Source organism: Rhodococcoides sp. S146-33 (assembly GCF_059489205.1).
The window spans coordinates 1-82,480 of record NZ_JCAJWY010000010.1; the positions used below are offsets into that span (position 1 = coordinate 1).

Sequence of the window (82,480 nt, forward strand, 5' to 3'; positions counted from 1 at the left end):
GGGGATACAACCTGCCAGGCCACACGTCCAACCTCGTATCCCTGTCCGTGAAGACTGGGTCGGTGTCCGTCGCTCTGACTCGACAAAAGTTACGCCACCAACCCCACCCGTGCAAATCGGCAGGTGAACCGAGGGGTTGCGGTCATCTGCGCAGGTAAGAGCCCATACGCGCCCCTGCCCCGTCGACCCGGCAGACAAATGCTCTCGTGTGACGCCCACCATATTTGCGGGAAATGCCGGCGATACTGGTTTCACAGGCGTGACAACGCGAAGACATGATCCGGCATCGCAAGGCGCGGGTCCACGTCGTCGCCACGTTCGGCATGACCGACGCTTTCACCGATGGGAACGACACCCGCCCACACTCCCCCGGCAGCGATATCGGACTCGTCGTCGACGGGTCCGCCGGCACGCGCCTTCACAGATGCCTCGTACAGCGGAAGCGCCAGCACACTGGTCGCTGCGAGTTCCTTTCTCGTATGCGCACGCAGGTGCGCACTTCGACCGGGAACGACCTGGTCGACTATTGCGTCCAACGCGCGGACCCGCTCCCTCTCGTCCTCCACTCGACGCGGGAGCCCGACGATGACGGCACTTCGGTAGTTCATCGAGTGGTGGAACGCGGAACGAGCCAGGACCAACCCGTCGACCACGGTGACCGTCACGCAGATGTCCTGTGCCGGAGCCTCGATCAGGCTGCGAGAGGCGACCGAGCCGTGCAGGTACAGAGTCCCGGCCCTGTCCGGGCCGTCGGGATCAACGCCGAACACGGTCGGAAGCACCCGCGCCACGTTCTCCACCACTACGCCCAGATGGCAGAGGCGCGCCGAGCCGAGCACGTCCAGCAGTGCCGATCGCTGCGCTAGAGCGCGCTGCCGACCACGGATCACCGCGGTTCTGGGCGTCGGGGACAGGGGTTCCTCATCGATCGTCATGAAGACAGGATCCTGCTTGTTTGGCTCACTGTCATGGTCCAATAGACAGTAACTTTGCTAGGCCACTTACCTACTTGGATCGGTGACGCACGATGACCTTGCCGCCGAATTCGCTGTCGATCACGGTCGATCGCGCCGACCGTCGTACGTTGCCCGTTCAGGTAGCCGACGGCATTCGCACGGCGATCGATCGCGGGGAACTTGCACCAGGAGCCCGATTACCCAGTACCAGAGCACTTTCCGTCGAAGTAGGACTGGCTCGCGCCGTGGTCGAGAAGGCGTACGAACAGCTCGTCGCCGAGGGATGGCTCGACGCACGTCGCGGATCGGGCAACTACGTCCGAGATGTTCCGCATGCCGTTCGGTCGCACCGTCGGCTACGACCAGCACGGGAAGACTCACCGGTTGCGCATCGCATTTCGCTGCGACCCGGAATACCGTGGACTCCTCCTCGTGCGTCCGAAGCGTGGAAGCGAGCCTGGCGAGATGTGGGCGCATCGCCTCCACCCGGCGACTACCCCGATCCAGCGGGCTTATTGGACCTGAGAACACGCATCGCAGATCTGCTCGGCCGTGCGCGCGGACTGCACACCACCGCCGACTCGATCGTCGTCACAACAGGAAGCATTCACGGCCTCGACCTTGCGCTGGGCGCACTTTCGGCGCACCTCGGCGTCGAAAAGGTTCTCGCACTGGAGAATCCGGGTTATCGATCTGCCGCCGCCCTCGCTGAGCACCGCGGGTGGACCGTTCACGACGTCCCCGTCGACCGTGGGGGCCTCGAAGTCGGAGAACTCGAGACTGCACCTCCAAGGACCCCTGCCGTCTATGTCACCCCCTCGCACCAGTACCCCACCGGCGGGCTCATGCCCATAGCTCGTAGGCGCGCCCTCGCGGACTGGGCGCGGAATACCGGATCGACCATCATCGAGGACGACTACGATTCCGAATTCCGTTACGGCATAGCACCTTTGCCCACCGTTACCGAGCTCGTCCCCGACAACGCCGTCTACCTGGGAACCGTGTCGAAGACGTTGGGTGCCGGCGTGCGGCTCGGATGGATGGTGGCTCCCCCGTCGATGGTCGAGCGCATCACCGAAACGCGTCGCGCAATCGGCGACCACCCCTCGATTCCCATCCAATACGCCATGAGCTCACTGCTCCGCGACGGCGAATGGGACCGATCCGTACGCGCCGCGCGTCGAATCTATCGCGCACGTGACCGCATCGTTGCCGCCGCACTCTCTCGATTCGGCGAGCTTCGTGGTGTCGGTGCCGGCCTGCATACCGTGCTGATGCTCGACACCGACGTAGCACGCGACGTCGCAGCCGACTGTGCAACTAACGGGGTCGACGTGCCCACCCTCGAACACTCGACGCGGTCGCCCACCACCCAGGGTGGAGTCGTCGTCGGCTACGGCTCGGTGTCCGACGATCGATTCCAACGTGCCTTGGGAGTGCTGGTCGACGCGCTCGAAAGAAAGGGCGTCAGCTGACTCGCTCGATGTCCCCGCCGAGAGCAGTCAGGTTTTCCACGAATCGCGGGTAGCCCCTGTCGATGTGGAACACGTCGTGCACCTCGGTCGTTCCGTCGGCCACCAGCCCGGCCAGCACCAGCCCTGCCCCTGCCCGAATGTCGGACGACCACACCGGTGCACTGGAGAGCTGCGGCACACCGCGCACCACAGCATGGTGGCCATCGGTACGAGCGTCAGCGCCCAGCCGGATCATTTCCTCGACGAACCGGAAGCGCGCCTCGAATACGTTCTCGGTGATCATCGACGTCCCGTCGGCGACTGTTGCAAGGCCGATTGCCATCGGCTGAAGATCCGTGGGGAACCCGGGATAGGGCAACGTCGCGAAGTTCACCGCTCGCGGCCGCTCGTGCTGAACGACGCGGAAGCCGTCCGGCTCGCTGGTCACCTCGGCACCGGCAGAACGCAGCTTGTCCAGAACCAGCGACAGATGCTTGGGGTTGACCCCCCGCACTCGGACATCGCCTCGCGTCATCGCCGCGGCAATCCCCCACGTAGCAGCCACGATCCGATCGCCGATGACCCGATGAGTGGTCGGCTTCAGCGCACTGACACCGCGAATGGTGAGCGTCGACGTACCGGCACCCTGCACATCGGCACCCATCTCGTTGAGCATGTTGCACACATCGACGATGTCCGGTTCGCGTGCTGCATTGTCGATCACGGTCTCACCCGTAGCGAGTACCGCCGCCATCAAGATGTTCTCCGTCGCTCCCACGGAAGGGAAAGCCAGCCTGATGTTCGCGCCGCGCAGCTCGTCGGCCTCGGCTACGACGCATCCATGCTGAATCTCGCTACGTGCACCCAGCAACTGCAGACCGGACTGGTGCATGTCGAGGGGTCGTGAGCCGATGGCGTCGCCGCCCGGCAGGGCTACGACGGCCCGTTTACATCGCGCCACCAGCGGGCCCAACACACACACCGATGCTCGGAACTGTCGAACGGCCGCAAAATCGGCGTGATACTTGGGCATCGCAGGGGTGGTGATGTGAACGACCGAACCTTCGAGGTCGACCTCACACCCGAGCCCACGCAACACCTCTGCCATCAAAGGCACATCCAAGATGTCGGGGCAATTGGTGATCGTGCTGGTGCCTTCGGCAAGTAGCGCAGCAGCCATCAGCTTGAGGACGCTGTTCTTCGCGCCGCCGACCGCCACCTCACCGACGAGGCGGTTACCACCGTTGACCAAGAAACGTTCGCTCACTTCGACAGCGTAGCCAGCGGTACCGACCGTCACCCGCGCGGTACCGTAGCCGCATGGCCGTTCACCTCACTCGTATCTACACTCGGACCGGCGACGACGGGACCACGGGATTGAGCGATTTCTCGAGGGTCTCCAAGAACGACGCGCGGCTGATCGCCTACGCAGACTGCGACGAAACCAACGCCAGCCTCGGAGTCGCACTGGCACTGGGAAATCCGAGCGAAGCGGTGCGCGCCGTGATTCGAACCATTCAGAGCGACCTGTTCGACGCGGGTGCCGATCTGTCGACGCCCGTCGTGGCGGATCCGGAATACCCACCGCTGAGGATCGATCAGAGGTATATCGACCGTCTCGAAGCATGGTGCGACCAATTCAACGACGAGTTGCCCGCGTTGACGTCGTTCATTCTGCCCGGCGGCACACCTTTGGGAGCGTTGCTGCATGTTGCGCGAACCGTCGCACGGCGCGCGGAGAGATCGGCCTGGGCCGCGGTTCACGCCGGCCCCGAATCAACGAGCGATTTGCCGGCCAAATACCTCAACAGGCTTTCGGACCTGCTGTTCATTCTCAGTCGGTACGCCAATCCCGAGGGCGACATCCAGTGGGTACCGGGGTCGAGTCGGACCACGAGCGAACCCGATACCGACGAGAACTGATTACGCCGCCGGCCGCCTGCGACGCGAGCGGCCGGACGGTCGGGATTCCACCCAGGACAGGAAAGCGGTCAACGCACTTCTGTCCAAAGCCATTTCGTAATTCTTGCCGCTGTGCGTCAACTCCAGCACAGCGATGTCCGGAGTCATGATGTCGAACTCTGTGTCGCGTGGGGCCCGCCGCTCCCCCACGTGGATATCCTGCCTACCCAGGCGGTGATCAGGGCCGGGTCGCAGGCTCGACAACTTGAAGAACACCAGCGTGTTGTCGCCGTACCGAATGATGCCATGCCGCCAACCGGCGCCGCCGTCTGACGGAAGCACCCGCATGATCGCAGCCGTGCCTCCCCGTCGCAGCACCGCCAAACGGTACGCAAAAGCCGCGACGAGTCCTGCAAGCAGCACAACCAGAATGATCAGAGCAATCAATCCAGAAGGCATCGCAGGTCTCGTCGCGGCTTCTCGTGAACCTAGGACCGCTCGACAGCGCGGATACGTCCCTTGGCCACAGCAATGGCCTCCAGGTCGTCGCCGTTCTCTGCCACTACGGACCGTGCCGCTTCTACATCGATGTCGTCGGCAAAATCAGCCGACTCCGCCAGTACGGTCACCGTCTTGCCCGTCACCGACAGAAATCCACCGTGGACGGCGGCGATGATCTTTTCGCCATCGGTCGTCGTGATCGACACCGTGCCGCCCTCGATCAGTTGCCCGAGGACAGGCTCGTGGCCCAGCATGATGCCGATCTCACCTTCGGTGGTCTGAGCGCTGACGATGGTCGCGGTACCGGACCACAGCTTTTGCTCCACAGCGACCAGGGAGACCTCCATGCCGCTCTTCTCGGAAGAAGTCACGTCGGTCTACTTTCCGGCCATCTTCTTCGCGGCTGCCTCGACATCGTCGAGACCGCCACAGCTGTTGAAGGCCTGCTCGGGAAGGTGGTCGTACTCACCCTTGGTGACCTTGTCGAATGCCTCGATGGTGTCGGAGAGCGACACGACCGAACCGGCCTCACCGGTGAACTTCTCGGCAACGATGAAGTTCTGGCCGAGGAACTTCTGGAGGCGACGTGCACGGCCGACCAGAACCTTGTCCTCTTCCTGGAGCTCGTCCATACCGAGGATGGCGATGATGTCCTGCAGTTCCTTGTACTTCTGCAGGATCCGCTTGACCTCGTTGGCGACGCGGAAGTGCTCCGCACCGACGATGCCGGGCTCGAGGATGCGCGAGGTCGAGCTCAGTGGGTCCACAGCGGGGTAGATACCCATCTGCGAAATCGGACGCGAGAGCTCGGTCGTCGCATCGAGGTGCGCGAACGTCGTTGCCGGTGCCGGGTCGGTGTAGTCGTCGGCGGGAACGTAGATCGCCTGCAGCGAGGTGATCGAACGTCCGCGGGTCGAGGTGATGCGCTCCTGGAGCTCACCCATCTCGTCCGCCAGCGTGGGCTGGTAGCCCACGGCCGAGGGCATACGACCGAGAAGGGTCGACACCTCCGAACCTGCCTGCGTGAACCGGAAGATGTTGTCGATGAAGAGCAACACGTCCTGGCCCTGCACATCGCGGAAGTACTCCGCCATGGTCAGTGCGGACAGAGCGACGCGCATACGCGTGCCCGGCGGCTCGTCCATCTGGCCGAAGACGAGGGCGGTGTCCTGGAGGACGCCCATTTCTTCCATCTCGAGGTGAAGGTCGGTGCCCTCACGAGTGCGCTCGCCGACGCCTGCGAACACCGAGGTGCCCGAGAACTCACGTGCGATACGGGTGATCATTTCCTGGATCAGCACGGTCTTGCCGACACCGGCACCACCGAACAGTCCGATCTTGCCGCCCTTGACGTACGGGGTGAGAAGGTCGATGACCTTGATACCGGTCTCGAGGATCTCGGTCTTGCCCTCGAGCTGGTCGAAGGCTGGGGGCTTGCGGTGGATGCCCCACTGCTCGCCGTCGCGGCCGAGTCCGGGGGTGTCCAGGCAGTCACCGAGGGCGTTGAAGACGTGGCCCTTGACGACGTCGCCGACGGGAACCGAGATCGGCTTGCCCGAGTCGACGACAGCGGTGCCGCGGACGAGGCCGTCGGTCGGCTGCATCGAGATGGTGCGAACCAAGTTGTCGCCGAGGTGCTGGGCTACCTCGAGCGTCAAGGTCTTGGCCACGGTCGGCAGAGTGACCTCTGCGTTGAGGGCGTTGAACAGTGCGGGAATCGAGCCGCGCGGGAACTCGACGTCCACAACGGGGCCGATGACCCGAACGACACGGCCGGACTGAGTGTCCGCTCCGCTCGCGTTCTCTTGGGCTACTGCTGCGGTCATTGCTTAGTCACTTCCTGCGCTGTCGGCCAACGCGTTGGCGCCACCGACGATTTCGCTGATTTCCTGGGTGATCTGGGCCTGCCGAGCCTGGTTGGCCTGACGGCTCAAGGTCTCGACCAATTCGTTCGCGTTGTCCGTCGCTGCCTTCATGGCGGTACGACGCGCCGCGGACTCCGACGCTGCTGCATCGAGCAACGACGCGTAGATCCTGGTGCTGATGTACTTGGGCAGCAGCGCCGAGAGCAGAGTGCCTGCCTCCGGCTCGAATTCGTACTGTGCCTGCACATCTGCCGTCGGCGAGTCCGTCAACGCATCCGCACCCATCTCGAATTCCTCGTCTGTGTACGAGATTTCGAGTGGTGCCATTCGGCGAACTTCGGGCTTCTGCGTGAGCATCGACACGAAGCGGGTGTAGACGATATGCAACTCGTCCACGCCCTCGACGGTGCCTTCACCGTTGGGAGCGTCGACCTCGGTGCCCGAGCCCGCCATGAACAGCTCGACCAGATGCTTACTGGCCTTCGCTGCGTCGGCGTAGCCGGGTTCCTGGGAGAAGCCGGTCCAGGCACCCTTCACGTCCCGCTCGCGGAATGTGTAGTAGCCCAGGCCTTTTGCCCCGAGTACGTAAATGACCGGATCCTTGCCCTCGGAGCGGAGGAGCTGGAACAGCTCTTCCGATTCCTTGAGGACGTTGGAGTTGTAGCCACCGCACATACCGCGGTCACTGGTCACGACCAGGACTGCGGCACGCTTGGGCTCGGGTCGCTCGTTGAGCAACGGGTGATCGAGCGAGCTCGATGCACTCGCCAACGCGGAGAGCACCTTGGTGATCTCTTCCGCGTACGGCTTCGATGCGGCAACGCGGGCCTGCGCCTTGGTGATTCGCGAAGTTGCGATCAACTCTTGCGCTTTGGTGATCTTCTTCGTCGAGTTGACCGACTTGATACGGGAGCGAAGCTCGAGAATGCTTGCCATCTAGCTGTTCACGCTCCCTTCTGTGCTCGTCTTGTCACCTGTCATCGCCGGCCTACTTGCTGACTGTCTTGCGGGTGACGTTGACCTGCTCCTGGCTGACCTCGTCGGCGTTCAGAGTGTCTGCCTCGGCCTCGTTGACGACGCGGTTGCCGTCCGAGTCCACGAAACCGGCCTTGAACTTCTCGGTCGCTTCGGTCAGTGCCTTCTGGTTGTCGTCGTCGAGAGCCTTGCCACCGGCGATGCTGTCGTAGACGCCGCTTGCGTTGCGGTGCAGATCCTCGAGCAGCTCGGTCTCGAAGCGGCGAACATCGCCGACCGGGACGGAGTCGTACGTGCCCTGTCCGGCGAGCCAGATCGAGACGATCTGGTCTTCGACAGCCACCGGTGCGTACTGATCCTGCTTGAGCAGCTCCACCAGGCGAGCGCCGCGCTCGAGCTGTGCCTTGGACGCAGCGTCGAGATCGGACGCGAATGCGGAGAAGGCTTCGAGCTCACGGAACTGAGCGAGCTCGAGGCGAAGGGATCCGGAGACCTTCTTCATACCCTTGGTCTGCGCAGCACCGCCGACTCGGGAAACCGAGATACCCACGTTGATCGCGGGACGGACGCCCTTGTTGAAGAGGTCCGACTCCAGGAAGACCTGGCCGTCGGTGATGGAGATGACGTTGGTCGGGATGTATGCCGAGACGTCGTTGGCCTTGGTCTCGATGATCGGCAGAGCCGTCAACGATCCGCCGCCGAGCTCGTCGGACAGCTTCGCCGAGCGCTCCAGCAGACGGGAGTGCAAGTAGAAGACGTCACCGGGGTATGCCTCGCGGCCCGGCGGACGACGCAGCAGCAGCGAGATGGCGCGGTACGCCTCGGCCTGCTTGGTCAGGTCGTCGAACACGATGAGGACGTGCTTGCCCTGGTACATCCAGTGCTGGCCGATGGCCGAGCCGGTGTACGGAGCGAGCCACTTGAAGCCGGCCGAATCGGACGCGGGTGCGGCGACGATGGTGGTGTATTCGAGTGCGCCCTGCTCTTCGAGTGCAGCCTTGACGCCTGCGATCGTGGAGCCCTTCTGGCCGATAGCGACGTAGATGCAGCGAACCTGCTTCTTCTCGTCGCCGCTCTCCCAGTTGGCCTTCTGATTCAGGATGGCGTCGATGCAGACCGCGGTCTTGCCGGTCTTGCGGTCGCCGATGATGAGCTGACGCTGGCCACGGCCGATCGGGGTCATGGCGTCGATCGCCTTGATACCGGTCTGCAGCGGCTCCTCGACAGGCTGGCGCTCGAGCACCGAGGCAGCCTGCAACTCGAGGGCGCGGGTCTCGGAGGACTCGATGTCGCCGAGGCCGTCGATGGGCTTGCCGAGGGGGTCGACGACGCGGCCGAGGTAGCCGTCGCCCACGGGGACCGACAGCACGTCTCCGGTGCGCTTGACTTCCTGGCCTTCTTCGATGTGCTCGTAGTCACCGAGGATGACGGCACCGATTTCGGTGGCATCCAGGTTCAGCGCGACACCGAGGACTCCGCCGGGGAATTCCAGGAGTTCGTTGGACATCGCCGACGGCAATCCGGACACGTGAGCGATTCCGTCGCTCGTGTCCGTAACCGTGCCGACCTCCTCGCGGGAAGACTCCGGTGAGTAGCTCGCGGTGAAGTTATCGATCGCGCTACGGATCTCGTCGGAGGAGATCGTCAGCTCCGCCATAGTGTTTCCTGCTCTTCCTTCAAATGATCGCGGGGTGAAATGTCTCGAAAGTCGAGACGCTTCTTCTCGTTACTGTGTCCGTGTCGGACTATTTGAGCGTCTTTCGCAATGCAGCGAGGCGGCCTGCCCCGCTACCGTCGATGACCTCGTCGCCGATACGAACGACAAGTCCGCTGAGCAGTTCGGTATCGACCTCTACATGCACCGTGACCTGCTTGCCGTACGTGCGGGTCAAGGTTGCCGTCAGCTTCTCGAGCTGACTGTCGCTCAGTGGGGCTGCGCTGCGGACGTGTGCAACCGCGCGGTCACGCTGTTCGGCGGCCAGATCTGCCAAGCCGTTCAGAACATCCGCGGGGGCAGTCTTGCGGGGACGCGTCACAGCCTGAACTGCGAGCGCCTCGGTAACTGCCGTGACCTTGCCGTACAGCAGACGACCGAGCAGTTCGCGTTTCGCCTGCGACGGCTTCGAGCGATCCGACAGGGCCTGCTCGAGCTGCGGGTTACCGGCCACGATGCGTCCGAGCCGGAACAACTCGTCCTCGACCGTGTCCAGCTGATCCTGATCGGCCGCGGCACGGAGCAGAGCTTCGCGTCCCAACTCGACCAGGGAGTTCAGTAGGTCGCGGGCGTTGGACCAGCTTTCGCCGGCAGCAGCCTTGACGATCGTTGCCGTTGCATTCGACACCTGGCCGGAGAAGACCTCTCCGGCCAGAGCGCTTCGCCGATCGCCCTCGACCGATGAGTCGGCGAGAGCGGTACGCAACGTGCGCTGCGCGTCGAGAGTCTCGACGACGGCGAACAACTCGGCTCCGGTCTGAGCCGCGACGGCTGTCGCCTCGCCTCCCGACGCGGACCCCAGAGCTTCGTGGGCAACCGACCGCGTGCGGGCGAGTGCCTCACGAGAAGTTGCGTACATGGTTCGACTCACTTTCCGGATGCGGAGTCCGCGGTGACGGAATCCAACTCGTTGAGGAAGCGATCGATCGAACTGGAACGCTTCGCGTCGTCGGACAGCTGCTCTCCGATGACCTTCTCAGCGAGTTCGACGGCCGTACGTCCCAGATCTCCACGAAGTTCGGTGACGATCTGCTGACGCTGAGCAACGAGCTGATTGTGGCCTGCAGCCACGATCCGGTCGCTCTCTTCCTGCGCCTTTTCCTTCATCTCGGCGAGAATCGCCTGCCCCTGGGTACGCGCGTCCTCACGGATCTGCGCGGCCTCGGAACGGGCATCGGCCAACTGAGCGTGGTATTGCTCGAGCGCGGCCTTGGCCTCGGCCTGAGCCTGCTCGGCCTTCTTGATTCCGCCTTCGATGAGCTCGGAGCGCTCGGCGAGAACCGTCTGGAAACGCGGTACGACGTACTTCCAGAACAGGAAGCCGATGATCACGACACAGACGATCGACCAAACGATGTCGTATGTTGCGGGCAGCAGCGGGTTCTGGGATTCACCTTCCCCGGCTGCGAGCAGCGTTATCGCGTTTGTCATCGCGCTCTCAGAGAATGAAGCCGGCGACGAGGCCGATCAGGGCGAGGGACTCGGTGAATGCAATGCCGAGGAACATGGTCGTACGGAGCTGACCGGCCAGCTCGGGCTGGCGAGCGGTGGCTTCCATGTTCTTGGCGACGACGAGGCCGAGGCCGATGCCACCACCGATCGCTGCGAGGCCGTAGCCGATGGCGCCGTATCCGTTAGCGGTGATTTCCTGCGCCTGGGCCAGAACTTCAAGGCTCATTCGGTTTTCCGTTCCCTTTCTTCGGTCCACATCCGGGTGTCGGAGGTGGCGGTGTAGCTAGTTCGGTCTGTTGGTCGGTCAGTGCGAGTCCGCGTGCAGCGCCAGGTCGATGTAGATCGCCGTGAGCAGCGCGAAGATATATGCCTGCAGGAAGATCACCAGCATCTCGAACATCGTGAACAGGAAGCCCATGATGAGCGAGGGTGCGGCGAAGATCTTCAGGCCAGCAGAGGCCTCGAAGAGGAAGAACTGCGTGGCGCTGAAGAACAGCACCAGCATGATGTGGCCGGCGAGCATGTTGGCCAGCAGACGCACGGTCAACGTGAACGGCCGGAGGACGAAGTTCGAGACGAACTCGAGCGGAATCAGCAGCACGTGCATGGCCGGCGGAATGCCGGGGATGACGATCGTGCCCTTGACGAACTTGCCGACGCCGAACTTCTTCACACCGGCGTAGATGAACGCGACATACGCGACCGCCGCAAGGACGATCGGCAGGCCGATGCGCGCATTGGAGGAGATGTTGAGAAACGGAATGACGGCACTGGCGTTCACCGCCAGCACTGTGAAGAAAATCGTCATGATGACGGGCAGGAAACGACGTCCCTGTTCCTTGCCGAGTACGTCCTCAGCAACATGGATGCGAACGAAGTCGAGAGCGATCTCGGCCATGTTCTGAATTCCACGAGGCACGATCTTGGGGCTGCGCAGAGCAATCAGCATGAAGATGATGAGCAGCGCCGACATCAGGATGCGGATGAGCATCAGTCGGTCGAGCTCGAACGGAGTTCCCTCGAACAGCACCGCGGGCGGAAAGAAATCGGATAGTGACGGCGGACTGAACTCCGCAGCCAGGTTGGTGACGCTCAGCGGTCTCTCCCGTGTTCGGGCCGCAGCCGGTAGCGGCTGCGGTTCGATCGGACAATGACGATCTATCAAGTCGACGAAAATCGGCTCGCAATCGTCAGAGGCTGAGGCCCGGTCTTCATCGGCCAAGCGTCTGTCGGGTGTCGGCGACTCACGTCGACTCGGCAACTCTCAGGGCGAAACCTTACGTTGCCGAAGTCTGTGACTACGGGCCTACTGTAAGGAAGCTCACGCTGACTGCTACCTGCGGGGGTCCGGTCCGGGGAAAAAGTCTCTTTTGTCCCGGTCTTACCCACCGCTTGATACAAACTTTATCAACAGAACTACGACGTTGTGTAGGCGGGCCTCAGCTTAACCGATTACGACGTCGTGTCGTACTACCGACTGTCGGGGTGGTCGGCGGACGGAGCACTGTCGACGTAGGCGACTTTCGTCTTGACGACGCCGAAGACCTCGGCGCCGAGCACGACCACCAGCGCCCCCAGGATCGTCAGCCCCAGCGCGTAGCGGCTGTAGAACTCGGCATCCTTGAGCGCGACCAGCACGATCAGCGCGATCACCATCTTCAGCAACCAACCACCGAGCAACAGCGCTCCGACCGCCGAAGCCGGAAAACGCGTGGTGAGAGCGACCGACAGGGCCGTCGTGATCACAAACCCTCCGCCGATGGCCACGCCGATCAGCGATCCCCACAGGCCGGGAGTGCCGGCCGCAGTCACCGACATACCGACACTCACCACCGTCAACACCACCAGGCCGATCAGTCCGTAACGGACGGCGGCGCGAAGCGGCGCGAATTGGTCGGGCATGGACTGCGGAGTGAAGGTCACAGTTGTCGAGGGTACCCAGCTCGCGACCGCGAACAACCGACGGGATCAGCCGCCTCGTCGTGCGCTTCGACGTTCCGGACCATTCGATCGATCCACCCGCAAGGTAGGGACGGCGGTAACCACCAGCGCGAATACGAGACCGGCGGCAACCAGGAGCACAACAATGCGCCGATCGAGCAGGGATGACCCGACCGCCCCGAAAGCGAGTACACCGACCCACAGGTAGATCACCAGTACCACCCGTCGATGCGAGTGACCGATCTGCAGGAGCCGATGATGCAAATGCATCTTGTCCGGACTGAACGGGCTTCGTCCGGCCCGCGTGCGACGGATGACGGCCAGCAGCAGATCGAGTATCGGGATGAGCATCACGGCACCGACCAGCAGAAGCGGCGACAACAGGCCGAGCAGATCGCGTGGGCCGTACGCCGTCAACGGAATCCTCCCCGAGGCACTCGTGGAGATCGTGGCCAGCGTCAGCCCGATGAGCATGGAGCCCGAATCGCCCATGAATATGCGCGCAGGCTGGAAATTGTGCGGCAAGAATCCCAGACAGGCACCGGCCAGCGCAGCAGCGATCAGAGCCGGCGGGTAGACGCCCACATCGCCGCCTTGCTCCTGCAGCAGCCCCACCGAGAAGATGCAGATCGCCACCGAGGAAATGAGCCCGAGACCGGCGGCCAACCCGTCGAGGCCGTCGACGAAATTCATGGCGTTGACGATCACGACGGTGATCAGAACCGTCACCAGTCCGGCTTGTAGCTGATCGAGGACCAGGGTGCTGCCCGGCTGACCGGGCTCACCTCCCCAGGGCTGATACAGCACGACCCAACTGACACCCATGATCACCAACACGCCCGCTGCCGTCACCTGCCCGACGAACTTGGTCAGGGCATCCAGGCCCCAGCGGTCGTCGATGACACCGACCAACACGATCACGAAGCCGGCAACCAGCGCGGCCGGAATATCGCGGTTGTACGCCACGTCGAAACCCCGGGCCAGGGCAGGCAGCTGCGACGCGAAGAGCAGGGCGGCGAGCATGCCCACGTAGATGCCCACTCCCCCGAGCCTCGGGGTGGCTTGCACATGGACGTCACGATCGCGCGGAATGGCAACAGCACCGAACTTGATCGCCGCCACTCTGACTCCACCGGTGGCGAAGAACGTGACGACGGCGGCAGTGAGAAAGACCAGCAGTAGCTCCCGAATGGGAACGCCTGCCCCCAGATTCGACTGAGCCAGCAACTCGACACTCATGCGGCACGGACGGGCATGTCAGGACGCTCCCGGGACCAGGCTTTCGGCGGTGACACCGAGAACCTCGGCAATCTTTTCGGTGGGAATGGCACCGACCCGCAGAATTCGCGCGCGGTCGCTCGTCAGATCCACGATGGTCGACGCCACCGCATGATCTGCCGGTCCCCCGTCGAGATAGACCGCCGCCGACCCACCCAGCTGGTCCCGTGCCTCGGTCACCGTGGTGGCAGGCGGGCTTCCCGAGATATTGGCGCTGGACACCGCGAGCGGGCCGACCTCACGCAGCAACTCGAGCGCGACCGGATGCAGCGGCATACGCAACATGACCGTGCCCTGGGCATCACCCAGATCCCACGCCAGCGACGGCGCCTGCTGGACGACGATGCTCAACGCGCCGGGCCAGAACGCGCGAATCAGATCTCGGGTGCGTGGCCGGACACTCTGGACCAAGCCGTCGATGGTGTTCCACGAGCCGACGAGCACGGGCACGGGCATATCGCGTCCCCGCCCCTTGGCGCGCAGCAGATCTGTGACTGCGCTGCCGTCGAAGGCATCGGCGGCGATCCCGTACAGGGTGTCGGTGGGCATCACCACGAGTCGGCCGGACTTGAGGGCACCGCGGGCCGCGGTCAATCCCGCAGCGCGCGCATCGGCTTCACTGCAGTCGTAAACGGTACTCACGGTGCCCATCCTTCCACTTGCGGTAACGAAGTGGTGTCAGGTGCCGCTCCCGCTGTCAGGGCGAGGCGGGGTGCGCCCGTGTGGCGACGACGAACCTGGGCCGGCCTGCCAGGTCCGGATGCGCGATGACCTCGGTGAACACCCGTCTCCGGGACAGCAGTGCCGCCACCTCGTCACCGTTGGAGTCGTCGTGCTCGATCGCGACGCCGCCGCCGACTCGAAGCCAACGGGCGATGTTGCCGACCATCGGCTCGATCACCGACAGTCCGTCGGCACCGCCGAAAAGAGCCATGTGCGGATCGTGATCGATCACTTCGGGATCGAGTTGTGACCCTTCCGGGACGTACGGCGGATTCGCGACGATCATGTCGACTGCGCCGTCGAGTTCGACCAACACATCACGTGCCGTGACGTCGCCGTGGTGCAGCGTGATCGGGGTATCGCCCTCACCGCTGCGCAGATCTGCGTTACGCCTCGCCCACGCCAAGGCGGACGGATCCAGCTCGACGGCATGCACGACGGCGTCCGGCCGAGCGTTGGCGATCGCGAGTGCCAGCGCACCCGAACCCGTGCAGAGGTCGAGAATCACGGGCGGATGGTGGTCCACATTTTCGAGGAACGCGAGGGCCCAGGCCAACAGCAGCTCGGTCTCCGGACGCGGCACGAAGACACCCGGACCCACTTCGACGTCGATGTTGCCCAGCGAGGTCTTACCCGTGATGTATTGCAGCGGAATACGTTTCGCGCGCTGCTCGATGGTCCGGAAGTACGCCTCGATCAGCTCGGGTTCGACGAGAGGAACAAGACCGAGACGGCCACGTTCCACACCGACGAGGTGCGCGGCAAGAAGTTCTGCATCGACACGTGGACTCGGCACGCCGGCCGCCTCGAGCATCGATGTTGCTTCGAGGATTGCTAGGCGTAGCGGCTTGCGGCTCACAGGTTCAGACTGCCACGACGCTCCGACAACTCACTCACACGCGTCCCAGTAGCTCCGACTTCTTGGCGAAGAACTCGTCGTCGGTGAGGAACCCCTTCGCGTGCAATCCGGCGAGGGCCTCGATCGCAGCGGTGATCTCGGAGATGTCGACACCGACCTGGTTCCCCCCGACCCCGGACTGGTTCGAGACCTGCGGAACCGAAGACTGCTGCGACGAGGACTGTTGCGGGTAGGCCTGCGATGCGGACTGGTTCCGCGAGTTCGTTCCGCTCGATTGCTGGTCCACCCGAGGCAGACTCCCTGCACTGAACGTGCCGTACTGGCTGGTGAACTCCAGCGACCCCGGTCCACCGCCCTGCTGTTGCTGTACTCCCCCGATGGAGTGGTCCAGCGTGTCGTACACAGCCAATTCGCCGCCCACGAGCACCGCGAGTCTCCGAGAACCCGGGAACACCGCGTACTGCGACCCGTTCTGGCCGCCGCTCGAACTCGGCGAACCCAGATCCGATGGCCACCACGAACCGGACCCGAACGAGTTACCACCGAACGACCCACCCGCAGCCTCCCGCGGCGGATACACCTGATGCTGCGACAGCACCGCAGACAGATCACGGCACAGGCCGTCGACCCGGCTCTTGAGCCCGTGATCGAACATATTGCCCACCATGGTCATTCCGCCGCGCATCCACTGTCCGCTGCCACCGAGCTCGGGAATGTTGAACTGCGCCATGGTGCCGCGACCGTTGTTGACGGCGTCGAGCATGGTGCGGACCGCGTCTGTCGAGATGCCGTAGCGCGACGACAGCTCGGTGACGGCGTTCTCGCCTGCGGGTGTCAAGGCCTGGTTCATTCTGCTGTGCCTCTCGGGGCGCTCGTGCGGGGTCGAACCTGGAAAACAAGGGTATCGCACCGAGCGATGGACCGGCCGATCGAAATCTGAAAAGCTCTGCGCCCCAACTACTCTGCTTGCATCCGAGCGTCGCGGTCCGCTTTGGCGAGCGCGTCGAGCAACGCATCCATTTCGCCGTCGAGCAGGGCATCGAGGTTGTGCGCCTTGAAGCCGATGCGGTGATCGGTGATGCGGTTCTCGGGATAGTTGTAGGTTCTGATCCGCTCCGAGCGGTCGACGGTACGCACCTGGCTGGCCCGGCCGGCCGAAGCCTCTTCGTTGGCTGCTTCCTCTGCGGCCGCCTGGAGGCGAGCTGCCAGAACCTGCATCGCGCGCGCCTTGTTCTGCAGCTGCGAGCGCTCGTTCTGGCAGGTCACCACGATGCCCGTGGGAAGGTGGGTGAGCCGAACCGCGGAGTCGGTGGTGTTGACTCCCTGGCCGCCCTTGCCGGACGAGCGGTAGACGTCGATACGCAAATCGGTTTCGTCGATCTGAACCTCTTCGACCTCATCGGGTTCGGGATAGACCAGAATCCCGGCCGCGGAAGTATGCACGCGTCCTTGAGATTCGGTGACCGGCACCCGCTGCACCCGGTGCACGCCACCCTCGAACTTCAGTCGCGCCCACACGCCGTCGAGTGGGTCCTTGGTCTTGATCGACAGGGTCGCGTCCTTGTACCCACCCAGGTCGGAGACGTTGGCGTCGAGCACCTCGACCCGCCAGCCACGGCGTTCTGCGTAGCGCACGTACATCCGCGCGAGATCGGCCGCGAAGAGCGCCGATTCCTCGCCGCCCTCACCTGACTTGACCTCCATCACGATGTCGTCGCCGTCGTGCGGGTCTCGTGGTGCGAGCAGGTCGGTGAGGGTCTGCTCGAGGTGCAGCACGGTGGCCTCGAGATCGGGGATCTCGGCCGCGAACGACGAATCGTCGGCAGCGAGTTCACGTGCGGCTTCGAGGTCGTCCTGCGCGGCGGTCAACTTGGTGTGCGCGGACATGATCGGAGCCAATTCGGCGAATCTTTTGCCTGCCCTGCGCGCCGCGGACGGGTCGTTGTGCAGCGCTGGGTCAGCGAGTTGCTGCTCGAGCCCGGAGTGTTCGGCAAGGATGTCGTCGATGGCCGAAGGCTTCACTGTTCTCGCCATGGGGATGACTCACTCTCGAACGCGGGTGCAACTGGGTGTGGACACAAAAAAGCCGACGCCCGTCCTGTTGATCACAGGACGGGCGTCGGCGGAACAGCTAGCTGTCTGCGTCGGCCTTCTTGCCGGCGCGCTTGCCGTAGCGAGCCTCGAAGCGTGCGACGCGGCCGCCGGTGTCGAGAATCTTCTGCTTGCCGGTGTAGAAGGGGTGGCACTGCGAGCAGACCTCGACGCTGATGCGCTCTTTGTCGGTGGTGCTTCGGGTCTCGAAAGTATTTCCGCAACCACAGACGACTGTCGTCAGTGTGTAGTCGGGGTGAATTCCTGCCTTCATGGTGTCCTTACCGTTCTTTGTAATGGTCGCCGGGTCGCCTTCGCCGATCGAAGACGTGAACCGGAACCGGACTCGGCCGTTGATTATGCCAGAGCGTGCATCCGCCCTGCTAATCGTCGGTACTTCTGTGCCGACAGATGCTTACAACGCACGCACCTGCCGGCTTGTTCCCCGGTGAAAGATCCGGGGAACAACCGATCAGTCGTTGTTGCCGCCGGGAGCTGTCTTCGAGACTTCCATCAGGAATTCGAGGTTGTTCTTGCTCTTCTTCAGGCGGTCGACCAGCAAGTCGATGGCCTGGTGCGAGTCGAGTCCGGACAACACGCGGCGCAGCTTGTGGACCACTGCCGCCTCGTCGGGAGCCAGAAGCAGTTCGTCGTGGCGGGTGCTGGACGGGTTGATGTCGACCGCCGGGAACACGCGTCGCTCCGCGATCTTGCGATCCAGTTTGAGCTCGGCGTTACCGGTGCCCTTGAACTCCTCGAAGATCACGGTGTCGCCGGTGGATCCGGTCTCGACCATGGCCGTGGCGATGATCGTCAGCGATCCACCGTGCTCGATGTTGCGAGCCGCACCGAGGAACCGCTTCGGCGGATACAGCGCGGTCGAGTCGACACCACCGGACAGGATTCGTCCCGAAGCCGGTGAGCTGTTGTTGTACGCACGTCCCAGACGGGTGATCGAGTCGAGCAGAACCACCACGTCCTGTCCGGCTTCGACCAGGCGCTTGGCCCGCTCGATCGCCAACTCGGCAACCGCGGTGTGATCGCCTGGCGGCCGGTCGAACGTCGAGGCGATGACCTCGCCCTTGACGCTGCGCTGCATGTCCGTCACTTCTTCGGGACGCTCGTCGACGAGGATGACCATCAAGTAGCACTCGGGATTGTTGATGGCGATCGCGTTGGCGATGGCCTGCAGAACGCTGGTCTTACCGGCCTTCGGCGGGCTCACGATGAGCGCACGCTGGCCCTTGCCGATCGGCATCACCAGGTCGATGATGCGCGTGGTGAGGATGTTCTGCTGGGTCTCGAGACGCAGACGCTGGTTGGGATACAGCGGGGTGAGTTTGCCGAATTCCGGACGCTTGCGGGCAGCCTCGACCTCTCCCCCGTTGACGGTGTCCAGTCGCACGAGCGGGTTGAACTTCTGCCGCTGGCTCGACTGCTCACCTTCGCGTGCCACTCGGACTGCGCCGGTGACGGCATCGCCGCGACGAAGACCGTTCTTGCGAACGAGGTTCATCGACACGTAGACGTCGTTCGGTCCGGCCAGGTAGCCCGAGGTACGGACGAACGCGTAGTTGTCGAGAACGTCCAGGATGCCGGCTACCGGCTGGAGTACGTCGTCCTCACGGATCTCGGTGTCGCGCTCGCGCCCTCCGCCGCCGCCGTCGTTGCCCTCGCCACGGTCGCGTCCACGACGCCGCTCACGGAACCGACGACCCCGACGACCCCTGCCTTCGCCCTCGTCGTCCTGATTGTTGTCGCGGTTGTCGCGAGGACCGTTGTTCCGCTCCTCGTTGCGACCATCGTTGCGGTTGTCGTTGCGACCATCGCCCTGATTGCGGTTGCGACCGTTGCGATCGGACTGATTGCGACCACCGTTGTCGCGGTTGGCATTGTCCCGATCACCTTGGTTGCGATCGCCCTGGTTGCGATCGCCCTGGTTGCGGTCGTTATGGTTACGGTTGCCGTTCTCGCGGGTGGCGGTGTCGCGGTCGCCCTGATTACGGCTTGCGTTGTCACGAGCCGCGTTGTCGCGGTTGCCGTCGGCGTCCCGCTGTTCCCGGTCGGATCCGTCCTGGCGGTTCCGCTCGCCCCGACTGCGTCGGGGCCGGTCGGAGGCGGCGTTGTCGCCCTCGTCCTGCTTTTCACTCGACGCGGTGTCCGCGGAGGAAGCAGTTGTAGCGGTCTCGGATTCAGCCGAGTTGTCGCCGCCGTCGAGCGGGAGCTGATCGGGTGCACCTGCGCGGCGACCTGCTGCTCGACGGCCACGTGCGCGGCGACCGGTTTCCGGGGCCGCGTCTGCGGCATCGCCCGACTGCGTCGACGAGGCGTCGGACGTCGGCACTTCGAGTGCCGGTGCCGGTGCTGCGGCAGGTCCATCTTCGACGGCGGGTGTCGACGCAGCGGCGCGACGCGTCTTGGGCGCGTCGGACTTCGGGGCGTCGGACTTCGGGGCGTCGGACTTGGCCGACTTCGCCGAGGCAGCACCCGATTGACGCTCGGAAATGGCTGCGATCAGGTCGCCCTTGCGCATGCCGGAGATGCTCTTGATGCCGAGTTCGCCAGCGAGGCTGCGTAGCTCGGTGAGAACCATTCCGGACAGGCCTGCACGTCGACGTGACGTTTCGGGCGCAGAGATAAGTTCCGTATCGGTCACGGAGGTCCTTTCCTTCCCTCGCTCGCTCGATGCGCAGCCGAGGGTTCGTTCCGCAGTTCGACGTTCTGCCGAACTCGGATATTGCCGTTCATGTTCGACGCACTCCGTCGACGACACCATCGATCCGAGACCGCAGGGAACCACGGGGAGGATCGAGTCAGGAGCGTCACATCACTCGGATTTTTGACTCCCCCGAGTACAGCGACCTGATTGCCCTGACGAAACCGGCGTCTGAAGCGCACGATGTACGGACAGGGATCACCATAGCGTCGTTGTCCTCGCTCGGCAAGAACCCTATTCGGTGTCGGTCATTCGACCGTGACTCCGTCGGCCACCTCGAGGTCGAGAACTCGCCACCCCTCGGCCGACGCAGCGTCGCGCAGATCGGCCGGGAACTCGTCGGTGCACAGGGCCATGACGGTAGGGCCTGCGCCGGACACTACTGCGGCGATCGAGCGGGCGCGCAAGGTCGCGATCCAGCGTGTGGTGTCGGGTAGCGCCTGGGCCCGCTGGCCCTGATGCAGCAGATCCTCCGTCGCAGACATCAGCAGATCCGGACGGCGAGTGAGCGCCACCACCGCGAGAGCGCTCCGGCTCACGTTGAAGGCCGCATCGCGGTGGGGCACCAACTCGGGCAACAGACCCCGCGTGTGCGAGGTGGACGAACGCTCCGACGGCACGAGCACGACGACCCTGATGCTCGGATGGACGTCGAGGCGGACGGCCGCGTACTTTCGCGCCGTCACACTGGCATTGGGCGGTTCGCTCCACGACACGACTGCTCCGCCGAGGCAGCTCGCCGACGCATTGTCGGGATGCCCCTCGAATTCCGAGGACAACTGAACGAGCTGACCCTCCGACAATGCACTGGACGGATCGACTTTCGCAGCGAGCGCGTTGGCCGCTGCGAGGCCCCCGACCACAGCCGACGCCGACGAACCGAGACCCCTGGAATGAGGAATTGCGTTGCGGCAGTGGACATCCAAACCGTCCGCCCATACTCCGGCAGCTTCGAGCCCGCGCTCGATGGCGCGCACCACCAGATGCGTCGGACCCCACGGGACATCCGCCGAGCCCTCGCCGTCGACATGAATCCTCAGCCCCGACGCAGTGGTCGTGACCTCGATTTCGTCGTAGAGCCCCAGAGCGATTCCGAGACTGTCGAATCCGGGCCCGATGTTGGCACTGGACGCCGGAACGCGTGCGGTGACCGTGAGCCCGATCGGTAGTGTCGTCGTCATAGCCGGAGATTCCGTCAACTCAGGCCAGCTCGAGCGCAGCCGCCACAGCGACGGGGTCGACCGAAATCGGTTCTACGACAGGCATACCCGCCAACGCGGTGTCGGGATCCTTGAGGCCGTTACCGGTCACTGTGCAGACGACGGTCAGGCCCGGCTCGAGCCAGCCTTCCTTGCGAGCCGCCAACAATCCGGCGACGCTGGCCGCGGAGGCCGGTTCGACGAACACGCCCTCGGTTTTCGCGATCAATCGGTACGCCTCGAGGATCTCCTCGTCGGTAGCTGCGCGGAATGCTCCGTTCGATTCTTCCTTGGCGTTGACAGCACCGTTCCAGGATGCGGGTGACCCGATCCGGATTGCGGTGGCGATCGTCTCCGGGTCCTTCACCGGCGCACCGTGAACCAACGGTGCGGCGCCCGCGGCCTGGACTCCGAGCATTCGCGGCTTGCGCGTGGTGAGACCGTCACGGAAGTACTCCGAGTAACCGCGCCAGTACGCGGTGATGTTGCCTGCGTTGCCGACCGGCAGCGCGTGAATGTCCGGCGCGTCTCCCAGGGCGTCGCAGATTTCGAAGGCTGCGGTCTTCTGGCCTTCGATGCGGACGGGATTGACCGAGTTGACCAGACCGATGGTCGGGAACTCGGCCGTGGTCTTGCGGGCCAGTTCGAGGCAATCGTCGAAGTTGCCCTGCACCTGAATGATTTTCGCGCCGTGCATGACTGCCTGAGCAAGCTTGCCCATGGCGATCTTGCCCTGCGGAACAAGTACGGCGCAGCTCATTCCGGCCTTGGCCGCGTAGGCGGCTGCGGAGGCCGAGGTGTTGCCGGTCGAGGCGCAGAGGACGGCTTCTTGGCCCCGGGCGAGCGCGTCGGTGACGGCCATGGTCATTCCGCGGTCCTTGAAGGAACCGGTGGGATTGAGCCCTTCGACCTTGAGATGCACTGTGCAGCCGGTCAATTCGGACAGATGCCCAGCGGGCAGCAGCGGAGTTCCGCCCTCGCGCAGCGTGACGGTCTTCCAGTCCGGTCCGATCGCCAGACGCGAGCGGTATGCCTCGATCAGACCGGGCCAGGGGGTGTGGACGCTCATACGGTGGTGCCTTCCAATCGGAGAACGCTGGCGACGTGGACGACCACGTCGAGCTGTTCGAGCGATGCAACGGTTTCGGACAGAGCGGAGTCGGCCGCGAGGTGGGTGACGACGACGAGCCTGGCTCCGTCACCCGAGCCCTGCTGACGCACGGTGGAGATGCTGACGTCCCGCTTGGAGAACTCGGCCGCAACGGTGGCCAGGACACCGGGCTTGTCCGCTACCTGCATGCTGACGTAGTAACGAGTGAGGATGTCACCCATCGGGGCCACCTTGAGCTTGGCGTACTTGGATTCGAGCGGGCCCCGTCCCCCGTAGAACTTGTTGCGCGCGGCCATCACCAGATCGCCCAACACTGCGGACGCGGTGGGAGCACCACCTGCGCCCTGCCCGTAGAACATCAGGCGGCCGGCCGCCTCGGCTTCGACGACCACGGCGTTGAACGCACCGTTCACCGATGCCAGCGGGTGCTCGAGCGGAACGAGCGCCGGGTAGACCCGAGCAGAAATTCGTTCTTTACCCTTGGCCGTCACGATGCGCTCGCAGATGGCCAACAACTTGATGGTGCAGTCCAGTGACTTCGCGGTTTCGAGGTCGTCCGAGGTGATCTTGCTGATGCCTTCGCGGTAGACGTCACCTGCGGTGACGCGCGTGTGGAAGGCGATCGAGGCAAGAATTGCCGCCTTGGACGCCGCGTCGTAGCCTTCGACATCGGCGGTCGGGTCGGCTTCGGCGTAGCCCAGACGTCCTGCCTCTGCCAGGGTTTCGGCGTAGTCCGCTCCCGTCTCGTCCATGGCGGAGAGAATGAAGTTGGTGGTGCCGTTGACGATGCCGGCAACCTTGTTCACTCGATCGCCCGCGAGGGACTGCATCAGTGGACGAACGACCGGAATGGCTCCGGCCACGGCCGCCTCGAAGTACAGATCGGCACGCGACTTCTCGGCAGCGTCCGCAAGTTCACCGGTGTACTCGGCCAGGAGGGCCTTGTTCGCGGTGATGACGGACTTGCCCTTCTCGAGCGCGGAGAGCACGAGCTTGCGGGGAATGTCGATGCCGCCGAGCACCTCGACGACGATGTCGACGTCGTCCCGGCCGACAAGCTCGGCCGGATCGTCGGTCAGCAGCTCGGCCGGCACTCCACGATCGCCGTCGACCCGACGCACTGCGATGCCCCGAATCTCCAGTGGCGCACCGATTCTCGCCTCGAAATCCTCGGCGTTCTCGGTGAGGATTCGAACGACCTCGCTGCCGACGTTTCCGAGTCCGAGTACGGCGACGCCTATCGGCTTCGATGTCATGGCTGAACCTCCAAGCTGAGCAGATCTTCGATGGTTTCCCGCCGCAGGACCAGGCGCGCTCGCCCGTCCTTGACTGCGACCACTGCGGGCCGCGTCAGCAGGTTGTAGCGACTGGACATGGAGTAGCAGTAGGCACCGGTGGCCGCTACAGCGAGCAGGTCACCCGGCCCGACGTCCGCCGGCATCCATGTGTTCTTGATGACGATATCGCCGCTCTCGCAATGCTTTCCGACCACTCGCGCCAGAACGGCGGGAGCCTCGCTGGACCGCGAGACCAATCGGCAGTCGTACTCGGCCTGGTAGAGCGAGGTGCGAATGTTATCGCTCATTCCGCCGTCGACGCTGATGTAGCGTCTGCGCGTTGCCTTGTCGACGGTGACATCCTTGATGGTGCCCACCTCGTACAGCGTGACGGTGCCCGGTCCGGCGATGGCACGGCCGGGTTCGACGGCGATCGTCGGAACCGGCAGGCCCACCGCGGCAGATTCGGTCTCCACGATGGCGGTCAACTTGGCCGCGAGCTGCTCCACCGGCGGCGGGTCGTCACTGGCAACGTACGAAATGCCCATGCCACCACCGAGATCCAGCGTCGAGATCTGTGCGGTTTTCTCGACACCGAATTCCGAGACGATGTCTCGGAGCAGGCCGATGACCTTGTGTGCTGCCAACTCGAAGCCGTCGACCTCGAAGATCTGCGATCCGATATGGCTGTGCAGTCCCACGAGGCGAAGGTTGTCGGCAGCGAACACGCGGCGGACCGCGTCGAGTGCCGAACCGTCGGCGAGCGAGAAGCCGAACTTCTGATCCTCGTGCGCGGTCGCAATGAACTCGTGCGTGTGCGCTTCCACACCGACGGTGATGCGAATGAGAACGTCCTGCACCACTCCGGCCGCGCCGGCCACGGCGTCGAGACGGTCGATCTCGATGTTGGAGTCGAGAACCACATGCTCGACGCCCGCGCGCACGCCCGCCTCGAGCTCGGCGACCGATTTGTTGTTGCCGTGCATCGCAATTCGATCCGCCGGAAACCCTGCGGCCAGCGCGATAGCCAGCTCGCCACCGGAACAGATGTCGAGCGAGAGCCCTTCGTCGGCAACCCAGCGCGCGATCTCGCCGCACAGAAATGCTTTGGAGGCGTAGTGCACTCGCTCGGGCGCTCCGAAGGCGGCTGCCATTTCGCGGCAACGCGAACGGAAATCATCCTCGTCGATGACGAACAGCGGAGTCCCGTACTGCTCCGCGAGTTCGGTGACCGATACTCCAGCGAGACGAACCGTTCCGTCGTCACCGCGCTCGGCATTACGGGGCCACACCTGATCGGGCAGCGCGGTCATCTCGGACGCGTTCACCGGGCGCTGGGACGTCGACTGTTTCGCGGGTGCGTCGGCATGCTTCGGTCCGGCCGGATGCGCGCTCACATGCGCTCCGGTGCGCTGACCCCGAGCAGTTCGAGGCCGTTGGCCAGGACCTGCCGGGTCGCGTTCCCCAACGCCAGTCGTGCGGTGTTCACAGGTCCGGGCTCCTCGTCTCCTTGTGGAAGTACTCGACACGCACCGTAGAAACGGTGATAAGCACCCGCCAACTCTTCGAGGTAGCGGGCAATCCGGTGTGGCTCACGCAGTTCGGCGGCACTGGCCACCACGCGCGGGTACTCGCCGATCGTCCTGATCAGCTCGCCTTCCTGCTCATGGGTGAGCAGGCTCAGATCCGGTTGATCCGCAACGATTCCCAGTTCGGCGGCATTGCGCGCGAGCGAGGCCAGCCGGGCGTGGGCGTATTGGACGTAGTACACGGGGTTTTCGTTGCTCGCACTCGCCCAGAGGGCCAGATCGATGTCGATGCTTGAGTCGACGGACGACCGAATCATGACGTACCGGGAGGCGTCGACGCCGATGGCGTCGACCAGGTCGTCGAGCGTGATGACGGTTCCGGCGCGCTTGCTCATCTTCACGGCAACGCCGTCGCGCACGAGATTGACCATCTGGCCGATCAGTACCTCGACGGTCGCCGGGTCGTCGCCGAACGCAGCGGCAGCAGCTTTGAGTCGTCCGATGTAGCCGTGGTGATCCGCTCCGAGCATGTAAATGCACAGGTCGAAGCCACGTTGACGCTTGTTCTGGAAGTACGCGATGTCGCCTGCGATGTAGGCGGCATTGCCGTCGCTCTTGATGACGACGCGATCCTTGTCGTCGCCGTACTCGGTGGACCGCAGCCACCAGGCCCCGTCCTCCTCGTAGAGGCTCCCCGAGCCCTTGAGGTAGTCGACCGACTTCTCGACAGCACCGGACTCGAAGAGCGAGTTCTCGTGGAAGTAGACGTCGAAATCGACACCGAACTCGTGCAGATTCGCCTTGATGCGGTCGAACATCAGCTCGGTGCCGATGGAGCGGAACGTCTCTTCCTGTGCCTCGGGGGCCAGTGCGAGCACATCCGGTTCCTTCGCCAGCACCCGCTCGGCGATCTCGGCGATGTACTCGCCGGCATACCCGTTCTCCGGGGCGGGTTCCCCCTTGGCCGCGGCGATCAACGAGCGGCTGAAGCGGTCGATCTGAGCGCCGTGATCGTTGAAGTAGTACTCGCGAGTGACCTCGGCACCGTGCGCGGTGAGGATGCGGCCCAATGCGTCGCCGACGGCTGCCCAACGGGTGCCGCCGAGGTGCACCGGCCCGGTGGGGTTGGCAGAAACGAACTCGAGGTTGACCTTCTTGCCCGACATCGAGGATCCGTTACCGAACTCGGCTCCGGCGGACAGCACGCGGGCGACGATCTCGCCCTGCGCTGCAGCGGCCAGCCTGATGTTCAGAAATCCCGGGCCTGCAACGTCGGCGCTGTCGATCGCCGCGTCGGCTGCGAGAGCTTCGGCGAGCCAGCCTGCGAAATCGCGCGGATTGGCACCGGCCTTCTTCGCGACCTGCAGAGCCACGTTGGTCGCGTAATCGCCGTGCTCGGGGTTGCGAGGACGCTCGACGGTCAGCTTCGCAGGTAGAACGGATGCGTCCAGGCCGCGGTCGGCGAGCACCTTCGCGGCGGTCGCGTGGAGCAGTTCGGCAAGATCGGCGGGAGTCACAGGTAGCTATCCTATTGGCTGGTGCGCGGCGTACTCGCATCCACTGCCCGTCCGATCGCTAGCCCACCTCACGCGATGCGCTCGTTGCAGGCTCTGAGCACGCTCTCAGGCAGAGAACGTACAGTAAGGGCGCTCTGCGCGGACGGTCCGTGGTCAACGCCGTCACCAGCAGATACGCACGACCAGCGACACCGACCACCAACTTTCCTCGACTGAGAGAGCAACTACAGCGATGCCAACGGGTCCCGACAAAGGCAGTCAGAACAAGTCGGCTGCGAAGGCAGACAAAGCCATCAACGCAGCCAACAAGAAGTCAGCTCGCAAGAAGAAGGGCGGCGTGCCCGCCGCCAAGGGAAGGCAGATTCCCTGGCTGACGGTTGCCGGAGTCGTAGTGGTCGTCGGCTTGGTCGCCGGACTCGGGATCAACCTGTACCCCAAGTACCAGGACCGCGCCGAAGCACAGAAGTTCGCACCCAGCGAGAGCAACCAGGATCCGTCGACGGGGATCGCCGGCGTCGCGATCCAGGAGTACCCGGCGGCCTTGCACGTTGCGCGTACCCAGCGAGTGGCCTACGACCAGTCGCCGCCCTTCGGCGGACCGCACGATGCCGTGTGGGCCACCTGCACCGGAATCGTCTACCCCGAGGCCATCCGTACCGAGAACGCTGTGCACTCCCTCGAGCACGGAGCCGTCTGGATCACCTACAACCCCGACGACCTGAACGAGGACCAGGTCCAGTCGCTGGCCGACCGCGTCGACGGCGAGACCCAGATGATGATGTCGCCCTACCCCGGTCTCGACACCCCTGTGTCGCTGCAGTCCTGGGGCCACCAGCTCAAGCTGGACAGCGTCGACGACGAGCGCATCGGCCAGTTCATCTCCGCCTTGCGCCTGAACCGCTTCGCCTACCCGGAGGTCGGTGCCAGCTGCGCATCGGTACCGGGCGCAGGTGACAACGCCTTCGATCCGGACAATCCCCCGCTGTTCGACGCCTCCGCACCCGGCACGGACGCCGTTCCGATGGACGGGGCCGGCATCACCCCCGACGCCAGTGAGACCAGCGGGGCCGGCGGACTGCCGGGCGGCCTGCCCGGTGGCGCGCAGCTACCAAGCGATCTTCAGGTTCCCGCGAGCTGATGACCGAATCCACAGTCGACTCGACCACCGACCCGTCCGAAACCAAGCCGAGCCAGCGCACAGCGTTGGTGGCCCTGGCTCTGATTGCCGTCTTGGCCATCGGGTTCGCACTGGGTTTCCTGGTGCAGAGTCCGTTCGGCGACGGTGACAACTCGCCCGCCGCGGACTCGGTCGATGTCGGTTTCGCTCAGGACATGACCGTGCACCACAACCAGGCCATCGAGATGGCCGCGGTGGCCCTGACCAACGCTCCCGATCAGGCCGTGAAGAGTCTGGCGTTCGACATGCTGACCTCTCAGCAGAATCAGGTCGGCCAGATGCAGGGCTGGCTGGCTCTGTGGGACCGCGCACCGATATCGACCGACGGCTACATGACCTGGATGGCCGAGGACGACTCTCACGGCCATTCGATGAACGGAATGTCGATGGAACCGGGGTCCTCCGATCCCACCAGGGCGATGCCGGGCATGGCCAGTTCCGCGGAGCTCGCCGCGCTTCGGCAGGCGACCGGCACGGACGTCGACGTGATGTTTCTGCAGCTCATGTTGCGCCACCACGAGGGCGGTCTGGCCATGATGGAATACGCCCAGACCCATGCGCAGTCTCCTGCAGTGGTCAACCTGGCGAAATCCATGGTGGCCACCCAGACCAGCGAGTCGACGCTGATGAAGCAGATGCTTGCCGCGAAGGGAGCGCAGCCGCTGCCCGAGGGGTGATTTCGGCTCCGGTCACGTATGCGCTAGTCTTTCGTACAGCCCAACAGGCACGCCGGCCGAAGCCGGTTTGCCCCCGTAGCTCAGGGGATAGAGCGTTCGCCTCCGGAGCGAAAGGCCGCAGGTTCGAATCCTGCCGGGGGCACACATCTTTCACGCAGGTCACCGCAGAAATGTGACTGCTCGAGCGAGACGGTGGACTTCGATGTCCGAGGATCTCCCCCACATCGACACTGTCGTCGACGACCTGTATTCGCTCCCTCCCACCGATTTCGTCTCGCATCGCTCTGCGTACGTCGCCCAGTTCAAGAAGGCCGGCGACAAAGCCGGCAGCAAACGGATCGGTGCCCTCCGTAAGCCGACGGTCGTTGCGTGGTTGGTCAATGGCCTTGCCCGTCGAGACGAATCTGCCCTGGCGGAACTGTTCGAGGTCGGCGAGCAGCTCGAACGAGCTCAGCAGCGCGGCGATGGCTCCCGTCTGCGCGAATTGTCCACTGCTCGAAGCACTTCGATACGCGCACTCACGGACAAGGCAATCTCCCTGGGGCGCGAGCTCGGAGTGACCGTCGGCGACAACGCTGCGCGCGAGATCGCCAACACCTTGAACGCGGCGATGGCCGATTCCGAGATTCGCGACCGCGTGCGGGCGGGCCGAACCGTCACGGCCGAAACCTACAGCGGCTTCGGGCCGGCGCTGCTCTCACTCGTTCCCGACCCACCCGACGACGAGACCGAGACCGAGACCGACGGTGTACCGGACACTGCCGATGACGTACCCGAGTCCGCAACGGAGTCCGATCAGCTGCGCGAGGCCGAACAGAATCGATTGGTCGCCGAACTCGACGCTGCCGAAACCGCGTTCGATACCGCACGCGATGCGGCCGACACTGCTGACTCCGACACAGAACGTGCCGCGTCCGAACGACGCAGCGCCACAGGAGAAGTCGAGAGGATAGAAGCCGAGCTGGAGGCCGCCAGAGCCAGAGCGAAGGCTGCGCGAGCAGCGGAGAGAACAAGCGTCGAGCAGGCCGAGTCGGCGGCGGAGGCACTCGAGGCCGCCAAGGCACGTGTGGCCGAAGCCCGGGCAGCCGTCGAAAAATCGAACTGACCTACCCTGGCGGCATGACCACACGCTGGCAAACCGAGAACTCAGCCGACGATTCCAAGCGCTACATCGAGCGATTCGACAGCCTGGCCGAACGCGGCGTGGATCTGCACGGCGAGGCCCGCATGGTCGATGCGTTGGTCTCCCCCGCGTCGAGCATTCTCGATGCCGGATGCGGCACCGGCCGACTCGGTGCCGAACTGGCTCGCCGCGGACACCGAGTGACCGCAGTGGATCTCGATCCGGTTCTGGCCGAGGCCGCGCGAGCACGTGCAGAACTCGACGTGCACATCGCTGATCTGACGACGCTGAATCTCGGACGGACATTCGACGCAGCAGTCGCAGCAGGCAACGTTCTCGTCTACATGGAGCCGGGCACCGAACAGCGAGCGCTGGAACGCATCTGGGCACACCTCACGGACGGAGGAGTGTTCGTCACCGGATTCGCCACCGATCGCGACTACACCGTCGCCGCACTGGACGCAGATTTGGCCGCGGTCGGTTTCGCCGTCGAACATCGTTTCGCGACGTGGGATCTGCGGCCCTGGCGCGACGACGCGGAGTGGGCTGTCACCGTTGCTCGCAAACCCGCACTGTTGGCCTGACGCGACATCGACGACTCGAACGCCGGAGGGTTGATTCGGACACGCTGGGGCAGACTGTCCACGTGAAGGAATACATGGCGAAGTTGCGGGAGTCGTTCTGGTTCATTCCTGCTGTCCTCGGAGTTCTCGCGCTCCTGCTCGCGCAAGCACTCGTCAGCCTCGATCGCTATCTGCTCGATACCCGGGTGGATCTGACGGGCTCACTGCTTTATCACGTCGGCGCCAGTGGCAGCCGGGACATTCTGGGTGCCATCGGCGGGTCGATGTTGGGCGTGGCCGCGACGTCGTTCTCGATCACCATCTCCGTTCTCGCCACGGCCAGTTCGTCCTACGGTCCTCGCCTGGTGCGAAACTTCATGGCCGACCGCGGCAATCAGGTGGTGCTCGGCATCTTCGGGGCGACGTTCCTCTACTCGCTGATGGTCCTGCGCTCCATCCGATCGATCGAATCCGATGGCTCGGTGTTCGTTCCCGACATTGCCGTCAACGTTGCCGTGGCGCTTGCCGTGGTCGACGTGGGCGTACTCGTCTACTTCATCCATCACATCGCGCAGTCGATTCAGGTGGCCACCCTGTCCGCGAGGGTTCGCGACGAGTTGTCGGAATCCGTCGACTCCCTCTATCCGACCGATCGTCCCGACGACGCCGCATCGATAGACGACATCTCGAAACCACCTGTCTACGTGACGGTGCTGGCCGAGACATCCGGGGTGATCATCGACATCGACGAGGACGCGCTGCTCGGCATCGCGACCGACAACGGCACGCTGATCGAGACTCATCGGGTACCGGGCGACCACGTCGTCTCCGGTGAGCCGCTCGTCGACATCCTTGCCGACCGTTCGGCCGACATCTCCGCCGAATCGATCGACCGCGTCCGTGGGTCTTTCGACATCGGCACCAGCAGGACGCCTCGCCACGACATCGCGTTCGCAGTCGAGCAGATGACAGAAATGGCAGTCCGGGCACTGTCCACCGGAGTCAACGATCCCTACACGGCACGCAACGCCATCGACGATCTCTCCGTCGGACTCGTGTCTCTGGTCCAACGGCCGACACCCTTGCTCGGACGGCGCGGAACCGACGGACCGGTGCGATTGATAGTTCAGCGGGTGTCCGCCTCGGTCCTGATCGACCATGCGCTCGATGCAGTGCGCATCTACGGAACCGGCAGTCCCATGGTGGTCCAGGCCGGAATTCGCCTCGCCGAGAGGGTCGGTCGTGCGGCGCGCTCCACCGCCGACGTCGACTCCGTGCTGGCTCAACTGAGTCTGTTGGATGCAGCCCTGACCGCTGACGAGACCGACATTGCGCGCACAGCCGATGCCCGCGAGCAGATTTCGCGGACCCGAGCAGCGATCACCGATCGAGTGCCACTCGCTGTAGTTCGCACCGTCATTCGGTAGACGCGCGAACCGGACACCGTGGGAGGATGGTCTGTATGCCAGCACCGTCGCCTCTTCCCCTCGACCCCATTGCAGAGGCTCACCGTCAGTGGACCAAGCACGGGTGGTCCGATGCCGCCGACGGTATGGCCGCTGTCACCTCCCTCATGCGCGCGCAGCAGATCATGCTGGCCCGAGTCGAGGAAGCGTTGAAGCCGACGGGACTGACCTTTTCGCGGTACGAACTGCTGACGTTGTTGACGTTCACCAAGAACGGCGCGTTACCGATGGCGAAGGCCAGTGCTCGTCTGCAGGTGCACCCCACCAGTGTGACCAATGCGGTGGACCGCCTCGAATCCGTCGGCTACGTGCGTCGCATTCCCCATCCCAGCGATCGACGGACCACCTTGGTCGAAATCACCGAGCAGGGGCGCACGTTGGCGGTCGAAGCCACCGAACGCCTGAACACGCTGGTATTCGCCAAGCCCGGGCTCGCGCGCGACAAGCTGATGGCTCTGGTTCGCATCCTTGCGGAACTACGTTCGGATGCAGGCGATTTCGACAGTGATGACATCACCACATCGTTTCGATAATGATCGTGACTCGTCACAAGTAAATGGAACACCCGTACCGTTCGTGGTGAAATGGCACTGCGCGCAAGGCGAGGCAGATCTGTCGAAGGGCGGGGCGGGTGCTGGTGTTGGGGGTCGGAGCGGGTGCACACGGTGCACGTGCGATTCTGACGTATCTGGACAGTCCACATCGCACACCGATCGTGTCGCGGACGGTGCGCCGCGCTCCAGGGCAGTCACTGTCCACCACGATCGCCACCGGAGTCGACGCTATCCACTCCATTGCTGCGACGATGTCGCTGCCGGTGCAATTCTCGGCCATCGCGTACCGAGTTGCCACCGATCCCGGCTCGGTCGCCACCCGCGGCACTGCCCGCACGGCGTCACTCGTACCGGAAACCGCTGCGCAAGTGCGCTACCTACGGTTCATCGGGCTGGTACCGAACCACGGCGTCACCGTATTGTGCGATATCGGCAGCACTGGAACTACGGTCACCGTCATCGATCTCGCGTCGTCTCGGACGCTGATGACGCGTCGTACATCCACGTTCTGCGGAGACGATCTCGATCACTCGGTCCGTAGACTGCTCTCCGCCAACGGGGTTCGCCTCGGAATCGACGCCAGCCGATCCATCAAGGAGCAACTGAGCGTCGACTCCGTCGTCAGTACGGCGGACCCGTCCGGGACCGCGCGCCACGTGCTGACGCGGCGCGACTTCGACGATCTGATTGCCGGCCCCGTGCGGTACGCGGGCATGCTCGTCGATCAGACCATCGAATTATCCGGAGCCAGACCGCAGTCCATCGTCGTGGTCGGCGGCGGCGCGAACATCACCTCGATCGCGCGGTCGTTGGAGTTGCGGACCGGTCTGACGACGCTGGTGCCGACGATGCCCGAGCTGGTCTCGGCCCGCGGGGCTGCCCTCCTGTCCCCCGACAGGTAGGACAACCCCGGGAGTGGAGCCCGCGGAACGACCCGAGAGCAAGCGTGGAGCGCTAGCGGTGCTGGAAGTTGGGCGTGCGCTTCTCGATGAAAGCCGACATGCCTTCCTTCTGATCCTCCGTAGCAAACGTCGAATGGAACACGCGACGCTCGAACAGAACGCCCTCGCTCAGACTCGACTCGTACGATCGGTTCACGGCTTGCTTTGCCATCATGGTGATCGGGAGCGACATCTCGGCAATGGTGGTCGCGGTTGCAATGGCGTCCTCGAGGAGGTCCGCAGCCGGCACGATGCGCGAGACGAGCCCTGCGCGCTCGGCTTCGTCGACCTTCATGTTGCGACCGGTCAGACACATCTCCATGGCCTTGGCCTTACCCACCGCCCGCGTCAACCGCTGCGACCCGCCGATCCCGGGAATCACGCCCAGCTTGATCTCGGGTTGCCCGAAGACCGCTGTGTCCGAGGCAATCAGCACATCGCACAGCATTGCCAGTTCGCACCCTCCTCCGAGTGCATAGCCGGACACCGCCGCAATCAACGGCGTCCGCGCCGATGCCAATCGATCCCACGCCGCGAAGAAGTCGTCGAGGTACACGTCCATGTACGACTTGGGCTGCATTTCTTTGATGTCTGCACCGGCCGCGAAGGCTCGCTCGGACCCGGTGATCAGGATGGCACCGATCTCGGAGTCGGCATCGAGCTCCTCGACCACCGCGACGACCTCGCGCATCAACTGGGAGTTGAGCGCGTTCAACGCCTTCGGGCGGTTGAGCGTGATGATGCCGACGCGTCCCCGGCGTTCGAGCAGGATGGTTTCGTAGTCGGTCACTGGGCTGCTCCGTTCGAGCGTTCGCGGATGTCGTTGATGATCCCGGAGAAGTCCACGTCGGTTCCCCCGCCGGACGTTTCCTTGAACCGCGCGTAGAGTTCGGCTGCGCGCAGACCGAGGACTCCCTCGACCCCGTTGTCGCGCAGCGCATTTGCTGCCAGACCCAGGTCCTTGTCCATGAGGGCCGCAGCAAATCCGGGCTTGTACTCGTTGTTGGCGGGGCTCGTCGGAACCGGACCGGGCACCGGGCAGTTCGTGGTGAGCGCCCAGCACTGGCCGGACGCAGTCGACGCCACGTCGAAGAGCGCCTGATTGCTCAGGCCGAGCTTCTCGCCCAGCACGAAGGCCTCGCTGATGGCGATCATCGATACGCCGAGGATCATGTTGTTGCAAATTTTGGCGGCCTGGCCGTTGCCGGCTGCGCCGCAATGCACGACCTTGCGGCCCATGACGTCGAGAACTGCTGCGGCAGATGAGAAGTCCTCTTCCGAACCGCCCACCATGAAGGTGAGGGTTCCGGCCGCGGCTCCCCCGACACCACCCGAGACCGGCGCGTCGAGACTACGGTGACCGGCCTCGCGCACCAGCGTGTGCGCAGCGTGCGCGTCGGCGACATCGATGGTCGACGAGTCGATGAACAGGGTCCCCGGTGCCGCAGCAGGAAGCAGGTCGGCGTAGAGACCGAGGACCAGTTTTCCGTTCGGCAACATGGTGATCACGATGTCGGCTCCGGCCACAGCCGCGACTGCCGATTCCACCACGGTGACGCCGTCCTTCGTCGCCTGCTCCAGCGCGGCAGGCACCAGATCGAAGCCCTGCACCGTGTAGCCGGCCGCCGCCAGATTGGCGGCCATCGGTCCGCCCATATGGCCGAGACCGATGAAGCCGATCGTCTTCTCGCTCATGAGTGCTCACCTTCTGTGTGTGCTTTCGACAGACCGAGTTCGGAATCCCCCAAGGGCGCGAAGTATCGGTCGATGTCCTCGGTGGTGACGTCTGCCGATGTGGCCGGTTGCCACTGGGGATTGCGATCCTTCTCGACTACCTGCGCCCGAATTCCCTCGACCAGATCATGACTGCTCAGCGACGCTACCGACACTCGGTACTCCTCGTCGAGCACGGCTTCGAGGGAAGGCAGCGTCGCCGCCCGCCGGAGCGACCGCAGCGTCACCGCGAGCGACACCGGCGATTTGGACACGATGTCCTTCGCGGCCTGCTGTGCCTCCGGCACCGACGATGCAGCCAGAGCGTCGACGATGCCCTGGATGTCATCACCGGCATAGCACTCGTCGATCCACTCCTGCTGAGCAGCAATGGCGGATTCCGGGGCCGACTCGCTGAACGTCGCAACGGCCTCGCCGACGCTGACGGTTTCGAGAGCCGCGTAGAACTTCTCGAGGTTCTCCGACGGAACGTAATGGTCGGCGAATCCGACCGCGATGGCGTCGGCCGCGTTCATCCGCGCCGTGGTGAGCGCAAAATGGGTGCCGATCTCGCCCGGTGCACGCGAAAGCAGATACGTGCCACCGACATCCGGAACGAAGCCGATGCCGACCTCGGGCATCGCGATCTTGGAACGCTCGGTGACGATGCGAGTGTTGGCATGTGCCGAGAGACCGACGCCGCCGCCCATGACGATGCCGTCCATGATGGCAACGAAGGGCTTGGGGAACCGAGCGATCGCGGCATTGAGGACGTACTCGTCGCGCCAGAAGTCCTTACTGCCGCTGCCTCCGTCTTTCGCGTCGTGATAGATCGAGACGATGTCCCCACCGGCGCACAGCCCCCGTTCACCGGCACCGGTCAACAGGACGGCGTCGACGGTGTCGTCGGTTGCCCACTGCGCCAACGTCGGAGCTATCTGCTGCACCATCGAGTGCGAGAGGGCGTTGATGGCCTTGGGGCGGTTGAGGGTGATCCGACCGATCCCTCCGGACACCTCCAGGAGGACGTCACTCACGCCGCACCCACGATCGAACGAGCGACGACAACGCGCATGATCTCGTTGGTACCTTCCAGAATCTGGTGGACCCGAAGGTCACGGACGATCTTCTCGACACCGTACTCGGCGAGGTAACCGTATCCGCCGAGCAGCTGCAGCGCACCGTTGGCGACCTCGAATCCGGTGTCGGTACCGAAACGCTTTGCCATCGCGCACAGTTCGACCTTGTCGGCTGCATTGTTCTGCAACCCGTCCGCTGCTCGCCACAGCAGAGTTCGGGCAGCTTCGAGCTCGGTCTTGAAATCCGCCAACCGAAACTGCAGGGCCTGCGAATCGAGCAGGCGCGCACCGAATGCATTGCGGTCGGCGAGGTAAGCAACTGCCTTGTCGAGAGCGGACTGTGCGCCGCCGATCGAGCACGCGGCGATGTTGATGCGTCCGCCGTTGAGGCCGTTCATCGCAATACGAAATCCGTCGCCCTCGCTGCCGAGCAGGTTGGCAGCCGGAACGCGCGCACCTTCGAAGATCACCTGGCGGGTGGGTTGAGCGTTCCACCCCATCTTCTTCTCGTTCGCGCCGAACGACAGTCCCTCGGTGTCCTTCGGCACGATGAACGCCGAGATGCCGCGGGGACCCGGAGCTCCGGTGCGGGCCATGACGACGTACACCTCGGATGTGCCTGCGCCGGAGATGAACTGCTTGACGCCGTCCAGCACGTACTCGTCACCGTCGCGGACGGCCTTGGTACCGAGCTTCGCCGCATCGGATCCAGCGCCGGGTTCGGTGAGGCAGTAGCTACCGAGCTGGTCCATCGAGCACAGCCCCGGAAGCCAGCGCTGCCGTTGCTCGTCGTCGCCGTACGTGTCGATCATCCACGCGACCATGTTGTGGATGGAGATGTACGCCGCGATGGACGGATCCCCGGTGGCGAGTTGCTCGAAGATGCGCACGGCGTCGACTCGGGTCAAGCCCGATCCACCGACGTCCTCACGAATGTAGATGCCGCCCATCCCGAGACCGGCGGCCTTGCGCAACACATCCACCGGGAAATGCTTCTGCTGATCCCATTCGACGGCGTTCGGTGCGAGAAGTTCGTCGGCGAACTCGCGAGCGGTGTCGTTGATGGCACGCTCGTCCTCGTTCAATGTGAACATGACCGATCAGTCCATGTTCGGGATGACGAAGTGATTCTGTGCAGCTGCTTCCTTGGTGCCCGACGGCCACCGCTGAGTGACGGTCTTGGTCTTGGTGTAGAAGCGGATCGAGTCCGGTCCGTGCTGGTTCAGATCACCGAATCCCGAACGCTTCCAACCACCGAACGTGTGGTACGCGATCGGCACCGGAATCGGCACGTTGACCCCGACCATGCCCACCTGAACGCGGGAGCAGAAGTCGCGAGCGGTGTCGCCGTCACGGGTGAAGATCGAGACGCCGTTGCCGTACTCGTGTTCGGTCGGCAGACGCAGAGCGTCCTCGTAATCCTTCGCGCGGACGACGATCAGAACAGGTCCGAAGATCTCTTCCTTGTAGATCCGCATGTCGGTGGTGACCTTGTCGAACAGTGTTGCGCCCGCGAAGAATCCACCTTCGTGACCCTCGAGGCTGAAACCGCGCCCGTCGACGACCAGCTCGGCACCCTCGTCCACACCGATCTGGGTGTAATCGTTGACACGCTTCAGCGCATCGCTGCCCACGAGCGGTCCGAAGTCCGCGTCCTCGTCGTCGCTGCGACCGATCTTCAGCTTCGCCACTCGCTCGGTCAGTTTGGCGACCAACGCATCTGCGGTCTCCTCACCGACGGGAACCGCGACGGAAATCGCCATGCACCGCTCGCCGGCCGAACCGTACGCGGCTCCGAGCAACGCGTCGGCGACCTCGTCGAGATCGGCATCGGGCATCACCAATGCGTGGTTCTTGGCTCCACCGAAGCACTGTGCGCGCTTGCCGTGCTGAGCGGCCGTCTCGTAGATGTACTGGGCGATGGGCGTCGAGCCGACGAAACCGATCGCCTTGACCCGATCGTCGGTGAGCAGCACGTCGACAGCATCCTTGCCGCCGTTGACGACGTTGAACACACCCGGCGGCAGGCCTGCCTCCAGGAACAGCTCGGCGAGCTTGAGCGGAACGGACGGGTCGCGTTCGGAGGGCTTGAGGATGAACGCGTTGCCGCAGGCGATCGCCGGGCCGGCCTTCCACAGCGGAATCATTGCGGGGAAGTTGAACGGGGTGATGCCGGCGACGACGCCCAGCGGCTGACGCATCGAGTAGACGTCGATGCCGCCGCCGGCACCCTCGGTGTACTCGCCCTTGAGCAGATGCGGTACGCCGACAGCGAATTCGACGACCTCGACGCCACGCTGGATGTCACCCTTGGCGTCGGCGATGGTCTTGCCGTGCTCCGACGAGAGCAGACGCGCCAGTTCCTCCATGTCGCGGGTGACGAGCGCGAGGAACTTCATGAGCACCCGCGCGCGACGCTGCGGGTTCCACTTGGCCCACTCGCGCTGCGCCTGTTCGGCGTCGGCGATTACAGCCTCGACCTCGGACACATCGGCGAGAGGTACACGGGCCTGCACCTCGCCGGTATTCGGATCGAAGACGTCCCCGAATTTTCCGGACGTGCCGGCGACATGCTTGCCGCCGATGAAGTGTGTGAGTTCGCGAGCCATGGAATCAGTCCGTCCTGGAGCCTGGAAATTGAAGTACGCCCATCCTATAGTCGGATGTCCACGTAAGTCCAGATCCGGTCACATTCGGTCGTAGAACTGCCTCAGATCGGCGCACGCTCGGCTGACCTCCGCCTCGGGCGATCCGTCGGCGCGGAAGACCCGACGCAGGATCAGCGGGTCGAGGTCCTCGATCGCAGGCGCGAACGTCACCTGCGGAAGGTCGGGGAAGGACGCACGATCGGCGAACCAGTCGTCGGCATCGACGTCGTCGCCTCCATCGCCCACGCCCTCGATCAGCTGGTCGAGGTCCACTCCACGCAGGGTCAGAATGGTCGCCGCGGACGCGTCGATGTGTTCGGCTGCGATGTACATCAGCGCCGCCGCGTGCTTGCACGGCCACCCGTCGTCGGGGCACGTGCAATCGAAATCGAGCTGGCCCTTGTCGTGTGGCAGCAACATCGAGGCCAACGCCTGCGGAATGGCATTCGACGCCAATTCGGCCAGCATCCCGGGATTCGATCTCACCCGAGCGACGAGGGCGTCCACTTCACCGGAGGTCAGCGGTTCGACGGTGACCGAGGCCGAGAACGGCTCGAGCTGGCTGCCCTGCACCTCGCCGTAGATCTGCCCACGTTCGACACCGAGAGTGAGAACCTGCCCCTGACGCGCATACGTCCTCCCCCGCGCGATACGACCAGGATCGGCAAGGTCCTCCATCGCAGCAACGAAGTGCCTACCCCACCACGTCTGCCCGAAGGCTCCGCGCTTGTTTCGAGACTCGATGCCGCCCTTCGCTTTTCGACGCTTTCCGTACTGCGAGAAGTCGACCATCACTCACCCACCGCATCTTCGCTGAGCCGGAACAGCTCCTGCAGTTCCGCGGTATCCATTTCGGTCACCCAGCTCTCCCCGGTGCCCACCGCCAGATCTGCCAGGCCCTGTTTCGAGACGAGCATCGAATCGATTCGCTCCTCCACCGTCCCGACACACAACAGTTTGCGTACCTCGACGTTCTTACGCTGTCCGATGCGGAAGGCCCGGTCCGTCGCTTGGTTCTCGACCGCTGGGTTCCACCACCGGTCCAGGTGCACAACGTGATTCGCGGCAGTGAGATTGAGCCCGGTACCACCCGCCTTCAGCGAGAGCATCATGATCGGTGGACCGTCGTCGCCCTGGAACCTCTCCACCATCGCATCGCGCTTGGTCTTGCTCACTCCGCCGTGCAGAAACGGCACCTCGGCTCCGAAACGATCGGCGAAATACGGTGCCACGAGCTCGCCGAACTCTCTGAACTGCGTGAACAACAACACCTTTTCGTTGTCGCCCAGAATCGAATCGAGCATGTCCTCGACCAGCCCGATCTTGCCGGACCGGTGCTGACCTCTCTTCAGCACCGACGATCCGTCGGACAGGAAATGGGCCGGGTGGTTGCACACCTGCTTGAGTCGAGTGAGTGCGGAGAGGACGGCACCCTTGCGTTTCATACCCTTCGCATCGGCAATCTGCGCCATCATCTCGTCGACGACCGCCTTGTACAGCGCAGCCTGCTCGGCGGTGAGGTTGGCGCGCACCGTCATCTCGTTCTTCTCGGGCAGATCCGAGATGACCGTCGGATCGGTCTTGACCCGTCGCAGAATGAACGGCGACGTGATGGCCCGCAGACGTGAGACGGCGTTCTCGTCGTTCTCACGCTCGATCGGCACCGAGAACCGCTTCCGGAAATCGGACGGCCTTCCCAGCATTCCTGGATTGGCGAAATCGAGAATGGATCTGAGCTCGTCGAGGCGGTTCTCCACGGGCGTGCCGGTGAGGGCTAGCTTGTGTTCCGCGGGGATGGCGAGCGCCGCCTTCGCTTGAACTGTGCCGGCATTCTTGATGTGCTGCGCCTCGTCGAGTACCACTCGTCGCCACATCTGTTCCGACAGCTGCGCGCGGTCCTTTGCCATCAGCGCATAGGTGGTGACGATCAGGTCGTGCTGGGCGATCTCTCGGTCGAGATCGTCGCCCTTCGACCGAGCCGGGCCGTGGTGCACGAGGACCCGAAGTGCAGGCGTGAACTTCGCGGCCTCGCGTTGCCAGTTGCCCACCACCGACATCGGTGCCACCAGCAGCGTCGGCTTCGGATGTTGTTCGTGGGCAAGGAGTGTGAGCACCTGCAGTGTTTTGCCCAGACCCATGTCGTCGGCGAGCACCGCCCCGAGACCGAGCCGGCTCATGAACGCGAGCCAGTCGAGTCCCCGCTGCTGATAGGGCCGGAGCACGGCGTCGACGCCGTCGGGCACGGGGATTGTCTCCGGTACCGCGCCGGGCTCGAGCAGCGTGGCCGCCCAGCCGGTGGCCCGGATGTCCTGGACCGGGGCAGGCGGCGGGTCGGCCAGCGTCATCTCCCGCATCAGCGTGCTCAACGCGGTTCCGTCGCTGTGATGCTCCGCGACGTACTTCGCTGCTCGTGCGAGCTGACCGCCGTCGGCCAACACCCACTGACCACGAAGCCGAACCAGGTCACCCTTCGAGACGGCGAGCCTGTTCATCTCCGCTTCGGTGAGCACCATGTCGCCCAGTTGGAGCTGCCAGTCGTAGGACACCAGCTCGTCCATGCCGACCGCGCGATCAGCGGCAGCTTTGGTCACTGCGGGTGACTCGACGCGCAACCTCATCGATGGGTCCAGCCTGGTCCAGGCTCGCGGGAGCAACACCGTCGTGCCGGTGGCCTGAAGCGCCATCGCACCGTGTTCGACCAGATCGATGACGACCGAGGTGGGGAGCAACAGATCCAGGGTGCCTTCCTGAGAAGGCACATCCCGCAGCCTCGGGTATGCGGCGACTGCCTCGCCGAGTTTGCGCACGGCGATCGACAGCAGCGTGGCATCGACCTTGCGGCTCATCGGAACCGGCCGCGGAGCTTCGCCGTCTGCCCGCAAACACACCTGCAAGGTCCAGAACGACTCCGCCGACTCGTCGGTGTCGGTGTCGGCGTCGGTCTCGGCGTCATCGGGTTCGAGCAGACGCAACACCAGAGACGGCTCGTCGACGGTGAGGCTTGCCCGCCACTTGTCCAACAGGGTCGAGATCTGCTGATTGCCATCGCTGTACGGGTCGTCACGAACCAACGCGGACAGCAGCGGATGTTCCGAGTCGGGCCTGCCGAGAAGCGATCTGACGATCGGATCGGTGAGCTCGTCCACCATGTCGTCGAGGATCTTTCTCGGTCGCTCGTTCGCTCGCTGCACCGACGGCATCGACACGGCGAGTTCGCTGAGCCAGGCTCGCTGGCGTTCGCCGCCGACCAGACGCCACCGTGGCCACCACTGCCCGTCGATCAGCTTCAGCGCAGGAACAACCCGCCCACCGCGGACCCATCGTTCGATTCCACGCGTGACGTGCGCCAGAAAACGTAGGTCGCCGGAGATCAGCGCGTGCTGGGACGGCGTTCGCAACAGCAGGTCTGCCGCGTCGTGCGGCGCGAGCGCGATGGCCGGAATCTGCACCGGGGCCTGGGCGGTCGCACCAGGTCCGGCTGCCGGAAACGACACCGCAGCACGATGCCGAAACGTTCTGGTGAGCACCTGCGCATGAGCCGAGGGCAGATCGGGCTCGTCACCGGTGGTGATCTCGTCGTCCCACAGCATCAGCCCGGCACCGGGAGACCACAGACCGTGCAACATCGGTCCATCCAACCAGGACGCACCGACATCACCTCGGTGAGGCAGCCGGACGAAGCCACTCCGCACGGTGCCGATCGGTTCGAAAATAAGGCACAGTGGTCTCATGATCGCGTACGGCTTCAGCGAATACGGCGGACCCGAAACCGAGTCCCTCCTCGAGTTCCCCGTTGCCGAGCCCGGACCGGGCCAGATTCTCGTCGCGGTACGCGCGGCCGGGGTCAATCCCGCAGATTGGAAGGTGCGGAAAGGTACCCGCAAAGACACGGTACAGATCACTCTGCCTGCCGTGCTCGGGCGGGAAGCCTCGGGCACCGTAGTCGATATCGGCACCGGTGTGACGGACTTTTCGGTGGGCGACCACGTATTCGGGGCAACCGCGTCGGGACACGGCAGTTACGCGCAGTACACCGTGTTCAACGCATCGAGTACCGCGCACAAGCCCGAGACGGTCTCCTGGGCCGCGGCGGCCACCTTGCCGGTCGCGGCGGGAACCGCGTACGACGCGCTGCGCCAGTTGGCCAGAAGTTCGGGCGATACCGTTCTCGTGCTCGGCGCGGGCGGCGGTGTCGGCTCGGCCGTGCTGCAACTCGCTCGGGCGGACGGTATCGGCGTCGTAGCAGTGGCGAGCGCGGGCAAACGGGAGTGGATCGAGAGCCTCGGGGCCCGATTTTTCGTCTCCGGCAGTGATATCTCCGCCGCGGTCACCCAGCCGGTGGACGCCATCGTCGATCTCGTCGGCGGAGAGACGTTACGTGCGGCAGCCACTGCCGCACGGTCCGGGACACCGATCGTGAGCGTCGCAGATCCGGTGCTGGCATCCGAGTGGGGTGGTTCAGGAGTCGCTCGCGATCGCACGACCGCCGCCTTCGCACGGTTGGCAGAGCTGACCGCGTCGGGCGTGCTGAACCCGCGCATCGACAACGTGTTCCCGCTCGACCGCGCAGGTGAGGCCCTCGCCCTCGTCGAGAACGGGCACCTCCTCGGCAAGGTCGTCGTCGAAGTTCGCTGAATCCCGCCTGAAAACCGGATTCCGCGGCGTGTCGGTACGGACCGACATACTGCTGCCGCGGGGGCCGACGGCGGACGATCGATGATGGGATGCGTGTGAGAAAACTGTGGGTAGCGGCGGCGCTGGTGATCGCTGCGGTGGTGATGGCGGCGTTCGGATCGTGCGACCGATCCGTCATCCCTGGTTTCACCCCTGCCGCGCCTGCACCTGGCAGCCCCTCCCGGGTACAGATCGAGCAGTTGCTGGACCAGGTTCACGTGGTCGCGACTCGGCCCGACGCCCTCGGGTACGAGCGTGGATGCAAGAGCGGCGAAGGCTGCGTGTTCGGACCCGCCTGGACGGACGATTACGACGGGCCGGGCGGCCACGACGGGTGCGGCACTCGCGACAACGTACTGGCGCTGTCGATGACGGAGATCGAGTTCCGGGCAGGCACCCGCGACTGTGTGGTCCTGTCGGGTTCGCTCGCAGACCCGTACTCCGGTGAGAGGGTGCAGTTCACCAAGTCCGACGGAAGCGCGGTCCAGATCGATCATGTTTACCCGCTCGCCGCAGCATGGGACATGGGTGCGCACGCGTGGCCGCCGGACAAGCGCATTCTGTTCGCGAATGATGTCTCGTTCGAGTTGCTGGCCGTCAACGGGCCCGACAATCAATCGAAAAGCGATAAGACACCGTCGGATTGGATGCCACCGAACCCGGCCTACCACTGCTTCTACGCGGGCAAGTACCTCACGGTGGCCGCGCAGTACGAACTACCGATCACCGAGGCCGATCGCGGCGTTCTCCAATCGGTTGCAACAACATGCGCGGCGTAAGGTGATCCCAATGTCAACGGCACCGTCGCGCAGCTTTCTCAACCGTGAGACCCAGCTCTGTATGTCTCTGTCCGGCCGACCGAGCAACTTCGGAACACGCTTCCACAACTACCTGTACGACGAGTTGGGCCTGAACTTCGTCTACAAGGCATTCACCACCACCGATCTTGCCGCCGCCGTAGGAGGCGTACGCGCGCTGGGCATTCGAGGCTGCGCCGTCTCCATGCCGTTCAAGGAGGACGTGATCGAACTGGTCGACGTGATGCACGAGTCGGCGAGCACCATCGAATCCGTCAACACCATCGTCAACGAGGGCGGCGTTCTGCACGCCTACAACACGGACTACCAGGCCGTAGCGAATCTGCTGGCTACGCACTCCGTCTCATCCGATTTCTCGGTGGCCGTCACCGGCAGCGGCGGCATGGCGAAGGCTGTCGTTGCAGCACTGCGAGATTCGGGTTTCACCCGCGGCACCGTCGTTGCCCGTAACGCGCGCACCGGTCCCGCCCTGGCCGAGAACTACGGCTACGAATGGTCTGCCGAGGCAGTGTCCGCAGATCTGTTGGTGAACGTCACCCCGCTCGGCATGGCCGGCGGTCCCGGGGCCGATTCCATGCCGTTCACCGACGAACAGATCGGTGCGGCGCAGGCTGTGTTCGACGTGGTCGCCATGCCATCGGAAACACCGCTGATCGTGGCGGCCCGAGCGGCCGGCAAGCCTGTGATCACCGGTGCCGAAGTCATTGCCCTGCAAGCGGCCGAGCAATTCGTCCTCTACACCGGAGTGCGGCCGTCGGACGAACAGATCACCCGCGCATCGGAGTTCGCCCGCAGTTGATTCAGAGGTGTTGCCACCGAGGCTTGTTGGCGTAGGCGTATCGGTAGTAGTCGGCGAGAGCCAGCGACGACGCCGCAGCGTTGTCCAACAACACGCTCACGTGCGGGTGCCACTGAATCACCGACGCCGGGCAGTGAGCCGACAACGGGCCCTCGACAGCGGCAGCCACCGCTTCTGCCTTCGACTCGCCGGTCGCAATCAAGACCAGGTGACGCGCCTCGTCGATGGTGCCCAGGCCCTGCGTCAGTACGTGATGCGGAACAGCATCGGGCGAGTCGAAGAAGCGGGCATTGTCGGTACGGGTCTGTTCGGTGAGCGTTTTGACCCGCGTCCTGGATCGCAGCGAGGACCCGGGCTCGTTGAAGCCGATGTGTCCGTCGGTGCCGATTCCCAGGATCTGGACGTCGATGCCGCCCGCTTCCGCAATCGCCGCGTCGTAGCGCTGCGCCTCTGCCGCGATGTCGTGCGCTTCGCCGTCGGGTGAGAACACCGCGGCGTCGTCCAGATCGACGTGGTCGACGAAGTTCTCTCGAATGAACGAAAAGTACGACTGCTCGGCACTTCTCGCGAGACCGATGTACTCGTCGAGCAGAAACGCTCGACAGTGCGAGAAGGACAGCCCCTCGTCTCGGTGGCGTCTCGCCAGTTCGCGATAGGTGCCCACCGGCGTGGATCCGGTCGCCAGGCCCAGTACGGGAGTGTGTTCGCGGGTGGTCCGGACTGTTCGCTCGACGATGTCGGCGGCTGTTCGATCCACCGCGTCCACTCCGTCGAGGATCACGATCTCCATCTAGCTGTCCTCCTCTATCGCGATTCCGCCCCTGATGACCTGCACCGTCTCGAATGTCCCGTCGACCACCAGCACGTCGGCCCGCATTCCCTGCTGGAGACGACCGATGTCCGAACCCAGACCGATCGTCGTCGCCGGTGTCGACGACCCCGCCCGCACTGCCTCGACCAGCGGCACACCGGCGTCCTGCACGGCCCGGCGCACCAGGTCCAACACCGTCGCGGTCCCACCCGCGATCGGTGCTGTCTCCGGATCGGCATCACGAGACAGTCGTGCGACCGAGTGATGGACGGTCACGTCCAGTGGCCCGAGTCGATAGCGGCCGTCGACCATACCGGCGGCGGCCATTGCGTCGGACACCAGCGCGATCTGCGTACCGCCGACGAGATCGAATACCGCGCGCACCGTCTCGTCGGCGAGATGTACTCCGTCTCCGATCAATTCGAGCACCATGCCTTCGCGCGCCGCGGCGGCCAGACATTCGCTCACGGGCCCGGGTGCTCGGTGGTGCCAGGTCGGCATTCCGTTGAACAGGTGCGTCGCCGTGATCGGGCCGCCCCCCAGCATCTCGATACCGCGGCGGGTGGTCAGAGCGTCGGCGTCCGTATGCCCGATGCTCGGCACGATGTCGTTCTCTCTCAGCATCTGCGCAACAGCGGCGAATCCGTCGACCTCCGGTGCGAGAGTCATCGACCGGACCGCTCCCCTGCCCGCGCCGATGATGTCCGCCAGAAGTCCGGTGTCACCGCTGCGAAGCGAGCCCGGATCCTGTGCGCCGCAGCGAATGACCGACAGAAAAGGACCCTCGACGTGCACCCCGGCGATATCACCGGATTCGTACAGATCGGCCAACAGCGACGTCTGCCCGATCAGCCGTTCGGATGGTGCCGACACCAGAGAGGCAAGCATCGTCGTGGTGCCGCGGGAGCGGTGATGCCGCACCGCCGTCATGAGATCGGCGGCTGCGGAATCGGGGAACGATGCCCCCGCACCGCCGTGACAGTGCACATCGACCAAACCCGGCAGGATTGTCGAATCAGACTGCGGTACTGCATCTCCCGTCCAGAGTTGTGCAGGCCCCACCCACGAGATCCGATCTCCCGTCAGTGCAAGCACGCCGTCCTCGATGACTTCCTCACCGGTGACGACACGCCCTCGCAGCGTCGTCGAGATCGAATCGGTCATGCCTGGGTCGGTTCGGCCACCACGTCGTCCTCGCGACCGGGGGTACGCAGGTTCCACTTCTTGATGACGAAGCTGAACAGCACGTAATAGATCGCCGCGTACACGAGACCGATGGGGATCAGAAGCCATGCCTTGGTGGCGATTCCGTAGTTGAGCAGGTAATCGATGCCACCCGCGGAGAAGAAGAATCCGTCATGAATTCCGAGAGCATTGGTCAGCGCCATCGACGTTCCGGTCAGGACCGCGTGAATGATGTAGAGCGGCCAGGCGACGAACATGAACGAATACTCGAGCGGCTCGGTGATTCCGGTGACGAAAGCAGTCAGGCCGGTGGACAACATGATTCCACCGACGATCTTCTTCTGGGAAGGCTTGGCATTGCGGTAGATCGCGAATGCTGCCGCGGGAAGTGCGAACATCATGATCGGGAAGAATCCGGTCATGAACACTCCAGCGGACGGGTCGCCGGCGAAGAACCGGTTGAGGTCGCCGCGCACCAACTGACCGCTCGCATCCTGGTAGTCGCCGACGAGGAACCAGACCACGGAATTCAGAATGTGGTGCAGCCCGGTCGGAATGAGCATGCGGTTGGCGAATCCGTAGATACCGCTGCCCACCACGCTGTGATCGGCGACGGTGTTGCCGACCCAGTTGAGCGCACTGTAGAAGAGCGGGTAGATGAACGACATGATGACGGCGACAACGAGACCGGTGATCGCTGTCAGGATCGGCACCAGCCGGCGGCCGCTGAAGAAACCGAGATAATCGGGCAACTTCTGACGGTAGAACCGCTGCCAGAGGATTGCCGAGAGCAGACCGATGACGATGCCCGCGAGAACGCCGTAGTCGATCACCGCCGGGTCACCGTTGGCATCGACCTTGCCGTCGAGCACCACCGGTGACATCGCCGTGAAGACTCCGTTCATCACCATGTATCCGACGACCGCAGCGAGCGCCGTCGAGCCGTCCGACTTCTTGGCCCAGCCGATGGCGATACCGACGGCAAAGATCAGGGGAAGCCAGGTGAACACAGCCTGACCGGCGGCCGAGATGACGGCGGCGGCGGTCTCGAGCGCACTGAATCTGCCCAGCAGGTCGTCTTGGCCGAGCCTGAGCAAGATTCCTGCAGCAGGTAGAACGGCAATGGGAAGCATGAGACTGCGACCGAACCGCTGCAGTCCGGCCAACGATCGGGAGTCCTTCTTCGGCTCGGTATCGACCGAGTCCGTGTTCTTCGGGGTCATGGCGACCTTCTCTTCGAGGCTGATCCTTCGAGGGTGGATTTCGCTGTTGTGACCGAGTGCCATCAGGGGTACTGTCCGGTCATTACCAGTTGTAGTTTGACCAGGTGGCAAGCTCGTGTCAACCCAGACTTGTGATCCAACCGACAGGGTCGCAGCCGAGAAGAAAGTAGGAACGCACCATGTCCAAGGCGGACGCGATCGTGAAGGGCCTCGGCGGTGCCGACAACATCGTCGAGATCGAAGCGTGCATCACTCGGCTTCGCACGGAAGTGAAAGACGGCTCGTTGGTCGACGAGGCTGCACTCAAAGCGGCGGGCGCCCACGGGGTGTTCCACAAGGGCACAGCCGTTCAGGTCATCGTCGGCCCCGAAGCGGATACGCTCGCAGAAGACATCGAAGACATTCTGTGAACGACGCCAACCTTGTCCTCAGCCCCGTTGCCGGCCAGGTGATCTCGCTCGCCGACGTGCCCGATCCGGTGTTCTCCGCACAGATGGTGGGTTCCGGTGTTGCACTGCGACCGGCCGCGAGCGACGGTCCCGTCGAGGTTCGTTCTCCGGTCGCAGGCAAAATTCTCAAGCTTCATCCGCACGCGTTCGTGGTCTTTACCGACGACAAGGCAGGTGTACTGGTGCACATCGGTATAGACACCGTGAAGATGAAGGGTGCAGGCTTCGATCTCGTTGCAGCCGAGGGCGATTCGGTGCAGGCAGGCGATCTCGTCGTCACCTACGACCCTGCCGCCATCGCAGCAGCGGGTTACTCCGATGTCGTGCCCGTCGTCCTGATGGATTCGAAACCGGATTCGATCACGAGCGCGTACGTCGGCACCGATGTGTCCACGGGTGATCCGTTGTTCGAGCTGCCCTGATCTCACCGACGCGGCGTGGTGCGTCGCTGCCCTTCCACCTCCATCGACAGTTGGTATCGATCGCATCGATACCAACTCTCGGCGTGCTCGAGCGGCTCACCACCGCTGAAGGAGACGCGGTCGAAGTACAACACCGGTGCGCCGCGCTTGGTACCCAGCAGGGTCGCCGTATCACTATCGGCTGCAGTCGCTTTGACGGTCTGCTCGGCCCGGTCGATCGTCAGGCCGTAGTGATTGCGCACAGCCTCGTAGATCGATTGACTCAGATCGTGATCGATCAGGTCCGGAAGCAGTCCGGCCCGGTACCAACCGTCGTCGACGCTCACCGGCTCGGCATCGGCAAGCCGCAGCCGCTTGATGTGGTAAGTCTGCTCCCCGGCGGCCAGCCCCAGGGCGCGCACCGTTGCCGCGGATGGCTTTTCGAGCCGCGCGAACAACACCACGGTTGTCGGCGTCAATCCTTGTGCACGCATTTCCTCCGAGAACGACGCCAGATGCAGACGAGATTGCACGGTCCGGCTGGCCACGAAGGTTCCCTTGCCGCGCACGCGCACCAGATGACCGTCGTTGACGAGTTGACCGATCGCTTCCCTGACGGTGATACGGCTGACGCCGTAATCTTCCATCAGCTTGCGCTCGCTCGGCATCAGATCGCCCGGCTGGAGTTCCTTGGTGCAGCGGTGCAACAGAATTGCGCGCAATTGTTCGTGCTTCGGGACCTGACTGTCCCTCAGGTGTACAGGCATCACCACTGCGCCGGCCTTTCGGTCATTCGCCGAACCAGCGGTACGGACTGGTCCGGTCCAACCGAAGACTACGCGACGTCGGCACCACCTCGACGGTATTCCGCTACCCGAGGAGTATCGCGGACTCGTTCACTGGGAAAGATGCGACCGACCGTGCATGATCGACACTCGTGACCGCTGCCGATTCCGCCTACGGACCGACTCCACTCTCGACTCCCATCAGCGCCGGAATCGTCGCCGCGTTGGTAGGTTTCACGAGCTCGTTCGCCGTCGTGCTGACCGGGTTGCGCGCGGTCGGTGCCAGCCCGGCAGAGGCGGCGTCCGGATTGTCGGCGCTGTGCGTGACGCAGGCACTGGGCATGATGTGGCTGGCCCGCCGATACCGACAGCCCATCACCTTGGCATGGTCGACGCCCGGTGCGGCGCTGCTGGCCGGAACCGGCGTGGTGGCCGGAGGGTGGCCCGCCGCCGTGGGAGCGTTCGTCACGGTCGGCGTCCTGATCGTCTTGACCGGCCTCTGGCCCAGACTGGGCGCGCTGGTCTCGCGCATTCCGGTCCCTCTTGCCCAGGCAATGTTGGCGGGGGTTCTCCTACCCCTGTGCTCGGCTCCGGTGGCCGCCTTCGCCGACTCCCCCGCGCTGATAGCGCCGGTGGCAGTCGTGTGGCTCGTCGTTCTCCGTTTCAGCACCCGATGGGCAGTGCCGGCAGCGTTCGTTGCCGCGGCTGCGGTCATCGCCGCAGACTTGATCGGCAGCGTCACCTCGATCGCGCCGTCCGATCTCGTTCCCGGAATCGACTGGACGGTTCCGCACTGGACATGGCAGGCCACGATAGGGATCGCGGTACCGCTGTACATCGTCACGATGGCGTCGCAGAACATTCCTGGCACAACCGTCATGGCATCGTTCGGTTTCCGAATCCCGTGGCGTGCATCGATGACGGTCACCGGAACCGGTACCGTCCTGGGCGCATTCGCCGGTGGTCACACGATCAACCTCGCCGCCATCAGTGCCGCGCTGTCGGCCAATCCCGGCGCACACCCGGACCCGAAGCGGCGATGGATCGCGGCGTTCTCCGCCGGTTGCTCGTATCTCGTGCTCGCACTGTTGGCCACGGCTCTGGCAACTCTGGTGGCCACTGCACCTGCCGGAGTGGTGGAAACCGTTGCCGGACTGGCATTGCTGGGAACGCTCGCCGCGTCGTTGTTCGGAGCACTCGAACACCCGTCGGACAGGGAAGCGACCGTTCTGACGTTCCTCGTCGCCGCGTCCGGCCTGACGTTCGCCGGTATCGGATCGGCGTTCTGGGCATTGGCCGTCGGGCTCGTGGTGCGGTCCGTTCTACGTCGGCAGTCCCCGGTGCCCACTACCCCCGAGGACACTGGCTAGTGTCTCGTTCATGACGGATCAGGCGAACGCCGCGGCCGAGTTGGAGCATGCATCCGATTTCCCGGCTCTGTGGCCCGTGCCGACCCGGTGGGACGACAACGACCACTACGGCCACGTCAACAACGTCACCTACTACGCGTATTTCGATACTGCCGTCAACGGCTGGTTGATGGAGACGACGGGTGTGGACATCCGGCAACTCCCGGCGATCGGCGTGGTGGCGGAAACCTCGTGTCGTTACCTGTCCGAGTTGAGTTTCCCGGATCGCCTTCAGGTCGGCCTGGCCGTCGAGAAGTTGGGCACCCGCAGCATCGTGTACTCGCTCGCACTGTTCCGGGAAGCCGACGACGATGCGCTGGAACTGGCAGCCCGGGGTCGCTTCGTGCACGTCTACGTCGACGGCGTCACGCGCAGACCTGTCCCCATCCCTCCCGAGATCGGAAGCGCAGCACGCACTCTGGTGATCGGAACCTCGGCGAGCTGACGGTCTACAGGCCGATGTCGTCGGCGGTGTTCACCGCACGGGTGACGATGTCGTCGATGAGCGTCGTGGTGGGACCGCCCGCGATCGCTCTGTTTCTCGAGTCCGCTTCCATGCGGCGCATGACGCCTTCCGCGATGATCGCGAGCTTCCACAACGCCAAAACCTGCCAGAATCCGACGTCGGAGACATCGCGCCCCGTGTGTTGAGCGTACGAGTCGACGAGCTCGGACCTGGTGGGGAATCCGGGCAATGTCGACGCCATGAACGGGCCCGCGACCCCGTCGTCGGCTTGTGGCCAGTAGGCCAGCAGTCCGCCGAGATCTGCCAGCGGATCCCCGAGTGTGCACAGCTCCCAATCGACGACCGCAGCTACTCGGCCGTCGTCGCGGGCGGTGATGACGTTGCTGAGGTGAAAATCTCCGTGTACCAGGGCCACTTCGTGCTGCTCTGGAATGCCGGCTGCGAGTCTGGCTGCGAGAGAATCGATCCCGGGTACGTCCCTGGTGCGCGAGGACTCCCATTGCTTGGTCCATCGGGCGAGCTGACGAGCGGCGTAGGGCTTGTGGCTTGCCAGGTCGTTCAGGCCGGACGACTCGAGATCGACGCGGTGAATGTCGGCGAGCGCTACGGTCAGACCGAGCCCGACTCGGCGACGGTGGTCGATGTCGAGTTGCTCGGCCGCCGCAACCGAATCGACCACAACACCGTCCACGAAACTCATGAGCACCAGAGGAACATCGGAGATCGACGAATCCTCGGTCATTGCAATCATTTTCGGAACCGGCACCGCTGTGTTCTGCAACGCCGACAGAATTCGGTGTTCACGCACCACATCGTGCGCGGAGGCCAGCAGGTGTCCGAGCGGGGGTCGGCGAAGAACCCACGAGGATCCTGCTGCGTCCCGGACCTCGAACGTGAGATTGGACTGCCCGTTTCCGATTCGACGGTAGGTCAGCGGGGACGTCGCGCCGATTCCCAATCCTTCGATCCAGGTCGACACCGCATCTTCGTCCAGTCCCACCGCGCCCATTCAGTGCCCTCATTTCGCTGCGCGACGAAGAATCGTCGACTGCTGTCATCCAATCGGATGATCGTAGCGAAGCGCAGGCCCCTTCGAGGGCAGGGAGTCAGCTGGCGCGTTCGAAGGCCGAGATCAGCGCCGGGGTAGCGATCGCGGCCGCAGGCACCGACGCACCGTGACGCTTGACGGCAATCTCGTCCACTTCACCCACGAGCAAAGCAACCAGCGCATCCGGCTCGGCATTCCAGACCGAAGAAATGTTGTGCACCTCGGCCGGGGCGAAGAGTCCGCTGGTGGCCAGCGCATGTATCCACTCGGTCACGGCTTCGGCGGTAGGCTCGGGCATGACGGACCGATCGAGAGAGTCCGCTTGGAACTCGTTGCAAAAGAACGCGCGGACCATATCGAGCTGTCCCTGAGACATTGCGGTCATGTTCTTCTCCTTCGAGTTTCCGGCGTCCGATTCATGGCGAAGTTCGCCTTCGACTTGCTCCGGATACCGTGTTCAGATCGTTACCGATTTGCGTGTAACAACGAAACACGGTTTTCCGATGCGGCTGAAACTACGCCCTTTTGGTCGGTCTCGCTCTAGGTGAGCCGGACTATGTGACTATCGTCACACACTTGGACCCATCCAATCAACGCCTTGCAACGAAGTCATAGTTTGCTTTACGAATTGCTGTGATCGCGGACAACGAACGCAACAACGCCCAGGTAGACGGCCTGACACCGCACCCTCTGCCGACGGCATCCATCCAGAATCAGGCACACGAGCAGCGAAGTGGTGGGAATCGGTACCGAACCTGAGGGTTGCTCGTACCCCGGAAAACATTCTTGCCACCCGCATTGAGGCACTTTTACCTATCTGCGTCGGTACCCAGCGCGTTCCGGCTGGCCTCGGAACCAGAGGGCGTGCCGGAACGTGTCACTGTGACCGAAACGTTACCGAAGCCATTCAGAGGGCTCTCGAGTTCCTCACACGCTTCGTTCAGGCTGATCGGGCACTGTGGCTGTCATGTCATCGTCGAGCCTCGAGAGCGGACCGATCCGCAGATCCCATCGAACCGGAAGCACCGCAGCACGGGGTGTTACTTCGGCACATCGGCGTCGACGAGCAATCGTCACGCGAGCGGCAGTATCGGGCCTGTCCGCGAGCGCGCTACTGGTACTGCTGATCTCTGCACCGCAAATGGCATCCCCAACGTCTGCGGACGCCGCGCCCGTCGCAGCACTGGCCACCGCCGCGCTCGGTGCCATCGATGTGACGACGGTGTTGTTTGCCGTCGCCGTCCTCGCCGCGGTAGCGGTGCTACGAAAACTGCCGTACGGGATCGGGGTGGTGATCGCCTGCACCATCGGGTCTGTGGTGACCGGCGAACTCGCTCGTGAATTCGCCGGATCGTCCGTCGCGCCTACCGGGCTTCCTTACGGCCAGCTCGTCGCCACGACAGCATTGCTCGGTGCCGCATCCATGGTGGCCTCCTCGGCGTGGCGACCCGTGGTCCTCGGTCTGGGCACCACAGCGACGCTTGTGGTGGCAGCGGCAGCCCTGATCACCGGTTCCGCATCGATTGTCGGGATCGCGGCCGCATTGCTGGTCGTTTCGGTGTGGTGGCCCGCATGCTCGATCGTGATGCTCTACTCCCCCGATGCCGCTGCCCGCGAAGCACGCAATCCGTTGGATACGGCGGCCATTGCCGTCCAACGCAAAATGGGACGCTTCCGTTGACATCGAGAATCGATGCCGGAAGCGTCCCACCCGCTCGGAGCGACGGTCGTGACTAGAGAGCCTTGAGCTCCTCGGTCACTTCGGAGACCGACTTCTTCGCGTCACCGAACAACATGGACGTGCCCTCGGCGAAGAACAGAGGGTTCTCGATGCCCGCGAACCCCGACGACATCGACCGCTTGAGGACAATGACGGACTTCGACTGATCAACATTCAGAATCGGCATCCCGTGAATAGGGCTCGACGGGTCGTTGCGCGCCGCGGGGTTGGTCACGTCGTTCGCGCCGATGACCAACGTGACGTCGGTGCGCGAGAACTCGTCGTTGATGTCGTCCATCTCCTTCATCGCGTCGTACGCGACGTCGGCCTCGGCGAGCAACACGTTCATGTGTCCGGGCATACGACCGGCGACGGGGTGAATGGCGTACTTGACCTCGACGCCCTTCGACTCGAGCAACTTGGCCATGTCCTTGACCGCGTGCTGCGCCTGCGCAACAGCCAGCCCGTATCCGGGCACGACGATGACCTGGTTGGCGTAGGCCATCTGGATTGCTGCGTCGGCCGCGGACGTTGCTTTGACCGTTCCGCCGCTGGCACCGGCCGGGCCTGCAGCTGCATCGCCGCCGCCGAATCCACCGGCGACGATCGCCGGGATGGATCGGTTCATCGCCTTGGCCATGAGGTTGGTCAGGATCGTGCCGGAAGCACCGACGATCATGCCCGCGACGATCATCGCCGTGTTGTTCAGCGCCAGACCGGCGGCCGCTGCCGACAAGCCCGTCAGAGCGTTGAGCAGTGAGATGACCACCGGCATGTCCGCGCCGCCGATCGGCAGCACCACCGTCAGACCGAGGATGCCCGCCAGCACCAGAACCGCGACGATCCACCACTGCGATACTCCGCCGCCGGGAGTGGCGTTGATGCCGATGACCACCGCAGCGGCGACGGCACCGATGAGCAGCAGGGCATTGAGCGGCTGCTGCAACTTGCCGATGGTGATCGGCGAGCCGGGCAGAGTCTCCTGCAGCTTGAGGAATGCGATGAGCGAGCCCCAGAACGAGATCGAACCGATGATCGCCGCGAACAGTGAACCGATGACGATGTGCACCGTCGGCGATTCACCGTGGTTGAAGTTCGAGAACCCGGACGTGTCCAGGAATTCGGCCCACGCGATCAACGCGACCGTGCCGCCGCCGACGCCGTTGAACAGCGCCACCAGCTGCGGCATCGCGGTCATCTTCACCTTGCGCGCCGGCGGAATTCCGAGGGCGACGCCGACGACGAGTCCGACGATGATCAGGATCCAGTTCTCGGTGTCACGAATGGAGATCAGCGTCGCCACGACGGCGACGAACATGCCGACAGCGGCGATCTGGTTGCCACGCACGGCTGTCTTCGGACCGGTCAGACCCATCAACCCGTAGATGAACATGCCGAAGGCGACGATGTAGAGAATGTTGACGAGATTGTCCATCAGGAGTCAGCCCCCTTCTCGATCTTGGCGGGGACGGGCTTGGACTTGAACATGCCGAGCATGCGGTCGGTGACCACGAAGCCACCGATGACGTTGACCGTTCCGAATACCAGCGCGACGAACAGAATGACCTGCAGGCCGATCGAGGGATCCTCGACCTTTCCGAGTACGACGAGCGCACCGAGCACGACGATGCCGTGGATGGCGTTGGTTCCCGACATCAGTGGGGTGTGCAAGGTGTTGGGCACCTTGGAGATCACCGCGAAGCCGACGAACCCGGACAGCACCAGGATCGCGATGTTCGCGAGCAGCGGGGTGTACATCAGTTCTCCTTCTCACGTGTCACGCAGGCACCGGCAAGGACCTCGTCCGAAAAATCGGGGGCGAGCGTGCCGTCGACCAACATGAGTTCGAGCAATGCCGAGATGTTCTTCGAGTACAGCTCGCTGGCGTGCTCGGGCATCGAGGCCGGGAGGTTCAACGGGGAGCAGATGGTGACGTCGTGCTTGACGACGGTCTGGCCGGGCTCGGTGAGCTCACAGTTTCCGCCCGTCTCGCCGGCAAGGTCGACCACGACACTGCCGGGCTTCATCCCTTCGACAGCCGCGGCGGTGACCAGCCGGGGCGCGGGGCGCCCGGGCACCAGTGCGGTGGTGATGACCACGTCGAAGCCCTTGATGGCTTCTTCGAGGGCCTTCTGTTGCTGAGCACGCTCGTCGTCGGTCAGCTCTCGTGCGTATCCACCCTCACCCGCTGCGTCGATCCCCAGATCGAGCCACTGTGCGCCGACGGATCGAACCTGGTCGGCAACCTCGGGACGCACGTCGTATCCGGTCGGTCGACCGCCGAGACGCTTGGCGGTGGCCAACGCTTGCAGACCCGCCACCCCGACTCCGAGAACCAGCACGGTCGCGGGCTTCACAGTGCCCGCGGCGGTGGTCAACATCGGGAAGAATCTGGTCGATTCGGAGGCGGCCAGCAGCACGGACTTGTAGCCGGCCACGTTGGCCTGCGAGGACAGTGCGTCCATCACCTGGGCGCGCGAGATACGCGGAATAGCTTCGACGGCAAAAGCCTGCACTCCTGCAGCCTTCAATGCGCCGATGCTGTTCTCCGCGTTACGCGGTGCCAGGAATCCGATGAGCGTCGAACCCGACGTCAGCTTGGCGATCTCGGCATCGGACGGCGGCGCGACCTTGACCACGACGTCCGCCGACCATGGATCACCGATCGTCGCGCCGGCGGCGACGTAGAGCTCATCCGGAATCAGAGCGCCGAGACCGGCACCCGATTCGACGACGATCTCGACGCCCTTGCCCGTCAGGGACGCAACGATCTTGGGCACCAGAGCGACACGGCGCTCGCCCTCCCCCGATTCCCGAACCACACCGACGACCGTCGTGGATCCCGAACCCTTCTCCGTGCTCTGCGATGTATCCAAATCTCCGTCTTCCTGCGTTGAATGGTGCCCACATGTCGGCCAACGGCCCCGAACTTGCGACGAGTGGACGAACCCATGCGACAAGGCACAAGGTCCCTGATAGTAGCCAGAGGAAACAGACCGCGGGTACCCGGAACACTGTCCGATTCGTTCTGAATCGAGTCCGTTCGACATTTCCCGGCGACGGGACGCGCATTTGTGTTGCACGCCACACAGGCCTATCGCTGATGATCGGACCCTACAGTGACACCCGTGGAATCTTGCATCTTCTGTGCGATCGTTGCCGGCGACGCCCCCGCCCACCGAGTGTTCGAGAACGACCACACCGTCGCCTTTCTCGACATTCGACCGATCAGTCGCGGACACCTCCTCGTCGTTCCGCGCGAGCACACCACCGATCTGAACTCGAGCCATCCAGATGCGGCCGCCGAGGTGTTTCGCGTCGGACACACCCTGGCGCGCGCGGTGCGCCACTCGGACCTGCGCGCCGACGGAGCCAACCTCGTCATCAACGACGGCAAGGCCGCCTTTCAGACGGTATTTCACCTGCATCTGCACGTCGTACCGCGATGGCACCGTGATCGGCTGCGGTTCGCTGCCGGTTTTGTGGCTCGTCGCCTACGTGAGCCCGATCGTGTCGCGGACGCCGTTCGTGTCGGGCTGACTCGGCTGAGAGAAGAACCGACGACGTGAAACTCTTCCTGTCGTCGTACCGATTCGGCGGTCACTCCGACGCCTTCGTCCAACTCACCGGGCCGCCCTCCGATCTCGCCGTCATCGCGAACGCGTCGGACGCGTGGCCCGCCGCGGCGCGCGATTCCTCGCTCCGCAGCGAGTTCGGTCCGTTGCGCGCTCTCGGGTATCGACCGGCGGAGGTGGACCTACGCGACTTCGTGGGTAAGCCGGCAGCGCTAGCGCGTGTCCTCGACGGATTCGGTGCGGTGTGGGTTCGCGGCGGCAACACGTTCGTCCTGCGCGCCCAGCTCGCCCGTTCCGGTGCCGACGAAATTCTGAGCGAGCGTCTGCGAGGAAACTCCATCGCCTACGGCGGTTACAGCGCGGGTGCGTGTGTGGCGGCTCCGTCGTTGGTCGGAGTCGAGGATGCAGACGATCCCGCCGAGGTCCGACCCACTACCGGTATCGAGACGGTGTGGGACGGACTGAATCTGGTGGACTTCTCGATCGTGCCCCACCTGAATTCCGTTCTGGACGAGAACGATTCGGGATGGGCTACCCTGCAACGCCTACGCCGTGACGGCGTTCGCTGTCACGGCTTGACCGACGAACAGGCCATCGTCGTCGATGATTCGGGGATCCGAATTTTGGGTGGCTGAACGCCGATCAACCCAGGCGGGCGAGCGGAGCCAGCCTGTCGAGCGACGACCACGCCAGTGCACATCGTCGTGCGGTCATCTCGTCCGCGTCGAGGACGAGCATGTCGAACAATTGGCGCGGTGCCGCTCGCCACGAGTCCGCGATGTGTGACACGGTGGCTTTCTCGAACATCCCGGAGTGCGCCAAGGCCTGCACCCACTCGTCGATGTCACCTCGATGGATCCGCTCGATGGTGTCGTATTCGACTCCACCACCGAGGAATTCGTACGAGAACATCGCCGCCACGTAGTTCCAGGAGTCACTTCCGGGATCGATCATGGTGCAGCCTCCTTGTCGACTCGCGTCACATGGGGCGCGAGATTCGCTGAGGTGGACGCTAGCGTGGCGAACTACAAGATTGCGTGTCGACGACGCATCGATCTGGTAACGCCTGAGGCTGGTGTTACTGATGTGACTCGCTAGCCGCGACGGCGTCCCTCGTCCGCGCCCCACTCTCGGTCGTGGCAGACTCGAGTGGCGACGGTCACATTTCGACGTGAGGAGAACCGGATGTCGGTGACGACGGATGCAGATGCCCGCCTGACCGAACTCGAATCCCTACTTCCTGCCGGTGCCATGGTCACCGACCCGGATATCACCGAGGGATACCGACGCGATTGGGCCAAGGATCCCGACGCCGGCACCCCGCTGGCCGTGGTTCGCGCACAGTCCACCGAGGACGTTCGTGCCGTCATGCGCTGGGCCACCGAACACAACGTGGCGGTCGTTCCCCGCGGCGCCGGGTCGGGATTGTCCGGCGGTGCCACTGCCGTCGACGGTGGAATCGTGCTCACCACGGAACTGATGCGCGAGATCACCGTCGATCCGGTGACCCGTATCGCCGTCGTACAACCCGGACTGCTCAACGTCGAGGTCAAGAAGGCGGTGGCCGAGCACGGCCTGTGGTACCCGCCGGATCCCTCGTCGTTCGAGATGTGTTCCATCGGCGGCAATGCGGCCACCAACGCCGGCGGGCTGTGCTGCGTGAAGTACGGCGTCACCACCGACTACGTCCTCGGGCTCGAGGTCGTCCTCGCCGACGGGACTGCCGTCCGACTCGGCGGTCCACGTCTGAAAGATGTTGCTGGACTGTCTCTTGCGAAGCTCTTCGTCGGATCCGAGGGCACGCTGGGCATCATCACCGAGATCACTCTTCGATTGATCCCTGCGCAACCTCCGGCCAGCACCGTGGTCGCCTCGTTCGCCTCCGTGCACGATGCGACGACTGCGATTCTGGCCATCACCCGAACCTTGCGGCCGTCGATGCTCGAGTTCATGGACCGCGCGTCCATCGGTGCCGTCGAAGATGCCATGAACATGGGACTCGACCGCGAGGCAGCAGCGATGCTCATTGCTCGGTCCGACTCCCCCGGTGCCGACCGCGGGCGCGAGATCGAGATCATGGCGGCCGCGTGCACCGAGGCCGGTGCCTCGGATGTCTTCACCACCGACGACCCCGACGAGGGCGAGGCCTTCGCTGCCGCACGACGATTCGCGATTCCCGCGGTCGAACGACTCGGCAGCCTGCTGCTCGAGGACGTCGGAGTACCACTGCCCGCGCTCCCCGCACTGGTCGATGGAATTGCCGAGCTGTCCGTGAAGTACGACGTGCTGGTGGCCGTCATCGCTCATGCCGGCGACGGCAACACCCACCCGCTGATCGTGTTCGACCCCGAGGACGCCGACATGACCCGCCGAGCCAACGTCGCCTTCGGAGCAATCATGGATCTCGCAATTTCGTTGGGCGGCACCATCACCGGAGAACACGGTGTCGGTCGCCTCAAGAAGGCCTGGCTGCCCGATCAGGTCGGAGAAGACGTCATGGAACTGACCCGACGGATCAAGACCGCTCTCGATCCGGCGGGCATCCTCAACCCCGGTGCTGTGTTGTGATCATCCGTCGACGGTGAACCCGTCCGCCACCGTCAGCACCTCGTCGAGGATTTCCAGTCCCTGACGAATCTCGTCCTCGGACGTCGTCAGCGGCGGTGCGATCTGGAGTCGATTTCCGGCAACGAAGGGCCACAGTCCGCGTGACTTCGCCGCGGCGGTCACGGTGCCCATCGCCGCCGCATCCTTGCCCGACGCGGCAAAAGGCACCAGCGGCTCTCGGGTCGTGCCGTCCTTGACCAGTTCGACGGCCCAGAAGAATCCCTTGCCGCGCACCTCGCCCACGCTGGGATGCGATTCGGCCAGCTTGGACAGGCCCGCTCCGAGTACGTCCTCGCCGACGTGACGCACGTGCGGAAGGATCTTGTCGCGCTCGAACACTCCGATGGACGCGACCCCTGCGGCGCACCCGAGGACGTGGCCGGAGTAGGTCAACCCGCCCGGATAGGCTTTGTGGTCGAACTGCGAGGCGATCTTCTCCGAGATCACCACCCCGCCGAGGGGTACGTATCCGGAGTTGACGCCCTTGGCGAACGTGATCAGATCCGGTGTCACATCCCAGGCCTGGCATGCGAACCATTCGCCGATTCGCCCGAACCCGACCATCACTTCGTCGGCGATGTATACGATCCCGTACTTGTCGCACAGCGCCCGAACGCCGGCCAGATATCCGGGCGGCGGGATCAGCACACCGTTGGTGCCGATGACCGATTCGAGAATGAGTCCGGCGATGTTCTGCGCACCTTCGAGCACGATGACCTGTTCGAGATGTGCCAGTGCTGCGGCCGTCTCGTCCTCGGGAGTCGTTGTGCCCCAGGGTGACCGGTAGGAGTACGGCCCGAAGAAGCGTACGACGTCGACGTTGGTCGGCTCGGTGCCCCATCGCCTCGGTTCGCCGGTGAGACCGATCGCAACTCCGGTTCCGCCGTGGTACGAGCGGTACGCGGCCAGCATCTTCGTGCGTCCGGTGTGCTGACGCGCCAGCCGCACCGCATGCTCGACGGCTTCGGCACCACCCGTCGTGAAGAACACTCGGTTCAGATCACCCGGGGCCCGCTCGGCGATCAACGCGGCGAGTTCACTGCGCTTGTCGTTGGCGACCGTCGGGGAAATCGTGGTCAGCACCTGGGCCTGCTCGACGATGGCGGCCACCACGTCGGGGTGTTGATGCCCGAGATTGACGTTTACCAGCTGTGACGAGAAGTCCAGGTATCGGTTGCCCATGTCGTCCCAGAACCACGACCCCTCGGCACCCTCGACGGTGATCGGGTTCAGTTCGGCCTGCGCCGACCAGGAGTAGAACACGTGATCCATCTACTTGCCGCCTTCCTCCAGTATGACCTCCATCGGAGCGTACGACTCTCCGGTGACGTCCACTCCGTCGGCCTTCAACAAATCCAATGCCTTGCCGACATACTCGTTGGTGTAGGCCTCGGCATCGGGATCAGCGGTGAGCACGGTCGAGCCCTCGGCGTTCTTCGTGGTCTTCGCGATGTCCACGGTTTGCTGCCAGGCGGCCTCGTCGATCATCCCGATGCCCTCACTCGACGGCCAGATCAATTTGTTGACTTCGTTGACCTGCCAGAGCTGATGGCTCGCGCCGAGTGTGGAGCCGGCAGCGACAGTGATGTCGCGGCACTTCTCGACGTTGTCTCGGCAGAAGATCCAGCCCTTCAGCGATGCCGCCAGGAATTTGACGGTCTGATCCTGGTACGCCTCGTCGGAGAGCTTGTCCGTATTGGCCCAGATCGCGTCCTGCAACATGGCGACACCGTCGTCGTTCCAGTTCAGCGAGCTGAAGTCGTCCGCGGTGTACAAGGCGCCGGTCGCGGGGTTCACCGTCTCGAGCAGCTGCGCGTACTCGTTGTACGACATGGCCTGTGCGGCAGCGATATCGCCGGACAGCAGCCCGTTCATGTCGAACTGCTGCTGCACCAACGTCACGTCGGATGGGCTCACTCCTGCTCGAGTCATGCCGGCGAACAACTCGAATTCGTTGCCGTAGCCCCAGTTTCCGACGGTCTTGCCGCGAAGGTCGGCGGGTGAGGCAATGTTCTGATCCTTGAACGAGACCTGCAATGTTCCGGATTTCTGGTAGATCTGAGCGACGTCGGTGATGCCCGCCCCGGCCTCGCGGGAGGCGAGCGCTTTCGGCACCCACGCGACGGCATAATCGGCCTGTCCCTGCGCCAGCACGGTCTGCGGAACGATATCCGTTCCGCCGTCCAATATTTCGACGTCCAGTCCCTGCTCGGTGTAGAAGCCTTGGTCGACGGCCGCCAGATAGCCCGCGAACTGGCCCTGTTTGAACCACTGCAATTGCAACTTGATCGGGGTGTTCCCGTCGCCACCGGTCTCGGTTTCGGTCGTGGTGGTGCTGCAGGCCGAGGCGACTACCGCCAGTGCCATGACGACGGCCAGCAGGCGTCGGGGGGTTCGAGTGATCTTCACGTTCGACTTCTCCTAGGTACGACGGCGGGACACGAGCTTCTCGAGCAAGAGAACGACCAGAAAGAAGAGCAACCCGACTGCGATGGCACCCACGACGTAGGCCCATGCCCGGGGGTAGGCGGTGTTCGCCGCGGCGGAGGTGATCCGCGACCCCAAACCGTTCTGCAATCCACCGAAGTACTCGCAGATGATGGCTGCAATGACAGCATTCGGAGCCGCAACCCGCAACCCGGTGAAGATGTGTGGCACCGCGGACGGAAGACGAACGATGCGCGTGAACTGCCAGCCGCCGACCGCATACGAGGTCATCAGGTCGTGATGCACCGGCGACACCTGTCGGAGTCCTTTTGCCGCACTGACGAAGACCGGGAAGAACACGACAATGGTCACGACGAGGCGGCGCGGTAGGTCGGTGGTCGAGGAGAACATCGAGTTGAACACCGGAGCGAGGGCCACGATGGGAACCGCAGCGGCACCCGCGGCCAGCGGGGTGAGAAGCTCGTCGACGATCCTGAGGCGAACGGCCACCATCGCGGCGAGAAGACCGAGGACAGATCCCGCGATCAACCCCACCAATGCATTGGTTCCGGTTGCCACACTTGCCGATCCGATGTTGCCGACGTTACGAGCGAACTGTTCGGCAATCGCACTCGGTGAGGGAAGGAGGAACGACGGTACCCCGGCGACGACGGTCAGCAGCTGCCACAATCCGAGCAGGACCACGCCGAACGCCACCGGCGGCAGCCAGACTCTCATCGGAGATCCGCACCGCGAACGACGCGCCCGTGCAGTGCATCCCGAACCGAGGTGATGGCGGAGAAGAATTCCGTGGATTCGCGTGGGTCCCCGACGGAGTCGAACGTGCCGATCGTGAGCGTGTCCACGATCCTCCCGGGCCGGGGCGACATCACGACAACTCGGTCGGACAGATACACCGCTTCGGGAATGGAGTGGGTCACGAAGACCACTGCTGCGCTCGACTCCTCGGCTATGCGCAACAGGTCGTTCTGCATCTTTTCGCGGGTCATCTCGTCGAGTGCGCCGAACGGTTCGTCCATCAGCAACAGTCCCGGCGTTCGGGCCAGAGCACGTGCGATCGCTACTCGTTGCTGCATACCACCGGACAACTGGCTGGGATAGCGCTCGGCAAAATCAGTGAGTCCCACGAGTTCGAGCAATTCGCGTACCCGTTCCGCGCGTTCTCGCTTCGCCACCTTGTGCAGCTCGAGCGGCAACGCAACGTTCGACTGCACCGTTCGCCAATCGAGTAGCCCTGCCTGTTGAAATGCGATGCCGTACTTCTGTTCGACGCGAGCTTGCCGCGCCGTCAGACCGAACACCGACACCGCACCGGAGGTGGGTTGCTCGAGATCTGCGATGATGCGAAGCAGCGTCGACTTGCCGCAGCCGGAAGGGCCGATCAGAGATACGAATTCGCCGGGAGCGATCGACAGCGACACATCGTCCAGCGCGGTCACTCCCCCATCGAACGTCTTGCCGACGCTCTCGACCTGAACGGCTTGCACGGTCATGAATCCGCCCTTCGAGCAGGAGTACGGCCTGCATATCGGCCGAGAGCGATATCGAGCAGGGCCACCAATCCGGTCACCACGAGCCCGAGTACCGCGGCACCGAGAACGGCTGCGTACAGACGAGACGCGTCGCCTGTCGCCTGTTGCGAGAACACGATGATCTGCCTGCCGATACCGCCGGTGGTTCCGGTCGAGATCTCGGCAACGACAGCACCGATCACAGCGGCTGCGGCAGCCAGCCGCAGCGACGGGATCAGGTGCGGCACCGAGGCCGGGAGCCGTAGCCGCACAAGTGTGGTCCACCATCCGGCCGCGTAGCTGTGCATCAGATCCAGCGATGCCGGGTCGGGTGCACGTAGGCCGCGCAGCATACCCACTGCCACCGGGAAGAACGCGAGGTACGACGCGATGACGGTGATGCTCATCCACGGCTGCCAGGAGTACCCGGCGATGGCGATCTTTCCTCCCCAGCCGGCGACGAGCGGTGCCAGTGCAATGAGCGGCACCGTCTGCGAGACGATCACGTAGGGCAACACCGACCGCTCCACCCACACGAATCGTTGCATGGCGACAGCCAGCACGAGTCCGACCGACGCGCCCAAAACGAATCCGAGCACCGCAAGCCCGAACGTGAACAATCCACTGGAGACGATCGCCGCGCCGACACTGCGTGCCCCGGTAACGTTCACCTCCGGCTCGGTCAACGCAGCCAATACCGACCACACATGCGGCAGAGCGCCGTCGTCGGTGCGCGGCAACACCCGCACACTCCCGACACTCACGCCGTTTTCGGGGACGAGCACTTTCACCAGCTCCCACAACACCAGCAACAACACGACCGCAGCCACCGCCATGAGCGGACGACGAAGTCCTCGCGACGAGCGGGCGGGAGTAGGAGCTACCACCGCCGCCTGATCGAGAACACCGGTCACGACGTAGCCGTGACGGACGTGCGGATCTGCGGAATGATGCTCTCTCCGTACGCTTCCAGCGTCGCGGCCTTGGCGTCGTGCTGGAGGTAGACAGAGAACTGGTCGACGCCCAGTGCCTCCAGCTCTTTCAGTTTGGCGATGTGATCGGCCGGTGTGCCGAGTATGCAGAACCTGTCGATCACCTCGTTCGGAACGAATTCTGCGTGCGAGTTCCCTGCTCGGCCGTGCTCGTTGTAGTCGTACCCGGTACGTGTTGCGATGTAGTCGGTGAGTGCCTGCGGCACCCCGCCGCCATCACCGCCGTAGCGCGCGACGATATCGGCGACGTGGTTGCCGACCATCCCGCCGAACCAACGGCATTGGTCCCGTGCGTGTTCGAGGCCGGCCTCGGTACCGTCGGTGACATAGGCGGGAGCGGCCACACAGATCGAGATCGAATCCGGATCGCGACCCGCCTCCTCGGCCGCAGCACGCACTCGGCCGATCGTCCAGACAGCAATATCCGGATCGGCCAACTGCAGGATGAAGCCGTCCGCTACCTGCCCGGTGAGCTCGAGGGCTTTGGGTCCGTACGCCGCGACCCACACCTCGAGCTTCGAGTGCTCTGCCCACGGGAACTGCACTGTCGTGTCACCGACTCGGGCGCTACGCCCGTTCGCGAGACTGCCGATCACCTCGATCGACTCACGAAGCGCGGCAAGCGTTGTCGGCTTACCACCGAGAGCGCGGACCGCGGAATCGCCACGCCCGATGCCGCAGACGGTGCGATTGCCGAACATGTCGTTGAGCGTTGCGAATGTCGATGCCGTCACCGTCCAATCGCGGGTAGCCGGATTGGTGACCATCGGACCCACCGTCACGCGCCTGGTCGCGGCCAGAATCTGGCTGTAGATGACGTACGGCTCCTGCCACAGCAGATGCGAATCGAACGTCCATACGTGCGAGAAGCCATGTGTCTCGGCCTGTCTGGCCAGATCGATCACACGGGACGCCGGCGGATTGCACTGCAGCACTACCCCGATGTCCATGGCTCAGATCAGATTCTGCGACAGGTCGCGTCGGACGAAGCTGCCGTGTCCTGCAGTGCCGGAGTAGGATCCGCCGTCGACGATGACTCGTCCGCGCGACATCACGGTGTCGACGTGCCCGTCGATCTCGAAACCCTCGTACGCGGAGTAATCCATGTTCATGTGATGGGTCTTGTCCACTCCGATGCTGGTGTGCCCGTTCGGATCGTAGATCACGATGTCGGCATCGGCTCCGGGGCTGATCACGCCCTTCTTCGGGTACATGCCGAACATCCGGGCCGGGGTGGTGCAACAGACGTCCACCCACTTCTCGAGGGTGATCTTCCCGCTCTTCACCCCTTGGAACATCAAATCGATCCGATGCTCCACCGACCCGATTCCGTTGGGAATCTTGGAGAAATCGCCGATACCCATCTCCTTCTGGTCCTTCATACAGAAAGGGCAATGATCGGTACTGACGGTTGCGACGTCACCGGTGCGCAGGTAACGCCACAGTTCGTCCTGATGCCCCTCGGCCCGCGACCGCAGAGGCGTCGAGCACACCCATTTGGCCCCCTCGAAACCCGGCGCACCGAGCTGTTCTTCGAGCGACAGATAGAGATACTGCGGACACGTTTCGGCAAACACGTTCTGCCCGTTGCCCCGAGCCTGCGCAATCTGCTCGAGCGCCTGCTTGGCGGATACGTGCACCACATACAGCGGCGCGCCGGTGACGTCGGCCAGCATGATGGCTCGGTGCGTCGCCTCCTCCTCGAGCTGCCACGGACGCGACGTCCCGTGGAAGTACGGGGCCGTGTCTCCGCGTGCGATCGACTGCGCCACGAGAACGTCGATGGCAATGCCGTTCTCCGCGTGCATCATCAGCAACGCACCTGTTTCGGCCGCCGACTGCATGGCGCGCAGAATCTTGCCGTCGTCGGAGTAGAAGACGCCCGGGTAGGCCATGAAGAGTTTGAAGCTGGTGACACCCTCGGAGACCAACTCGCTCATGGCTTTCAGGGAATCGTCGGTGACGTCGCCGATGATCTGGTGAAACCCGTAGTCGACGGCGCACTTCCCTGCCGCTTTCTCGTGCCACTGTGCCAATGTGTCCTGTACTCGCTGGCCAGGAGTCTGAATCGCGAAGTCCACGATGGTCGTCGTACCGCCCCAGGCTGCCGCGCGCGTTCCGGTCTCGAAGGTGTCGGAGGCGAACGTGCCACCGAACGGCATCTCCATGTGGGTGTGTCCGTCGACGCCGCCCGGAATCACGTACTTCCCGGTGGCGTCGATGACGACGTCTGCCGAGGTCTTCAAGTCTGCGGCCAGTGACACCGAGCCCGGTGCCAATACTGCGACGATGGTTTCACCGTCGATGAGCACATCCAATTCCTGTGCGCCGGTGGTGGATACCACGGTTCCACCGTGCACGAAGATGGTGGCCATCAGGGTTGCACCAGCGGGCCGTAGGCGTCGGGTCTGCGGTCACGATAGAAGGCCCATCGGTCACGGACCACCTTGATCAAGTCCATGTCCAGATCTCGAACGACGATCTCGGGCTCGGAATCCGACGCCACCTCGCCGACGAATTTGCCCTCGGGGTCCACGAAGTAGCTGGTCCCGTAGAAATCGTCGTCTCCGTATTCGGATTCGATTCCGACCCGGTTGATCGCGCCCACGTAGTACTCGTTCGCGACGGCAGATGCGGGTTGCTCGAGCTTCCACAGGTAGTTCGACAGGCCGCGCGAGGTAGCCGAGGGATTGAAGACGATCTCCGCGCCGGCAAGGCCCAACGCACGCCAACCTTCGGGAAAGTGCCGGTCGTAGCAGATGTACACCCCGATTCGACCGACCGCGGTGTCGAACACCGGCCATCCCAGGTTGCCGGGTCGAAAGTAGAACTTCTCCCAGAACCCGTTGACATGGGGAATATGGTGCTTTCGATACTTGCCGAGATAGGTGCCGTCGGCGTCGACCACGGCGGCGGTGTTGTAGAGAAGGCCCGGCTGCTCCTGCTCGTACACCGGCAGAATCATCACGATGCCCAGCTCTTTCGCCAATGCGGCGAAACGATCGACGGTGGGCCCGGGTACCGATTCGGCGTATTCGTAGAATTTTGCGTCCTGCAATTGGCAGAAGTACGGACCGTAGAAAAGTTCCTGGAAACAAACGACTTTCGCGCCCTGCTCGGCGGCGGACCGAGCAAACCCCTCGTGCGCCGCGATCATCGATTCTTTGTCACCGGTCCACTTGCTTTGGACCAGTGCAGCTCGAACTGTGGACATCATTGGCACTCCATCTCTCGCTGGCTTGCACCCTCGAGAATATTTTGCGCCGTGTTACGGGATCGTTCGTCCGGTTTCGTATGTATTAATCGTCCGCGGTGTGCACAGGTGGGATGCTGATCAGTTGGACTTCGGCAACAGTGCACGCACGGAGTCGATGGTGTCGGCAGTCGCGAGGTTCTTGTCGGGTCGGTACCGCAGGACTCGCGCGAATCGCAGCGCCACGCCGCCCGGGTAACGTGGGCTGACCTGCACGCCGTCGAGTTCGATCTCGACGATCAGTTCGGGGCGCAGATACACGGCGTGCTCGTCGCGCTCTCTCTCGTGTTTGGGAAATTCCTCGGTCTGCCATTGCAACAGAACGTCGGTCAGGCCTTTGAACGTCTTGCCGACCATGATCGGGTCACCGCCATCGGGATCGCGAGCTCCGAGGTGCAGATTGGACAGGTAACCGGTACGACGTCCGTATCCCCACTCGGCTCCGAGGACGACGAGGTCGAGGGTGTGTTCGGGTTTGACCTTCTGCCAGCTCTTTCCGCGGCGGCCTGCGGCATACGGCGCTCCGAGAGCCTTCAGCATGACCCCCTCGTGCCCGGCGTCGAGTGCAGCATCGAAATGGGCGGCTGCTCCGTCCGTATCGGGCCGAACGGCACTGGGAATTCGGTGCCCCGGTGCCACTCGTTCGAGTGCAGCCAGCCGCTCTTCGAGGGGCACATCGAGCAAATCGTCGCCGTCCAGGTGCAGACAATCGAAGAAGTAGGGCTGCAGCAGAAGTTCGTGCGCGCTCTCCGCGCCGAACCGGCTCATCGTTTCCTGGAACGGTCGCGGCCGCCCACTGTCGTCGAGAGCAAGGGTCTCCCCGTCGAGGACCACCGAGTCGCACGGCAGTGCGAGTACGAGTTCCACCAACTCGGGCACGCTCGCAGTGATGTCTCGCAAGGTCCGCGTGTAGATGCTCACGTCGGTTCCGGAGCGGTGCACCTGAATTCGCGCGCCGTCGAGCTTGTATTCGACGGTGACGTCGCCGTCCAGTTGCTCCCACGCCGCGCGCAGAGATTCTGCGGGCGAGGCCAACATCGGGCGGACCGGGCGTCCCACCTCGAGCCGGAACGCGTCCAGGGCCTCTACGCCGCCGGTGATCGCGGCAACAGCAGTGGCCGACAGGCGGCCCGAGAGCATGAACGCGCGACGCACCGGCGCCTGCGGAAGATTCGTGGCGGCAGCGACCGCGTCGACCATGATTCCCTCGAGCGCCCCCTGACGCAGTTCGCCGGTGACGAGCCTGATGAGAAACTGCCGCTCCTCCGCGGTGCAGCGCGAGAAGAGGTCCGTCAACAGCGCTACTCGCCGCGCAGCCGACCCGGCACCCGACGTCGACGCGACCGCGGAGATCGCATCGTCGACCTCGGTGACCGTCAACGTCGAGACCTCGGCGGAGGTGACGTCGAGATCGGCCAGCGTGCGCCAACCGACTCCTATTCGACCCTGCCGCAACTCCCCCGACAGCCACGACACCGCGGATTCGATGTCGCCGGCTTCCGCCTCGGCGAGCACCGCGCTCAGCTGCTCGATCTTGACCTTGCGCGAGCGTGTCGCGGCCACGGCACGGGAGGCTTCGACGATCCTGGACATCAACACTCACCGAACATAACTGCACCTACCGACAGGCATACCCAACCGGGTCATTCCGCAGGCTCCACTCCTGCCTGACATCCAATTGTTACCGCTGGGACTCCTGCGGCTGGTGTTCTTGCTGTTACGTTCGATTCATGTCAGCAACGTCCATGCGACAGGACGTATGGCGACGTGTCAGCTGAATCCGAGAACCCGGTCGCCCCAGGCAGCGCGCATGTCGCCGTCGGGATCCTCGACGAGGGTGTCGGATGTGTCGATCACCAGCGTCCAGCGCGTCTTCTCGGTGTACGGAGCCCAGTGCTTGGACGCGTCCAGCGCAGCGGGCACGCCGTACCGCGCGAAAGCGAGCCACCGCCTCTGGATCCGCGCCGCCACCGCCATCGCCGGTTTACGTCCACCGAGCCAGAACGTCGGGTCTCGGTTCAACGTCCCGAAATTGCCGAAGACGTACGGCAGTTCGGTTGCGTGTCCGGCGCCCACACGAGCCGCTTTGAGCATCGGTGTCGCGTGATCGAATCGGTACATCCAGGTCGGCGAGTGCCTGCTGTGCGCGTCGGCGATCCACATGCTCGGCATGACGAAACCCGCGTCACGCGACATGGCTTGTGCGCCGGCCGGTTTGTTCCGGTCCGGGTACGCCGCCATGATCTCGGCGACGCGGTGAGCGGGAAGATCGGCATGATCGTGGGCAATGGCCCGGAACATCTCCGAGACGGTGTCGGAGGTGATGGGCATCAACGGGGACTTCATGAATCGGAAGATCGACGGCTCGTCGTGGTTGGTGCCGATGATCAGTGGAATCTTGTGCGAGAGCCCTTTCTGGAATGCCGCCACCGGGTAACGCGGAACGATGTCACCGTCCACGACCGGCGAAAGACCCAGCGTTCCAGGAACTCTCGTGGGAACTTCGTAGCAGAGCGTGTCCCCCGCGGTGACCAACCTGCTGAAGTGCATGTCGAACAATTCGCCGATGTCGTCCCGGTCGACACCCACCAATTCGAGAAATCTCGACGCCACCGCGGCACCTCGATCGGGGCCGTACACCGATGTCGCAGGAGCACTCTGCACGATCGCTTGCTGAAACAGGCCCTCGGCCTGCGGAGACGTCATCAACGTGGTGACCGATGCGCCCCCGGAGGATTCGCCGAACAGGGTGACTCGATCGGGATCGCCACCGAACGCGGCGATGCACTCGCGCACCCATTCGAGGGCTGCGATCTGGTCTCGCAGTCCGAGATTGGTCTCGAACGTGTGCTCGTCGGTGGAGAACGACGACAAGTCGAGGAACCCGAAGGCACCGAGGCGGAAGTTGATCGAGACCACGACCACGTCGCCGTTCTCGCTCAGATGTCGCCCGTCGTACACCTGTTGCGCAGACGAACCGAGCGAATACGCGCCGCCGTGGATCCACACCAGCACCGGACGCAGTTCGCCGTCGGGCCGTGGTGCCCACACGTTGAGCGACAGGCAATCCTCGGAGATGGACAACGACGGATCGATCGGGACCGGGCTGTCGCGGCCCTGCGGTGCCATCGCACTGAAGTGCAGACCGTCGAGCACGCCGTTCCACGGTTGCAACGGTCGCGGCGATCGGAATCTGAGCTTCCCCACCGGCGGTGCCGCGTAGGGAATTCCCCTCCATGCCACGATCGGCGATGCGTCGACGGCGACCGGATAGCCGAGAACTTCGCCGTACGGCGTGCTCACACACACGGTGGAGTCGGACGCGTTGCCCATCGAGCCTCCTGTTCGTTCGCTGCCCAACGTACCAACATCACCCCTGGGCTCGGCGACGCTTCTTTCGGCGTCGACGCCCCCGAGCGAAGGAATCGACGATGAGAAGAATCGCATGTGCCGCAGCGGCAGTCGTGGCAGTCGGGCTACTGGCCGCCTGCGGTTCCAGTGGCGGCGACGGGGCGAAGGCCACCGTCATCACCGACCGCCCCACCCCCATCACCGCGCTTCCGACCACGCCCCGCAGTACGCTCTCACCCTCACCTGCGTCCACGACGCCGCCGGCGTCCACCACGCCGCCACCCGCCACCACGGCAACGCCGACGACTTCGGCAGCGGCTCAGGTCGATTCGAAGGACTACGCGGGCAAAGCACCTGGCTGGTACTACTTTTCGAGCCCCAGTGGAAAATTCGAGTGCGGTATCGCCGTGCTGAACACCTCGATCGCCGGTTGCCACGGTTCGCTCCCCGATTCGGCACCGAAGGTTCCTGGAAGCGGAGCCTCGGAGTCCGTCGTCGAACCCAATGCCGTGCAGTTGATCGCTGGGTCACCGGCGAAGTTCGAGAGCCTCGGCGATCCCAAGTTCCATCGTTTCGACGGCCCCGCGGCGGCACTGCCGTACGGCGAGGTGCTCACCGTCCCCGGCAGCGGATCCACCAACGGCCTGCAATGCAGCGTCGACGAGCAAGCCGGCGTCACCTGCACCGACCAGGTCGGCCATGGCTTCACCGTCTCGGCCGAGGATTTCGACCTTCGCTGACGGCGTCGTTTGCGCGGCAAAGGACCAGGCGTAATGTCCGAGTACGGTACGACAATCTCTGCCGTACGGTCTCCCCAGCGGCCGACGCCCCGCGCGCGGCCAGAAGGTGCGTCACTCATGAATCAGACCTCGGACCACCACACAGCGAAGGTCATCGGCGTCAGCGTCGCCGCAGCTGTGGGTGGCTTCCTGTTCGGCTTCGACAGCTCGGTCATCAACGGAGCCGTCGACTCGATCGAAGATCACTTTTCCCTCGGCTCGTTCACCACCGGCTTCGTGGTGGCGATCGCCCTGATCGGCTGCGCTGTGGGCGCATGGTTCGCCGGTAGCCTCGCGGATCGCTGGGGACGCAAGAGAGTGATGCTGCTGGGCTCGGCGCTGTTCATCATCTCCTCGGTGGGCTCCGGCTTTGCGTTCAGCGTCCCCGACCTCATGCTGTGGCGAGTGCTCGGCGGCCTCGGCATCGGCATCGCGTCGGTGATCGCACCGGCCTACATCGCCGAAATTGCACCGGCCAAATGGCGCGGCTCCCTGGCCTCGCTTCAGCAGCTGGCCATCACCATCGGTATCTTCGCCGCCCTTCTGTCCGACGCACTTCTCGCAGGTGCTGCAGACGGGGCGTCGAACGACCTGTGGTTCGGCGTCGAAGCATGGCGCTGGATGTTCCTCGTGGGCGTCGTGCCGGCACTGGTGTACGGACTGCTGGCAACGCTGATTCCAGAATCCCCGCGGTACCTGGTGGGTCAGCATCTCGACGAAGAAGCAGCGCGAGTGCTCGCCGAGATCACCGGCGAACTGCATCCCGACGAGCGCGTTCACGAAATCAGGCTGACGCTGCGCAAGGAATCACGTTCGTCGTTCGCCGACATCCGCGGGCCGAAGTTCGGTCTGCAACCGATCGTGTGGGTGGGCATCACGATGGCCGTGCTGCAGCAGCTCGTGGGCATCAACGCGATCTTCTACTACTCGACGACGCTGTGGCGCTCGGTCGGCTTCACCGAAGACCAGTCGTTCACCACGTCGGTCATCACCGCGGTGATCAACGTGGTCATGACGTTCGTGGCGATCCTGTTCGTCGACCGCATCGGTCGGCGCAAGCTGTTGTTGGCGGGTTCGCTCGGCATGTTCGTCGGACTGGTCATGGCATCGGTAGCTTTCTCGCAGTCGATCGGTAGCGGCGACGACGTCACGCTCCCCGCTCCGTGGGGTGCCATTGCGTTGATCGGTGCCAACCTGTTCGTCATCTTCTTCGCGTCGACCTGGGGTCCGATCATGTGGGTCATGCTCGGCGAAATGTTCCCCAACCGCATGCGAGCCATGGCCCTCGGCATCGGCACGGCAGCCAACTGGATTGCCAACTTCGCTGTGACGCTTGCCTTCCCGCCGCTCACGTCGTCCGTCGGCCTGTGGGCCATCTACGCCGGCTTCGCACTCTTCGCGGCATTGTCGTTCTTGTTCGTCAAGGCCAAGATCACCGAGACCAAGGGTATGGAACTCGAAGACATGCTGGGGTGAGCCCGGGCCGCAGATACAGGGGCGGCGGCATCGACACCAGGTGACCGGTGTTACTGTCGCTTTCGTTCTGACACGGGGTGTGTCCGCCGATGCGGATGCTGAGATCAAACCCGCCGAACCTGATTCAGGTAATGCTGACGAAGGGATGTCGAAGGCGATGACGCCTGTTGTATCTGCGGACCCGGTCCGCTTCACCGATCTCCTGTGGGATGCCTCCGCGCACATCCGGCACGCGATCGACGACCTGGAATTCCTCCGGCTGCTCGGAGCCGGGACACTTCCGCTGGATGCGTTCCGTCGGTACCTCGAGCAGGACTCGCTCTATCTGAGCGGGTACGTGAGGTCGTTGTCCCTGTTGGCGGCACACGCACCGAACCCGCTCGCCGGGGCGTTCTGGGCGAGCGCCGCCGCGAGCGCCATGGACGAGGCGTCATCGCACGAGGCCATGCTGAACGGGGGTTCTCTCCCCACGTCGACCTCGACTCCGGAGGCTTCACCGGAGTGCCTGGGCTACACGTCCTACCTGATCGCCACTGCAGCAACCGAGCCGTATGCCGTGGCCGCCGCGGCGGTGCTGCCGTGCTTCTGGATCTACGCCGAGGTCGCCCGCTCACTCGCCGCGGCAGCGAAGACGGTTCTCGATCACGATCCCGAACACCCTTATGCACAATGGGTGGCTGCCTACGACGCACCCGAATTTCATGCCATCGTCGACGCTGCGAAGACTTTCGTGGACGACGCCGCTGCGGCTGCGACGCTCGATCAGCGCAAGCAGATGATCGACGCCTTCGTCGTCGCATCGCGATACGAATTGATGTTCTGGGACAGCGCTTTACATCCCACTACGTGGCCCCTGGCCGAAAGTGCGGTGTACGCATGAGAATAACTCGAGTAATCGCGACGCTCGCAGCGGCGGTCGTGGCCACCACCGGGCTGGTTGGTTGCTCGGAATCGGCCGATTCCGACACCATTCGGTTCGCCCTCGACTGGACCCCGAACACCAATCACACCGGCCTCTACGTTGCCCTGCAAGAAGGCTACTTCGCCGACGCCGGGTTGAACGTAGAAGTTCTGCCTTACAACAACACTGCAGCGGACACCCTCGTCGATGCCGGAAACGCCGAGTTCGGCATCAGCACCCAGAGTTCGGGAGTGTTCGCCACCTCGGCCGGCGCACAGACCGTCTCTGTTCTCGCACCGCTGCAGCATTGGGCGACCGGCATCGGAGTCCGCGCAGATCGCGACGACATCCCGAGCCCCAAGGCCCTCGACGGCAAGGTCTACGCCGGCTTCGGCGAATCCGGGGAGCAGGCCGGACTCCAGCAGGTCATCAAGAACGACGGTGGCACAGGCGAATACGAGACCGTCGTCCTGGGAACCTCCGCGTACGAGGCGGTGTATTCGGGTACCGCGGACTTCACCGTCTCCTACTTCGCGTGGGAGGGCATCGAAGCCGAACACAGCGGAACCCCGATGAAGTACTTCGATTACACCGACTACGGATTTCCCGACGCCTACGCTCTCACCATCAGTGGCAACGAACCCTGGCTCGCTGCCCATCCGGACGAGGCCGCAAAGTTCGTACAGGCCCTGCAACGCGGATACCAACTCGCCGCCGACGATCCCGACAGAGCCGCACAGGATCTGATCGACGCCAACCCCGGAACCTTCACCGACGAGTCGCTCGTTTTCGAGAGCCAGGAGATGCTCGCGGCGAAGTACATGAAGGATGCCTCCGGCGAGGTTGGCAAACAGAGCCTCGACAAGTGGACGGCGTACTCGAAATTCCTGTACGAGAGCGGTGTACTGGCCGATCAGACCGGCACCGCTCTCACGACGGAGCCGGACTGGTCGACGTACTTCACCAATGACTACCTCGGCGATCGGTAAGCCGGTCACCGCTGAGCGAGACAGGTTATCGTTCAGTGGAATTCACGCCTCCATCCGCTGGGCGTGGCCCGCAGTCACCGTTGTCGCCGCGCTGATAGCTGCCTGGCAGGTCTACGTCCAGGTCAGCGGCATCCGCCCGCAGGTGCTGCCGTCGCCCGGTCGCGTCGTCGTGCAGGGTTGGGCGCAGCGTGACGCGATTGCCGAGAACGCGGCCGCAACGCTGCAGGTGACCCTCGTCGGTTTCGCCGTCTCCCTCGTCCTGGCCTGGCTACTGGCGGTAGCGGTGGATTTCTCACCGTGGCTGCGGCGCGCATTCGTACCACTCTTCGTCGTGTCGCAGACGCTGCCGATCATTGCCATCGCACCGTTGCTGATCATCTGGTTCGGCTTCGGATTGCTGCCCAAGGTTCTGGTGATCGCTCTGGCCACGTTCTTCCCGATGGCCATCGGTCTCATCGAGGGCTTCGCGGCAGCCGATCGCGATGCGCGATCTCTCCTCGTGAGCATGGGAGCCTCACGCTGGCAACAGTTTCGGTACGTACGCCTACCGTCTGCCATCCCTCGGTTCTTCACCGCATTGCGCATCGGCATCACCTACGCGGTCGTCGGGGCGATCTTCGCCGAATACGCCGGAGCGAGTGCAGGGCTCGGCATCTACATGAGCCAACAGAAGAACTCGTTCCGAACCGATCTGGTTCTTGCCGCGGTGGCCGTGACAGCCGTGATCAGTGTGGTGCTCTTCGTGTCCACGTTCGTGGTGGAGCGATTGGTTGCTCCGTGGGCACGCCACGGTTCGGCGGGACTTCATGTCTGACCCGCCCGCCTCCGACAACTGCATCGTTGTTCGCGAACTGACCAAATCGTTCGGCGACAAGCGTGTGCTGGACGGCGTCTCGTTCGATGCGAAGCCCGGCGAGTTCGTCTCGATCATCGGACCGAGCGGATCCGGCAAGAGCACGGTCTTCAACATGCTGGCACAGCTCGACCGACCCGATTCCGGGACGGTGAATGTGCCGCCGTGTGCCTACATGCCGCAGAAGGACCTTCTGTTTCCCTGGCGATCGGTTCTCGACAACACGACTCTCGGACTCGAAGTGCAGGGTGTCGCCAAGAAGGAAGCGCGGGCGCGGGCGCGGGAACTGTTCCCGGTGTTCGGCCTCGACGGATACGAGTCGGCCAGGCCGTCCGAGCTCTCCGGCGGCATGCGCCAGCGAGCGGCGTTACTCCGTACGGTGGTGCAGGGCCGCTCGGTGCTGTTGCTCGACGAGCCGTTCGGAGCACTGGACTCGTTGACCCGCAGCGACATGCAGTCCTGGTTGCAGCAGGTCTGGTCGGACTTTCGATGGACGGTGCTGATGATCACGCACGACATTCGTGAGGCGGTGTACCTCTCCGATCGTGTCGTCGTCCTCTCCCCCAGGCCTGCCCACGTACGACGGCAGGTCGAGGTGACCCTGCCCCGCCCACGCGGACTGGAGATCGTGACGACACCGCAGTTCGCTGCGGTGGAGAAGCAGCTGATGGATGTTCTGCTGAACGTGTCGTCACCTCGCTAGTACCTCACCCGGCTACCCGGGTCCTACCTGGGCGAAGCCCCGCCGAACTGCTGAGCGAGTTCCTCGACCGCGACATACGCGGACTCGAGATTGGCTTGCGCCTGCGGAATACGGGGTGCCAGCGCCGGCACCCGCTCGGCAAGCGTCAGATCGACCGGGACGAAGTGGACGTCCATCCCGAGCGCGACCCCGAGGACCTGCCGCAACTGAGCCGTGGTGTGATCGGCCGACGCGCCGTCCGTACCGGGGGTGTAGTCGTTGCCGCGGCTCGTCACCACCACGGCAGGTTTGCCGACGAGGGGTGCCGTGTCGGCGTCGAACGGGACGGTGATGCCGGGAACGTGCACGTAATCGATCCACGCCTTCAAGGTCGACGGGATCGACCAGTTGTACATCGGTGCGCCGATGAGCACAACGTCCGCCGAGATCAGTTCTTCGATCAGTTCGATCTGCAGCGCCTCGGCGGATGCCTCCACATTTTCGTCGACTGTGCGCAGGTGTGGTGCCCAGTGCAGTGCAGAGGTGGGGAGGTGCGGCAACGGATTCAGGTGTAGGTCTCGATGAATCACGGAGTGGTCGGTGCCGATCGAATGCCAGCTGTCCGAGAAGCGGGACGTGACCCGACGGCTGATCGAACGAACCGGGTCGGCGGACGAATCGAGATGCAACAACTGCGGCACTGAAACACTCCTTGTGAGTCGGGTGCCTCGAGCCTATGCGTACGGTCCGCTTCTATCCTGGTCGAATGGACTTCCGATTCGTCATGCCCGCTCTCGCGTCGCGCTCGGCCACGCAACTGGCGGCCATCGTGCACAAGCGAACCGGTACGGACGTCGATGTCAGAATCGGTGATTCGTCGGTGCCACTCGACGACGCGGCGCGCACTGCTGTGCTCGAACTACTCACCCAGCTGGCCACCGGCCGAGCGGTGGCAATCGGAACTGTCGACGAGCTTCTCACGACTTCACAGGCCGCAGCAGTGCTCGGGGTCTCCGATACCTATGTCCGACGGTTGGCCGATGCGGGCGATCTACCCATCGAGATGCGTGGGACACATCGACGATTCAGGCTCGAAGACCTTCTGCGGCAGCGCGACCGGTTCAGGTGACGTCGCCGTGGACCGTCAGCCCGCCTCACGTTCCATGTGCTCGGACTGCACAGTCATCAGATCACGAAACGCCTGTCCGGCGGCCATCCACAGTTGTTCGGAGTCGATGTAGTCGACTCCGCGGATCTCGACGTCACCCAGGTAGGCACCGACGTCCACCGACAACATTCCGATGACGGACGACACGTCTGCGTCGAGATATGCGGTTTGAGTGTTCTGCAGTTCGCGAAACTGGGCCGAGAAGAACTCGGCTGGGATTCTTCGATCGACGAACTGCGCGATGAGGAACACGAAACGGGACGCGTGGGCCGAACCTGACCGGTAGGAATGCTCCATGGTGAATACCTCTCCCCACGGTCGACAGCACCCCTCGCACTGTCGACCGTTGAGCTCGCTGATACCCGAACTTCGATGTACGAACGAACTCTCGAACATCGATTCGACCCAGTGGCTAAAACAGGGAGCTCGTCCTACCAGCGCTAGATTAATCCGACCTTTGGCCCGTTTACGGCCGATGGAACAATTTGGTGAGCAATCACAACAAAGCCCGTCCGGCCTGCGGTTCTTTACTGAAACGACCCCAGCGGAGCGCGATCTGGAGTGTCCAATTGCCAGAACTGCCAGCCGTCACGCTCTTCGACATCTCCGCTGATGTGGGTGGCCACGGCACTCGCGGCGACGGACGGGTTGTCGAACCGCCGACCCTCCATCGGTCCAGCAGTGATCTCCAGCCGCTGGGTCTCGGGGTCGTAGCGACCGCTCAGCCGATAGCCCTCGCAATCGGCGACGACCCGCACACGGTTGTCGATCACTTCTTCTTCGACGACGACCTTGGACTTTCGCGTTGCTTTGACCCGGGGCGTACGCACCCACGTCTGCTCGGGACCGACATCGAGCGTGGTGTCCAACGTGGAGCTCAGACCCAACAGGTCCCACCGCTCACTGCCATGTGCCACCCGGTCCACCGCGATAGCGTGATGTCCGGTTCTGGTGCGAAGAGGCGAATCCTGAACCCACAAATCCACTTCCCCGCGAATGTCGGTAGCCATCTCTTCCGAGGACACCATGTAGAAGCGCGGCGCTTCGTTCGCCAGGTCGACGAACACCCAATACGAGGATCCGGTGTCGTCGCTCTCGAGCGACTCGTCTTGCCTGCGAGCCTTCCAATCCCCGGTGACCTTCGATCGCACTCGTACGATGCACGAGGATTTTCCGTCCATCGACCAGACCTGCACGGGGTTACGACGGGACGTGGTCAGCCGCTCCGCACGTCCACCGCGCTGCGCCACGGTTCGAATGAATGCCTTGATTCCCCGGTCGGATGTGTCTTCCACGGATTGCCACCTTCAGCCTCGAGAGCGCCCCGTACTTATGAAGAGCGGTGTTGCGACGGGTGGCGCTTGCACGACTCGGTTTACCTCACCCTACTGCTTCGACCCACGCTCGAGTAACCGCCGAACACCCCGTCGGGCGAGTGCCGGTTACGGTGAGCAGAGTGAACTCGACCGGGAGGTACCGACATGCAGGTGACGATCACCCATGACAGTGCGAACAATCGATTCGAGATCTACGTCGATTCGCAGCTGGCCGGCTACTCGGAGTACCTCGAATCCGACGGCGTCAGAACGTTCCATCACACCGTCACTGTTCCTCGATTTCGCGGCCGCGGTCTCGCAGCAACACTTACCGAGCACGCACTGGACGACACCAGCACGCAGGGACTCCGGGTGGTCCCTGCGTGCTGGTTCGTTCGCGACTTCATCGCCGCGGCAGGCGATCGTTATTCCGATCTGGTCCAACGCTGAGTTCACCTCATCGACGACGTCCCGACGTGGACGTCGGATTCGAACGTCCCGACATCGCAATCCTCGGGTTCTCCGGCGCCGATGACATCGGCTTCCCGTGAGTTCTGCTTGCTCGCAGACGATTTCGCTGCCCTTTCCGCCAAGACTCGAAGCCGCTCGTAGTTCCGGACACCACGCTCGACGCGTTGTCGGTGTTCGTTCAAGATCTGTTCGTAGTGGTACATCTGTTCTCCTACAACAAGTATGGACGCCGAACACAGCGATGCGCTGCGCGGCGAGGAATTCGAAGGGTGCCACTTCACCTTCGGTCCGAAGCTCTACTCAGAGAGCACGATTGGCAATACCCGCAAACCGAGTGCAGACGACTCGTCGGCTTGCGTACTTCGATTCTGCTGCCATTGTCCACCTCCACGGTCTCTGCGATCTACCTGTGCCATGATCATGCACTGCCCTAGCCGCAAACTCCACCGAATTAATTCGTGCACCAACGAGAGAGACGCTGTTGCCTCGAATCTCGTTGCACGATAGTTGATTTGGATCGAATACCCCAACCCTCTCGCACTCGGCTTTGCGATCACCGCTGCCGACGCCCGATCGGAGCACTGGAACGTCGATGCTATCGAAAGCGCGACCGTCGGCCTCGACGTCTGAGTGCGGCCCGCGACTGCAGATGTGCTCGCGGCTGCCTCAGGTGGACGGGCGTGCGGTGAGCGATGGGGTTCAACATCTGGTACGGCCGGCGAACACGCGCATTCGTTCGTGAGGTGCGGAATCCCGGCACCATCATGTCCGCGGACCGATGCAAGGACTGTTGAGCGTGCACCGGTGTACCGATTCCAGGGACGCACCGGTCGCTCTGTTCGCCGGGCGAGGGCAAACGCGTGCGCGTTCGTCAGCCGCACGGGGATTGGCGTTCGTTGGTGTGACCATTCTGCTCGCGTCTGGCAAACGCGCTCGCGTTTGCCCGGACGGTCACCATGGCGTTGACGGTTCCTCGACGGTGAGGTACCACCCCCGCATTGCGCAGACGCGCGCGTGTTCGTCGGACGCGTGCGACATGGTGCGCATCCGGTGGGCGAGAGTGCGTGCGTATGGCAGGTGCGCACGCGTGTGAGACCCAGTTCTTCGGTGGTGACGCACGCCGGCCTGCATGGCGGAAGACCTGCCTCGAGCGGCAGGTGTCGGAGCCTGGAACTTCCGAGCTACCGCAACCCACGAACCCACGAATGCTGTTGCGTGGGTAATGGTTTCGAATGCAGACAACCCCCGACCATAGTTGGTCGAGGGTTGTCCGGTTCAAGTTGTGTTCGGCGGTGTCCTACTCTCCCACACCCTGTCGA

82 protein-coding genes, 1 tRNA gene and 1 riboswitch are annotated in these 82,480 nt (G+C 63.9%); of the genes, 29 read left to right on the top strand and 54 right to left on the bottom strand.

Going from position 1 to position 82,480, the window contains the following annotated elements:
• Positions 1-251: 251 nt before the first annotated feature.
• The gene (locus AC5WEY_RS24415) at positions 252-935 is read right to left on the bottom strand and encodes a pyridoxamine 5'-phosphate oxidase family protein (RefSeq protein WP_495647893.1); all 684 of its coding nucleotides are present in this window, start codon (positions 933-935) and stop codon (positions 252-254) included.
• A gap of 92 nt (positions 936-1,027) precedes the next feature.
• Here AC5WEY_RS24415 and pdxR point away from each other — a divergent pair, with 92 nt between their 5' ends.
• On the top strand, positions 1,028-2,431 hold the full coding sequence (pdxR, locus tag AC5WEY_RS24420) for a MocR-like pyridoxine biosynthesis transcription factor PdxR (protein ID WP_495647894.1): 1,404 nt from the start codon (positions 1,028-1,030) through the stop codon (positions 2,429-2,431).
• Here the strand turns inward: pdxR and murA are convergent.
• Entirely contained in the window at positions 2,424-3,677 is a 1,254-nt protein-coding gene (gene murA, locus AC5WEY_RS24425) for a UDP-N-acetylglucosamine 1-carboxyvinyltransferase (protein WP_057477883.1), read from the bottom strand. The genes pdxR and murA overlap by 8 nt on opposite strands.
• Positions 3,678-3,730: 53 nt before the next feature.
• Between murA and AC5WEY_RS24430 the strand changes: the two genes are divergently transcribed.
• The gene (locus AC5WEY_RS24430) at positions 3,731-4,333 is read left to right on the top strand and encodes a cob(I)yrinic acid a,c-diamide adenosyltransferase (protein WP_495647895.1); all 603 of its coding nucleotides are present in this window, start codon (positions 3,731-3,733) and stop codon (positions 4,331-4,333) included.
• Here the strand turns inward: AC5WEY_RS24430 and AC5WEY_RS24435 are convergent, their stop codons facing one another.
• From AC5WEY_RS24435 to argS, 22 genes are all read right to left on the bottom strand, one after another.
• Positions 4,334-4,771: a DUF2550 domain-containing protein gene (locus tag AC5WEY_RS24435; protein WP_495647896.1), complete on the bottom strand. Its 438-nt coding sequence runs from the start codon at positions 4,769-4,771 to the stop codon at positions 4,334-4,336.
• 29 nt (positions 4,772-4,800) lie between these two features.
• Positions 4,801-5,160, bottom strand: coding sequence for a F0F1 ATP synthase subunit epsilon (locus AC5WEY_RS24440; RefSeq protein WP_057477869.1), 360 nt, complete (start codon positions 5,158-5,160; stop codon positions 4,801-4,803).
• Positions 5,161-5,190: 30 nt separating this feature from the next.
• On the bottom strand, positions 5,191-6,639 hold the full coding sequence (gene atpD / locus AC5WEY_RS24445) for a F0F1 ATP synthase subunit beta (RefSeq protein WP_495647897.1): 1,449 nt from the start codon (positions 6,637-6,639) through the stop codon (positions 5,191-5,193).
• Between the two features lie 3 nt (positions 6,640-6,642).
• Entirely contained in the window at positions 6,643-7,614 is a 972-nt protein-coding gene (locus tag AC5WEY_RS24450; RefSeq protein ID WP_032373970.1) for a F0F1 ATP synthase subunit gamma, read from the bottom strand.
• Positions 7,615-7,666: 52 nt separating this feature from the next.
• On the bottom strand, positions 7,667-9,310 hold the full coding sequence (atpA, locus tag AC5WEY_RS24455; protein ID WP_032378884.1) for a F0F1 ATP synthase subunit alpha: 1,644 nt from the start codon (positions 9,308-9,310) through the stop codon (positions 7,667-7,669).
• A gap of 88 nt (positions 9,311-9,398) precedes the next feature.
• Entirely contained in the window at positions 9,399-10,226 is an 828-nt protein-coding gene (locus AC5WEY_RS24460; protein ID WP_495647898.1) for a F0F1 ATP synthase subunit delta, read from the bottom strand.
• An 8-nt stretch (positions 10,227-10,234) separates the two neighbouring features.
• Complete coding sequence (locus AC5WEY_RS24465; protein WP_495647899.1) at positions 10,235-10,798, bottom strand: F0F1 ATP synthase subunit B; 564 nt, start codon at positions 10,796-10,798, stop codon at positions 10,235-10,237.
• Positions 10,799-10,805: 7 nt separating this feature from the next.
• Positions 10,806-11,045, bottom strand: coding sequence for an ATP synthase F0 subunit C (locus tag AC5WEY_RS24470; protein WP_027497904.1), 240 nt, complete (start codon positions 11,043-11,045; stop codon positions 10,806-10,808).
• Positions 11,046-11,123: 78 nt separating this feature from the next.
• Positions 11,124-11,900 (bottom strand): F0F1 ATP synthase subunit A, encoded by a 777-nt coding sequence (gene atpB / locus AC5WEY_RS24475; RefSeq protein WP_495647947.1) that lies wholly within the window; start codon positions 11,898-11,900, stop codon positions 11,124-11,126.
• 389 nt (positions 11,901-12,289) lie between these two features.
• Positions 12,290-12,721 carry a Cg1360 family ATP-synthase-associated protein gene (locus tag AC5WEY_RS24480; protein ID WP_495647948.1) on the bottom strand — a complete coding sequence of 144 codons (432 nt, stop codon included), beginning with the start codon at positions 12,719-12,721 and terminating at the stop codon, positions 12,290-12,292.
• A gap of 66 nt (positions 12,722-12,787) precedes the next feature.
• A complete protein-coding gene (locus AC5WEY_RS24485) occupies positions 12,788-13,999 on the bottom strand; it encodes a glycosyltransferase family 4 protein (RefSeq protein WP_094704273.1) in 1,212 nt (403 codons plus the stop codon).
• 18 nt (positions 14,000-14,017) lie between these two features.
• Positions 14,018-14,680, bottom strand: coding sequence for an L-threonylcarbamoyladenylate synthase (locus AC5WEY_RS24490; RefSeq protein ID WP_057477881.1), 663 nt, complete (start codon positions 14,678-14,680; stop codon positions 14,018-14,020).
• A 55-nt stretch (positions 14,681-14,735) separates the two neighbouring features.
• Positions 14,736-15,620 (bottom strand): peptide chain release factor N(5)-glutamine methyltransferase, encoded by an 885-nt coding sequence (gene prmC, locus AC5WEY_RS24495; RefSeq protein ID WP_495647900.1) that lies wholly within the window; start codon positions 15,618-15,620, stop codon positions 14,736-14,738.
• A 34-nt stretch (positions 15,621-15,654) separates the two neighbouring features.
• Positions 15,655-16,470, bottom strand: a complete 816-nt coding sequence (locus AC5WEY_RS24500; RefSeq protein WP_057477864.1) for an SHOCT domain-containing protein — start codon at positions 16,468-16,470, stop codon at positions 15,655-15,657.
• A gap of 107 nt (positions 16,471-16,577) precedes the next feature.
• Positions 16,578-17,654: a peptide chain release factor 1 gene (prfA, locus tag AC5WEY_RS24505; protein ID WP_094704270.1), complete on the bottom strand. Its 1,077-nt coding sequence runs from the start codon at positions 17,652-17,654 to the stop codon at positions 16,578-16,580.
• A 97-nt stretch (positions 17,655-17,751) separates the two neighbouring features.
• Positions 17,752-17,985, bottom strand: a complete 234-nt coding sequence (rpmE, locus tag AC5WEY_RS24510; protein WP_008715081.1) for a 50S ribosomal protein L31 — start codon at positions 17,983-17,985, stop codon at positions 17,752-17,754.
• 198 nt (positions 17,986-18,183) lie between these two features.
• Entirely contained in the window at positions 18,184-20,367 is a 2,184-nt protein-coding gene (gene rho, locus AC5WEY_RS24515; RefSeq protein ID WP_495647901.1) for a transcription termination factor Rho, read from the bottom strand.
• 308 nt (positions 20,368-20,675) lie between these two features.
• Complete coding sequence (gene thrB / locus AC5WEY_RS24520) at positions 20,676-21,608, bottom strand: homoserine kinase (protein WP_495647902.1); 933 nt, start codon at positions 21,606-21,608, stop codon at positions 20,676-20,678.
• 19 nt (positions 21,609-21,627) lie between these two features.
• On the bottom strand, positions 21,628-22,695 hold the full coding sequence (gene thrC, locus AC5WEY_RS24525) for a threonine synthase (RefSeq protein ID WP_057477861.1): 1,068 nt from the start codon (positions 22,693-22,695) through the stop codon (positions 21,628-21,630).
• Positions 22,692-23,993: a homoserine dehydrogenase gene (locus tag AC5WEY_RS24530; RefSeq protein ID WP_057477860.1), complete on the bottom strand. Its 1,302-nt coding sequence runs from the start codon at positions 23,991-23,993 to the stop codon at positions 22,692-22,694. Before AC5WEY_RS24530 ends, thrC begins: the two co-directional genes overlap by 4 nt.
• Positions 23,990-25,411, bottom strand: coding sequence for a diaminopimelate decarboxylase (gene lysA, locus AC5WEY_RS24535; RefSeq protein WP_057477859.1), 1,422 nt, complete (start codon positions 25,409-25,411; stop codon positions 23,990-23,992). The genes AC5WEY_RS24530 and lysA overlap by 4 nt, the downstream gene beginning before the upstream one ends.
• Positions 25,408-27,060 carry an arginine--tRNA ligase gene (gene argS, locus AC5WEY_RS24540; protein WP_495647903.1) on the bottom strand — a complete coding sequence of 551 codons (1,653 nt, stop codon included), beginning with the start codon at positions 27,058-27,060 and terminating at the stop codon, positions 25,408-25,410. Before argS ends, lysA begins: the two co-directional genes overlap by 4 nt.
• 232 nt (positions 27,061-27,292) lie before the next feature.
• Here argS and AC5WEY_RS24545 point away from each other — a divergent pair, with 232 nt between their 5' ends.
• The 8 genes from AC5WEY_RS24545 to AC5WEY_RS24580 all read left to right on the top strand — a co-directional run bounded on the left by AC5WEY_RS24545 (position 27,293) and on the right by AC5WEY_RS24580 (position 33,522).
• On the top strand, positions 27,293-28,198 hold the full coding sequence (locus AC5WEY_RS24545; RefSeq protein WP_495647904.1) for a thioredoxin-like domain-containing protein: 906 nt from the start codon (positions 27,293-27,295) through the stop codon (positions 28,196-28,198).
• Complete coding sequence (locus AC5WEY_RS24550; RefSeq protein WP_495647905.1) at positions 28,198-28,914, top strand: DUF305 domain-containing protein; 717 nt, start codon at positions 28,198-28,200, stop codon at positions 28,912-28,914. Before AC5WEY_RS24545 ends, AC5WEY_RS24550 begins: the two co-directional genes overlap by 1 nt.
• A 69-nt stretch (positions 28,915-28,983) precedes the next feature.
• A tRNA-Arg gene (locus AC5WEY_RS24555) sits at positions 28,984-29,056 on the top strand.
• 60 nt (positions 29,057-29,116) lie between these two features.
• Positions 29,117-30,019: a hypothetical protein gene (locus AC5WEY_RS24560; RefSeq protein ID WP_495647906.1), complete on the top strand. Its 903-nt coding sequence runs from the start codon at positions 29,117-29,119 to the stop codon at positions 30,017-30,019.
• A gap of 14 nt (positions 30,020-30,033) precedes the next feature.
• Entirely contained in the window at positions 30,034-30,621 is a 588-nt protein-coding gene (locus tag AC5WEY_RS24565) for a class I SAM-dependent methyltransferase (protein ID WP_495647907.1), read from the top strand.
• Positions 30,622-30,683: 62 nt separating this feature from the next.
• Entirely contained in the window at positions 30,684-32,027 is a 1,344-nt protein-coding gene (locus AC5WEY_RS24570; RefSeq protein ID WP_495647908.1) for a DUF2254 domain-containing protein, read from the top strand.
• A 35-nt stretch (positions 32,028-32,062) separates the two neighbouring features.
• Positions 32,063-32,599, top strand: a complete 537-nt coding sequence (locus AC5WEY_RS24575) for a MarR family winged helix-turn-helix transcriptional regulator (protein WP_032402876.1) — start codon at positions 32,063-32,065, stop codon at positions 32,597-32,599.
• 98 nt (positions 32,600-32,697) lie between these two features.
• Positions 32,698-33,522, top strand: a complete 825-nt coding sequence (locus AC5WEY_RS24580) for a DUF7159 family protein (RefSeq protein ID WP_495647909.1) — start codon at positions 32,698-32,700, stop codon at positions 33,520-33,522.
• Between the two features lie 52 nt (positions 33,523-33,574).
• Here AC5WEY_RS24580 and AC5WEY_RS24585 read toward each other — a convergent pair whose 3' ends face one another.
• The 7 genes from AC5WEY_RS24585 to AC5WEY_RS24615 form a co-directional block, all read right to left on the bottom strand.
• Positions 33,575-34,351, bottom strand: a complete 777-nt coding sequence (locus tag AC5WEY_RS24585; protein WP_094704263.1) for an enoyl-CoA hydratase — start codon at positions 34,349-34,351, stop codon at positions 33,575-33,577.
• Positions 34,348-35,256 carry a 3-hydroxyisobutyrate dehydrogenase gene (gene mmsB / locus AC5WEY_RS24590; protein ID WP_495647910.1) on the bottom strand — a complete coding sequence of 303 codons (909 nt, stop codon included), beginning with the start codon at positions 35,254-35,256 and terminating at the stop codon, positions 34,348-34,350. Before mmsB ends, AC5WEY_RS24585 begins: the two co-directional genes overlap by 4 nt.
• Positions 35,253-36,311, bottom strand: coding sequence for an enoyl-CoA hydratase/isomerase family protein (locus tag AC5WEY_RS24595; RefSeq protein WP_495647911.1), 1,059 nt, complete (start codon positions 36,309-36,311; stop codon positions 35,253-35,255). Before AC5WEY_RS24595 ends, mmsB begins: the two co-directional genes overlap by 4 nt.
• Complete coding sequence (locus AC5WEY_RS24600) at positions 36,308-37,447, bottom strand: isobutyryl-CoA dehydrogenase (RefSeq protein ID WP_495647912.1); 1,140 nt, start codon at positions 37,445-37,447, stop codon at positions 36,308-36,310. The genes AC5WEY_RS24595 and AC5WEY_RS24600 overlap by 4 nt, the downstream gene beginning before the upstream one ends.
• A 6-nt stretch (positions 37,448-37,453) precedes the next feature.
• The gene (locus AC5WEY_RS24605; protein ID WP_495647913.1) at positions 37,454-38,962 is read right to left on the bottom strand and encodes a CoA-acylating methylmalonate-semialdehyde dehydrogenase; all 1,509 of its coding nucleotides are present in this window, start codon (positions 38,960-38,962) and stop codon (positions 37,454-37,456) included.
• 78 nt (positions 38,963-39,040) lie between these two features.
• The gene (locus tag AC5WEY_RS24610; RefSeq protein ID WP_495647914.1) at positions 39,041-39,793 is read right to left on the bottom strand and encodes an SWIM zinc finger family protein; all 753 of its coding nucleotides are present in this window, start codon (positions 39,791-39,793) and stop codon (positions 39,041-39,043) included.
• Positions 39,793-42,627 (bottom strand): DEAD/DEAH box helicase, encoded by a 2,835-nt coding sequence (locus AC5WEY_RS24615; RefSeq protein WP_495647915.1) that lies wholly within the window; start codon positions 42,625-42,627, stop codon positions 39,793-39,795. The genes AC5WEY_RS24610 and AC5WEY_RS24615 overlap by 1 nt, the downstream gene beginning before the upstream one ends.
• 103 nt (positions 42,628-42,730) lie before the next feature.
• Between AC5WEY_RS24615 and AC5WEY_RS24620 the strand changes: the two genes are divergently transcribed.
• From AC5WEY_RS24620 to AC5WEY_RS24630, 3 genes are all read left to right on the top strand, one after another.
• Entirely contained in the window at positions 42,731-43,636 is a 906-nt protein-coding gene (locus tag AC5WEY_RS24620; protein WP_495647916.1) for an NADP-dependent oxidoreductase, read from the top strand.
• An 89-nt stretch (positions 43,637-43,725) separates the two neighbouring features.
• Positions 43,726-44,454, top strand: a complete 729-nt coding sequence (locus AC5WEY_RS24625) for an HNH endonuclease family protein (RefSeq protein ID WP_495647917.1) — start codon at positions 43,726-43,728, stop codon at positions 44,452-44,454.
• A gap of 10 nt (positions 44,455-44,464) precedes the next feature.
• Complete coding sequence (locus AC5WEY_RS24630) at positions 44,465-45,292, top strand: shikimate 5-dehydrogenase (protein WP_495647918.1); 828 nt, start codon at positions 44,465-44,467, stop codon at positions 45,290-45,292.
• A 1-nt stretch (position 45,293) separates the two neighbouring features.
• Here AC5WEY_RS24630 and nagB read toward each other — a convergent pair whose 3' ends face one another.
• Genes nagB through AC5WEY_RS24645 form a run of 3 tightly spaced genes read right to left on the bottom strand, consistent with a single transcriptional unit; the run spans position 45,294 to position 48,511 of the window.
• Positions 45,294-46,082, bottom strand: coding sequence for a glucosamine-6-phosphate deaminase (gene nagB / locus AC5WEY_RS24635; protein WP_495647919.1), 789 nt, complete (start codon positions 46,080-46,082; stop codon positions 45,294-45,296).
• Positions 46,083-47,267, bottom strand: a complete 1,185-nt coding sequence (locus tag AC5WEY_RS24640) for an N-acetylglucosamine-6-phosphate deacetylase (RefSeq protein WP_495647920.1) — start codon at positions 47,265-47,267, stop codon at positions 46,083-46,085.
• Positions 47,264-48,511: a PTS transporter subunit EIIC gene (locus tag AC5WEY_RS24645; RefSeq protein WP_495647949.1), complete on the bottom strand. Its 1,248-nt coding sequence runs from the start codon at positions 48,509-48,511 to the stop codon at positions 47,264-47,266. The genes AC5WEY_RS24640 and AC5WEY_RS24645 overlap by 4 nt, the downstream gene beginning before the upstream one ends.
• A gap of 179 nt (positions 48,512-48,690) precedes the next feature.
• Here AC5WEY_RS24645 and AC5WEY_RS24650 point away from each other — a divergent pair, with 179 nt between their 5' ends.
• Together AC5WEY_RS24650 and AC5WEY_RS24655 are read left to right on the top strand one after the other, a co-directional pair.
• Positions 48,691-48,921, top strand: coding sequence for a PTS sugar transporter subunit IIB (locus AC5WEY_RS24650; RefSeq protein WP_032378914.1), 231 nt, complete (start codon positions 48,691-48,693; stop codon positions 48,919-48,921).
• Positions 48,918-49,382, top strand: a complete 465-nt coding sequence (locus tag AC5WEY_RS24655; protein WP_495647921.1) for a PTS sugar transporter subunit IIA — start codon at positions 48,918-48,920, stop codon at positions 49,380-49,382. The genes AC5WEY_RS24650 and AC5WEY_RS24655 overlap by 4 nt, the downstream gene beginning before the upstream one ends.
• A gap of 2 nt (positions 49,383-49,384) precedes the next feature.
• Here AC5WEY_RS24655 and AC5WEY_RS24660 read toward each other — a convergent pair whose 3' ends face one another.
• On the bottom strand, positions 49,385-50,128 hold the full coding sequence (locus AC5WEY_RS24660; protein WP_442970955.1) for a GntR family transcriptional regulator: 744 nt from the start codon (positions 50,126-50,128) through the stop codon (positions 49,385-49,387).
• 170 nt (positions 50,129-50,298) lie between these two features.
• Between AC5WEY_RS24660 and AC5WEY_RS24665 the strand changes: the two genes are divergently transcribed.
• Both AC5WEY_RS24665 and AC5WEY_RS24670 read left to right on the top strand, forming a co-directional pair.
• Entirely contained in the window at positions 50,299-51,516 is a 1,218-nt protein-coding gene (locus AC5WEY_RS24665) for a benzoate/H(+) symporter BenE family transporter (RefSeq protein ID WP_495647922.1), read from the top strand.
• Between the two features lie 10 nt (positions 51,517-51,526).
• Entirely contained in the window at positions 51,527-52,000 is a 474-nt protein-coding gene (locus AC5WEY_RS24670; RefSeq protein ID WP_495647923.1) for an acyl-CoA thioesterase, read from the top strand.
• A gap of 4 nt (positions 52,001-52,004) precedes the next feature.
• Here the strand turns inward: AC5WEY_RS24670 and AC5WEY_RS24675 are convergent, their stop codons facing one another.
• Positions 52,005-53,030, bottom strand: a complete 1,026-nt coding sequence (locus AC5WEY_RS24675; RefSeq protein WP_057477838.1) for a phosphotransferase family protein — start codon at positions 53,028-53,030, stop codon at positions 52,005-52,007.
• A 97-nt stretch (positions 53,031-53,127) separates the two neighbouring features.
• Positions 53,128-53,454 (bottom strand): hypothetical protein, encoded by a 327-nt coding sequence (locus tag AC5WEY_RS24680; protein ID WP_057477837.1) that lies wholly within the window; start codon positions 53,452-53,454, stop codon positions 53,128-53,130.
• Positions 53,455-54,036: 582 nt separating this feature from the next.
• Between AC5WEY_RS24680 and AC5WEY_RS24685 the strand changes: the two genes are divergently transcribed.
• On the top strand, positions 54,037-54,750 hold the full coding sequence (locus tag AC5WEY_RS24685) for a hypothetical protein (protein WP_495647924.1): 714 nt from the start codon (positions 54,037-54,039) through the stop codon (positions 54,748-54,750).
• A gap of 52 nt (positions 54,751-54,802) precedes the next feature.
• Here AC5WEY_RS24685 and AC5WEY_RS24690 read toward each other — a convergent pair whose 3' ends face one another.
• Genes AC5WEY_RS24690 through AC5WEY_RS24700 form a run of 3 tightly spaced genes read right to left on the bottom strand, consistent with a single transcriptional unit; the run spans position 54,803 to position 57,665 of the window.
• Positions 54,803-56,224 (bottom strand): NAD(P)(+) transhydrogenase (Re/Si-specific) subunit beta, encoded by a 1,422-nt coding sequence (locus tag AC5WEY_RS24690; RefSeq protein ID WP_094704252.1) that lies wholly within the window; start codon positions 56,222-56,224, stop codon positions 54,803-54,805.
• Positions 56,224-56,547, bottom strand: a complete 324-nt coding sequence (locus AC5WEY_RS24695; RefSeq protein ID WP_057477834.1) for an NAD(P) transhydrogenase subunit alpha part 2 — start codon at positions 56,545-56,547, stop codon at positions 56,224-56,226. Before AC5WEY_RS24695 ends, AC5WEY_RS24690 begins: the two co-directional genes overlap by 1 nt.
• Positions 56,547-57,665 (bottom strand): Re/Si-specific NAD(P)(+) transhydrogenase subunit alpha, encoded by a 1,119-nt coding sequence (locus tag AC5WEY_RS24700; RefSeq protein ID WP_057477833.1) that lies wholly within the window; start codon positions 57,663-57,665, stop codon positions 56,547-56,549. Before AC5WEY_RS24700 ends, AC5WEY_RS24695 begins: the two co-directional genes overlap by 1 nt.
• A gap of 252 nt (positions 57,666-57,917) precedes the next feature.
• On the opposite strand from AC5WEY_RS24700, the gene AC5WEY_RS24705 reads away from it, so the two are divergent.
• Both AC5WEY_RS24705 and AC5WEY_RS24710 read left to right on the top strand, forming a co-directional pair.
• A complete protein-coding gene (locus AC5WEY_RS24705) occupies positions 57,918-58,358 on the top strand; it encodes an HIT family protein (protein WP_094704251.1) in 441 nt (146 codons plus the stop codon).
• Positions 58,355-58,999, top strand: a complete 645-nt coding sequence (locus AC5WEY_RS24710) for a Type 1 glutamine amidotransferase-like domain-containing protein (RefSeq protein ID WP_495647925.1) — start codon at positions 58,355-58,357, stop codon at positions 58,997-58,999. Before AC5WEY_RS24705 ends, AC5WEY_RS24710 begins: the two co-directional genes overlap by 4 nt.
• Positions 59,000-59,006: 7 nt before the next feature.
• On the opposite strand, the gene AC5WEY_RS24715 is transcribed toward AC5WEY_RS24710, so the two are convergent.
• On the bottom strand, positions 59,007-59,318 hold the full coding sequence (locus tag AC5WEY_RS24715; protein WP_495647926.1) for a hypothetical protein: 312 nt from the start codon (positions 59,316-59,318) through the stop codon (positions 59,007-59,009).
• Positions 59,319-59,549: 231 nt separating this feature from the next.
• On the opposite strand from AC5WEY_RS24715, the gene AC5WEY_RS24720 reads away from it, so the two are divergent.
• Positions 59,550-60,932, top strand: coding sequence for an FAD-binding oxidoreductase (locus AC5WEY_RS24720; RefSeq protein ID WP_057477829.1), 1,383 nt, complete (start codon positions 59,550-59,552; stop codon positions 60,930-60,932).
• Here the strand turns inward: AC5WEY_RS24720 and AC5WEY_RS24725 are convergent, their stop codons facing one another.
• From AC5WEY_RS24725 to AC5WEY_RS24770, 10 genes are all read right to left on the bottom strand, one after another.
• Positions 60,933-62,243 carry an aspartate aminotransferase family protein gene (locus tag AC5WEY_RS24725; RefSeq protein ID WP_495647927.1) on the bottom strand — a complete coding sequence of 437 codons (1,311 nt, stop codon included), beginning with the start codon at positions 62,241-62,243 and terminating at the stop codon, positions 60,933-60,935.
• On the bottom strand, positions 62,244-63,380 hold the full coding sequence (locus AC5WEY_RS24730) for an ABC transporter substrate-binding protein (RefSeq protein WP_495647928.1): 1,137 nt from the start codon (positions 63,378-63,380) through the stop codon (positions 62,244-62,246).
• Between the two features lie 12 nt (positions 63,381-63,392).
• On the bottom strand, positions 63,393-64,136 hold the full coding sequence (locus AC5WEY_RS24735; RefSeq protein WP_495647929.1) for an ABC transporter permease: 744 nt from the start codon (positions 64,134-64,136) through the stop codon (positions 63,393-63,395).
• Complete coding sequence (locus tag AC5WEY_RS24740) at positions 64,133-64,912, bottom strand: ABC transporter ATP-binding protein (protein ID WP_495647930.1); 780 nt, start codon at positions 64,910-64,912, stop codon at positions 64,133-64,135. The genes AC5WEY_RS24735 and AC5WEY_RS24740 overlap by 4 nt, the downstream gene beginning before the upstream one ends.
• Positions 64,909-65,844: an ABC transporter permease gene (locus AC5WEY_RS24745; RefSeq protein WP_495647931.1), complete on the bottom strand. Its 936-nt coding sequence runs from the start codon at positions 65,842-65,844 to the stop codon at positions 64,909-64,911. Before AC5WEY_RS24745 ends, AC5WEY_RS24740 begins: the two co-directional genes overlap by 4 nt.
• Positions 65,841-66,872: a TIGR03842 family LLM class F420-dependent oxidoreductase gene (locus AC5WEY_RS24750; protein ID WP_495647932.1), complete on the bottom strand. Its 1,032-nt coding sequence runs from the start codon at positions 66,870-66,872 to the stop codon at positions 65,841-65,843. Before AC5WEY_RS24750 ends, AC5WEY_RS24745 begins: the two co-directional genes overlap by 4 nt.
• Positions 66,873-66,875: 3 nt before the next feature.
• Positions 66,876-68,297 carry a dihydropyrimidinase gene (gene hydA / locus AC5WEY_RS24755; RefSeq protein ID WP_495647933.1) on the bottom strand — a complete coding sequence of 474 codons (1,422 nt, stop codon included), beginning with the start codon at positions 68,295-68,297 and terminating at the stop codon, positions 66,876-66,878.
• Complete coding sequence (locus AC5WEY_RS24760) at positions 68,297-69,136, bottom strand: nitrilase-related carbon-nitrogen hydrolase (RefSeq protein WP_495647934.1); 840 nt, start codon at positions 69,134-69,136, stop codon at positions 68,297-68,299. Before AC5WEY_RS24760 ends, hydA begins: the two co-directional genes overlap by 1 nt.
• 120 nt (positions 69,137-69,256) lie before the next feature.
• Positions 69,257-70,774, bottom strand: a complete 1,518-nt coding sequence (locus AC5WEY_RS24765) for an ATP-dependent DNA ligase (RefSeq protein ID WP_495647935.1) — start codon at positions 70,772-70,774, stop codon at positions 69,257-69,259.
• A 171-nt stretch (positions 70,775-70,945) separates the two neighbouring features.
• Positions 70,946-72,508: a carboxylesterase/lipase family protein gene (locus AC5WEY_RS24770; RefSeq protein ID WP_495647936.1), complete on the bottom strand. Its 1,563-nt coding sequence runs from the start codon at positions 72,506-72,508 to the stop codon at positions 70,946-70,948.
• Between the two features lie 98 nt (positions 72,509-72,606).
• Between AC5WEY_RS24770 and AC5WEY_RS24775 the strand changes: the two genes are divergently transcribed.
• The 6 genes from AC5WEY_RS24775 to AC5WEY_RS24800 all read left to right on the top strand — a co-directional run bounded on the left by AC5WEY_RS24775 (position 72,607) and on the right by AC5WEY_RS24800 (position 78,227).
• Positions 72,607-73,266: a hypothetical protein gene (locus AC5WEY_RS24775; RefSeq protein WP_495647937.1), complete on the top strand. Its 660-nt coding sequence runs from the start codon at positions 72,607-72,609 to the stop codon at positions 73,264-73,266.
• A gap of 117 nt (positions 73,267-73,383) precedes the next feature.
• Positions 73,384-74,781: a sugar porter family MFS transporter gene (locus AC5WEY_RS24780; protein WP_495647938.1), complete on the top strand. Its 1,398-nt coding sequence runs from the start codon at positions 73,384-73,386 to the stop codon at positions 74,779-74,781.
• Positions 74,782-74,844: 63 nt separating this feature from the next.
• A riboswitch (TPP riboswitch) is annotated at positions 74,845-74,944 on the top strand.
• The gene (locus tag AC5WEY_RS24785; RefSeq protein ID WP_495647939.1) at positions 74,939-75,661 is read left to right on the top strand and encodes a TenA family protein; all 723 of its coding nucleotides are present in this window, start codon (positions 74,939-74,941) and stop codon (positions 75,659-75,661) included. (Overlaps the previous riboswitch by 6 nt.)
• The gene (locus AC5WEY_RS24790) at positions 75,658-76,671 is read left to right on the top strand and encodes an ABC transporter substrate-binding protein (protein ID WP_495647940.1); all 1,014 of its coding nucleotides are present in this window, start codon (positions 75,658-75,660) and stop codon (positions 76,669-76,671) included. The genes AC5WEY_RS24785 and AC5WEY_RS24790 overlap by 4 nt, the downstream gene beginning before the upstream one ends.
• Positions 76,649-77,485, top strand: a complete 837-nt coding sequence (locus AC5WEY_RS24795; RefSeq protein WP_495647941.1) for an ABC transporter permease — start codon at positions 76,649-76,651, stop codon at positions 77,483-77,485. The genes AC5WEY_RS24790 and AC5WEY_RS24795 overlap by 23 nt, the downstream gene beginning before the upstream one ends.
• Positions 77,478-78,227 carry an ABC transporter ATP-binding protein gene (locus AC5WEY_RS24800; protein WP_495647942.1) on the top strand — a complete coding sequence of 250 codons (750 nt, stop codon included), beginning with the start codon at positions 77,478-77,480 and terminating at the stop codon, positions 78,225-78,227. The genes AC5WEY_RS24795 and AC5WEY_RS24800 overlap by 8 nt, the downstream gene beginning before the upstream one ends.
• 23 nt (positions 78,228-78,250) lie before the next feature.
• Here the strand turns inward: AC5WEY_RS24800 and AC5WEY_RS24805 are convergent, their stop codons facing one another.
• Positions 78,251-78,907 carry an FMN-dependent NADH-azoreductase gene (locus AC5WEY_RS24805; protein WP_495647943.1) on the bottom strand — a complete coding sequence of 219 codons (657 nt, stop codon included), beginning with the start codon at positions 78,905-78,907 and terminating at the stop codon, positions 78,251-78,253.
• Between the two features lie 65 nt (positions 78,908-78,972).
• Between AC5WEY_RS24805 and AC5WEY_RS24810 the strand changes: the two genes are divergently transcribed.
• On the top strand, positions 78,973-79,335 hold the full coding sequence (locus AC5WEY_RS24810) for a helix-turn-helix domain-containing protein (RefSeq protein WP_495647944.1): 363 nt from the start codon (positions 78,973-78,975) through the stop codon (positions 79,333-79,335).
• Positions 79,336-79,350: 15 nt separating this feature from the next.
• Here the strand turns inward: AC5WEY_RS24810 and AC5WEY_RS24815 are convergent, their stop codons facing one another.
• Positions 79,351-79,671 carry a hypothetical protein gene (locus AC5WEY_RS24815; RefSeq protein ID WP_057477873.1) on the bottom strand — a complete coding sequence of 107 codons (321 nt, stop codon included), beginning with the start codon at positions 79,669-79,671 and terminating at the stop codon, positions 79,351-79,353.
• Positions 79,672-79,901: 230 nt separating this feature from the next.
• On the bottom strand, positions 79,902-80,669 hold the full coding sequence (locus tag AC5WEY_RS24820; RefSeq protein ID WP_495647945.1) for a hypothetical protein: 768 nt from the start codon (positions 80,667-80,669) through the stop codon (positions 79,902-79,904).
• Positions 80,670-80,855: 186 nt separating this feature from the next.
• Between AC5WEY_RS24820 and AC5WEY_RS24825 the strand changes: the two genes are divergently transcribed.
• On the top strand, positions 80,856-81,140 hold the full coding sequence (locus AC5WEY_RS24825) for a GNAT family N-acetyltransferase (protein WP_495647946.1): 285 nt from the start codon (positions 80,856-80,858) through the stop codon (positions 81,138-81,140).
• Positions 81,141-82,480 lie beyond the last annotated feature (1,340 nt).

Excerpts from the sequence above, each read along its gene's own strand:
- AC5WEY_RS24415 (WP_495647893.1), bottom strand. The coding sequence starts at position 935 with ATGACGATCGATGAGGAACCCCTGTCCCCGACGCCCAGAACCGCGGTG.
- pdxR (WP_495647894.1), top strand. The coding sequence starts at position 1,028 with ATGACCTTGCCGCCGAATTCGCTGTCGATCACGGTCGATCGCGCCGAC.
- AC5WEY_RS24430 (WP_495647895.1), top strand. The coding sequence starts at position 3,731 with ATGGCCGTTCACCTCACTCGTATCTACACTCGGACCGGCGACGACGGG.
- AC5WEY_RS24435 (WP_495647896.1), bottom strand. The coding sequence starts at position 4,771 with ATGCCTTCTGGATTGATTGCTCTGATCATTCTGGTTGTGCTGCTTGCA.
- AC5WEY_RS24440 (WP_057477869.1), bottom strand. The coding sequence starts at position 5,160 with ATGGAGGTCTCCCTGGTCGCTGTGGAGCAAAAGCTGTGGTCCGGTACC.
- atpD (WP_495647897.1), bottom strand. The coding sequence starts at position 6,639 with ATGACCGCAGCAGTAGCCCAAGAGAACGCGAGCGGAGCGGACACTCAG.
- AC5WEY_RS24450 (WP_032373970.1), bottom strand. The coding sequence starts at position 7,614 with ATGGCAAGCATTCTCGAGCTTCGCTCCCGTATCAAGTCGGTCAACTCG.
- atpA (WP_032378884.1), bottom strand. The coding sequence starts at position 9,310 with ATGGCGGAGCTGACGATCTCCTCCGACGAGATCCGTAGCGCGATCGAT.
- AC5WEY_RS24460 (WP_495647898.1), bottom strand. The coding sequence starts at position 10,226 with ATGTACGCAACTTCTCGTGAGGCACTCGCCCGCACGCGGTCGGTTGCC.
- AC5WEY_RS24465 (WP_495647899.1), bottom strand. The coding sequence starts at position 10,798 with ATGACAAACGCGATAACGCTGCTCGCAGCCGGGGAAGGTGAATCCCAG.
- AC5WEY_RS24470 (WP_027497904.1), bottom strand. The coding sequence starts at position 11,045 with ATGAGCCTTGAAGTTCTGGCCCAGGCGCAGGAAATCACCGCTAACGGA.
- AC5WEY_RS24480 (WP_495647948.1), bottom strand. The coding sequence starts at position 12,721 with ATGCCCGACCAATTCGCGCCGCTTCGCGCCGCCGTCCGTTACGGACTG.
- AC5WEY_RS24485 (WP_094704273.1), bottom strand. The coding sequence starts at position 13,999 with ATGAGTGTCGAGTTGCTGGCTCAGTCGAATCTGGGGGCAGGCGTTCCC.
- AC5WEY_RS24500 (WP_057477864.1), bottom strand. The coding sequence starts at position 16,470 with ATGAACCAGGCCTTGACACCCGCAGGCGAGAACGCCGTCACCGAGCTG.
- prfA (WP_094704270.1), bottom strand. The coding sequence starts at position 17,654 with ATGGCGAGAACAGTGAAGCCTTCGGCCATCGACGACATCCTTGCCGAA.
- rpmE (WP_008715081.1), bottom strand. The coding sequence starts at position 17,985 with ATGAAGGCAGGAATTCACCCCGACTACACACTGACGACAGTCGTCTGT.
- thrB (WP_495647902.1), bottom strand. The coding sequence starts at position 21,608 with ATGACGACGACACTACCGATCGGGCTCACGGTCACCGCACGCGTTCCG.
- thrC (WP_057477861.1), bottom strand. The coding sequence starts at position 22,695 with ATGAGCGTCCACACCCCCTGGCCCGGTCTGATCGAGGCATACCGCTCG.
- AC5WEY_RS24530 (WP_057477860.1), bottom strand. The coding sequence starts at position 23,993 with ATGACATCGAAGCCGATAGGCGTCGCCGTACTCGGACTCGGAAACGTC.
- AC5WEY_RS24545 (WP_495647904.1), top strand. The coding sequence starts at position 27,293 with ATGCCAACGGGTCCCGACAAAGGCAGTCAGAACAAGTCGGCTGCGAAG.
- AC5WEY_RS24550 (WP_495647905.1), top strand. The coding sequence starts at position 28,198 with ATGACCGAATCCACAGTCGACTCGACCACCGACCCGTCCGAAACCAAG.
- AC5WEY_RS24560 (WP_495647906.1), top strand. The coding sequence starts at position 29,117 with ATGTCCGAGGATCTCCCCCACATCGACACTGTCGTCGACGACCTGTAT.
- AC5WEY_RS24565 (WP_495647907.1), top strand. The coding sequence starts at position 30,034 with ATGACCACACGCTGGCAAACCGAGAACTCAGCCGACGATTCCAAGCGC.
- AC5WEY_RS24575 (WP_032402876.1), top strand. The coding sequence starts at position 32,063 with ATGCCAGCACCGTCGCCTCTTCCCCTCGACCCCATTGCAGAGGCTCAC.
- mmsB (WP_495647910.1), bottom strand. The coding sequence starts at position 35,256 with ATGAGCGAGAAGACGATCGGCTTCATCGGTCTCGGCCATATGGGCGGA.
- AC5WEY_RS24600 (WP_495647912.1), bottom strand. The coding sequence starts at position 37,447 with ATGTTCACATTGAACGAGGACGAGCGTGCCATCAACGACACCGCTCGC.
- AC5WEY_RS24605 (WP_495647913.1), bottom strand. The coding sequence starts at position 38,962 with ATGGCTCGCGAACTCACACACTTCATCGGCGGCAAGCATGTCGCCGGC.
- AC5WEY_RS24610 (WP_495647914.1), bottom strand. The coding sequence starts at position 39,793 with ATGGTCGACTTCTCGCAGTACGGAAAGCGTCGAAAAGCGAAGGGCGGC.
- AC5WEY_RS24615 (WP_495647915.1), bottom strand. The coding sequence starts at position 42,627 with ATGTTGCACGGTCTGTGGTCTCCCGGTGCCGGGCTGATGCTGTGGGAC.
- AC5WEY_RS24620 (WP_495647916.1), top strand. The coding sequence starts at position 42,731 with ATGATCGCGTACGGCTTCAGCGAATACGGCGGACCCGAAACCGAGTCC.
- AC5WEY_RS24625 (WP_495647917.1), top strand. The coding sequence starts at position 43,726 with ATGCGTGTGAGAAAACTGTGGGTAGCGGCGGCGCTGGTGATCGCTGCG.
- AC5WEY_RS24630 (WP_495647918.1), top strand. The coding sequence starts at position 44,465 with ATGTCAACGGCACCGTCGCGCAGCTTTCTCAACCGTGAGACCCAGCTC.
- nagB (WP_495647919.1), bottom strand. The coding sequence starts at position 46,082 with ATGGAGATCGTGATCCTCGACGGAGTGGACGCGGTGGATCGAACAGCC.
- AC5WEY_RS24640 (WP_495647920.1), bottom strand. The coding sequence starts at position 47,267 with ATGACCGATTCGATCTCGACGACGCTGCGAGGGCGTGTCGTCACCGGT.
- AC5WEY_RS24645 (WP_495647949.1), bottom strand. The coding sequence starts at position 48,511 with ATGACCCCGAAGAACACGGACTCGGTCGATACCGAGCCGAAGAAGGAC.
- AC5WEY_RS24650 (WP_032378914.1), top strand. The coding sequence starts at position 48,691 with ATGTCCAAGGCGGACGCGATCGTGAAGGGCCTCGGCGGTGCCGACAAC.
- AC5WEY_RS24660 (WP_442970955.1), bottom strand. The coding sequence starts at position 50,128 with ATGCCTGTACACCTGAGGGACAGTCAGGTCCCGAAGCACGAACAATTG.
- AC5WEY_RS24670 (WP_495647923.1), top strand. The coding sequence starts at position 51,527 with ATGACGGATCAGGCGAACGCCGCGGCCGAGTTGGAGCATGCATCCGAT.
- AC5WEY_RS24675 (WP_057477838.1), bottom strand. The coding sequence starts at position 53,030 with ATGGGCGCGGTGGGACTGGACGAAGATGCGGTGTCGACCTGGATCGAA.
- AC5WEY_RS24680 (WP_057477837.1), bottom strand. The coding sequence starts at position 53,454 with ATGACCGCAATGTCTCAGGGACAGCTCGATATGGTCCGCGCGTTCTTT.
- AC5WEY_RS24685 (WP_495647924.1), top strand. The coding sequence starts at position 54,037 with ATGTCATCGTCGAGCCTCGAGAGCGGACCGATCCGCAGATCCCATCGA.
- AC5WEY_RS24690 (WP_094704252.1), bottom strand. The coding sequence starts at position 56,224 with ATGGACAATCTCGTCAACATTCTCTACATCGTCGCCTTCGGCATGTTC.
- AC5WEY_RS24695 (WP_057477834.1), bottom strand. The coding sequence starts at position 56,547 with ATGTACACCCCGCTGCTCGCGAACATCGCGATCCTGGTGCTGTCCGGG.
- AC5WEY_RS24715 (WP_495647926.1), bottom strand. The coding sequence starts at position 59,318 with ATGATCGATCCCGGAAGTGACTCCTGGAACTACGTGGCGGCGATGTTC.
- AC5WEY_RS24720 (WP_057477829.1), top strand. The coding sequence starts at position 59,550 with ATGTCGGTGACGACGGATGCAGATGCCCGCCTGACCGAACTCGAATCC.
- AC5WEY_RS24725 (WP_495647927.1), bottom strand. The coding sequence starts at position 62,243 with ATGGATCACGTGTTCTACTCCTGGTCGGCGCAGGCCGAACTGAACCCG.
- AC5WEY_RS24735 (WP_495647929.1), bottom strand. The coding sequence starts at position 64,136 with ATGAGAGTCTGGCTGCCGCCGGTGGCGTTCGGCGTGGTCCTGCTCGGA.
- AC5WEY_RS24740 (WP_495647930.1), bottom strand. The coding sequence starts at position 64,912 with ATGACCGTGCAAGCCGTTCAGGTCGAGAGCGTCGGCAAGACGTTCGAT.
- AC5WEY_RS24750 (WP_495647932.1), bottom strand. The coding sequence starts at position 66,872 with ATGGACATCGGGGTAGTGCTGCAGTGCAATCCGCCGGCGTCCCGTGTG.
- hydA (WP_495647933.1), bottom strand. The coding sequence starts at position 68,297 with ATGGCCACCATCTTCGTGCACGGTGGAACCGTGGTATCCACCACCGGC.
- AC5WEY_RS24760 (WP_495647934.1), bottom strand. The coding sequence starts at position 69,136 with ATGTCCACAGTTCGAGCTGCACTGGTCCAAAGCAAGTGGACCGGTGAC.
- AC5WEY_RS24770 (WP_495647936.1), bottom strand. The coding sequence starts at position 72,508 with ATGGGCAACGCGTCCGACTCCACCGTGTGTGTGAGCACGCCGTACGGC.
- AC5WEY_RS24775 (WP_495647937.1), top strand. The coding sequence starts at position 72,607 with ATGAGAAGAATCGCATGTGCCGCAGCGGCAGTCGTGGCAGTCGGGCTA.
- AC5WEY_RS24780 (WP_495647938.1), top strand. The coding sequence starts at position 73,384 with ATGAATCAGACCTCGGACCACCACACAGCGAAGGTCATCGGCGTCAGC.
- AC5WEY_RS24785 (WP_495647939.1), top strand. The coding sequence starts at position 74,939 with ATGACGCCTGTTGTATCTGCGGACCCGGTCCGCTTCACCGATCTCCTG.
- AC5WEY_RS24790 (WP_495647940.1), top strand. The coding sequence starts at position 75,658 with ATGAGAATAACTCGAGTAATCGCGACGCTCGCAGCGGCGGTCGTGGCC.
- AC5WEY_RS24795 (WP_495647941.1), top strand. The coding sequence starts at position 76,649 with ATGACTACCTCGGCGATCGGTAAGCCGGTCACCGCTGAGCGAGACAGG.
- AC5WEY_RS24800 (WP_495647942.1), top strand. The coding sequence starts at position 77,478 with ATGTCTGACCCGCCCGCCTCCGACAACTGCATCGTTGTTCGCGAACTG.
- AC5WEY_RS24810 (WP_495647944.1), top strand. The coding sequence starts at position 78,973 with ATGGACTTCCGATTCGTCATGCCCGCTCTCGCGTCGCGCTCGGCCACG.
- AC5WEY_RS24815 (WP_057477873.1), bottom strand. The coding sequence starts at position 79,671 with ATGGAGCATTCCTACCGGTCAGGTTCGGCCCACGCGTCCCGTTTCGTG.
- AC5WEY_RS24825 (WP_495647946.1), top strand. The coding sequence starts at position 80,856 with ATGCAGGTGACGATCACCCATGACAGTGCGAACAATCGATTCGAGATC.